Here is a 115,343-nt window from a genome sequence, read left to right as displayed (position 1 = left end):
CATTGTTATCACTATAAATAAGATTGCAGTGCGTTCTCTTCCTGTTTTATCAGCTAAAATTCCAAGCACTATTGAAGATATCGGCATTAATATACTGGTTATAATGAGTACAACTTCGTTGACATACGTTGTTACATAAGTTTCAACAGACACTATTTCTTTTGCAATTGTTCTAAGAAATATGGTAAATCCAACAGCAACATTAACAGGTACAGATATTAAAATGGCAAGTATCAGGGCTCTCTTATAGTGTTTTGTAAGCTCTATTATTGGTAAATTAGGTAAATTTCTTTGTTCTCGATTTTTTTCATACGCTGGAGTTTCTCCTAGTGTATATATACTATATGCGCTTATTAATCCTAAAATGGCTGAAAAAATAAACGGCAGCCTCCAACCCCAAGCGTTAAAATCAGTGGTTTTTTTACAGATGATCACTGCAGCCACAGAGAGCAATATGCCAATGGAGCGACCAAAACTTATTATTCCAAAAAACATTCCTAGTTTTTTCTTATTAGGTAAATGCTCTATGAAATAAACAGAGCTACCTCCTTGCTCAGCGCCAAGTGCAACCCCTTGTATCAGATGGATTGTAAGAAGCAACATAGTAGAGGTTATTCCTATTTTACTATAACTTGGAATAAACGCAACGAGACTAGAAGGAATCGATATTAGCAAGATAGCAATCGTTAACGCCATTCTCCTTCCATACCTATCACCAATGTGACCAAATACAGATGCACCAAGTGGTCTTACCATTGCACCCATTCCTGCAATTCCAAACAATTGCAATATGCTGTAGTAGATATCTTTTGCATAACAAAATTCTCTACTCATTATATTAACCAGATCAATAAAGAGCATATGGTCATACCATATTGCGATTCTACAGAGTATTGTTGCAATCAATACTCTTGTTTGTTGATTGTACACTTAGTTTAATTTGTAAATGTCTACTTATTTTTATTTTGGCTGCTTTTTAGAACTTTGCAACTCAAGCGTATGGCTTATGTGTAAATATTATTAAAATTGGAACTTGCATAACCAGCCAGTCTGGGATCAAATAAAAAAATCTGGTCATCCGCTGGAATGAAATGGTGGAATGTCCTTCTTGTCATTCCAGTACTCCTTTTCTTGTCATCCCAGTGCTCCGACACTGGGATCCATTTTTCCATCATCAGAAACGTTGATTACTTTTATACTCGTAAATTTAACTGGATCCCAGTGTCGGAGCACTGGGATGACACCTCTCTTAAATTACTTTAGCTACAAATATCAAGAAATTTACCAAGTAGAAAAAAGACAAAAGAAACCCCCTATTAGCTAGCTCTAATCCTGAAAATTGGCCTGTCTTAAACAACCCGTTTCAGCTTATATGGTTAAAAAACTGGAAGTTTTGTAAAGAAATAAGATGCACATAGTGCAAAAAATTAAAAATAAGACGACAACTGCGTTATGCTTTTGTCGTTTAATCTGCACAGACGAAGATAAATAGTATAGCGTTATCCTTATGGTAAGGGAGTTGAAAAAATTTATAAAGCAGGTTCTTTCATTAGTTTTTTTGCGAACATCAAACAATTACTTAGAAAAATTGGAAAGACCATTAAAATATTTTTTTACTTTTTATTCTATATATTTCAACATATTACCTTTAAGTACTAATAATTATGGCATTATTAATAGTTGAGTCGCCAGCAAAGGCAAAGACGATAGGTAAATATTTGAGTAAAGAATTCAAAGTGGCTGCATCTTTTGGCCACGTCAGAGATCTGCCAGCGAAGAATGGTTCTGTTGATCCTGATAATGACTTTGCCATGAAGTATGAGATTATTGAAAAAGCAGAAAAGTATGTAAAAGAGTTAGTCAAGGAAGCTAGTAAAACATCAGATATATACCTTGCAACAGATCCAGACAGAGAAGGAGAAGCAATAGCTTGGAATGTGATAGAGGCACTAAAGGAAAGAAAAGCAATCAATGATGAAAGCAACATTCATAGAGTAGTCTTTAACGAAATAACAAAAAGAGCAGTGCAAGAAGCTATAAAAAATCCACGTGAAATTAATATGGACTTAGTGCGTGCACAGCAAACACGCAGAGCTTTGGATTATCTAGTTGGATTTAGCTTGTCACCGCTGCTGTGGACAAAATTGTCGGGAAGCAAATCTGCAGGGCGAGTGCAGTCTGTTGCATTAAAGCTTATATGCGAACGAGAGGATGAAATCAGTAAGTTTATAACACAGGAGTATTGGAGCATAAAGGCAGAAATGCAAAATAGCAAAGATGAGGCTTTTTTTGCTATGCTAAGCCACTATGACAATAAAAAGCTAGAAAAATTTGATATTAAGAATGAAGAAGAGGCAAAGAACTTAGTCAGGGAGATCGAGTCAAGGCAGTATGCTGTAAGCACAGTAGAACGCAAGCAAGTTAAGAGAAACCCGCTTCCTCCATTTATCACCTCAAGTCTTCAGCAAGATGCAGTGAATAAACTGTATTTTAATGTGAAAAATGTTATGCGAGTAGCGCAAAATTTATATGAAGGTATCAATATTGGTGGTGAAACCGTAGGATTGATAACTTACATGCGTACAGATGGGTTTCATATTGCAGATGAGGCTATAAACTCAATCAGGGGATCAATTAAGTCATTATATGGTGATAAATATTTACCGCATTCTCCTCGTAAATATGTAAAAAAGGTCAAAAATGCTCAAGAAGCACATGAAGCAATCCGGCCAACTGATATTAATAGAACGCCGGGTAGTATTAAGGATTACTTAACGCCAGAGCAATTTAAATTGTACGATTTAATCTGGAAAAGAACCATCGCAAGTCAAATGGAATCGGCGATTCTTGATCAAGTGGTAGTTGAAATTAGTTCTATTGACCAGAAAGTGATTCTGCGAGCAAGTGGATCAAGTATATTCTTTGATGGTTTTTATAAAGTCTATCAAGATAACATAGAAGCCGAAAATGAAGGCCTGCTACCTTCCATGAAGGAAGAGGAAGCGTGCAAGTTGATTTCTGTTGATCCGAAACAGCATTTTACTCAACCGCCACCTCGTTATAGTGAAGCGAGTATAGTAAAAAAAATGGAAGAAGTCGGTATAGGTCGCCCATCAACTTATGCAACAATTATTTCGGTATTACAAGATCGTGAATATGTTTCATTGGATAACAAAAGATTTATTCCAAGCAGCCGCGGTAAGATCGTGACTATATTTTTGGAAACTTTTTTTCAGCGTTGTGTAGAGTATGACTTTACAGCACAAATGGAAGAAAGGCTTGATTCAATCTCAAATGGACATGCAGATTGGAAAAAAGAACTAGGCTATTTTTGGGTGCCATTTTTTAATCATGTAAATTCTGTTAAGCAAATGACACATGATGAGATTTTTAGTGGTATTCATGATTTGGTAGTCAATTGGTTTTGCTCAGAGGAAGGAAAGGAAGAAATAGGTAAAAAATGTCCTAATTGCTCTGGTGGTATATTGAAATTAAATTTTGGAAAAGCCGGTGTGTTTCTTGGATGTTCTAACTATCCTGCATGCAATCATACAAAAGAAATTACGGACAGTAATGACAATTCAGAATATCCAAAAAGTTTGGGTATAGATGATGTGACAGGCCAAGAGGTAATGATCAAAAAAGGTCCTTTTGGACTTTATCTGGAGTTTAATAGTGAGTCAGAAAAGAAAAAAAAGATTTCTGTACCAAAAGATATAAATGTTAATGATATTGACCTAAATACCGCCACTCGATTACTTTCCCTGCCGAAAATAATCGGAGAACACCCAGAAACTGGAAAGGAAGTAAAAATAGGTCTTGGACGATTTGGATACTATATTCTCTATGATGGTCGATACTTTTCTCTTAAAAAAAGCTCTAAGGAGGTATTAGACACACAATTAAACGAAGCTATACAAATTATTGAGAGCAGCCCACGCAAAGAGCTAAAATCTCTTGGTTTTAATGAAAAGGGAAAAGAAGTTTTTATCTGCAACGGTAGGTACGGATTCTATATAAAATGCGGTAAAACAAACGTTGCTTTGGGCAAGAATGCAGATATTGAAAGTATAGATCTGAAGAAGGCTTTAGAGTTAATTAAGAATAAAAAGTAGACTTCTTGCATAACCATTCTTTATATGTTCTTTATTGTTGTTCCAGCCCTACACGCTGGAACTGAGAAAAAAGAGCCTGAATTACAAGAAAGAAAATATTCAGATAACGAGAAAGTTGTCACCTGGTTAGCAGCTACAGTCGTGTGACGCAGACATGCTACCAGGAAAATAGTCTCTATCAGAGTTAAGCTTTGCTTGCAAAATGAAAAGTAAGACCAGCTTCTATACCGTGTGTGTGAAACACTTGATTGCCTATACTGATACTTTCTTTGTGTAACTTCTGGTCCGATGGTTTTTGACTTTTATTCAATTCTAATATCTTTTTTCCATCTGGGTTTACCTGTTGCTTTGCTTTCATTTCTCCTAACACCTCTGCTTCAAAATCAACATTACTACCAAGAACACCAAAACCTCTATATCCGATGTGCATATTTATATCTTCGTTTATACGATAATCAAAGCCAGCTTTCAATTGACCTGCAGGTCTTATTGACGATTTTTCAAACATTGTCATTCTTGTTGCACCAACTCCAATACCAACGTAAGGAGAAAAAGAGAAACTATCACTTTTCCAATAATGATAAACATTTGCCATTACAGATGCGTTTTCTACTTGGTCATGATTAATTACAGTTTTATACATATAAGTTTTTTTATTAGCACTCTCACCAACGTCTTTTAGATACGAAACAGTTACTTGATTACTTGATAAACCAACATTATCTACTTTTACAGAAGAGTACATCCCTTCCAATTCAGCTCTATAGCTATTATTGCCTAGTTCTCCTGTGTAACCAAACGTTACATTTGCAGCAAAAGGTGGGTTATAATCTCCTTTATACTTACTTATTAACTGACCTTCTGTTCTCTGAGCATCTATGTCATTTATAGATACACGGTTATCATCTGTAGCATCTTTGCCTCCAATTTTTGCTTTCAACTTACCCAAGTTCAAATATTGACCGTAATATCCACCACCAAAGTAAAATCCTTCTGTTTCACTTGCAAAAGATTGTTGTGACAACAATAAAGCAAGTGCCGTAACTGCTAATGTTTTTTTACTCATCATGACTATTCCTCTAGTTAAAATAGCTAATCTAGTACTAATTAATTAAAAATGATTTAATATGAAAAAACTAATTATTTTCTAAACTAAAAAATAGGTAAAATTAACCTCTATCCTCGATTTTATTGCCGTCTAGTTTGTCCTCATCTTCAAATTCATCATCATCGTCAAATTCATCCTTACTGTCTTCATCATCAAACCCATCATCGTCTTCCTCATCATCAAAACCATCACCACCTTCAAATTTATCATCAATATCCTCGTCTTCAAATCCATCTTCAATCTCTGGCTCATCGTATATTGCATCTTCAGTTTTAGCTTCAACAGGATAATCAGCAGCTTCAATAGCATTACTCTCTTCTTCATTACTAATCTTATCTTTGTTAGCAGCAGAAAAGACCTTGTTTGGATCATATGGCTCTTGTGTAGGCACACGTGTTGGTTTAATCAGCCTCCTTGTGAATGTGCTATCACTATAGTACAAAATTTTCTTTGACTTAATTGGATAAGTCGATTCTATCAAAATTATTTGATCATCACGTGGCAGCATAATAATTTCTTGAGGTAAGAGCAATGCTCTCTGTGTTTCAGAGATATGCAATGATCTTGATGCAGGATTCAAGTCTAAAAATTTAGGTTTGTTTAATGATTCTTGTTGTACAGTTTTGTTTCCTATAAGCTGAGATATCAAATTAGCCGTTTCAATATTATTGGCTGCAAAAGTTATTCTATAGGTTGAGTTTGATAAAAAGGAGTTCATTCCTGCTTCTTCATATATTCCTTTAAGCTGTTCAGTATCTTGAACGATTAAAAATAACCTTACTCGATAGCCACGAAAGTATGCGATGCCCGTTTGAAATTGCTCCATTTTTCCAAGTGTTGGAAACTCATCCATTAAAAATAATACGCCGTAAGGCTCGTCATCCGATGGCAATTTTCTACATAAAAACTCAGTTGCCTGTTGGTAAAAAACCTGCATTAAAGGCCTGAGCCTAGTTAAGTTATCAGGAGTTAAACCAACATAAACTGTAGTTTTCTTCTTTTTAAAATCCAAAATATTAAAATCACTTGATGCAGTTGCAGTATCGATCAATGGGTTTGCCCACAATTCAAGCGACGAGTTCATAGTTGACACAACACCTGATCTTTCTTTGTCAGCCTTTTGCAAAAAAGCTGCAATGTTCATATACGCTACCGGATGTATTATTTTACCCATTGTGTCCAAAACTACAGCAAGATTGTAAACTACGTCATCGCTACGCATCGTACGCACAACCTCACCAAAAGATTTAACTTTCTCTGGTGCAGCAAGTAAATATAGTACCACCCCAACAAATAAGCTTCTTGCTTCGTTTTGCCAAAAATCTTGTTCAGGCATGATTAGGTTAGCTATTTTTTGCACATCGTCAACCATCTGTCCAGGTTTTTCACTAATCCATTCCAGTGGATTATAACAATGGCTTACCCCATCTGGCTGCGCTGGGTTCCATACATATACTTTTTGTCCTTGTCGCTCTCGCCAACCACTTGTTATTTCATAGTTCTCTAATTTTATATCATGCACAATTACCGAATCATTCCAAAATAACAAATTAGGAATTACAAAACCAACACCTTTACCAGAGCCCGTAGGTGCAAAGAGCAATGCATGCTGAAACCCATCAGCAATAAAATATCCTCTCTTATCTTTACCAAGCAATAGACCTTTTTTGCTTCTTAATCCCGCTTTTCGTATGTCTTTCTCTGATGCCCACTGTGAATCTCCATGAAGTGATTCTTTCTTTTTAAATGGCCGCCACTCAATTAGTCTTTCTCTCACATTCCACAAAATAATCATCAAAACAATTTGAGGCAGTACAGAAGATACAACTAATTTAATTTTGAGCTCAAAGCTATATAGCTCTGGATGATGCCAACAATATTGTATATGATCAAAAATTGTCGGCCAGAGAGCTTGAGGAAAAGGTGTCAAGCTAGGATTAATTGCTCTAAAATCTACACCATCTGGACCGTCAACAAACAGATAGAATAATATACCAGACAAATAGAAGCAAAATTCAAGTATGCTAAAAGATACTACACCTCCTATGAGAATATTGCGTAGGTGATTTCCATTACTCATAAACTACTTTTTCTTAACTTACGTATAAATTTAAGTATTTTCATTTGAAGATCTAGTAAATAATATTTCAGAAATGCTTCTTTTTCCACCACTGGTCCTTTTGAGTTGAATAACAATGTCAATTACATTTCTAATGTATGGTATGATCTGATCTGGGGGAATGCCAAGATTTGCTTGCATAACCATAAGTTTTATTTGCTCAAGAGCCATTGCCGGACTATCCGCATGAAGAGTTGATATTGACCCTGGGTGGCCAGTGTTTATTGCTCTAAGAAAACTAAAAGCTTCTGCTCCACGCAGCTCACCAACTATTATTCTATCTGGTCTTAAACGTAAACATGCCTCTATCAAATCTTGAGTGGTCACTTTTGCCCTGCCTTGCCCTCCTTTAGAAGCAATTAAATGGACTTTATTGGGATGATCATTCAAAACTATCTCTCTTGCATCTTCAACAGTAATAATTCTTTCTTCAGATGGAATAGCACGCAAAGTAGCATTAGTAAAAGTGGTTTTACCAGTGGAAGTTCCACCACTAATTATGATATTTTTCTTACTTATTACAGCATATTCTAAAAACTCTTTTATTTTTTTTTGTTTCAGTAGCAAATCTAGATGACGATCTACTGGATTATCGGTCACTCCTATAACAGTTTCAGAAAAAGCCCCCATTTTTTCATAATCATCCAATGCCAATTGCATAGAAGAAGGTTTACGAATTGAAATGACTACTTTATCAGGCTCACATGCTGGAGGAAACACTATCTGTATACGATAACCATTTGGTAATGTAGCTGAAAGCAGCGGTGTCTCTTCGCTCAGTTTTTGTTCTGTAGCTTGAGCAATCAACCTGCTAAGAGATTTTAAATGATTAAGATCAAATATTTCTAACTTTTCGCATCTTATTTCACCGCGATTTTCAATCCATACTTCCTTCGGTTTATTTATTGATATTTCATTTACACCTTCCTCTTGAAATATGCCTTGTAATGGCTCCAAATATGTATCAAGTGCAGCATAGTTCATTTCAGTTATTTAATATTGACTGTGGAGGAAATACTATATCTTGGTTAACAAATACTTTCAATGAAGTTCCTTGATTAACATAAATAGTTGGTTTTTTATCTACACTCCTATCAACTATATCTCGCATGTCTTTGGAAAAATCATTGATTGACTTCCCTATTGCTTCATCATAAACAGATTTGCTTCTTTTCTGAGTTTGCCTCAACAGTTGACGTACATCGTCTAAAGTTATACCGATATTATCACTAGTAATTGCATCAACTCCACTAGCTCCAGAACTTTTTATCACACTTACTATTTCTTCCTTTATTATTCTCAGCAAATCCTGATCACTTTTAGCATTTCGAATTTTTTCAATAGCCCTAATACCCAATTTCCATTTTTCGTCTCCTACCTTCCCAACTTCAGTTTTTATAGAATTCTCCAATCTCTCAACAATAGCCCCTTTGAGAGAAGAAATATCTATTTCAGTTGCAGTAATAGACTTCACTGCATCCATGGCAGTTAGCGCATCGATAAGATTAGAGGCTTTTTGTCCTACAACAGCTGAACCAATCGAAACACCAGCAAGTGCCACTGAAGAGAATAATGCACTTGCTATTTTATTATCAACTATTCCAGCTATCCCTGCCCTTCCAAGCTCATCGGTACCAGATGATGCAATAGCAACATCTATACCATGAGGAAGAATGATCCTATTCCAATTTATGTTCACGCGGGCTTTTGCAACATTTGAGTCGAATGAATAACCACCTATTAACCTTGAACCTTTTGGTATTAAAATTGTATCACCAGTTTCTGCATAAACGTCTCTACTAACAACAGCACGGAGCATTCCTTGTAAGTCAGAACTTATTGCAGTTTCAAGAATAGCGTCAATAACTTTACCTTGAATAATCATTAAACCAAGCTTTCCAGCTTTGGTAGCTTTGCTCGATTGTGCTGAGGTATTGGATAAAACAGCATCTGTAGCTTTACCTTCCCCACTACTACCTGAAATTGCTAACATTTGTGCACTACGTCTGTCTCTAGGATAACCGCCACCCCCTATTGTAGGAAATGAAGTAGGCAAATTGCTAATAACATTACCAGAAGGAAAATTTTGCTTTGGTAAAACAGGTATATTTGACAAGGGAATTTCTTTTAGTTGCTCTTCTTTTTTTGTCACTTCCTCTTTTTTGATTTGTTTTACTTCTGGTATGACTTGTGGAATAGGAAGAGGAGGTAAGGGTGGCAAGAGATCAGTTACTACTCTTTCGGAAACTATTGCATTATCTGGAACTTGTTCTAACTTTCCTTTCAATTCTTGAATGTTTTGCTTTGTTTCCTCTTTTTTAACAATCTCTGGACCCTCTTTATTAGAAGGACTAAAATAAAGATAGTACACTCCACCAACTAAGAGCGCTACCATAACTATCATCAATGCCTTATAACCTTGATTAGAGCCAACTGTTACTACCTTGCTTTCTATCTCTGATTCATCTTCTACACTATTATGCCTTTCTTTACTCATATTATATGTACCACAACTAAAGTGACCTATTTATAACTTCAACTTCACTACCTTCATAACGCATTAATAGCTTTTTATGTACTCCTTTTATTACAACATAATCATCAAATAACAGCCTTTTACAGGATTCGCCTTCTATAAAAATCTGAGGAATTTTATTACTATTTCTAAACTTTAAATAGGTTAAATAACCATCATCGAATAACTCAATTGGAACTATATCTACGTTACCACCTTCATCAATATATGTATAGTTGTACCTCGTATTATTTTCTTGTATTATTTTTTCTGGCTTTTCTGTAATGTATTGCATTTGAGTAGGTAAAGAAACCTCATCTAAATCAACATCAAATTCATCTTCTTCTTGAGGATAATAAAAACGTATTACGTAAGATATATCCTTTTCAACGGAATAATCATGATCCACTTTTTTAGCATCAGTATCTGGGTATTTATCGTAATTTGGTCTTGAAATTAGATCAAAAATGTAATTTCTCTTTTTAGTTGTCGTAATAATCATGTTAGTGCGACTACTGACTTCAAATGGCATGACAAGCAGTTTATTATCATAAGGATTAATTTTCCAACTTGATGCATCACCAACAGCAATATTTTTGACTTTTTCCCCTTCTGCAAACTCAATATAAGAATAGTAACCTTGACTAAAAATTACTGTAAACACCTCATTAGGGCTATATACAAAAGTCTTTATTCTACTATCTACAGAAATAGGTTTATTATTAATAGATGCATTTAAGTTGCCACTTATTAGTAAAGCTAAAACTAACAATATCCTACACATATTCATCATCTACTCTATATGAAATAACTTGAAACCCTAACGGGTTAATATATCTTTGCTGATCATTCATTTCAAGCGATGCATATTTATACGACATCACAACTATCTTATTTTTCCTTGAGGAATTTCCATCTTTTCGTGTAAATTCTATAGAAAATCTCACTTGAAGAGCATCGTTACCTAATTTTTGAATTGAACGAATTTTCAACTCACCTTTAGCATCTGAATATAAATTAAAAAGGTCATTCATATTCTGCGATTTTATATAATTGCTAAATTCACTATATACACTAGGCGAAGAAAACAACCTTACTTTTGTATAATAATTATAATTATAATTATATGGATCAAAAACCTCCCTTGCTTTTATATACTCTGAAATAAAATAATCGTTCAGCGTTTCATTTGCAGAATATTGTTTTACTGTAACAGGATCAACCAATTGCACTATTCCTGACTTTTTATCAATTTCTATAACGAATGGCTCAATAGTGCTACTTGTGCTAATTTTAAATATAGCTAATATGCTTATAGAAATTGCAACTAGTAATATTAATGTAAATAAAAGTAAAGTATTTCTCTGAGCAACAACTGTGCTATAGCGACTTGAATTCCAATTTATATCCTTATCCAATGAATCATTACTTTTTTCTTGTTTTAAAAATTTCAGCATCTCAATATTCTTAAAAATCTTAACTTATATTAATTAACATAGCAAGCTAACAAAGTAGTTATAACAAAAAAGCTAATAAACCCTTAATCCATGGCCTAACTTGCCAAATTTTGTTTCCATATATGAATCATTATATTCATTGCGTTCCATAATAAGTGGTATACACTTTGTAACTTCTATACCGTTATTTTTCAACTCTGATAACTTTCTACCATTGTTTGTAAGTAATTGTATTTTGTTAATGTTCAATTTCTTAAGTATTTTAGCTGCAACAGCAAAGCTCCTTTCATCATCTTCAAAACCCAATACTCTATTTGCATCAACAGTATCAAGATTATATTTTCTTTGCATACTGTATGCTCTTAACTTATTAGTTAAACCAATGCCTCTCCCATCTTGCATCAAGTATAATATAATGCCATTCCCAAAGTCGGTCATTATTTGAATCGCTTGATGTAACTGGCTTCTGCAATCACATGATAAGCTGTCTAATAAGTCTCCTGTATAGCATGAAGAATGAATTCTCACTAATGGCTCATTATCTTTATCTGGATTGCCAATGATAATTGCATAATGTTCTCTTCCGCCACTTTTGGTTCTATAAGATATGATATCTACTTCTTGAGTCTGTTTTAAAAATAATGATGTTTTGCACACTTCATACACACTATGATTTTGTTGAAAATCATTCACAAGTAACGTATTTAGTGCAATAATGTCATTTTCTTCACACCAATTTCGCATTTCATGTTTATTCTCAAAAGTCATATCAGCCACTAACGCGTATGGCAATAATTCTGAGAACTTAAGCAAGGCAACAGCATAAGCATCTATTGTCTTTGAGCATTGCAACTCTTTTATCCAATCTTCCTTTGAACAGTTTATTAAATGGAGCAGTTCATCAAAATTGCTTATCAACAGACGTTTGCTACTATGTTCTTTACTCTGACATATGTATTTTACCTTACTTGCAGTCAAAGTAACATACACATTACCTGATATAAGCTTATATTGACTAAATAAATTTTTTTCTAAAGTTTCAGCAGCAGCAAGCAATAGATAGTTATTTTCATCATCATATATTAAAATTGGAAGACCACGCCTGACTTCACTGATGGCCCTTTCTACTTTATTTCTACTTTGATTTCCTATAAACATTTCACCTACACCAAACAACTTGGTGCGGTCGAGAAGACTTGAACTTCCAAGGCTTTGTGAGCCACAGCGACCTCAACGCTGCGTGTCTACCAATTCCACCACGACCGCACTTTATTCTAGTTTCTATATAATTACTTTAAATTACTTAATCATTTTAGGATTTTTCATCTAAAGTGTCAATCTGATACTAGGATAATTTAGGAAATGCCTGTATAATTTAACTATGAATTTTATGGTTACAAACTTTAATCATTTAAGATAATCTTACTGCTAATTCTTAATTTAGGTCTTTATACAAATGAAAATAGCTAATATCTTCATTTTTTTAATTCTATCTCTTACAATTAGCTTTTACCCCACTCATGCACAAATATTGTACACATGGTCTCAAATCATTCCAGAAAATAAATTAAGCATACGTGCGATTATAGACAATAACATGTGTCCCATTGCTTACGTCGATAATAAGGCAGTAGAAATGCTAAATCGCAGCTCAATTAACAATACCGAAACAGTTTGTGAACTGATAGTAGAAACAAATGCTCAAAACATTAGTATTGACAATATAAAAGTTCCCGTATTAGCGGAAAAGATCAGCAAAATTGCCTTCATTGGCGATACAGGATGTAGAATAAATATGTTATTTCAGCAAGAATGTAATTCTGTAGATAACTGGCCTTTGAAAAAAAATTTAGATTCAATCGCTTTTCATAAACCAGATTTAATTATCCATGTTGGTGATTATCATTATAGACAAACAAAATGTAGAAACACAAAAAAGTGCGGCGATATTTATGGATATAGCAAAGAAGCTTGGTACGCTGATTGGTTTGAGCCTGCAAAAGATATTTTAACACAATCTCCTTTTCTTTTTGTTCGTGGAAATCATGAGAGTTGTAATAGAGCTTATGAAGGATGGTTCAGATATTTAGATTCATACCCCTTTTTCCCTCAAAAATGTGAAGATCTTATTTCCAGTTGGTTCTTAGATGCTGGGCCGATGAAGTTTTTTATCTTCGACTCTTCATCCGGTGAGGAAATTTTTACAACCCAAAGCACAGTTGATGCTTTTGAGAGGCAGTTTGATAAATTGATACAAGATAAGCCCACGTGGTTTTTGACTCATAAACCACTTTGGAGATCTCCAAAAAAAGAATTTTTGACATTAAAAAGCCATGGTAATCTTACACAAATTGAAGCTTTTGGAGATAAATTTCCAAGCAATGTTACTACCATAGTTTCTGGCCACATTCATATAGCCCAGATTTTATTAATGGATAATGTTCCAGATCAGATTATAGTTGGAAACGGCGGTGCATTATTACACGCTCAAGATCAAGAACCTGTTTATCAAAACGTAGAATTTAACTATCCAAATAGTAGAAATTACTTAGCACACGAAGTTAGAAACTTTTTCGGCTTTGGCTTTGCAATATTAGGTTTAGACGATCACAAATTTACTTTCTATAACCAAGATAATAAGGAAATGTATTCTGCAAACCTAACGAAAGACTTTAAATTCAAAACAAATTAAAATTAGGACTATTTAAGGACGCAGAAAAAACGTGCTGAGCTTAAAAAACTCATAGCAACAAAAAACACTGAAATTCTTGTATATATCGACTAATCTGGAATTGATAACACAAAAGTCAGCGTATTAGTATGATTGCAGCTTTGAATAAGGGAAAAATTATGGCGCCTATGATTTTTGAAGGCTACTGCGATACAGACGTTTTTAATAGCTAGTTCAAGCTTTATTGCTGGGTGATTTTGGATAATGCAACTTTTTATAGAAAATAAGTGAATTTGTTAAAAGTATCGGTGCTGAAGTTATATATCTGCCTCCATATTCTCCTGATTTTAATCAAACCATTGGTTTGCTATAAAAAATTGAGCCAGAAAGAATATCCAGCTATTCAAACTATTAGAAAAAGAGCTATATATGAGCATGTTTTAGCACAGACATTTTTTTGTAACTAGGCGAATGCAATCAGTTTTAGCTGCTTGAGAGGATATCAATTAATAAAGAAATGCATCTATAGTAATTAGAAGAAAGAATGAAAAAGTACAGAAGTAGAAATGTGAGTTGACAAAATAAGAGAAATATAATATATTGACGATAGTGATACTATTTAAAATTAATTATGCCAGTGGTAGTAAATACACCAGGTAACATACAAAGAACGTCAAAATTAAGAGATATTTTACTAGCCCCTGTGAGGTGGCTAGTCATTGGTTTAGCTGTAGTATTACTCATAGCATCTATTGTTCTTGTTCTAGCATTAACTCTAGTCGCTCAAGCATTGAGTAAGCTATATGTTCTTGCAGGAGGCAAATTACCAGAATGGTTAGATCAAAGAACTGAAGCATTTATGGAGGCAGCGCGTATCCCACAAACAACGCATGATACTAATGTAAATGATGCAATTAATATTAACGTTCAAAAGCTAAAAGAAAACTATGGCGAGCCTTATGTTGATGATAAGTTTATAAAGGAAATAGAAGGATTTATTGATCAGTTAGAGTGCATAGCAAATGGCACACAAAAAGCTGTAGATAAAGATCAACTCACAGCAGATGAGCAAAAACATGCGCTTGAGTGCCTAAAGCGTATAAAAAATGACCCTGATTCACATAGTGGAAGTGGATTAAGATTGAAGCAAGTTTTAAGTTTGGTTTGGAAAGCTTGTAAGGATAAAAATAAAAAAAGTACTGATAATAATATAGATATTAATACCCGCATATCACAGAGAAAATATCAACTGGTTAAACATTTAGTAGAATCGCAAACAGAATACGGAGTACTTGTTGGCAGTGCATGTTTTACTGATACCTTTAACAGTATTGTCTCTTCCTTGTACACTTTTGAAGAGTTTTCCTTCTTGCAAAGAGCGGATAAGGCTACTGTAAAACAAGAATTTCAAAATGAGCTACAAAAAAAAGGTGAAGAATTATTTAATCAGCTTGCCAATGATGAAGAAAAAAAAGAAGTTGCAAAAGCTTTAAGTAATCCTTCTACAAATTTCTTTATTAGCTTTATAGAATCATTTAAAAATCACTCTGCACGTGCAGTTTTAGGTGATAAAAAATGTGATGAACTAATAAAAGAAAATTTTGCTAATCTTCAATACAAAGAATCAATATCTAGCTTTATCTAAAGTAATCACTTAACTAACGGCAAAGTGATACCATGTTGATTCATATATTTTCCTTTCATATCATCGTATGATTTCTCGCATTCACTTTCGCCGCTTAAAAACACAAATTGGCATGCTCCTTCATTAGCGTAAATTTTTGCAGGAAGTGGAGTAGTGTTAGAGAATTCAAGTGTGACGTGACCTTCCCACCCAGGCTCTAAAGGTGTGACGTTTACTATAATACCACATCTTGCATAAGTTGATTTACCAACACAAATTACCAGTACATTCTTTGGTATACGAAAATATTCCACCGTGCTGGCAAGTACAAAACTATTTGGTGGGATTATACATACATCTGTTTCCTTATCTATGAAACTATTCTCAGAAAAATTCTTGGGGTCTACAATAGCTGAATTAACATTAGTAAAAATCTTAAACTTATTACTAACTCTTGCATCATAGCCATAAGATGATAATCCGAAAGATACAACACCCTTACTGCTTTTATGATTCACAAAAGGCTCTATCATTCTAGAGTTTTCAGCCTTTTCCCTTATCCATTTATCTGGCATAACTGCCATAATTGTCCTTTAAAGTTTTGTAATACTTATAATAATATGTAATAGAATTTAAATGTAAACCTGAATTCGCGTTACACTCTTGAATGGCAAAGTTTCCAGTATAAACTACCTATACAAAAATAAATTGGCAATATTTCAAGCCTGCCAAGCAGCATCAAAAACGATAGAAATAGCTTTACTCCACCACTAAAGGAGGAATAATTACCTGAAGGACCTATTAGGTTACTAAACCCTGGGCCAGAATTTGTAAGCATTGCAGAAACAGAGCTGATGCTAATTATAAAGTCCGCATTGCTCAAGTAAGACATCACTATTGATGATATAGTGAACGTTAACATGTAAATCGCAAAAAACGTAAAGACGGATTGAACTTCATCATTTTCCAGTATTTTACCATTGAGTTTTACTCTATCGCTTTCACTTGGATTTAATAAAGAGCTAAAGTAATTCCTTATAGATTTTAGAAAAATGACTAAACGGAAGATTTTGATTCCACCACTAGCAGAACCACCACATCCACCAATAAAGGCTGAAAAGAAAGCTAAGACTGAAATAAAGCTCCAATTCAAGTAGTTGCACATTACATAGCCAGTTGATGTGATAAAGGAGGTAATGGTGAATGTGCTGTACCTAAATGATAAAAATACTCCTAAGTCAAAATTTTTATATAACCAAAAACAAGCAAGCAAAGATGAGATAACAACTATCTTAATAAAGTAAGAGACCTGTTCATCATAACAAACGTCTAATCGTCTTATAATTTTTAAATAGCTCAGAAAAGGTAAAGAGCCTAAAATCATAAAGATAATTGTTATGACCTCCAATATAGGGTTATTGTAGTAGCCTATAGAATCGTTATAGTTAGCAAATCCACCAGTTGATACAGAGGACATTCCGTGACATACTGCGTCAAATAATGGCATGCCAGCTAGATAGTAGGAAAATATGCACAATAAAATTAGGCAGTAATATATTTCTGCAATATGTATTACTACGCTTCGCGTATGTGGTAACTTTCTTTTAAGAGCATCTGAGTACTCAGAATAGAGTAAATTATTTAAGCTCAAAACCTTAAATATGGGAAAAATTGCAATTCCTACTGTAATTACTCCAAAACCACCTATACCGTGCAGCATTGCTCTCCACAGTAGTATCCCCGGAGATTGTTGCTCGATGTAACTTAGAACAGTTGCTCCTGTGGTTGTAATCCCAGATACTGCTTCAAACAGTGCATCAATGTAGCTTAAACTATCAAGATAAAATGGAATAGCTGCAAATAGAGATAATGCAATCCAGGTACAACTGGTAATCGCAAAAATTGCCGGCATTCCATGTAACCTACTTAGTTTACCCAATAGAATAAAAATCGCACTAAATATGCAGGTAACTATAAATCCAACCAGAAAATTTTTCCATTCGTAACCTAGATAATTATTAGTAATAGCAGGAATAAGCATTGCTACGCCAAACAACAATAGAAAAATTCCCACAATAAACGCAATTGAACGTAAAACTTGCAGACTTTCCATAGACAGTACTTTGAAAGCTATATGTTATTAAAACTTCAACCGCTTTGCTAATTTTTTCTCTTGACTTGATTATAAATAAGTATAATTATAGCGCTAAATTTGCCATAAGAGATAGAGGTAAGGTATGTTATTAACTGACAGACAAAAAAAAATTCGAGATTCATTAATTAGTGAAGCTATAAAAGGCAACTTTGAGAATATAAAAAATAATCACGATAGCGATATACAAGAAGTTTTGAAAAACGAATTACCTAGTAATATACAAGAAGAGTTTAAAGGCGATCTACCTAATCCTTGTACCACTTCACAATTTATTATATTCCAAAAAAATCAAAAGGAAATTAATCAATGTATACAGAAAATGGAGCAAAAAATTGAGAGTATTTCGTGTGATATAGCTATACAAGAAGCGAAAGGAAGTGATGATTCGCATATGCAAAAAGTGAAAAACTTAAAGAGAATAAGTGATCTTCACCACAAATTACGTCAAACAATAGATTATTTAGATGTTAAAAAAGTTAAAGCAGTATTAGAAGATTGTGATACAAATCTAGCAATGATTTTAAATAGACCTATACATTCACAGAGCAAAACTACCCTTTTACTTTATCCTCTGCAAGTTGGTCTTAATAAACGATATATAGGTGATGGTAAAAGATTGAAACAAGAAGATCTGAGAAATATAAAAGAAATTACTAAACTTCTTTGGGATAAAGCTTCTCCTGAGATTCGCGATTTCTGGTTTAAATTCCATCAAGATCAACAAGAAGAAAGTACAAAAGACACAAAAGCAACCTTTGAAGCTCATTTGAAAAAAGCTTCTCCTGATATTCGTGACTTGTGGCTTAAATATCAAAGAGTGCCTGAAAATCAAGATGCAGCTGTAATAAAACTTCTTAAAGGTGAGCAACAACGGCATGCCAAGATAGGTAGTGAGAAGTGGCTTGAAGATTTTATTCAAGAAGTTAAGGATTACAAAGAACAAAAAAGCATAAAAGAAAATTGTGAAATAGCCATAGAGAAACCTATCACCAAATGTGTTCTGCAAAACGCGCAACTTTCTAAAGTGAGCACAAATAGAGCCTGTTATATTTCGTAGAAAGTTTTTGTAGTAAATGAGTGCTTAGGAAAGCTAAGTATGATAACAATAAAAACAAGAAATTTAAACGTTCTATTGTTAACCTAGTATCCAGAATAAAAAAATATCAAAGTCATCATATTATATCACGAACCTTTTCCAAGACTTTCTTCATATTTTCACTTGAAAGTGGAATTAGACCAAGCCTAGATAGATATCCACCTTCAGTACTAATAGAGTCTACAACTTCTCTAATGAATTCCCTTAATCCATCAACAGTATCTAAGTGTTCTTTCTTGATATAAAGATATAAAGGCCTTGCTAACATATACTCCCCCGATGATATATTTTTATAAGTTGGCTCAATTCCTGCGATTATGCTTCCTTGAATCTCATCTTGGTTTTTCGCTAAAAAGCTGAAGCTAAATATTCCTAAAGCATTTTTATTGCTCTTCAACTTTTGTATTATTATGTTTTCATTAATTCCAACTTCTATATATCTTCCATCATCTCTGATATTACTACATGCTTTCTTTCTTTTTTCTTGGTCTTGATAATTCTCTTTGAAAATCCTTGAGTTCATACATGAATATTGATCAAGCATAATAAAATTAATCAAAGTTTCATGTGTACCTGTATTTTGATGTGGGCCATAGATTTTAATTTCTGTTTTTGGTAGAGCTTGATTTACATCAGACCAAAATTTCTTGTTATTCTTTACTAATCTATCATTGTCTTCAGAATATGAAGATAAAGTTTCAAACAGGTCATTTTTTGTAAAATCAAATCTATGGCTTTGATTTGAATTTGCAATAACAATTCCATCATAGCCAATTATGATCTCTATTACTTCATTCACTTTATTTCTTTTACATAATTCTCTCTCTACTTCCTTCATAGGGCGAGATGAAGTAGTGATATCTGGTGTGCCTTCCCCTATTCCTGAACAAAACATTTTGAACCCTGATCCACTTCCTATCGATTCTACAACCGGAGTTTTAAAGGAAAATATACGGCTGAATTCTTCAGATATAAATGAGATAAAAGGAAAAACAGTTGAAGATCCAACAATTCTGATATATCTTCTGGCATCAACATTTGACAGTGGGATGAGTAATACAAATGCAAAAATAAGGAAAAGGCGTTTCAGCATCGTTTTCGCTCAAGAGTGTAAACTTAATTATCGTAATAAAAAATCAAACTGAAAAGCTTTTTTTCTAGATTTCAAAAGGTATAACGATCAAATGTGTGCGTAATGATGAGATCTGAATCACAGCATTCATACAGTTGCATATGTATCGAATCCTTGTATGTTTTTCAACACTGAAAATTCTTCCATATTAACTTAATGATGCAATATATCCTTTTCTTTAATAGATAAGTCGTCATCGACTTTTTTTACATTATCATCAGTAATGTTTTGTATTTCCTTTTTGGCAACATGAAAATCATCTTCTGAGATTTCCTTATTTTTCTTCATTTCCTCTATTTCTTCCATAATATCTCTGCGTATATTTCTAATCGCAACTCGTGCATTTTCAGAAAATTGATGCAATAACTTCACTAACTTCTCACGGGTTTCTTGTGTTAAGTCTGGAAGAACTATACGTATAGTATTTCCTTCAACAACAGGATTTAAATTCAGGTTAGCATTGATTATCGCATTTTTTACTTCACCGATAACAGTAGCATCCCAAACTTTAACTGATAGAGTTTTGTTATCTATAGCTGAAACGCCTGCAACTTGGTTCAGTTTTTGATGTCCACCATAGATATTTACAACTATACCATCAAGTAATGATGAGTTAGCTCTACCAGTACGTACACCTTTCATATCATCATGAAAAGACTGAATAGTTTTTAGCATTCTTTCTCTTGTTTTAGCTTTTATTTCGTTTAACATAATTTACCTAATGTTTATAATCTGAGACTATAGTATAAGTACCTTGACCTCTAATAATATTGACCATTTTTTCACTTTTCAAAGAAAAAACTACAATTGGAATAGAATTTTCACGAGCAAGTGAAATTGCTGACGCATCCATAACCTTCAAATCACGAGTTAACAAATCTGTGTAAGAAAGCCTATCGTACATTACAGCATTCTCATTTTTTTTTGGATCAGCAGAATACACGCCACTTACTTGCGTACCTTTTAAAATAACATTACAATTCATTTCAACAGCGCGTAAAGCTGCAGCTGTATCCGTAGTAAAAAATGGATTACCCGTTCCTGCTGCAAAAATTATCACCCTGCCCTCTTCTAAATGATGAATAGCCTTCCTTCTTATATAAGGCTCACATATAGTAGTCATAGGTATAGCAGACAACACCCTAGAGACTATAGAGCTTTTTTCTAAAAAATTTTGCAAAATTAAAGCATTAATGACAGTGCCAAGCATTCCAATATAATCACTGCTTGCTCTTTCACAGCCACTTAAAGATGCTGATGCACCACGAAAAATATTCCCACCACCAACAACAATACAAACTTGAACTCCGAGATTACAAACTTCAACTATGTCTTTGGATAGTTTATCTATCACTTCCATATCATGGCCAAATAGCTTTGATCCCATCAAAGCCTCCCCAGAGATTTTGAATAACACTCTGGGGTATTTTACTTCTGAAGTTTTGTTACTTATTTGCACCATCCAAAGTAAGTAACTTATAATTAGCTAATTTAACAGCACTTGATTCTATAAAACCAGCAATCTTCATTTTATCATCTTTTATAAACTTCTGCTCTAGCAGAACAACTTCTTCATAGTATTTAGCCATTCGTCCATCTACTATTTTTTTCGCTACCTCTTCAGGTTTATTTAAGCTCTTTACTTGCTCCTCAATTATAGAACGCTCATTGTTTAATTTTTCTTGATCTAAATCATCTATAGATAAAGCTTCAGGTTTCATAGCAACTACATGCATAGCTATTTGCTTTCCAATCTCTTGTTTATCACCAGATGATTGCAATGCTACTAAAGCACCAATCTTACCTAAGCCATTCATATCACCATGTACATAGCCAGCAATAATCCCATCCTTAGTCTCTAGGTAGCAAAGATTGCTTAACTCTAACTTCTCACCAAGAACCGATGTACCACTCATAATAGCTTCCTGCACTGTACCAACATCTTCATATTTGGCATTTTTTAACTCATCAAGACTAGTACAACGTTCTTGACAAGCAATTGATGCTAAATTTGAAACTAATGCTATGAACTTCTCATTTCTAGCAACAAAATCAGTTTCACAATTGACTTTAACCAATACACCATAATTTTTAGCCAAGCACATAGCAATAAGCCCATCCGAAGCTACTCTATCAGACTTTTTGTCAGCTTTAGCAAATCCTATTGTACGTAACCTATCAACGGCTTTCTTAATATCACCATCGCACTCTTCTAACGCTTTCTTACAATCGCTTAAGCCAAGCCCTGTTCTATCGCGTAATTCCCTTATACTACTTGAATCCATCTTCATTTACTTACTATTACCTCCCTTTCTGTTTCAACCTTAATACGCTTCTTTTTAGTTTGCACAGTATCCTCTTCTTTTTCTTGAATAAGCTCATCATCCTTAACTCTAGACCTTGTCAAACTAGACTCTATTCCAGCTAATATAGAATCAGCAACTAATTTACAATAGAGCTCTATTGATTTTCTTGAATCATCATTTCCTGGTATAGGATAGGCAATACCATCTGGGTCAGAATTGGTATCAAGTACTCCAACTACAGGAATACCCAGTTTTTTAGCCTCTTTAACCGCTATATGCTCTTTGTTAGTATCAATAATAAATAAAATATCAGGAACTGCTCCCATTTCTCTAATTCCACCCAATTCTTTATCAAGCTTTTTTCTTTTCTTTTCAATGTTTCCTAATTCTTTTTTTGTTAAGATGCTATCTTCATCATTGGATATTTTCTCATATTGTATCAAAGTTTTTATCGAAGAAGAAACAGTGTTCCAATTAGTAAGCATACCACCAAGCCATCGATCATTTACATAATACTGACCACAACGAACTGCTTCACTTGCAACAATATCTAAAGCTTGAAATTTCGTACCAACAAATAAAATGCGACCATCTTGAGATGCAACATCGTATAAAGCTTTCATCGCCACCTCTAACAATGGTAATGTTTTTCGTAAGTCTATTATGTGTATACGATTCTGTTGATGTATACCATATATATATGGGGCCATTTTCGCATTCCAGCGACTAACTTTATGGCCAAAATGCACACCAGATTCAGCTAAATCACGTATAGTAACTTTAGGCAAATTTATCATATTTACTCCTCCAAATAGTTTACCTTCCATGGCATAACCCTAATGGGACTATTTGCATAAGCCATGTGTGAAATTAAGTTATTTACATAGTAATAAAAAAGACAAAAAAGCGCAAACAAAAAATATTGACAAGTGGCAACACGTTGATTAGCTTTAAAGTTGCAAACGTTAAAAAGCAATGGGGGGTGTAGCTCAGTTGGTTAGAGCGCATGCCTGTCACGCATGAGGTCGTGAGTTCAAGTCTCATCACTCCCGCCATTACAGCAGAAACACCTTAAAATTCTTTAAGTTTCTTATTAATTTGAATTAATTTCTTTCAGAGACTTGACATGATATTGTAATTGCTGCTTAATCTATTTAATTTTATCGTTAATAATTGGGATTAAATATGTTTATTTCTGAGGTTTTTGCGGCAGATGCGACTAACAATGTATCAGCATCTGTTGCTAGCTTTATTCCACTCATTTTAATATTTGTAGTATTTTATTTTCTCATTATTCGCCCCAATCACAAAAAACTAAAAGAACATAGAAGGATGATAGATCAAATAAAACGTGGTGATACGGTTATTACTTCTAGTGGAATAATAGGTGAAGTAAACAAAGTTGACGAAGTAAATGCACAACTAATACTAGAAATAGCACCAAAAATTGAAATAAAAATCCTAAAGTCTGCTATATCTGAAATCTTAAATAAAGAAATTCAAAAGCCAGTAGCTAAATCTATTGAAAAAAGCAAAGTTGAAAAGAATGGCAAGAAAAATAAACTAGAGGAAAGTAAAAAAGACAAAAATGCTTCATAATTTACGAAGTGTGTGGAATACTAGGTATAGTAAGTAGCGGTGATTCAGTAATACCAACTTTACTAACCGCGTTGCAAAAATTGGAATACAGAGGGTATGACTCTTCAGGTATAGCAATTATAAATAATAGAGGTAAGATAGAAGTCAAAAAATCAGAAGGTAAAGTTGAAAGATTATGTGAAGTTGTTCATGAGAGCAAGATATCTAGTAGCAAAGTTGGTATAGCACATACTCGTTGGGCTACACATGGAGTTCCAAATCTTAAAAATGCTCATCCCATTTATATAAATAATGTTGTTGTTGCTCATAATGGCATGATTGAAAATTACAATATATTAAAAAAGGATCTGGAGGAAAAGGGAGTATCTTTTCATACCGACACTGATACAGAAGTAATACCAAACATATTAACTGCATATCTTAATGAAGGATTGTCACCAGTTGATTCTATATTACAGTGTCTAAACAATTTACAAGGTTCACTTGCTTTGGCTTTATTATTTGCAGAATATCCAGATACTTTATTTGTTGCAAAAAGAAATTTGCCTTTAGCAATAGGATATAACTGTAATAAAGTATTTGCTGCCTCTGATACTAATGCTTTGAGTTCATTTGTAGAAAAAATATTGCATTTAGAAGATAATGATATTGCAGTAATAAAATCCAACGAATTTAGTATATATAATAATGGTACACAAGTTAAACGTAGAACAGAAAATAGCAGTCCAAGAAATTTTCTAATTAGTAAAAATGGTTACCCTAGCTTTATGCTAAAAGAAATTTTTGAGCAACCATATGCATTAAACAAAACAATAAATCAATTTTATAAACAATATAAAGAAATCAACAAAGAATTATTTTCTGAACTAGGTTACATTACTATAGTTGGATGCGGTTCATCCTATTTTGCTGGACTAATAGCAAAGTGTTGGCTGGAAAGTATTGCTCAAATTCGGGTATATCTAGAAATCTCGTCAGAATTTAGGTATAGCAGCGTCAAGCTCGAAGAAGGTAGTATTGGCTTATTCATTTCTCAATCTGGTGAAACTGCAGATACTATGGAAGCACTACGTTATGCGAGATTGCAGAAACAAATGATCATTAGCATAATTAATACATTTAATAGCAGCATAGAAAAAGCCTCAGATATTATATTGCATACTCTTGCTGGACCTGAGATTGGTGTTGCTTCGACAAAAACCTTTTCTACGCAGCTTGCAATTTTAGCATGCTTTGCTGTAGAACTTGGAAAAATAAAAGGTATACTGGGTAGAGAGAGGATAAAGGAACTAAGCGGTGCTATTAATTCTATTCCCGAACATGTTGAGCATGTTTTGAATGTGATGGAAATACAACATATATCAGGCAGTATATTAGAGCACAATAATATAATTATAATTGGGAGAGGAAGCTCATATGGAGTTGCAATGGAAGGTGCATTGAAGATAAAAGAGCTTTCATATATCAACACAATTGGTATTGCAGCGGGAGAAATGAAGCACGGTTCTATCGCTTTGATAGACTCTACTGTACTTGTTATCGCAATTATTCCTTACGATAATTTATTCTTTAAAACGCTATCCAATATACAAGAGATTATTGCAAGAAAAGGTAAAGTAATTGCCTTTAGTGATAAGCAAGGAGCACCGCTCTTAAAGGGAATTTGCATAGATGTGGTGCAACTTCCAGAAGTTGACAATTTTGTTTCTCCAATTATCTACAGTGTTGCTATGCAATTTCTTGCTTATTCTATTGCAGAAAAAAAAGGGTTAGATGTAGATTGTCCGAGAAATTTAGCTAAATCTGTCACAGTTGAGTAACCTATTTAAAGTGAGTTGCTAATTAACAGCTCTAATTGTCAGTTATAAATTACTGAATTTTACTAATAAATTCATTGCTATCATTAGCCCTCTGCGAAAGAATATGTAACTAATGTAAGGATGAGAGAGGCTAAAATCCACGCCTCAAATTAACAAGATTTGCCATTATGGTTACCAGAGACAACTTAACCTAGCAAGCAAGAATTAACTAACAGAAAAATTGAAAACTAATATCAGTTTCTTAATGTAATGCTACTAATATTTTTCTAAAAAGCAATATGTTTTCTATTCAGGAAAGTCTACATCGCCATAACAATATTTACTAGAATGAGGTCTTGTCTCACTGTAAAAACGCAACCAATGATCAACGTCTATCTGAAGATCTTCTAATAAATTGTAGATTGTTTTACAAAAAAAGAGGAGTAAATGAGAGTTCAGTAACTTGATTATAGAGTTGTACTGCCTTTCCATATTTGAAGCAAGTTGTTATTCTACCTCAAACCATAGCACAAAGTAAATATGGCATTTTATACTAAAATTTTCTGTTTATGAGTTATATTATGTAAAGATACTATTTGACATTGAGCTTTAAAGATATTATGTAATAGCATTATTTAATATGTGAGGTTTATTATGGCTAAAGTAAGTGCTGGTGAAAACTCAAAAAAGCTTAAAGATGGTAAAAATCAGCCCATATCACCAAAAAAGTTCAAAGGCAGTCAGTATATGTCACCAAAACGGAGCCAGAATTCTGGTGAAAAGCTATGGAATGTATTAGAATCATTAGAAGAAGCAAAATCAGAGTTGAAAAAAAGAAAGTTTGAAATAGAACTAAAAAAAGACACTAAAATATCAGAAGAAGGAATAGAAAAAGTAGTGGAATTGGAAAGGAAAACAGAAAAAGAGATAGAAGAAATAGCAATGCCAATATCAACGTTACTACTTAAGGAAACAATAATAAAATTACAAGGAACAAAAATAATAAATTTTTTTAAAAAATTAGAAAAACAAGTAAAAGAAATGCAAGAATTATGTAAGAAACTAGAATTAAATGCTAAAATAGAAAAAGAAGATCTAAATAAGCTCGAGGACATAAAGAAAGAATCAGAAAAGTGTTGCAGAGAGTTAGTGAGCTATATGCCTAATTCAAATAATCCTAGAATGTTGTACACTGCTGTTATTGGTGTTGGTCTTGCTGTTGGGCTGGTAGCAAGTACTATACTTGAACATACAACTAGACTAAGTATATTAGCAATAATTGGCATAGCTACAGCATCTGCACTCGTAGCTGGTGGTGCTACATATGAAGCACTAAGACCTAATACTAAAATAGATGAATCAAAAGAAGTCCAAATAAAGAGTTCTCATCACTCACTTTCCTAATCACACTTTAATTCAAACTTTATCAGTTTTATTCAAGTTGCTTCTAAAAGGAGAATATCAATGGTGTCCTCCTTACTGATTTGGTTAAAATGCAGAAAACGCCTATGTCAAAATTTACACAGATGTTAAGTGCTGCCACTAATTCCCAGTTAGTACAATTTGTGTATCTTATTGACATATTTAATTTATTCTGTTACAATTTTTACTAATTAGGTTGAGGTAAAACAATGAAGAGTTTTAAATGGCTACTTAATCAAGTCAGACTTTCATGGATTAGCTTAATATCAAAAGTAAAGAGCTTTTTTCAAACTAACGATACACATCATCAAACAACTGCTAGCAATGGAAATGACCATACAAAAAAAATAAGTATAGAGAATAAAATAGAAACGAAAGGTAATGAGATTGATTTAGAGGATGAACAGGATGTGTTTGAGGATGCTCTAACAGGAGAAGAGCTAGATGAAGAAGAATTTTTTTATGCTGTTGAAAGTTTTTGAACAGGAAGTTAATGCTAATAGAGAAAAAAAGGAATATGAAAAAAATAAGTACTATAGTCTACAAGATGGTCTACAAGAAAAAAATGAATTTGATCACACAACGCACACTCTTACACTTGCTTTTGAAATTGAAAAGCCATTTCCAGACTCTGACCTTAGTAAATTTAAGTTATGCGAACTTAAGCAAAATGGTGATAAATATACGTTTGTCTTAGAAAATGATCAGAAAAATCGAATAGAATTACACTCTGAATATCTCAATATTTGAGAAACACAGTAAAAAAGGAGCTTACACCGAACTTTTTTCTCAAGAAGAAAATAGAATTAGCAATGATATTATAATACCGCTACAAGTTCCAAAAGAAGCAAGCATACTTACCAAAGAGTGCAATTGGCTAATAAGAAAGGTTGTAGGTGAAATACCAGATTATCCAGTGGGCAAATCGCTTGAATACTGCAGGAGTCATGTAAATTTCTCTCTTAACTCAAACAATACTATATCTCTTTTTCTAACATCAGAACTGATAAAACTTGCAGCTAAATCATCAGGTACTCCAACAGAAACAAACTGGCCAATAAAGGATATTATAGTCAGAGGTAGTTTTATTAATCAGCGTATTAATAAGCAAACTAGAGTTGAAAAAGTGATTGAGCCTTATATTGATAAGCATTATATAGTTGAAGAAACTTTTGAAGTAGTTAACGTAGAATGTTCATCAGAGCTGAAGATTTCTCAACCTAGCATATAGCCTTATATTCTTTCATCAGCATGATATAATTTTGTGCAGATTGTGTAATATGTTTTATTTCTTCATTTGACATTTTTTTGAAGAATTGTGCTGGCCTGCCAGCCCATACTTCACCACTTTTTATCACTTTTCCATGTGTCACCAGTGAACCAGCAGCTACCATAGCTTCAGACTCAACAATCGCATGATCCATTATAACAGAGCCCATACCAATAAATGCTTTATCATGTATCATGCATGCAACACACAAAAATGTCCAACCGTCACCATACTACCAATAATCGTGTCACCGCCTGGATTTCTATCTACATGAATTACGGTGCCATCTTGAATATTCGTTTCATCACCTATTTTGATTGATCCAACATCTCCTCTGATCACACAATTAAACCAGATACTCGCATTCCTTCCTATTTCAACGTTACCTATGATACGCACACCATCTGCGATAAAAGAACTTTCATCCATTTTTTGGCTCATAATCTTTGTATTTTAAAATGTGATAGCTCATAATTTAAATAAGGTTTAATACATACTTGGATTCCAGTAGTCAAGTTACTCGGGTAAAGATATTCTTGACTTATGATCCTTATGCTCCTAAAATTTTTATTTTTAGCTCTATTCATAATGTCAGTAACAGTACTTAGTATACTTCAAATAATATTAGTTGTTGTATTGGTAATTTTAGTGCTCCTGCAGCCACCTGGAAGTAGTTCATTAAGTGGCTTTAGTAATTCACAGCAGGGAATGAATTCAATAATTCCGGTAAAGTCTTCTGAAAATCCACTCAGTAGAATAACTTCTATAGTTGCTGGACTGTTCATTATAAATACACTGTTACTATCAGGATTATGTTCAAAAGATGTACATAAAAAATCAATTGTAGAGAAGATTATATCAGAAAAAAAGCAAGAAGGCCAATCAACTTCTGTTCCATTTGAAAATTAATGAAAGAAACCAAGTTTATCTTTGTTACAGGTGGAGTTGTTTCATCACTTGGTAAGGGTTTAGTTGCTTCAAGTGTGGGAGCACTTCTTCAAGCTCATGGGTTCAATGTTCGCATCAGAAAGCTTGACCCATATCTCAACATTGATCCTGGAACAATGAGCCCAGCTCAGCACGGGGAAGTATTTGTTACTGAGGATGGTGCTGAAACTGATTTAGACCTTGGACATTACGAGCGTTTTACTAAAATTAAAGCAACCAAGGACGACAATATAACAACTGGTAAAGTATATAATAAATTATTAAAGAAGGAAAGGTGTGGTGATTATCTAGGCAAAACTGTGCAAATCATTCCTCATGTGACAGATTTAATCAAATCTTTCATTTTTAATGGTACAGAAGATTTAGATTTTGTAATATGCGAAATAGGCGGAACCGTAGGTGATATTGAAAGCCAACCGTTTTTGGAAGCTATACGCCAAGTCAATTATAAACTAGGAAAGCAAAAAGTTATCCTTATTCATTTAACTTTAATACCATATCTCACTGCAGCACAAGAATTAAAGACAAAACCGACACAGCATTCAGTTCGAGAGTTAAACTCTGCGGGGTTACAACCAGATATTATATTATGTCGCAGTGAAAAAGAAATTTCCGATAATCAAAAAGAAAAGATAGCCAATCTTTGCAATGTGTCTTTATCTAACGTAATACCTGCTCCTGATGTAAACCATATATACGAGTTACCGTCCTTGTATAATCAATGTGGGCTCAGGACACAAATTTTGGATCACTTTCACTTAAGTAAGCCAAAACCAAGCTTACCTGAATGGGACCAAATAGTACACTCTATGAGACATCCAACACAAGAAGTTATCGTTTCCATAGTAGGAAAATATACTGAATTTCCTGACGCATATAAATCACTGATTGAAGCATTAAACCATGGTGCAATTAGTAATAAAGCTAGAGTGAAGATAAATTGGGTCAACTCAAGAGAAGAGAATGGAAAATCTATAGATGCAAAGTTTATCAGAGAAAAATTACAAAGCTCTAATTCAGTCCTTGTTCCAGGAGGATTTGGTGATAACGGAATAGAAGGTAAAATATTAGCAATAAACTATGCCCGTGTAAATAACATTCCTTTTTTAGGAATATGTCTTGGTATGCAGCTTGCAGTGATTGAATTTGCTCGTAACGTTATTAAGCTTGAAGATGTACACTCTGAAGAATTTTATACTTGCAAACACCCAATCATCAAGCTCGCTGATGGTAAGAACGTTGATCTTGGTGGAACCATGAGACTTGGAACATACAAGTGTAATGTAAATCCAAATTCAAAAATGGCAAATGTGTATAGTAGTGTCACTATTTCAGAAAGACACAGACACAGATATATAGTTAATTTAGATTATAAAAATAACTTAGAAGAGAATGGAATGATATGCAGTGGTATATCAGAAGATAAAACATGCATAGAGGCAGTGGAGCTAAAAAATCACTCATGGTTTATTGGTGTGCAATTTCATCCAGAATTTCAATCAAGACCATTTTCTCCTCATCCTCTCTTTACATCATTTATTAAGGCAGCTATTGACAATAGAGTTTAATAGAACTGAATAAACTATATTCTAATAGAGAGGTAAAAAATGTTACTAAGAAATAGTAAAGATAGCATTACATATGGATCTGCGACCTTCGAGGAATTGAATAGGCATGTAGAACAAATAATATATAAATTAGAGGAGGATCAAATTATAGAGGATATAATGGAAGAAGTAGTTGTAGCTATAAACGAACTAAAATAGGTAGAAGAAATAAAAAAATATTTAAAGCGAGAAATAGATAGCCTTGTAAAAAGGACAATAGTCCTTAGTGAATTCTATAACCTAGAAAAAATAGAAAAGCCAAGAAAAGAAAATTATATTTACCCAAGCACCTAATGTTTAAGTACCAATACATGGAACTTGCCATAGAGCAAGCAAAACTTGCTCAGAAAGATGGCGAAGTGCCAATAGGTGCTGTAATAGTTAATGGAAACAATATCATCTCCTCTGCACACAATATATCTAATGATCCAACTGCACATGCAGAAATGTTAACAATTAGAAAAGCATTTTCAACTTCCACGCTTTATGAAGCTGAAATGTACGTAACGTTAGAGCCGTGCCCGATGTGCGCTCAAGCTATCTCTTTTGCAAAAATTAAACGTCTGTACTTCGGGGCTTACAATCCCAAAGGTGGAGGAGTTGAAAACGGCACTAGAATATTTCAATTCTGTAACCACATACCTGAAGTTTATGGTGGAATATTAGAAACAAAATGTTCTCTTTTATTAAAAGATTTCTTTGAGAAATTGAGAACTTAGTTTAAGATCTGTGAGATTGTTTCAATATTTTTTGAGTAAAATCTGTATTATAACTCTTTCGTATATTTGACCAATTTGCTCATTCAACGTACATAAGGGATGTTATTACGATAACTCCGTTGCAGAAAAGTTTACTCAAAAGGGAGCTTCTTATTGATACTTCTCAACGTTCTGTTCAACAAACTAGAACTTCCATATTTGAATACGTAGAAATTAGATTTCTTGCACTACTGGAATCTAGATTTTCTTGCTAAATCCCAGACTGGCTGGTTATGCAAGAAATCTATTTTTTATCATAAATAACTTAAATATTATATTATAAACTCTGCTAAATTTATTCTCACAACAAAAACTTCTTCTCTACTTTTTTTTGAGTAAGGTCACCAATTCTATTTTTCTACAAAAGTGTTCTCTGAACTAAAAAATCCAGAGAACATTCTCTCTTATATCAACTCATTATCAATGGAAAAAGAACTAACCTCATTATCATAAGAGTAAGGAGTTGTTCTTTGCACATTATCAAAGACAGCTTTTAATAGTACTTCCTTATCACTATCCCATGCAACTTTCTCCATAATTGCATTATAATCTTTACACTTTTGATCATTTCCACAGTCCTTGATTTTACCATTAAGCTTTAGATAAGGCTTTAATGAATTATAGTGTACTTGAGTATTATTGCCCTCTTTATCTATCATATTCCCTGCGTTATTAACAATTATCAATGGTGCAACTTGTTTCGCTTTCACAATACTTGCTCCACCGGAGTCTTTGATGAGATCAGGACATGATTCTCTAGAAAAAAAATTCTTGTTTAATTCTTTATTATCATAACCATTGCCAAATTGGCAAAAACTCTTAACATTCTCATCCTGACAGGCTAACTCTTGTGGATTATCAATACATTTAAGACATTTCGTATTACCAAAGTTAGCTACTGAACTAATAGTATCAGTAAAGGCAAATTTAAAATTTACTGCACCATAAACACCCTCTGATCCCTTTTCTATATATGGCAAAATTTTAGAATTACTATACATCTCAGGATAGAGTTCTTTTAATAAATCAGATGTATTAAAACCTTGATAACCTATCTTATTATCCGATTTATACAAAGTAGCCTTAGGCCCACAAATTTCTGGCAGGCTACGATCTGGTGTTATTTCTCGAGATGTAATTTCTCCACTTTCATTCCCTCCTTCATTGGTAACATGTTTGCCTCTATCATTTTCATTCCCTCCCTTAATACTAGGTTTATCTGTACCGATTCTTTTCTCATTTTTACATTCTTCAGCTGCTTTTTTATACCACTCAGTCTCTGCTTTTGCCATGTTAATTTTACACTTTAAAAGTTCTTCTTTTACTCCTTCAATCTTACTCTGCATCACTTCTTCTTTCTCCTGTTCAATTTTGTACCTCAAAACTTCCTCTTTTGCTAGTTTAGCTTCTAATTTTGCTTGTTCAGCTTCTGCTTTAATATCATCACATTTTTCCTGATTAATTGCCTGTCCACCGTTTTCTTTCATCTTCTCAGCATCTTTTTTACACTGTATTAACTCATCTTTTGCTGCCTCAGCTTCATTCTTAGTTTGTTCTACCTTCTCTCTTTCTTCTTGAACCTTTGACTTTAATTCACTAGTTTCTGCTTCTAATTGTGTAATTTCTCTTTATGATTCCACAGCATCTTTTTTACACTGTATTGACTTATCTTTTGCCTTCTTAGTTTCATCTCTACAGTCACGAAGTAAATCTTCTTCTGATTTATCATCCTCTTCTCCCGCAACCTGATCTCCTAGATTTTCGACTTGCTCACCCTCTTCACCATAAAAAAGTTTGTTGGCATATAAATTACTATTATTAACTTGATCGCTATAGATATTGTTTGACATTGTGACCTTCTATATAGTCAAAACTGGAATTAAATTAGAGTATAAAAGCTAAGAATTCAACATGGGTAAAAGAAACCACAGCTCAGGAAATCTAAGGTTAACTCAGAAATTATTATAAGCCAAAATGATTAAAAATTTTATAACTTATATTGTAGATCTAGCATGATAACCAACAATTAGATTTTCTTCAATTTCCACCTTACTCACCAGCTTGACACAGTCCATCTTTATTCATTAGAGAGCCGTGATTCTTCTACTCTCTAATGATTAATCACTTGTCAGTTTTGAGTGTAGTAGTTGATAGCCTGTACGTAAATACGTTGCTTTTGTTCTTTAGAAATTTTTAGTCTACTATCTTTATCCAGAAAAAAATTGTAAAATTTCTATAGTTATGGTATAATTATAAATACTGCTTGCCAATAAGCTGAGTATAAAAATGCCGTTCGGACAAATCATTATATATAGTACGGAACTACTTGCTGTAATTGCAGTATTTCTCTTTTTGAGAAAAATATACAAAAATCATATTAGAAAAATTATATTTCCTCTAAAAGTTCTCAAAAAAGAGTGGGAAGAAAATAGAAGATTTAATGAATTATATCAAAAAAATAAGCAAAAAGAGTTGATGAAACAACAGGAAATGTTAAGGGAGAAACAAAAGAATATGCAAGTTTACAAAGAAGATCTAGAAATAGTTGATATAGCAAAACCGCTAGGTAAATGGACAAAGATGGTTATGATGGGTAGCGTTTTAATGAAGCATTTTGCACAATTGATACACAGAGAAGGTAATAAAAAAGGATTTTGGGAGCTGTTTATAAAAGCTCAGTCTTCAACTAAGGGTAAGTATAAAGGAAAAGGCAGATGACGTATCCGTTGTATAACCTGCTTTCTGGCATTAAACTTCTTAAGTGTTATAGTCAGTCAAGCACTGGGATGACACCATCTGCTACCTACAAACCCAATGTTCGTACAGTTGTATGTCAAACACTGACTGTTTGTTGTGCAAGCTATCCAATGTTCATACACTGAAGTGTTTAGGCTCCAAGTTCTCTTTAAAGGTCCAATAGATGCTTGAATGTAAAAATCTATCCTGTGCTCGTAATAACAAAGTATTATTTAAAAACCTCAATTTTAAAGCTGAACCAAAATCAAAAATCTTAATCACTGGTCCAAATGGTAGCGGCAAAACCAGCTTAATCAGAAGTTTATCTGGACTTTTGCCGCCAGTGTCAGGTAATATAATGTACCGTGGAAAAGATATATATGATGACCTAAAATCCTATATACCTTCCATGGTCTATATAGGCCATAAAAATGCCTGTAAAGATAGCTCAACAGTTGGTGAAAACATACAATTCTGGGCAAGAATACGGAATACTAGAGAATTAATTATGGCAGCCGTTTGTTGCTTACAGTTGCAACCTGTACTTAATATCAAATATAGTGAACTTTCTGCAGGCTGGAAAAGAAGAGTTGCGCTTGCTCGCCTGTTAATTTCTAATGCAAACATTTGGCTGATAGATGAACCATTCTGTAATCTTGATAGCACAACATGTGAATTAGTATTGAACCTAATCTCAATACGCTCTGAGCAAAACGGTATAGTAATTATTACAGGACATAGCTCTACAGAACAACTGTGTGACTTCAAGACAATCGATATACGTGATTTTAACAGACCTCTTGTATAATTTTTGGCCTTAAAATTAACTCATCTCTTTCAAAGGATCTATATTAAAAATAGAAAGCCCAGAAGAGATTACGTGCGCTAAGGCTTGGACGAGAAACATTCTTGCAGCGGTGAAGTTCAAGTTATCTTCTAGTATGAACCGCATGTTTAAATCACTTTTGCCATACCCCCATAAAACGTGAAATGCTTCTGCAACTTCAAGTAAGTAGAAAGTAATTCTATGTGGCTCACAAAGCCTTGCAGATATTTCTACCACATCTGGCCACTTTGCTAAGGTTTTTATGAGGAATAGCTCCCCATCTGTCTTTAAAAGTGAAGGGTCTGCTGTTGGGAGCTCTTTTGGAGCATTACGCATTAACGAATGAGCACGGGCGTGCGCATATTGCACATAAAAAATAGGGTTGTCTTTTGACTGTTCTTTAACTTTAGCAAAATCAAAGTCCAAGACCATATCATTCTTGCGTGTTAACATTATAAAACGAGTTATATCCCTGCCAACCTCTTCCACTACATCCCTAGCTGTAAGAAAATTTCCTGATCTTTTCGACATCTTAACAGGTTTGCCATTTTCGAAGAAATTCACAATATTATGCAGCTTTACCTCTATCTTTGCTTGATCATCACTGAGCGCAGAGACAACTGCTCTAAGCCTTTTAATATAACCGCCATGGTCACTGCCGAGCTCTACGATCATATTGTTAAAACCACGTGATATCTTATCAAAATGGTAAGCAATATCCGATGCAAAATAAGTCCAGCTACCATCCTCTTTTTTTAGTGCGCGGTCAACATCATCACCAAATGTTGTAGAGCGAAATAACATTTCTTTTCTGGAAGTCCAACTTTCACTTTCTTTGCCTTTTGGTTTCTCCAAGTATCCTTCATACACAAGACCCTTATCAGATAATATCTTTATACTCTCTTCGATTTTGCCATTTTTTTGTAGCTCATACTCTGAAGTAAAAATATCATGATTGACTCCAAGCAAGCTCATGTCCTCCTTTATAAGTTCTAAGATAGAACTTAAAGTATATTCTCTAATTACTCGATTATCTTCCTCTTCTCTAAGCTCCTTGCCATATTTTTTAGCTAGCCCCTTCCCTATTGGCTTTAAATATTCACCTGGGTATAAACCTTTTTCAATGCTAACTTTCTCTCCCAGAGCTTCCTTATACCGCAAATATACTGACCGAATTAGCGTATCTATCTGTGCTCCAGCATCATTGATATAGTACTCCTTAGTGACATTATAGCCAACTTTCTTTAGTAAATTTGCTAAAACATCACCAAACACTGCCCCTCTTGCATGACCAATATGTAGTGGCCCAGTTGGATTTGCGGATACAAACTCAACATTGATGGCCTGATTGTTTCCAATTTTGAGAGTGCCAAACTCCATTTTTAGCTCATTTATTTGCTTTAAAATCCCATGCCATACTTCCATTTTCAAGTGCATATTGATGAAACCAGGGCCCGCTATTTCCACTTTTGCAACTTCACCAAAAAGTTCAAACTCTTTAGCTAAAACTTCTGCGATTTCAATGGGATTCTTCTTTTCATGTTTTGCAAGCACCATAGCAACATTTGTATAGATATCACCATGTGCTCTATTGCTTGGAGGCTCTATGATAAAGTTTGTTGCATTCGTGCTTATAACACCCCTTTGCCTCAACTCATTTAACTTGCTGGAAATGAGAGAGGAAACCTGCTTGAAAATATTCATTAACTAAAAAGCTATAAGACCTGTAGCAGTATAGTGGATAAATGGGGGAAGTTGAAGGGTTATCTTGTGTCAGCTTGTTAATACACTTGACAATGACTGAAGTCTATGCTATAATAAGAATTATATTAACAGAGGAGTTATAAACATGATGGAAGTAGAACTTAATAAATATGTTAATGGTAATACCTTAGACTTAAATAGTCTACATATACACATGGAGAAGTTAATAAACTTTTTACAAAAGAATCCAAATATTACAAGCCTTATCTTACACGACTGTTATATTGATGCTGAGGGTGCAGAAGTTTTAGATGAAACATTAAAGAATGTTAATGCTCCGAATCTTACTGAGTGTAAAGTAACTTCTAGTATTATGGGTAATCAAGGTTCAATAGCAATCACTAAATTATTAGAGAATGGTAACTTTCCAAATCTTGTTAAGCTTGATTTAATTTCTAATAATATAAGCCCTGATGGTGGAGTAGAATTTATAAATGCACTAAAGAATGGTAGTTTTTCAAATATTACTGAGTTTAATTTACTTTCTGACAGTGTCTGCGATAAAGGTATAGTAGCATTACACGAATCATTGAACAACAATAAGCTTCCAAATCTTGTTCAGTTTAATTTCCCCTTTAATCCTACTAATGATGAAAGCATAGAAACGCCAAGCGAACATCTATTCGCTGACAGCATTATATAAAGGTTTTATTTGTTGCTATTATTCAAATTTACCTATGTTGAACTATACAAAAGTGTCACAAAATCCATATATGTAATTTGATTAGAATTTTACCGTCACGCTGAGTAAGGTTACTCATTCTATTTTTCTACAAAAGTGTTTTCTGAGCTGAAAAGCCCAGAAAACATTCAGTCTTATATAAAATTAGTATCAACGGAAACAGAATTATCCTCATTGTCATAATAGTTGAGGTTTGCTTCTTGAGTACTATTATAAGCAAAAGCATTTTTTGATAGTACTTCTTCCTCATCCCTTCTATCACAGCCTTTTTCATTAAAGCCATATTCATCATGGCCATCCTCTTGGACTTGTATTTTTAACTTCTCAGCTTCTGCTTTTGCTTGCAGAACCTCCTCTTTACATTCCGCTTCGTTATCATAGTAAAAGAAAGTCTCATCTTGATTATCATTGGCACCAGGAGAATAACTTGGGAGAGCAGGTATTTTCAGCTTTACTTCCTTATCAGAACTCCACAGACCCCTCTCTACAGACTCTTTAACTTCTTCTAATTGCTGCGGAGACTTACCGGTTGAATCTTTTATCTCACCTTTATAATTTAAACGATCCTTTAGTATAGCATACTTATGTTGAGCAATTTTGTAGCCAGCTTTATCTATTATAGAACCGTCCTTAGTGACGATAACCATTGGAGCCTCTAGTTTTGCAACTATAGTTTTACCTTCACACTCCCTTAATTTTGCTAACGGAAGATCTAAAATCAAATTAGGACACTTTTCATTCAGAAAAAAGTTTTCACTATTAATAGGACTGCTGTAAGGTACAGCAGTTGGACAACAAGCACTTGTGTTGATGCTTCGAATCTCCTCTCGACATTGTAAACCAGCAGCTCCTTTTGCACCTCCTTTATTACACCACATGTTACTAGGTGCGGCAAACGTAAAGTTTATATTTTTTCCACATTCTTCATCCTCTTGACACCTAAAAGTTATACCAAAATTTTGTGCATGATATTGATCCTCACTTTTGCTATCAAAATGACTCATGATCTTATCGTTTTTCATTAAATCAGGCAAAAATTGTTTCAAAAGGTCTCTTGTAAACCAAGCAGGCTTACCCACGTGCTTTTCTGCTGAATATTTTTCAGCATTCTCCCCGCACATTTCTTTATCAATATGACCCAGATTGACAAGTTTACCTTCTATGACTTTATCGTCTCCATCTTTATCATCACTATCCTTTTCTTTCTTGCCATCTTTATCATCACTATCCTTTTCTTTCTTGCCATCTTTATCATCGCTATCCTTTTCTTTCTTGCCATCTTTATCATCGCTATCCTTATTAAAGCCGTCTTTATCTTTGTCGCCTTTATCGCGGCCATTTTTATCACGCTTACAATCTATCTCATCCTCTATTTCTTTTTTTATTTTATCCTTTATCTCATTCTTAGTCTTATCATCAATCTCAAACTTAAGATCTTTCTCTAGTTCATTTTTAATCTTTTCCTTCAGTTCATTCTTAATCTTGTCATCAATCTCAAACTTAAGATCTTTCTCTAGTTCATTTTTAATCTTTTCCTTCAGTTCATTCTTAATCTTGTCATCAATCTCAAACTTAAGATCTTTCTCTAGTTCATTTTTAATCTTTTCCTTCAGTTCATTCTTAGTCTTGTCATCAATCTCAAACTTAAGATCTTTCTCTAGTTCATTTTTAATCTTTTCCTTCAGTTCATTCTTAGTCTTATCGCCAATCTTAAACTTAAGATCTTTCTCTAGTTCATTTTTAATCTTTTCCTTCAGTTCATTCTTAGTCTTGTCATCAATCTCAAACTTAAGATCTTTCTCTAGTTCATTTTTAATCTTTTCCTTCAGTTCATTCTTAGTCTTGTCATTAATCTCGTACTTAGGGTCTTTACCATCATCTAGCCTTGTATATAAATTAATTTTCAATTTATTTGAATAAGGGAAAGTGTTCTGTAACATAAAATTGCTCCATTAATAAATAAAGGTTACTAAAAAGTTAACATAAAATAGAAATGTATACTAACAATGTATACACCTTCATTACTTTCATATAATATAAACAATACCTTCTGGTACTGACATTTGTTCAGGAGAAAATGCTGATTCTGTGCGCGTATCTATTATAGAAGCATTTATCGCATCCACACAAGCTTTGCATTCAGGATTATTATCACATTGTCCTTTGATACGATTGTCTGGACCAATTTCAAGATTGTTGTCACTCTTATCAATAATTTCTTTACATTTTGCAAACATTAAACCACTAGATTTCTTAGTAATGGCATCTTTAATCTCTCCAGAAACTGCATCAACTACTATTGAAAGCCTTGAAAAGTCAATTGGTTTTTTAGGTTCTGGACAAGCAGGACACTCAGGACAAGGAGGTATTTCTACCTCAGGACATTTTACATCAGGACAAGGAGGTATTTTTACCTCAGGACATTTTACATCAGGACAAGGAGGTATTTTTACCTCAGGACATTTTACATCAGGACAAGGAGGTATTTTTACCTCAGGACATTTTACATCAGGACAAGGAGGTATTTTTATATCAGGAAGCTGTATATTTAATTCGAGTCCATCACGATACGGATCAAAGTGGTTATGGCAATGTGGGTTAAAGTGGTTATGACAATGTGGATCAAAATTATGATGGTACCGTGGGTTAGTTGTGCAAGCTGTGCGCGTAGGAATGCATGAACCAACACGTGGAGATGAGGAAAAATTATAATTCATAAGAATCCTTTAAAAAATAACTATTAGATTATTATAGGATAAAAAAGTTAATGATTTAATAATTCTAAGGTTAAAACTAGCATATACAAACTTACAGTACATTTCAAAATACGATTTTAATATAGAAGATATTCGCATTGAAAAGCTTTGCCACAGCAAAATGCTGCTAAGATTTCAAGAAAAAGCTGTCAGTAGTCAAATTTATTGTATTTTAAAGCAAAATGTGAAGCACATGGTTTTCCATGTGCTATTGGAAGTACGTATATCAAGAGTGAAAGAACGTACGTTTGTTAGTGATTTAAATCTAATCTCTTAGCAGAAAAAATCAAACGTATCACAAGGATTATAACATGTATCATAATAGTTATGATATGAGTTAAAATGATTGTGACACAAATTAGTAGCACAAGGTGCGTATGCAGGTGCAGAAGCTTGTGCACAGTGCGAAATTGGTGCTGGTAAAACTTGTGTTGGCACAACCTGTGTTGGCAAATTGAAAGCCGTACAAGGTGATTTTGGGAAATGACTATAATTATAAACCATAATAATCCTTAAAAAAATACTATGATATTATTATAAGTTAAAATAATTAAAGATTTAATAACTTTCATTATCAATCTAGCATAACAACCAACAAGTATGACTCAAATTTTCCTTCAGTTTTTACTATATCCTCACCAATTTTGCATACAGCCCATCTTTACTCATTAGAGAATCATGAGTTCCCACTTCTTCTACTTTCCCGCAATTAATCACTATAATCTTGTCAGTTTTGAGTGCGGTTGATAGCCTGTGCGTAATTACAATTGTTGTTCTGTTTTGCATCAACTTGCTAAGTGCTTTTTGCACTAGGTTTTCACTTTTATAATCAAGAGCAGAGGTTGCTTCATCCAGTATTAAAACCTGAGGGTTTTTGAGTATGGCTCTTGCTATTATGATGCGCTGTTTTTGTCCTTCAGAAAGTTTCAGTCCTCTTTTTCCTACAAATGTATCAAATTTATCCGGCAGCTTATCAATAAATTCCATCGCATAAGCGCTGATAGCTGCTTGCTTCACCTCTTCATATTCAGCATCTGGTTTACCATATAGTATATTTTCCATTATTGAACAAGAGAATATCATATGGTCTTGTGGCACTAAGCCAAACAACGATCTGAGGTCATTTAGCGCAATTGATTTGATGTCATGCCCATCAATAGTAATACTGCCTTCACTTGGATCGTGAAAACGGAGCAAAAGCTTTAAAATGGTGCTCTTGCCACTTCCAGATGGTCCAACAATTGATACTGATTGGCCTACCTCTATAGAAAATGATACGTTATTTAATGCTGGCTTATCAGCATAAAAAAATGTTACATCATTAAACGAAATTCTTTTTTGAACACTATTGATCCTTATAGGATTATCACTATCTAATATAGAGCTTTTCATGTTCATAAATTCAAATAAACGCTCTACAATTCCAAGACCTCGTTGCAAATCACTGATGTTATCGCTTAGATTGTTTACAGCCCCTGAAGCAAGCGCTGAATAAAACACAAATGAGGAGAGTTCTCCAATGGTCATATTATTACTTAAGACTTCTTTTATTCCAAAAAAAAGCAAAATAACTAGCGAACCTATCACACACGTGATAACTAGAGTTACTAAAATAGCACGTAAGAGTACTAATTTTACGTATGATTTTGATACTGAGTTTAGATGTTTCTGAAAACGAATTTTTTCATTTTCTTCGAGTACAAACGATTTGATAGTTATTATAGATCTAAAATTTTCCTCACTAAATGATGCAAGCTCACTTAATTTATCCTGAGCGAAGCGTGCATAATTGCGAACTTTTTTTCCAAGTGAAGTCATGATAATGAGAAGTATGGGTATTATTGCAGCTGCATATGCAGTGAGGTACAGATTTGTGTATAATAGCATTGCAACACTACCAGTCAGTACAACAAAATTTCTCAATATTGTCAGTAAGCTGCTGTTTATTATCGATTGCAATGCAGAGGTATCAGTAATTAATGCTGAGATAACATCTTGTACGCCTGTGTTCTCAAAGAAACTCGGTTGCAAGTCAGTGATACTGCTATATAAGTCGTATCTGATTCTTGCGATAACTTTCTCGCTGCCAATGCCAATGAAATATAACCGAATAAATGCAGTGAAAGAAATGCCTAAAACTATCAGTATTGAAACTACGAGCTTGGTAGTAAAGTTATGCTCTGCGCCAGAATCAATTATGTTGCTTAAGCCCCTACCAAAAAGAAGAATCGTTAAAGCTGAAAATAGAACTGCAATAAAAGCTATGCTAAAATAATGTAGACTAGGTTTTATATAGTAAAATAGCTGCTTAATGTTAGATCGCATTTTATTTTAAAGTTAAGTATTTAGCTTCAGGAAAAAGTTACAATATTAGTTTACAGTGTACTTCGTTAGAGCAATACGTTCAAGAAACTTTAGCTTGATTTCTACTGAAGGAAAAACGCTGCGCAATTACAGGAAGATAGCAAAAGAACTGTTGGAAGGATGAGCATACCAGAGTTTAATATTCATTTTATTCCAATGTGTAACGCCACTATTCCATAGCTCATATTATAGAACTCAACATTCTTAAAGCCTACCTCTTCAATTTCCATTTTAAAATTAGTTTGAGTTGGAAATTCTCTTATGCTTCTTACTAGGTATTCGTAAGAACCCTTATCTTTAGCAACCATGCTACCAATTTTAGGAATTACTTTAAATGAGTATAAGTCATAAAATTTGGTGAATATCTCATTTTGATAATGCATAGGGGCAAACTCCAAGCAAATAAATTTCCCATCTGGCTTCAATACCCTATATGCTTCACTTAAAGCCTTTTTACGGTCAGAAAAGTTTCGAATACCAAAAGCTACTGTATAATAATCAAATTCAGAATCTTCAAATGGTAAACTCTCTGCATTTGCACATACCCAATTGAAATTTAGCTGATTTGAATTTATTGCTTTATCACGCCCTTTGTCCAGCATGTTTTGATTTATATCACATACTGTAACTTGAGTACTTGGTTCACCTCTTGCTATTCTTATAGCTATATCTCCGGTTCCTCCAGCAATATCCAAAACCTTGGAGTTCTTTTTAAAATGCACACTACTTACCATCTTCTCTTTCCATAGCCTGTGCATTCCAAGGCTCATTATATCATTCATAATGTCGTAGCGATTTGCTACAGAATCGAAAACCTCTTTAACTAATTGTGATTTATCCATATTTTATACAGAGATTAGCAGTTAAATTAATATACTAATGAGAAAAATATACTACAATTAAACATATTTAATCCAGTAAATCATTAGTGTCGACAGCTTTTTCACAAAATATCATCTCTCTTATTATTATATTATCTGTAGCAGTTGTTGATATGGCAACAGACTTATACTCAGTTGCATTGCCAAGTATTGCCAACTATTTTAAGGTGAAAGGTAATATAGCGCAGCTTACGATCAGTTTAAATTTAGTAGGAGTTGCAATATCTGGATTAATTTATGGCCCATTGTCAGACTATTATGGCAGGCGCCTAATAATGCTGATTGGTATGACAATTTTTACTTTGGCAAGTATTGTATGTTGTATAGCTGATAATATTATACTTTTAATATTAATCCGGTTTATACAAGGAGCTGGAGCTGGTGTTGCAGGCGTTGTCGGATATGCAGCAATCAGGGATATGTACTCAGGTAGTGAATACTCAAGAGTAATCTCAAAGTTAAATATGATAGTAGCACTTTCACCTGGAATAGCTCCAGTGGTAGGCAGTTATATAATTTCACATGGTTATAGTTGGAAGTTTTTGTTTTTTATCATATCACTTGCCGCAATTATTATGCTCATTTTTATTTACTTGAAGCTACAAGAAACGCTGACCGTAAATAAAAGTAAAGCCAGTATTAATATCTTCAAGCAATATATATTAATATTTAAGAATTATCGTTTCCTTGGATTTTCAAACATTCATGGATTAACTTTCATGTGGCTTTGGGCATACATTGCTAACTACCCGTTCATATTTGAATCAATGGGCGTTGAAGTACAATATTTTGGCTATCTCATATCAATCATAGTTATATTTTACATAATTGGAACTTTAATTAATAGAAGGTACGTACCAAAAATAGGAGTGAGCAAGATGTTAATAATAGGTTTGGTATTACCGATGATATCGGATGGTTTATTGGTATATTTTTATCTCGCAAACAAGTTAAGTGTACTTATTCTTCAAGTTCTTTGGATTCCGAGCAATATCGGGCTTGCACTCGTAATCAGCAATAACGTAACTTCTGCTTTAGAAACAATCAAGGGTATAGGGCTTGGTAGTGCAGTCCTCTCATTCTGCAATATGATGTTTGGAGCTATTGGAATATATATAGTAGGAAAATTTTTTCACTATAGTATTTTACCAAATTTACTGTTAACAGTTGCATGTTCTATAATTGCAATTCTTATATATAGTTTACTTAAATATACTGAAAAACACAGAGAAGGCTGATTACAATAGATTTCTTATATAACCTTATGAAGGTGTAATTTCGGTATGTGGTGCTGGCATCCAGAGAACTTTATCTGCAGAGTTCATTGATTATTAGCAACTGTACCATGATAATACAATTTCTATAGAAAAGTTCAGATGAGTGGCAATTTTATTGATTATACACATTTTAACAGCTCCCTAAATCAGGGTGAGAAAGTTCGATTAGCTGAAAAGACTCACAAAGTTAGGGAAATCTTCTTAAAATATATCAGCAATGATGTTCATAATATGTCAGTTGAGGTTCTTAACACCTATGATTTTGGAAAAGAATATAATGATATATTTAAACAACCAAACAGTATTCATGTACAATTTGGAGATGTTGGAGATAAAGTATTAATTTACTCATGGCCTCGTTACAACGAGTTTGATGAAAGTAAATGGAAAAATTTTTTATCACAACTAACAAAGGATCATAATCTAAAATTTATTGGAACTGGGCCACTTGAGTTTAAATATGAAGGTTTTAATTACAGTGTGTATCCTCCAGCTTTCAACTTTTCACAAAAAGAAATATCTTCAAGACAAATCAATAAAGTTTATACCCTTTTCAAAGCGACAATTTCTGATGATTATAAAGATTATGAACCTTTAGCTTTCAGCTTTTCACAAGAAGAAGTAAATAAAATTATAGAAAATATTAAAAGATCTCATAAGTCAATAAAAAAGCAAGTCATTGACCATTACCAATCATCAGGAAAAGATTTTGTTAAAAATGATTTAGACTTCATAAAGATTGGTACCGATATAAATAATAAAACAAGATTTAGTTCTGTAATATATTTTAACAAACCCAATGGTGTTAATGAAATTAAACTAGAATTATATAAAGCGACTCCCTTACACTTATTTGCTAAGCTTGGGGACAGTTTTTCTCAGCAGCTAGAAGATGATCTAGATAAGGGGGCAGATGTTAATGCAATAGATGAAAGTGAAAAGACCCCTTTACATTATGCTGCTAAAAATGGTCATATAGACATAGTAAAAATTCTATTAGCAGTAGACGGAATCGCTATCAATGTAAAAGACAAGGATGAAAAAACTCCTTTTGATTTAGCTAAAACAGAAGAAATAAAAGCTCTATTAAAAAAAGCCGCAGAAAAAACTGATGACAGTTCAGTATCGACAGATAGTGAAGGAGATCAAGAGGAAGATGCTGGACAAGAAGGTAATGTCCAACCAGTTACACAAGAGCAAGACCCAAAGGAAGAACAACAGGAGATCAGTGCAGAAGAAGAAAGTGATGTAAAAATTGAAGCTGCTGATAATGGACATTCTATTGACATAACACTTACACAAAATGGTGTTAGTCCACGAAGTGAATCATCAACAAATGAAGAACAGCCAAGCTCTTTTTTTAGTAGTTTGTTTGGTATACTGATTAAACCTTTTTCTTTAATAAGATCATTTTTGGGTGGATTTTTTTCATGGTTGTTTGGATCTGATGAACCATCAACTGAATCTGATCAAATAATTGCACCAAGTAACTCAGGAGGAGAGGAGCTAACAAACTATCAAGAGGGTGATAATAATATTATATAATAGATTTCTTGCATAACTGGAATGCAAAAAAAAATCAGTTGATGTCATGAAAGTAGCTGACACTGGCACCCAGTTAAATTTACGGAGTATAATGGATTTCAGCGTCAAGCACACAGCTGTACGAACATTCATTTTTGCAGGTAAATTGCACAGCAAATGGTGTCATTCCAGTGCTTGACACTGGCATCCAGTCCTTTCACAGAGTTCCATCCAAAACGTTGTAAAGTGTTTACCAACTTAGGCCCAATCTGGATTCCAGTGTCAAGCACTGGAATGACACCGTCTGCTACGCGAATTGCCCACAAACCACAATGTTCGTACAGCTGTGACTGGAATGACAAGAAAGGGAGCAATGACTTGCACATTCCCCTGAACAGATACCTTGACATTAAAGTTTCTAGGTTTGAGTAGTGAAATCCGATCAGTATGAAAATTAGCAAACTCCTTTTTATTCGCTGTAGAATAAAATTTTTTATTTTAATGAAAAAATTGCTTCCGCATACTCAAGATGCCATTATAATGATGGTAGAGATATTTAGAGAGCTCAAAATCTATCTTGGTCTGCAGACCTTTTAACCAATTTTTCAATAAAAATTCAGCCACATCTGTTGTGTGTACATTCTGAATCTTTTTTATACAGGAGGATTTTATGTCCAGAATTCCAGATATTTGACCTTTACTTTAGCTAATAACAGGCGCCTGTAGTTTTTAGAATTAGTGTTAACACGGTTTTTCTACTTTTTTTTCTTAATGTTTTAACTCAATACACACCATCATCATTTACTGCTTCTAAATATATCATTGCTAAACACACGCCGCTGTGTATTTCTATAGATAACTCATTGCCTAAACTTCGATTAAAGCAAGAATTCTTTCCTGGAAAAGCAAGGTTACTAAGGTACAGTTCCCATTGTAATCCTTTAGTTGATATTTGAGCTTTCGGTATACCAAGTAAGGATATTTTAGTATTTTTTAGCAAAGAGGAAAAATAGCTAATACCTTTTTGTAAGGCGTACCCCACCGTGGGAGGCGAAGGCATATAAAAGATACTATCTGTACTTAAAAAAAAGTTAATATTTTGTAGTATATGATCAATTGCTCCTCCAGTAATACCCGTTACTATTGATGGCAATAACTTTACTGTTTTTAAGTGAGCCATTGCTTTAGAAAAGTCGCAATAATCTTGATCAGGTAGATATACTGTATTTAAATTAGCACGTAAATTCGGATTTATACTATCCAAATCTCCTATTACAAGATCAGGTTTTACGCCAATTGATAGAAGCTTATTTGCTCCTCCATCTACAGCAATAACAGGTATATCTTGTTTAAAAAACGATGAATCAGGTATTTCTCCATTTAGTACTACAATAGAACGATATTCTTGCTCCACGCTACAATGTAGCATATGGTTATAAAACGCTTCGTGCAGTTTTTGCATCGTAGTAACATTTTTGAACAATTGATATTATACTGATCACTAATCCAGCAATATTACTGAGTATCACAAAAGTTAAACCCTGACAAATACCGTAAATAAGCCAAGATGATGAACAAATAAGATAATTCACTAACATTAGCATCGATACGTCACGAGTAAGTTTTGTGATATATGCTCTATATACTTGAGGCAATAACCCAATGAGAGATGTAATGAACGCGATGAAGCCAAAGCATTCTTCAATATTTATATACATACATTTTCCTACGTTTGTTTTAACAAGATCAGGTTCAAAGGGTTGTACTTTATGTACTCTCAGCTTTTTTAGAGCACCCCTAATGCGTGTAATTTATAACATCATTTAGTCTATTAATCAAGAAATTAACAGTGACTTGCATTCATGAAACCCAATCGGCTTCTATGCTAATTATTATCCAAACTAATAGTCGGCTGTGCATCCTGCTCAGAGATCAGAGCAACTAGCAAATTGTTTATCAATTGAACCTTTTGTTTTCCATCCAATTGTAAGCTTTTATTTTTTTCAAAATGGGCTATTACTTCTTCGATAATTCCTATTGCATTTTGCACTATATGCCTTCTTGCAGAGGTGATGGCATGCGCTTGTTGACGCCTCAGCATTGCTTGTGCAATCTCAGATGAATAGGCCAAATGCGATATTCTCGCTTCTGCAATTTCAATTCCAGCAATATTCAATCTTTGTTGTAGCATTGATCTCAATTCATTTGAAATTTTATCAGAATTTTTACGCAAAGATTCCTCATCGTTTTCGCTATCATACGGATAATTACTTGCCAGTTCTCTAATTACCGAGTCACTTTGCACAAAAACGAATTCATGATAATTATTAACATTATAATATGCCTTTGCAGGACTGCTAACTCTCCAAACAATTACTACTGAAATCTCTATCGGACTTCCATTAGCATCATTAACTTTAATTTTTTCTGTGTTAATATTCTGAAATTTCAGAGACACTCTATATTTACTCGAAAACGGAAGCGTTACACATATTCCAGACTTAAAATAAGTTCCAATATAATGACCAAAAAACTCTATCACTCTTGCTTCATTAGGGTCATTAACGAAAAGTGCCTGAAGAAAAGTCAAAATTGAAACAGCAGCAACTCCAAGTGCAATTGTGCTGTCATACACAAAAAGTACCAATAAAATTAACCCTAGCGCTATTAGTACAGGAAAAGCCCGAATTTTACTTAGATTTCTATCACTTATCGTATTTTTATCTGTGCTGTCTTTATCAGATTGCTTTTTCACTTGCACCCTCTCTGCTGATTATTTCATCTACCTTACTTACAAATAATTTAAACTCTCTTAATTCACGATCAGGCAACTTTATCTCATTGCCATGAGCTATCGTAAGCGGATCAATATGTTTACCATTATATATAACTTCATAATGTAAATGAGGTCCTGTTGCAACACCAGTGCTGCCGACATAAGCAATGATCTGCCCCTGCTTTACTTTAGAGCCTAACTTTATATCGCTACTAAATTTGCTTATATGTGCGTAACAAGTTGAATATTCATTTTTGTGTTTTATTTTGATGTAATTTCCATAGCCACCATTCTTTCCTATATATTCTACCACACCCTCTGCAGCAGCATATATGGGACTGCCAAGCTTAGCTGCATAATCTACTCCTTTGTGAAAAGCAATTTTACCGCGAACAGGATGCTTTCTATTACCAAATTTCGAAGATATACGATAATCTCCATTCAAAGGACTTACGAAACTCTTTAAGCTTACACCCTCTTTATTAAAATACCTTTCTTTGCCGTCTTGCGATTTATAATGATATAAGCTAATGGCTTTATTGTTTGTTGTCAGTGAAGTATATAAAATTTTTTCTTCAGCTTTCTGATTACCGAGTGATTTCTCAAAAAGAACCTCCAACTTACCTTTTGGCACAATGTCTTTTTTAAAACCTATACCAAAATCTTTATATACGTTGATTAATTTCATCACCGTATTTGGCGCCAAACCTCCTGCATCAAAAAAAGAGGATTTTATGTCACTGGATATGAATGATAGCTTTCTATCACTTTCTGTCACCAAAGCAGCTTTTTTTTTCCTGATCCCGTCTTGGAATAACACTGGAGAGTGGGTTAGTGTCATTCCAGTGCTTGACACTGGAATCCAGCTTTTTAATCGAAAATGTTGTATAGCGTACTGTTTATAATCAATTTTGCTAGATTCCAGTGTCTGGGCACTGGAATGACAATAGTCTTTCTGCACAAATGTTTCAGTTGCATATGCTGGTAAAATACAAAGCAGTGGAAGTATTACCAGCCTCATAGTTTATCAGCAAAAATAAAATTACCTTCAACATACTGCACATCATCATTATCTTCTAGCTCTTCAACTAATATAGATAATTTATCAATTAATTCTTTGTCGCTAACTTCAATCAGGTCCTTTGGTTGCCATGAAAGACGAGCAAGTTCTGGTTCTCCAAATTTTGTATAGAAAGCGTCACGTACTTTACCAAAGTCTTTTACTTCACAAGTTATAACATATAATTCTTCTTTGTTATTTTCCTCAACATTCAATACTTCTAATTCAATTCCATAGTTAAATAAATCTTCAAAATTTATACCCTCTGCTTTATAGACAATTAAGCCTACATGATCGAAAAGGTAACTCACACATCCTGTTTCTCCCAAATTACCGCCTTTGCGAGAAAAGATATAACGTATCTCAGAAGCAGTTCGGTTGCGATTATTTGTCAGAGCATGGACAATAAGTGCAGCACCAGAAGGTCCGCAGCCTTCATATTGTATTTCTTCATAACTTTCTCCAGCAACGTTACCAGCTGCATTTTTTATTGCTGTTTCTATTTTATCTTTTGGTAGATTTTCCTTTCGCGCAGCAAAGATAGCAGAGCGAAGACGTGGATTGAGTTCGGGATCAGGCAGCCCTTGTTTTGCAGCAACTGTTATTTCCCTAATGAGCTTCGTAAATTTTTGCGAGCGCTTTGCATCCTGAGCACCTTTTCGATGTTTTATATTTGAAAACTGTGAATGACCAGCCATAAGAAAACTAATTAACCCCTTCTACTAACATATTTTCATACTGCTCAGCTTCTAAGTCAAGGCCAAGAGCTAAGTGAGCTGTTATTAAATAACTAATAACTCTAGAAGAATATTTAGAATCTTTATCGCTTATCATATTTTGAAAACGCTTAATTGCTGCTAAATATTCACCACGCTTTAGGTAAAATTCACCAATAGAATACTCTTTTTTTGATATATGTTCTGTGATTAATTTTTCTTTTTCTTTGATCTCTTCTATATATTCGCTATTCGGAAAAAGATTAATATATTCAGTAGCTAGCTCTAAAGTTTTATATGCAATTTGTTGCCCAAGCTGCACTTTGTTAATTTGCATGTAATAAGATAATACTCTTAAGTAATATACATATGGCAAATCTTCACCATTTGGATAAACGTATATATAATCATCCATATCACTTGCAGCACCGCTGTATTTACCCATATTATAGTGAGAAAACCCAGACAATAATTTGGCTTTCATTGCCCAATAAGATAAAGGATACAAATCCTCTATCTTTTGAAATGCTCTAATAGCTTGCTTATATTTTTTCTGATCATAAAGCTTAACTGCCTCCTCATATAGTTCAGTTTCAGTGTGTTCAAGGTCATTCGCATATAACTGCGTAAAGTGGCAAATTAGAAGAAAAAAGCATATGATTAAAGTCTTATACATAAGATTTTTTTTGATCAAAATAAAGTATAGACTAAATATTACCTAAATAAACAAATTTTTGGCATTATCATCGAGCAAAAACCTGCCCTTCCCGTATATTACCTATACCAGCACCTGTTGAAACACCTTTTCCACTCACTTCTACGTTCTCTAGCTTTCTAATATAAGAATGTATGATCAATCCACTTCCGACCATCAAAAGAGCAATACCTACTAGACCTAAAGCAGGTCCAACAGCAGATAATGCTACTTCAGAAATCAACATTATCCTCCTGACTAGTAATAAAGAAGAACCAGCAAGCATTAACTTAGCTGTAGACATATTGCTTGTCTTTTTTTCAGATTTCTCATCAAAGCCTTGATCTTTTTCTACTTCAGAATTTTTATTTTTCTTGTACTCACAATAGCAAAAAGTAGCACTCGCTACAAAGTAGAATATACTAGAAATTGAAAAAGCTACGTCTTCTATTATTCCTTGTGCCAATGCTTCGCTTACTATGCTAGCCACAATAACTAATGTAACTAAAGCAGCATCAGCATAGTTACAGTAATCATCAACTGTATAAGGAATATCTCTCTTTTCTTTTTCTCCATCTTCAATATTCTCCAACTCTCGTTCTTTTTCTGCTATTTTTCTATTATTATAAATTAAATATAGCGTGCAAATAAGAGATAAGACTGTGAAAGGTAATATAATATGGCCTAATGCACCGCTTATAAGGCCAAGTAATACCTGATCGCTACATGTTTTTTCGAGCTCAATTGCCATCAGCGATGCAAATGGAACCATTGTTGCCAATGATACACATTTTCTATTTAGCTCTCTTTTTTTTAACGTTAATAACTCCTGTTCCAGCTTCTGCTTTTTTTTTCCTTCTTCAAGTATTAATAATTCTTGCTCAAGTTTTTTTCTCTTTTTTTCTTCTTCATCAACTGTTGACCAGAAATCTCGAAAAAAATCCTCTATTTTAATATCTTTCTCAGAACTTGATCTCTTAAAGGAAGACTCAGTATTAAAGCTATCTATAATAATACCAGTCATACAAACTTGACTAATTTATAAACTAATACATTATACAGGATTTTAACTAATCAGTCAATATTGTGAAATTATTAACTTTCTTTGTATACTCTTAAGCAATTTAGTCAATCTGTTTGATGCTAGCTAGAACGTAATTATAGCCTGACCACATAGTCATAACAGCTGCAGCCCATAAGCAAATCACACCTGCATATCGAATTTTCTCATAATCACTCATTATTAGCGCTACCACAGCAATCATCTGCAAAAATGTTTTAATTTTTCCAGCCTTACTCACAGGTAGGCTAACGTTTGTAGCTATCAAAAACTCCCGCATACCTGAAACTAATATCTCCCTACAAACAATTATAACTGACGGTATAATTGTAATATCATCTATCTTGTGCTTATAAACTAGCATGATTATTGTTGAAGCTACTACTAACTTGTCGGCAATTGGATCAAATAACTTGCCAAAATCCGATTGGACTTTCCATGCACGTGCTAAATAACCATCAAAAAAATCTGTAATGCACGCAAACATAAAGATCAATATTGTTATTAGACTTGCATATTTACTTTCTATATAAAAGCTTGATATTATTGCCGGTATCGCGAGCGCACGAGAAATTGTTAGCAAATTAGGCACGTTTTTCTTAAGCATGTAAGTCACACTATTGGTAGATAAACTTATACAGAAGTACAGCAGAATTCACAAGCTAATAGTTGAACATTCATAAAAACCCCATATACTTAAAAAATTACTAACAATAAGCTCAAAGCATGAATAATGATTTAGATAACACCACAAAACAAGAAGCACTTAAGTACCATAATAAAAGTGGTAAACCTGGTAAGGTATCGGTTATACCAACAAAACCCTTATCCACACAGCATGACCTATCACTTGCTTATTCCCCTGGTGTTGCAGCCCCATGCCTTGCAATAGCTAAAAATCCTAAAGCTGTTTATGATTACACGGCAAAAAGCAATTATGTGGCTGTCATTTCAAATGGCACCGCAGTGCTGGGACTTGGCAATATCGGTCCTCTTGCTTCAAAACCCGTCATGGAAGGCAAAGCTGTTTTATTTAAGCGTTTTGCTGACATTGATGCAATTGATATAGAAGTTGACACAGAAAACATAGAAGATTTCATCAATGCAGTAAGGTATCTTGGTCCAAGTTGGGGGGGAATAAATTTAGAAGATATAAAATCTCCTGATTGTTTCATAATAGAAAAACGTCTAAATGAATTGATGGATATTCCGGTTTTTCATGATGATCAACATGGAACTGCAGTAGTTGTTGCAGCTGGTATAGAAAATGCCCTCGATATTGCTGGAAAGAAATTAGAGAATGTCAAGATCATCATGAATGGTGCTGGAGCAGCTGGTATTGCGTGTTTGGAAATACTGAAGTCTATGGGTGCTAAGAACATAGTACTATGTGACAAACAAGGAGTAATACACAAAGACAGAAAAGAGGATATGAATGAGTGGAAGGAAAAATATGCAATTGACACTAAAGAACGTTCTCTACTTGATGCCATAAAAGGCGCTGATATATTCATCGGACTATCCGCAAAGGATGTGCTTAGCGAAGAGATGTTAAAAAGCATGGGTAAAGACCCGATCATTTTTGCTCTTGCTAACCCTGATCCAGAAGTAAGGCCTGAATTTGCAAAATCTGTAAGGCCAGATGCAATAATTGCAACTGGTAGGTCAGACTATAACAACCAAGTCAATAACGTAATGGGATTTCCTTACATATTCAGAGGAGCACTCGACGTACATGCAACGACAATAAATGATGAAATGAAAATTGCTGCTGCAGATGCAATAGCAAAGCTTGCCCGCGAATCAGTGCCAAATGAGATATCTGCAGCCTATGGCGGTCGTAAAATGAGCTATGGACGTGAATATATAATACCTACTCCATTTGATCCAAGATTAATTTCTATAGTATCTCCTGCTGTTGCAAAAGCTGCAGTTACTTCAGGTGTGGCAAGAAAGGAAATAGAGAACTGGAATAAGTATGAAAGCCAATTAAAATCTCGTCTTGCTAGTGCTCTAAGCACGCTGAATCTATTGTCTTCACAATAATTAATTGCGTATTTTAGACTTATAATTAAAATAAACTGATGACTATTACAATTCACGAGTTAGAGAAAATTATCAAACAATCATTTCCTGATGCTGATATAAAGATTAAGGACCTTGCTGGAGATGATGATCATTACCATCTAAAAATAACTTCCAAGTGTTTTTCTGGAAAGACAAAAATAGAACAACATAGAATGGTATATAAAGCTCTCAAAGATCAGTCTATACATGCATTGCAACTAGAAACTAGCACTTAAAATTAAGGTGATATTTATGAACAACTTTGAACAAATAAAAAAAGACATAGCAGAAAATGATGTAGTGCTGTATATGAAAGGCACCTCTGACTTTCCTCAATGCGGATTCTCTGGGCTCGTCGTGTCAATTCTCAAAAAATTGAATGTAAAGTTTAAATGCATCAACGTACTTGAGAATGATGAAATACGTCAGTCCATAAAAAGTTTTTCTGATTGGCCAACAATTCCACAAATATATATAAAGGGAGAGTTTATTGGTGGCTGTGACATAATCCGTGAGATGTATGAAAACGGTGAATTACAAAATTTGTTAAAAGAAAAAAAGGTTATTGCCGAGTAAGTTTACACAGCAGAGTGGCAAAATAAAAACATAGTGTCAGTGTCCAGACACTGCCTTCTTTTCTGGATTTCAGTGTCAGCTACTTGAATGACACCCTTTTAGTAGCACACACACAACTGTACAAATATTGTGATTTATACCTCAAAAATGCGAGTAGCTCATTTGGTGTCATGTTACATTCGAGTTATACCTTATCACCAGGCTTCACAAATAGATGACCCAATGTTATTAGCTTTATAGGCTTACTTTCATTATTTGCGACTACCCAAACTCCATCGTCTTCATAATCAACAATTTCTATTGTTGTAAATACTACATAATTATTATCATCAACAATCTTTATTCCAAGAATACCATCGTCATTTAAGCTTAAGGCCGAAGAAGGAATTTTATATGCAAATCTTTCACCTGAAGGGAGGCTTACACTAGCAGTCAGTCCTTGCAAAGATATAATCTCATTATCAGTTACCTTTACCTCCACTCTATAAGATCCAGTTTTAGGCTCAGCAATTTTACTAATAAAACTCACTTCACCTACTAATTCCCTTCCGTCTAGCAAATTAATTTGCGCTGTGCTACCTAGCTTTATTTTATTTACTTCATTTTCTGAAACATATAACACCACAAGAACCTGATCAAAATTAACTATGTCATTTATCTTATGTCCAAGATTAACAAAATCCCCTTCATTTACGTTGATCTTATCTATATAACCATCAATAGGAGATTTAATCGCAGTGTTTTCTAAATCCAATTCTAGCCTTTTTAGGTCAGCTTTTGCACTCTGCAATGCAGTAAAAGCTGATTCCACTCTTATCTGTGCTCCATAGCCTTTTTTATTCAATTTTCGAGAGGAATCATACTCAATTTCACGCTGATTTAATAAAGCTTTGGCTTTCTCAACTTGTGCAACTCTGTCATAATCTTCTATCTTTAAAATTACATCGCCTCTTTTTACTTTTTCACCATCAGACAAATAAATAGCAATAACTTGACCACTTGTTCTTGAGACAAGGCTTGCCCTATGCAAGGGATTTACTGTACCAGAAAAATTTAAATATACAGTGCGATTTTGTGGAGTATAATCCTGAGTTTTTACTGAAAAACTACTAATTGGATTATCACTATGAACCGCCTGATCTTTTTTTAAAAATGTATTGTTGATAAAAAACAGTAGAATAAGAGCAATACTGGAAACGATGATTACTTTGTTTCTCATCCTTAAACAGTAAAATTTATTGACCAATCTTGTTAGAAATAACTGCATAAATTTTCAAATATCAGAAGTATAAGTATAATACATCTATTGTTACTCTATAAACAGTTTTACGTAAGCAAATTTTCCTACAATAAGTAAGTTTGCCAAAATGAAATTTTTAATTAAGAAACCTTATCCGAAAAGTTATTATGTCAATATAAGAATTAACATTATATTAGCATATAAGTACTAACGTGCTATTAGTTTTATAATTAAGGAGTATATTATGACAAACCCTATACTAAACCCTCCATTTTAATGGAAGGCACTTCATGATTGCTATAGAGAATGTGAAGAAAAGTCCCCAGGGTGGGTAACAGCAGAGCGAAATAATTGCAAGTGGTACTGTCGTCTGAAAGATACTCATGGCTTATTTAAATCTGATTCACAAGAAGAGTCTACACCTATTGATATAAGTAGTACATTCAGAGAGATTGGAAATAAATTCTATGATCCCGCAGATTCAGTGCTGTTCTATAGTAAAATAAAGGATCAAAGTTCAATTAGTAAGTCTACTTTTGTAGACTTACTCTCTCATATTGACTCAACTGCAGAGCTGAAGTGCTAATGCCTGATTTTTTTTACTGACTTTCCGTATTTTCAGGAAGAGGAGACCCTATTAACTCCATCTTGGTCTGTTGTACCACAATGTGCGTACAGCAACTAAAAGGGTGTCATCCCAGTGCGTGACACTGGAATCCATAATCTTTTCAAAAACTCAGAATTCCTTGATCCCAGTGTCACGCACTGGGATGACACCTATTTATTTTCGGTGCTCCCTTTCTTGTCATCCGAGTAGCCTTTGCTTGTCATTCAAGTAGCAGACACTCGAATCCATTATACTCCGTAAATTTAACTGGATGCCAGTGTCTGAGCACTGGCATGACAACAAAGGAGCTACTTTCATGACAACATTTAGTTGTATTTCTCTCATCTACCTATTTTGCCACCCTGATGAGTAGATATATTAGCATATATTTAATAGAGTTTAGCTCTTCACTAAACGGGCACCCAATTGTTCAACACTATCAATTTTAATTTGTAAAGTATCCTTTACAAACTTGTTAGCCTGGTCTGTACTCATAAAAGCTACCCATTTATTAGGCATTAATTTTTCCATAACAGCTCTATCTTTATTTTGCAAATGACAAATATAGCTATACTTTTTAAAATCTAGAAGTTTAGCAAAGCCATCACGATCATTCTCATGGTGAAAAGCAACATTTATACCTACTATTTCGTCCGTTTCTTGCAGCTTTCCATCTTTATCTATTACCTGTGCCTTAGCAAGCGCAACTGTAGGTTTATGGCCATAATTTGCTCCAATAACCCTTCTTATTGAATGTTCTATTGCTATTTTTTGCACTTCAGGATTTTCATCAAACTCTTTCAAAAAATTAAGGTGTAAGTTAATATATTCAGAGTATTTCAATCTGTGTTTTTTATGTATAGTTGGTTTGTAGGACAGTTCATTTGTAGGTGACTTATAGTTTGCAAGAAGCAATTTTTGTTCATACTGCTCATTAAATTCCTTTATCTTTTCAAAATGTCTTTCATATTGAGTCAATCCATCTTTCCCTTTTTTCTCCATCCTTTCCAAGAATTTCTCTACAGGTTCTCGTTTGGCTAGATTAATTTTGCGTATAAGCGGAATTTGTTTTTTCAAGCTAATCCAATATGGTAGGCAAACAACTTTTGCATCTTTCGAAAATAGACCTTCTAACTTTTTCACTGCATTGTATAAGTTTGCTGATTCTGGTTTATAATGCCCGCTATTATTGTCTATATAAGTTATTTTACCATTTACCACTTTCATTAAACCAGAACATAAAACTGGCCTACCACCTGCAAGAGTTGAATGACGATAAGCCCATTCGCTTTTGTTAACATTAATATGTTCATGAGTTACTAATTTTCCATCAAGCGTGATAACATAAGCTACACAACCTTTTTTACCCTTACTAATTTTATCAGTTGTATCATATAGTTTGCCTTTAAAGCCTTTTAACTTATTACCTTCCACTTCTGGCATTAAGTCCACGTATAATTTTCCTTTATAAGGAATTTTAGTATACTCTGCTTGGTCATCTGGAGTAAAATACTTAACCCTTGTATTAGTTCCAGGAATTTTTCTTCCTTCAACTCCAACTTCTGGAAACAAATTATATCGTGGAAAAAAATAAGTAAAATTATTCTCTATCCAATACAGAATCTTATTTATGATACCAAAAACCTTTCTATTACCTAAATCAATAGAGAGTTGCTGTTCCTTTGGTACTGCTAGATAATTGGACTTTGTACCAGATTTGCCAAATTCTTTGGCAGCATATTTAAACTTTTCTAGTAAATATTCCTTACGTTCTTTTGATACTGACATTTTTACCTAACTCACTATTATTTTATCTTATATTATTTTAAACAAAAAATCAGTCTTTCTTAAGATATTAAGAAAAAAGTAGCAGCAAAATAGCTAAACTGACTTAGATTTATCGACAATTTGAAAAATCATCATTCCGCTACTTGTTAGCGAAATCTATGTTCGTACAGTTGTGCTGCCCAACAAACTTATGCTAAGCTGTGCTGCCACTAATTTTGCAACCGGTACTCTATAGGGCGAGCATGACACATAATCAACCCCTGATTTGATGAAAAACTCTATGGACTGTGGATTCGCTCCATGCTCTCCACATATACCAAGTTTAATTTCTTTTCTGGTTTTTTTGCCCCTTTCGATAGCTATTCTGATTAATTCCCCTACCCCTTCGACATCTAGCACCTCAAAGGGATCGTTTTTGAAGATGTTGCTTTCCTTATAAGAATCGAGGAAATTAACTGAATCATCTCGTGAAAGTCCCATAGTTGTTTGTGTTAAATCATTAGTGCCAAAACTAAAAAATTCTGCGTGTTTTGCGAGTTTGTCAGCAATAAGTGCTGCTCTTGGCAGTTCTATCATCGTTCCGATTGAATAATTCACATCGAAATTTTTAGCTTCTTTCTTTACTAACTCGCATATCAGAACAAACTCTTTCTCGCTCATGATAAAAGGAATCATGATTTCAGGTTTCACTTCTATCTTCTTTTCTTTCCTTAATTCACTTGCAGCACTGAGTATTGCCCTAATCTGCATTTTATATATTTCAGGATGAGAAATAGCAAGCCTACACCCTCGATGGCCAAGCATTGGATTTTTTTCTGATAACTGTACTATTTTATTTTTTACCGATTCAACTGACTTATTCAGTGATCTGGCGATTTTTTCTATAATGGATTGATCATGAGGTAAAAACTCATGTAGAGGTGGATCAAGTAATCGTATAGTGACTTCCTTGCCCTCCATAATAAAAAACATTTCTTTGAAATCAGACTTTTGCATTTCTTCGAGTTTATTTAATGCACTTGCCCTTTCATTTTCATCATCAGCTATTATCAATTTTTGAATGAATTCGATCCTATCACTAGCAAAAAACATATGTTCTGTGCGACATAAGCCTATACCTTCTGCACCGAATCCTTTTGCAATTTTTGCATCTTTTGGAGTATCAGCGTTCGCTCTCACCTTCACTGTTTTGACTTTATCTACCCAGTTAATTATCGTTTTGAACTCTTGAGATAATTCAGGCAAAATTGTAGGGAGAATACCAAGCATAACCTCTCCTGTTCCTCCATTGATGGTGATTGATTCACCTTTATTTACTTTTATATCCCCCATAGAAAGAAATTTTTCATCTTTATCAATATAAAGTCCATTTAGACTACAAATACATGGTTTACCCATTCCACGAGTTACAACAGCGGCATGCGAGGTCATACCTCCTCGCGCTGTTACTATTCCACTTGCAGCATTCATTCCATTAATATCTTCAGGGCTCGTCTCTGATCTTACCAAAATTACTTTTTTGCCCTGCTCTGCAGCTTTTTCAGCATCACTTGCACTGAATACTACATATCCAGAAGCAACACCTGGAGAAGCTGGCAGTCCTTTGCCTATTACTTCTTGATCGATTTTAACATCAAGAACTGGATGCAATAAATTGTCAAAAGTTTTTGGATCAATTCTCAATATTCCTTCCTCTTTTGTAATCACTCCTTCGTTTACCATATCAACTATTATGCGAATAGCAGCTTCGGCTGTGCGCTTGCCAGACCTAGTCTGCAAAATCCATAACTTACCGTCCTGTACAGTAAATTCGATATCCTGCATGTCCTTATTATGACTTTCAAGTTTTTCACATATCGCGCATAATTCTCGGTAAACACTTGGTAGCAACTTCTCCATGGTACTTTCTTGCTCCCCGTCAATTGGCATAGGAGTATAAACACCAGAAACCACATCCTCACCCTGAGCATTAACTAAAAACTCACCAAAAAGCTTTTTTTCTCCAGTTGAAGGATTACGTGTAAATATCACGCCGGTTGCAGAATTATCATTTAAATTACCAAAAACCATTGCTTGTACATTAACTGCAGTTCCAAGGTTTTCAGGAATATTATGTATTCTTCTATAGGAAACAGCCCTATCATTTTTCCAAGAGGCAAATACTGCATTAACTGAGTTTAACAATTGCTCTTCAACGTTCTGCGGAAAATGTTTCTCGGTTTTTTCATATACTATCTTTTTAAAATCGTTAACAATTCTCTTTAAAACATCAACATCAAGATCAGCTAAGCTTTTTGCTCCACTCTTTTGCTGCTCATTATCAATAACATCTTGAAATAGGTGATGATCAAGCTGTAGTACAACATTGGAGTACATCATGATGAAACGGCAGTAGCTATCGTAAGTAAAACGTTCGCCACTTTTTTTTGCAAGCCCAACAACGGTTTCATCATTTAGACCAACATTTAAAATAGTATCAAGCATGCCCGGCATTGAACTAACACTACCAGAGCGTATGGAAACTAATAAGGGATTATTTAAATCCCCAAATTTACAACCGATGTCATTTTCGAGCATCGTCATGTAGTTTTTTATCTCGTTACGTAGATCACAAGACAATTCATTATCTTGACAATAGGCCTGACAAACAGCAGTGGAAATTGTAAAACCAGGTGGAACAGGAATGCCAATGTTACACATCTCTGCCAGATTTGCTCCCTTCCCTCCTAGTAGATTTCTCATTGCTGCATTGCCTTCACAGTTGCTTTGGCTAAAGTAATATATTAACTTTTCTTGCATTTTCTTCGGATTTTCACTAATATACATACTATTCTAATAAATTTGTCAGGCAGGAGTAATAAATTTTGTAAAATTCAGCAGAGCTAATACATTAAATAGTCCCTTTTCCTTTCATTCCAGTACTCTTTTCTGTCATCTCAACGACCTCTATGATGTCATTCCAGCGCATGACGCTAGAATCCAGTTTGTCCATAATCTCACCAAAAACGTTGTGTTTTAGCATAATTTTGTGCTCAATATGCTTATTTGTAGTAAAGACTTCTGGATTCCAGCATCAAGTGCTGGAATGACACCGTCATACCTGTTGGAGTATGAATGTAGCCTTATCTCACACTCCTGTCATCCCAGTGCCCAGACACTGGGATCCAGAAGACTGATCAAGTAATAAGAACTAGTCACGCGCTGGCTCTCTTAAATTACTTTAGCTATAAGTGTTAAGAAATTTACCAATCAAAAAAAGGCAAAAGAATCCACATGGTGCTAATTTTATTACTGTAATTGATAATGTGCTAACTCTTAAAATAAGCGCGATCTGGCCGAATGTAGAAAAAATAAAAAAGGCATTCAGCCGACATAATTTCGCCAATAAATACAAGATTTGTCAAGAAGCTTCTATTAAATGAAAGTTATGAAAAAAATCTATTGCAAGTCTTTTAATATTCTGTTAAGAGCTGGAACAAATAAAAATTATTATGTTTGGATTAGAGAATAAGAAATTTCTGATTACTGGTGCATCAGGCGGAATAGGCCAGGCAATTGTAGAAATTATGCATAAGGCCAGAGCAACTTTATGTATTTCTAGTACAAAAAAAGAAGTACTCGAAGAAGTTGCTAAAAAATATGAAAAAAACATTCACGTACTTCCTTGCGACTTATCAAATCCTGAAGAGGTAAATCAACTAATAAATAAAGCAAGTGAGTTGATGAAAGGCTTTGATGGACTCATATGCAATGCAGGAATTACACAAGACAGCTTATTGTTGAGAATGACAGATGAAGCATGGCAAAAGGTAATTGATATTAATTTGAACTCTACATTTAAACTAAATAGAGAAGCATGCAGAAAATTAATTAAAAACAACTGGGGAAGAATTATAAATCTTTCCTCAATAGTAGGTTTAACAGGCAATGCCGGGCAAGTAAATTATGCAGCATCAAAAGCTGGAATAATAGCTATGAGCAAATCTATAGCAAAAGAAGTTGCAAGTCGCGGTGTAACAGTAAATTGCATTGCTCCTGGGTTTATAGATACTAAGATGACTGAAGTTTTAAATGAAAAACAAAAAGAAAAAATATTAGATAATATTCCAATGCAAAGAATGGGAACAGGAGAAGAAATAGCAGCAGGAGTATTGTTTTTAGCAAGCGACGAAGCAAGATATATAACGGGGCATGTGCTTAACATCAATGGTGGGCTATTTATGTAGCAACACTTATTTATGGACAAACTATGAGTTTTACCTTAAAATAAATATATATAAATTTAGATTCACACTAGTTTATTACTTGGAGGCAAAAGAATGAGTTATATAATAAAAAAACTTTTTAATGCTTTATGTATAGTGCTGTTTCTCTCTTTTTCAGATTACGCAAATGCTACTGATAATATAGATGATACAACTGCCCAAGTAATATGCAATATTATTGGTTATATTTGGGGAATAGGTGGGCCACTTATGACTGTAGTCATAATAGGTGCAGCTTTGCTTGCAATATTTGGTAGAATGCCATGGCCAGCTCTCTTTGCCTTGGGTATGTTTTGTGGTGTATTTTTTGGCGCCAAAACGATTATAATGAAAATTATACCCAATATAAGTACTGAAGTAAAAGATATGTTGGATAAGTGCGGGAAATAACCTAAAAATAAGTGTGTTTTTGTGTGTATTGTTCCTTCATATCCTCAATTTGCAGCAAGCAAGAGCTATCTTTCGGTAAAGTTTTAATAGCTAACTCAGCGTACTTCATAAATTTCTCTAAATTACCTTCAATACAAGCCTTTTTCGTCAAAGCAAAATAATACATTGCCATATCAGCGCTACGTTTATATGCAATACTTAAATACTTCCAGACAAAGGCGTTATTTGTTTCTACGTTTGCAACCTGCTCTAGGTAAAAAATTGCCTTCTCTATTTCACCGTGTAATAATAAAGTATGAGATAACGCAAGTTTCACTAAATAGTTATTCTTCTCAGATAAATATCTAAGTGATTCTTCATACATTTTTATTGCTTCACTTAAATTTCCAGCTTTGTATAACATCTCCGCTTTTAATTCATATAAATAAGGATCATTGCGTGACTCTTGAATCAATGAATTAACTTTAGTAATAGCCTCTTCTATCTTTCCTTGCCTATAGTGAATTACAGCATTTACATACTTAGAACTACCTTCATATTTACTAGATAACACATGAATAGGAGCAAAGAAAGAGTCTAGCTTTGCAAGCATACGCTCAAACTTCAGCAATTTATCTGCAAGGATTGGTTTTATATTGTTTTTAACCTTATAATTCTGTACAGCAAATATACGCTTATCACTAAGTGGGTGAGTGCGGAAATACTCTTCAGTGTTTTCATGCTCAATACTCTTAAAATAGTCAAAAATCTCTTTCATACCCAAATTATCATAGCCAGATTCATCTAGGTATCTTAAAGCATAGCTATCTGCTACACTCTCTTGCTCTTGAGAATAGTTAAAAAACAACCTTGAACTAAGCGTTACACCACTAAGCAAGATTGCACTCGCAACCTGAGGGTTAATGACAATACTAGAAACTAATCCTACCATATAACTAACCATTGCTATTGATTGAAAATAACCTACAGCACTACTCATTTGTAATACATGACCAGCAGATATATGAGCAATTTCATGTGCTAATATACCAAGTAAGACATAAGGTTCAGTCGAATATTGTAAAAGCCCTAAATGAATGAAAATGCTATTATTGTTAATTACAAAAGCATTAATCGATCTATCATCAACTATAAAAACTTTTATTTTATCATTATCAATACCCGCAGCAGAAAATAAAGGTTGCGCTAGATCCTTCACTACCGCTTCCACTTCACTATCTCTAATAATACTAACAGAGTAAGCGCTATTACAGTATACGAAAAAAAATAGTAAAACAAAAAGCTTAGACATGGAAGTTCCTTGTTTGTATAACTTTTAGGAATTTTACATTTTAACATTTAAACTATACGAATTTATAAACGCTAGTTTAAATTTTGAACGTAACTGATAAGTTTATCAATGGTAGTTAACTTAATTTTGTGTTGTTCAGCAAATTCAAGCAACTGGGGTAAGCGCATCATAGAGCCATCATCATTCACTAATTCACACCCTACAGCCGCATGACTAGATCCAACCAATTTTGCTATCTCAACACTTGCCTCAGTATGACCGTTGCGTGCTAAAACCCCGCCCTCACTTGCAATAATAGGAAAAACATGACCAGGAGTAATAATATCATCCTTAGTACTTTTTCCATCAATAGCGGTAAGTATCGTATGCGTTCTATCATGAGCAGAAACACCCGTTGTAATACCATAACGAGCATCGACTGACGTAGTAAATGCAGTGTGAGGAATAAGTGCTTCATCTACATTACTTCTCTTCATAAATTCAAGGTTAAGTTTATTCATGTAAAACTTTGTCATAGCTAAAAACACAATACCAGTGCCATACCTAACCATAAAAGCAATATGTTCTGGTTTCACCTTTTCAGCTAAAATAACCAAATCACCTTCATTCTCTCTGTTTTCATCGTCAACTAAAATGAATAATTTACCAGAACTAGCATCCCTCAATACATCTTCCACAGAAGAAATACCGGGTAGACTAATTGAAGGATAAGTTACTTGTACCATGATTTACTTAAACTCAATCTTAACTATTTTATACAATTTCTCTCCATTTGGCACTATCACTTCCACATACTCACCAACTTTTTTGCCAATTAAAGCACTACCGAGTGGTGAATCCGTAGAGATCAACTGCTTTGAAGCATCAGCTTCATATCCACCTACAATCTTATAAACATATTCAATTTCACTGTTATCATCGTTTAACATGCTTACCGTAACAGTTGCACCAAACATTACTGTATCACCAGACAAATTTTTTACTTCTATCACTTCTGCATGTGAAAGTTTACTTTCTACCTCAATTATACGGCCTTCAATAAAACTTAATCTCTCCCGTGCTGCATGATATTCTGCATTTTCGGATAAATCGCCTTGATCACGAGCATCAGAAATAGCCTGTATGATAGAAGGTTTTTCTTCCTTTAATTTCTCAAGTTCGACTTGCATACTCTCAAAACCTTCCCTTGTAATAGGAAATTTGTTAATAATGGATGAAGTCATAATCACCACCTAAACGCAATTAAATTGAGTGACAAAATCACTCACAATACCAAGAATATCATCTTTTATATCATCATTCATGTCACCCGACAACTTTTTTAAAACTCCAGGGTGAACAGTTTGAAAATAATTGATAAGATCACACTCGAACCTATTGATGTTGCTCACCTGTACCTTATTTAATTGACCATACAGATTAGAAAAGATATACATAAGCAATACTTGCTCTTCTATTTGCATAGGTGAATACTGTTTTTGCTTTAATAATTCAATAAGGTATTTACCTTTGTTTAAGGACAATTGAACAGTAGCATCAAGATCAGAACCAAATTTAGCAAAGTCTTCCAGTTCTCTATATTGGGCCAAACTCAGCTTTATAGAACCAGCAACTTTTTTCACAGATTTCAATTGTGCAGCAGAGCCAACCCGAGAAACCGATAAACCTATATTCACTGCAGGGCGAAATCCTTTGTGAAACAATTCAGACTCAAGAAAAATTTGTCCATCGGTAATTGAAATCACATTAGTTGAAACATATGCAGATACATCACCAGCCTGAGTCTCAATAATCGGCAAAGCAGTCAAAGATCCCTGTCCTTTTTCATCAGACATTTTGGCAGCTCTTTCAAGCAAGCGAGAGTGTACATAGAATATATCTCCAGGATAAGCTTCACGACCAGGAGGACGTCTGAGCAATAAGGACATCTGCCTATATGCCACAGCATGCTTAGATAAATCATCATATACCACCAAGCAATGCATTCCATTATCACGGAAAAATTCTCCAATAGTGCAACCGGTATAAGGTGCTAAAAATTGCATAGGCGCGCAGTCAGATGCGCTAGCCACAACTACGGTTGTATACTCTAATGCTCCACTTTCTTTTAGCTTATTCACCACTTTTGCTACCGTCGAAATTTTTTGTCCAATAGCAACATAAACACAGTAAATTTTTTGATTTTCGTTTACCTCATCATTAATCTTCTTCTGATTGATAATAGTATCAATCGCAATAGTGGTTTTACCAATTTGTCTATCGCCAATAATTAATTCACGTTGCCCTCTACCTATAGGAATCAACAAATCTATAATTTTAATTCCTGTCTGCAGAGGTTCATGCACAGATTTACGGTCAATAATACCTGGCGCTTTAGATTCTATATACATTTTGTTCTTGGCTCTAATTTCTCCGCCATCGTCTATAGGATCGCCTAATGCATTTACAACTCTCCCTAATAATTCATGACCTACAGGCACCTGTACAACATCACCACTACATTTTACAACGTCCCCTTCTTTTACATCACGGTCATTGCCAAGCACAACTATTCCAGCTGTATCATGATCTAAATCAAGAACTATTCCTTCTACACCGCTTGCAAAAGATACCTTTTCACCAAACTTTGCTTTTTCCAGCCCATAGACCAATGTGATACCATCCGTTACTGAAATTACTTCACCTATATTTTCTCGTTTTATAGGATTATCAAATGTCTCAACCTTCTCTTTTATTATGTTTACTACTTCAGAGGTATTTATGCTATTCTTCATATATAATTCCTTATTTTCAACATTTCCATTTTACTCAAATCAACCAATCTATCCAAATAACTCTTAAGCGAAGCATCAATCAAGTTAAAACCATACCTAACTACGAAGCCACCTAGTATAGAAGGATCAACCACATTACTGACTTTTATTATTTTACCAAGAAAGTTCAAAGATTCAGTAATTATTTTTATATCAGGTTTCTTTAAAACCTCTGCTGATTTTATAGTAATTTCCAATTCGTTTTCACTTTCCCTTACAAGATTTAAGAATTTTTCTAATATAAGGATTAATAAACGGGAGCGCTTGTTTGCAAGTGTAACCATAATAAATTTGACTAAGTTTTCACTCAAGTTCTCATTTATAGAAAGTATCGCTTCTTTTTTTGTGCAAAAGAGAAACCATAGGATGAGATAGATACACAAAAACATCTTGATCTTTAAAAAAAGCTAACAAAAATTCTACTTCTTTTCTTATAATACCTAATCTGCTTCCTGAGACATGAAACAGTGCTCTAGCATAAGATGAAACTAAATTATTGTTTTTCATATTAAATTACCTATTCTAGTAAATCTAAGTTATTTAAGCTACCATTCCTCAATCCAAGCATTTTTTATATAAATAGGTCTTCTCCTTAAGGAAAGAAAACATAAATCATATCTGACTGAATAATCTAAAAAATCAAGATTTTTACTTAAGAAATATTTAGAAGAATTTATAATAGACTGACACTGAAAATGAGATATCGGTAATTCTTTTCCAAATAAACTTGTTTTAACTTCTATAAAAATCAGCTCCTTTTTTTTAGATACAATTAAGTCAATTTCACCCAACTTACAACGGAAGCGACGTTTTATAACATTATAGAATTTCAGCTTTAAATATATCGAAACTAACAATTCTCCAAAGTAACCTACAAAATAGCGTAACCTACTTACCATAAAAAGAATAATTAGCTTTGTGTAACTACTTTGCTTCCTTTTTTATTTTTACTATAAATCTCACCTTTTGCTGAAATATCTCTATCAACTAGCTCTATCACTGCCATTGGAGCGCAATCACCCTTTCGAGTACCAAATTTTATTATTCTAGAATATCCACCTTTACGGTCTTGATAACGATTAGCTAGAACGCTTAATAATTTATCAACTACTAACTTACTATTATGAAGACGTGAAAGCAAAAGCCTTCTACCATGTAAAGAATCGTTATTCTTAGCAATTGTAATAAACTTTTCCACATATGGACGAAGTGCTTTAGCCTTTGGTAAAGTAGTTACAATCTGCTCATGATTAATTAACGAGATAGATAGATTCTTTAACATTGATAACCTATGCTCGGTACAACGAGACAGTTTATTTTTCTTTATTCCATGTTTCATATACTACCTAATCCTCATCAGTATGTTGTTTAGCCAGTTCCTCTATATCCTTAGGCGGCCAATTTGGTATATTCATACCCAAAGACAAACCTGAATTATTTAAAATTGCCTTGATTTCATTCAAAGACTTTCGGCCAAAATTAGCAGTTCTTAACATTTCAACTTCCGTCTTTTGCACAAGATCACCTATATAAGTGATATTTTCATTTTTCAGACAGTTATGAGATCTAACAGATAATTCCATTTCATCTACTTTACGCAATAGAACAGGATCATAGCCCAAATCTTTAGCACCACCAGACAAAGAAACTTGCGATTTTTTATAACTCATATCAGAACTAATAAAAGGCTGAAATTGCTCCTGTAATATTCTTGCAGCATAGTCAACAGCTTGACTTGGAGAGATTGTACCATCAGTTTCAATTGACAATATCAGCTTATCTTTATCAGTAACTTGACCAACACGACTATTCTCTACTCTATACGAAACCCTCTCAACAGGACTATATAAAGCATTAACTGGAATAAAACCAATTAAATCTTGTTCATTCATAGACTTTAAAAATTCATTTTCTTTATATTTATTTACAGAAAGATAACCTTTTCCACTAGCAACATATATAGTAATGTTAAGCTCCACATCTTGACCTAGTGTACATATCACCAAATCTTTATTAACAATAGAGCATTGGTCATCAGTTTCTATCATTCCAGCTAATACTTGACAAGGCCCTTTAGCGCTTAAATTTAAGCACTTATTAGACGTGTTATTTAGCTTACATCTCAACATGCCCATATTTAATGCTATATCAGTTATGTCTTCCCTAACTCCTTGGATCGAAGTAAATTCATGATTCACGCCTTCAATTTTTATTCCATAAACAGCACTACCGCGAAGAGAAGACAACATTACACGCCTTAATGCATGACCCAACGTTAAAGCAAAACCACTTTCCAAAGGTTCTAGAACTATATCACCTTTTTTACTTGAATCACCTGATATTACCTTAATCGCATTAGGCTTAGTTAATCTATCTAAATTTCCACAGAAAGAAACACTATCACTATAATACATACAAAAACCTTCCAAATATCCTATACTCTTCTTTTTTTCCTTAATCTACAACCATTATGAGGTATCGCCGTTTTATCTGCAATTGAAGTGACAGTCAATCCACAATTCCGAAGTGCTTTAACTGCAGCTTCTGCACCAAAACCAGGACCACGAATTATTACAGAAACAACCTTCATACCAAATCTCTCTATTACTTTCTTCGCAGCAGAATCGGCAACCTTACCTGCAGCATAAGGTGTGGATTTTCTCGAACCAGAAAAACCACATGCACCAACAGAAGTTTGGTAAAGCGTATTACCACAAACATCAGTCACATTTACAAAAGTATTATTAAAAGTTGCACGAATATGGACAATACCAGTAATAAACCTTTTTGTATTCTTACCAACCGTTTTAACTTTTTTCATAAAAACTCACGATAATAACAAATTTTATTTTTTCCCAGCAATAGGCAATTTAGATCTGCCTTTACGAGTTTTAGCATTAGTATGGGTTCTTTGTCCCCTCACAGGCAAACCTTTTCTATGCCTTAATCCTCTATAGCAACCGATTTCCATTAAAGATTTTATATCCATAGCCACTTTTTTTCTTAGCTCACCCTCTATGACATATTTTTGCCTAATAAAACTACTAATTTTCTCTATATCTTCATCTTGTAATTCCGAAACACGCTTACGCTCATCAATTTTACAGCTACGACAAATTATATTCGCAGTAGTAATACCTATACCATGTATATAAGTTAATGCAAAAGAAATACACTTCTTCACTGGAACATTTATGCCTGCAATACGTGCCACTGATACCTCGATACTTTATTAATAATAACTCTTAATTTATACCATAAAACAACTTATAGTCAAATCAAATTACAAGAAATTTTACTTTCAATCTCTTGCATTACTCTATCAACACTCAAATTAGCGTTAATTGTTAACAACTTGCCCTTATAATACTCGCGCAAACCCTTCATCTGAAAATGATATTCTCTTATCCTCTTATTAATTGCAAGCATATTAGCATCATCAATTCTCTTCTCCAATCTCGTACTTTTACATTTAGCACAAGTAGTATTTTTAAAAGAAGATATACTATATATACTTTTACAATCCAAACAAGTAAGACGATCTTTTAATCTATCAATTGCAATATTATCGTCAAGCTGCAACTCAATTACAAGATCAACATCCCTATTGCATCTTTTTTGCAAAACTTGAGTTAAAAAATGAGCTTGATTTAAATTTCTTGGAAAACCATCTAACAAAAAATCACCATCTATTAATGCAAGCTGGTCACACAATAATTTACATATAACTTCATCTTGAATTAAATTACCAGATTCAACAGTATCCTTTATTCCTTTACCTAATTTACTCCCACTAGATATAATATTCCTTAATAAATCTCCTACTGAAACTAATTTAAAATTATACTTTGCTATTAACAAACTGGACTGAGTACCCTTACCAGAGCCAGGAGGACCAAAAATTGTAATAATCACTTTAGTCTCCTTGTTTTAGACTCATATTTCTTTATCCAACTATCGTACCTATTTGAAAAAACATAAGATTGTACTTGCATAATAGTATCAGTAATAACGTTAACTATAATCAGCAAGCTCGTCCCACCAAAAATAAATGGTATATCATAATGATACCTCATAATTTCAGGTATAGTACATATTACCACCAAATACGCAGACCCAATAAATGTTAATTTAAAAACTATATCTTGAAGATAATCAGAAGTATGTTTTCCAGGCCCTCTACCAGGAATAAAACCACCATTTTTCCTAAGAAAATCAGCATTTTCCTCTGGATTAAATATAAAATTGGTATAGAAAAAATTAAAAAGTACTATGAGTATTAAGTAAGTTATAATGTACATCACTTTATTTGCCATAAAGTAGTTTAAAATAAAATCAGCAATGGCATGACCTTTATAGAAATTTGCAATTGAAATAGGCGTTAATAAAATTGCGTTAGCAAAAATAGTTGGTATTACACCAGATAAATTGATCTTCAATGGAATGTAAGTAAAATCATCATTATGTAATTTTTTAAACTGTTTTTTGGGATATTGAACAATTACCTTTCTATAAGAAGATTCTGTAAAAATGACTAAAAGGAGCAGTAAAAAAAACAATGCTATAACAAAAAGGGTAATGAAAAACGACATACTACCATTTTTATTTAATGTTAGCAGAGATGATAAAGCATTATGTAATTCAGATGTTATGCCAGTAAAAATGATTAATGAGATACCATTGCCTATACCGCTCACACTGATCCGCTCACCAAGCCATATTAAAAATATAGTTCCACCTAAAAGGCTAAAGACACCTATAGTACGAAACATAATACCAGGTTCAACTACAACTAATACCCCTTCCCTATTCATTCTTTCTAACCCTATTAAGATCGTAATTGATTGAAAGATACAAAACACTATAGTCATATAGCGTATATAAAAGTTCATCTTTCGACGTCCTAACTCTCCTTCATTTTTAATTTCATTGATTCCTTTAACGGCAGAAGATAATAATTGCATAACTATGGATGCAACTATGTATGGCATAACGTTTAACGCCAAGATCGTCATTCTAGCTAAAGCGCCACCAGAAAATAAATTAAATACTCCAAAAACACCAGAACTCTCTTTTGGAAATATATCATTGATTATATCAAGATTAACTCCAGGAATAGGAACATAAGTGCCTAAACGATAACAAACTAAAGCCATTAGCGTAAAAAATATACGCTTTAGTAAATCACTTTTATATAACAACGTAGAATCCAAACTATTAAATGCAAATTTACTGCTCATGATTTACGATAGTATTTCTACACTACCACCAACTGAAACTACAGATCTTTTTGCAGCTTCTGATGCAAAATCAACATGAAACACAAATTTTTCGCTTAATTTACCCTTATTAAGAAGTTTGATTTTACTTTTAACAGATCTGATAAAACCTAGTTTATGCAGTAGCTCCTTATCTATGATAGAATCCTTGACTATTTTTTTAGCTTCCATTAAGCACTGTACATCACCAACATTAAATATAGAGTATAAGTTTTTGCGTATAGGCTTAAAACCTCTTTTAGGTAAACGAGTATATATAGACTGCTGTCCACCTTCAAAACCATTTATAGAAACGCCACTTCTCGCTTTTTGCCCCTTATGCCCCCTACCGGATGTTTTACCTTTACCACAACCAATACCTCTACCTAATAATTTAGGCTTCTTTTTCTTAGATAATTTGGTAAACACAGAATTTAATTTTACAGCATCATTCATACTTTACCTATTTCCAACTATCTCACTAATCTTTCTACCCCTCTTACCTGCCACTTGGCGAGGAGATAACATAACATCAAAAGCCTTAAATACTGCACATATAATATTATGGGGATCATTTGATCTAGTAGACTTAGCTACCACATCCTTTATACCTAATACCTCAAAAACCGACCTCATTGCTCCACCAGCAATAATACCTGTTCCAGTTCTTGCAGCTCTTAAAACTATCTCACTAGAACAAAATTTAGCTTTAATATCATGATGTAAAGTTCTACCTTCACGTAAGTACACCCTAATCATCGACTTCTTTGCAGCATTTACAGCTTTCACTCTTGCTTCAGCAACCTCTGCGTGTTTACCTATTCCACATCCTACCCTACCCTTACCATCACCAACAACAACCAAAGTTGAAAATGAAAATCTTCTACCACCTTTAGTAACCGTTGTTACCCTTCGGACTGAAACCAAAAGTTCTGATAAATCATTATTTTGTAAATTCTTTACAGCCATACTTCAAACCTTCTAAAATTCAAATCCAGAGCTTCTTAAAGCTTCAGCAAATTGAGAAATCAATCCTGTATACTTATATGCCCCCCGATCAAAGACGAACCGCTGCTGCAATTTTGTACTAGGCAGACGCTCAATCAATAAAGAAGAAACCTGTTTTATAGTTTCAGCATTGACCCTACCTTTACATACATTCCTAATTTTATCATCCAAAGTAGAAGCAGAAGCTAGGGTTGTTCCTTTTGCATCGTTAATCAACTGAACGTAAAAATGTTTATTAGACTTAAATATGGATATACGTAAACGCCCAGCCCTCTTATCGAGCTTCGCTCTATTACGAAGTTTCCTTTTTTCATAGCTACTTAAAAAATTATACAATCTTTTCATTTTAATTACTTCTTTTTATTTACAACCTTACGCAGCATAAATTTGCCTTTTATTACAATACCCTTACCTTTATAAGGATCATATTTTCTAATTTTGCATATATCAGAAGCCACCATATAGACTTTTTGCTTATCCATACCACGAACCACTAAATGAGTTGGCTTTATACACTTAATCTCAACGTCTTTAGGCACTTTATACTTAATATTATGACTATAACCAAGATATAAAGTCAAATACTTATCATCACATTCTGCTTTATACCCTACACCATTAATCTCAAGATCAACAGAAAAACCATTAACCATACCGTTAATCATGTTATTAATATTACTTCTATAAGTGCCCCATATAGATTTTATTTTATTATAATCATCCCTGCCTTGATCAACAGAAAGTAACAATTGATTATCAACTATCTGACACAGAATGCCACTACACAAGCTCAGCTCTTTTTCTACCCTAACACTTCTTATTAATACCCTACCATTATTATATTCAACTGAAAGATCAGCAGGAATATTGATAGGTGCGGCACCTATACGAGACATACATTTCTCCTATCATTTAAAATACACGACACAAAACTTCTCCACCAACTTTTAATCTACGTGCATTATAATCGGTCATCACTCCTTTCGGCGTAGATATAATAAAAATTCCAAGACCATTATATGCTTTAGAAATGTCCTTACACTTAGAATAATAACGACAACCGGGCTTTGATACCCTAGCTATATCATTAATCACAGGTGATTTATCATAATACTTTAACTGTACAACAAGCGAAGGGACACTATCACTCTCTTGCTTTTCATAATTAAGAATATACCCTTCCTCTTTTAAGATCTTCAATATAGAAGAATTCACTTTAGAGAATAGGACTCTTGTTTCCCTATGCATTGCCAATTGAGCATTACGTATTCTTGTTAAAAAATCACCAATACCATCAGATAACGACACTATTACACTCCTTATATCACATTTACCAACTAGATTTTGTAACCCCTGGAACTTGTCCAAAAGAACACAAATCACGTAAAACAATCCTACATAAACCAAATTTTCTATATACTCCTCTCGGCCTACCAGTTAAAGCGCATCTATTCCTAATTCTGATTTTAGAAGAATCTCTAGGCAATTTTTTAATCAGCTTATTTTGAGCTGCAAACCTTTTTGCAATAGATAAATCCTTATTATTCATTATAGATTTTAATTCTTCCCTTCTCTCCCTATACTGATCGCATAACTTTATTCTACGAAGATTCTTCTGTATCATGGATTTTTTTGCCATATATATTTTCTCTCAATTATCAAAAAAAGGGAATTTAAGAGCCAGTAATAATTCCTTTGCTTCCTTATCACTAACTGCACTTGTTATAATATTAATATCCATACCTCTAATTTTACTTATTTTATCATAGTCTATTTCTAAAAATGATATATGCTCCTTGATACCAAAGGAAAAATTACCATGACCATCAAATTGCTTCACACTAAACCCTCTAAAATCTTTTTCCCTTGGCAAAGCAATATATATTAATCTTTCTAAGAATTCATACATTTTATTTCTACGCAAAGTCACTTTACAACCTACCGTTGCACCTTTTCTAATTTTGAAACCAGAAATAGATTTTTTTGCAAAGGTTAACACAGGCTTTTGCCCAGCAATCAAATGTAGATTATCAAATGGCTCATTTATCGCTTTATTGTCCGTAGCAGCATCTCCAACTCCCATATTGATACACACCTTGACAAGTTTAGGCACTTGCATTACATTGCCGTAATTAAACTTATCCTTTAAGGATTTTACTATATTATCTTTATACAATTGTTTAAACATATCAACCTAATCTATCACTTCTCCAGAAACTTTTGCAAAACGCACTTTTCTACCATCTATAATCTTAAATCCTACTTTAGTTGGAGTTTTACACTTAGGATCCAATATTGCAACATTGGATACATCAATAGCTAACTCTTTATTCAATATACCACCACCACTACCAGCTCTTGATTTAGTATGTCTCTTACACACATTTACGCCAGAAACAACTACTTTCTTTTTAGCATCACGTATTATAACTTTGATTACCTTACCAATTTTTCTCTTATCTTTACCAGTTAAAACTATAATATCATCACCACTTTTTATTTTAGCACTCATTATAAAACCTCATCAGCTAATGACATTATTTTCATAAAAGAACCAGATAATAACTTTTTTACTGGACCAAACACCCGAGTGCCAAGTGGTTCACCTTGATCATTAATTAAAACCACAGCATTGCTAGAAAAACGAATTACAGAACCATCAGATTTCTTAACACTATTTTTTACTCTAACAACAACTGCTTTATATACTTTTCCTTTTTCAACTTTACCTTTTGGGTTAATAGACTTAGTAGATATAATAATCGTATCACCTACAGATGCAGATTTCCTACCACCTAACAAGCCAATACAAAGCACTGCACGCGCACCAGAATTATCAGCTACTTCTAACAATGTATTTTTTTGAATCATATAAATACCTATTCCTTTTTAGCTATTGATAACAACCCATTTTTTAGTAACAGAAATAGGCTTATGTTCCTGTATTAAAACCCTATCTCCCTTTTTGCAACTATTACCCTCATCATGTGCTGTATACTTCTTATATTTTTTAATAACTTTTTTATACAACCTATCCTTATACACTTGTAACACCGAAACCTTTACAGTCTTATCAGACTCAGCATTAGTTACGACACCACAAAAAACCTTCTTAGGCATTTTTTCCCTCTCTCTTTCTTCTATTCAATACAGTTAGACTACGAGCTATGCTCTTTTTTATTAAGCTAAAACGTGAAAAATTGTTGCACTGGCCCAGCTTTTTTTGAAAAGCCAAATTAACAAATTCTTTCCTCAAATTCACAAGGAGTTCATGTAATCCTTGTGAAGATTCTGATTCAAATTTAACTATATCCATTGCAACTCCATTCAATTATGATTAGATATAAATTTACACTTCATAGGAAGCTTAGCAGTCGCTTTTTCAAGCGCCAATCTTGCTAAATGCATGGGAACATCACTACTAATTTCAAACAAAACCCTACCGGGCTTAGCTTTAAATACCCAAAATTCAACACTACCTTTCCCTTTACCCATACGTACATCTGCTGGCTTTTTACTAACCGGGGTATCAGGAAAAATTCTTATCCACAATTTACCAGAGCGTTTTAACGTTCTAGATATTACGCGCCTTGCAGTTTCAATATGCTTAGACTGAACCTTACCTACTTCCATAGCTTTTAATCCATAATCTCCAAAAGACAGCGTGCTACCACCCTTAGCATTACCCTTGATTCTCCCCTTAAATGACTTTTTATATTTACTCTTTTTGGGAACAAACATTTCAATATACCTTAACTACCAACATAAACCCAAACTTTAACTCCTATAATACCACATATAGTCTTCGCTTCACAAAAAGCATAATCTATATTAGCACGCAAAGTGTGTAAAGGCAAACGACCTTCTTTGTACCATTCAGTACGAGCTATTTCAGCTCCACCAAGACGCCCAGAGCAACTTACTTTAATACCCTCAGCACCCATCTTCAAACAATTTTGAATAGCTTTTTTCATCGCTCTTCTACATGAAATCCTTTTTTCTAGCTGATGTGTAATACTCCTTGATATTAAAACTGCATCTATTTCAGACTTTTTAACTCCTACTACATTCACTTCGACACTACTTTTTACTTTTTTAGCTATTTTTTGCTTTATCTTCTCAACATCTAAACCTTTCTTACCTATTATAACTCCAGGCTTAGAAGAATGTATTATTACAGACACTAAATTAACTGTACGCTCTACAATTACTTTAGAAATACCAGCATGCTTAAAGGATTCATTTATATAACTGCGAATAAATAGATCGTGATGCAATCTCTGTTTATAATCGTCTGTAGCACACCAAACAGAATCCCAGGTATTACTATTTACTTGTAATCTAAATACTTTAGGATTAACCTTCTGTCCCATATTTTTACACTTTCCTTATTAACTTTCCATTTCTATAAATCATACAATTTCTTTCAATTTTATAGTTATATTACTATAAAATTTACTCATTCTATTAGCCCTACCCATAGCTTTTGGATATACTCTACGCAAAGTAAGGGACTTACCTATTAAAATTTCCTTTATATATAAATTATCAATGTTCAATCCATAATTATTTTGAGCATTAGAAATTGCAGAATTCAACACTTTCATTATAAAACCAGCAGCTTTTTTTTCACAAAATCTTAATTGTACATTAGCAAAAGAAACTTTTTTATTACGTACTAAATCAGCAACCAAATTCAATTTGCGAGGAGTCGATCTTAAAATCCTAGAACCAGCCTCAACTATTATATCCCTATTTTTCATATAAATTACCTATCTTCTTGTTGCCTTTTTATCACCACCGTGCCCAGTAAATTTACGAGTAGGTGAAAATTCACCAAATTTATGACCTATCATATTCTGATTATCAATACTAACAGGAATGTAATCTTTACCATTATAAACAGCAAACTTTAAACCCAAACAATTAGGAAGAATTACAGAAGCCCTGGAATGAATTTTTATCACCTTATTAATAGAACCCTCTTTTAAAGCTCTCTGAACTAATCTTAGTACAGATGGGTGTAAAAAAGGTGGTTTCCATACAGATCTACTCATAAATTAACCTTTCAATTTTTTTATATACTTATCACTAGATTTATTTTTTTTCCTAGTTTTCCTTCCTTTTGTTGCAACACCCCAAGGAGTAACAGGATGACGACCGCCAGAAGTTTTTCCCTCTCCACCTCCATGAGGATGGTCAACCGGATTCATTGCAACTCCACGTACAGTAGGTCTAATCCCAAGCCACCTACTTCTCCCAGCTTTACCCAACTTTCTATTCTTATGGTCAGGGTTAGATACTACACCAATAGTAGCCTTGCAAGAAGATAAAATCAACCTAATTTGACCAGACCTGAGTCGTAATAAAACATATTGACCATCACGACCAACGATTTGTGCATAACAACCAGCAGCTCTAGCAATCGCAGCACCATTACCTGGCTTCAGCTCAACATTATGAACGAAAGAACCAACAGGTATATGCTTGAGTAGTAAACAATTCCCTGGCAAAATATCAGCATCATCTCCAGCTGTCACAACATCACCAGGCTTCATACCTTGAGGAGCTAATATATAAGATTTAGTATCATCTTCCTTATATGATACTAATGCTAAAAACCCACTTCTATTTGGATCATACTCTATTTTCTCAACTACACCCTGATCACTTCTATTACGTTTAAAATCTATAACTCTATACTTCTTCTTGTGACCACCACCCCTGTGACGAGTTGTAATTCTACCATGATTATTTCTTCCACCACTGGATTTCTTACCAAATACAAGAGACTTCTCCGGCTTATCTTTTGATAAACCAATTTTACTTATTAATATAGTCCCACGAGAAGACGGAGTAACAGGATTAAAAAATTTCATACCCATATTAAACGCTCATTATATCTAATTTTTGACCATCTATCAAAGAAAAATAAACCTTTTTTCTCTGTTTTTTACAACCAATCACACCCCTGAAACGTCTATATTTAGGTTTAACTCTAATAACATTTATAGAAGAAGTTCTGACATTAAATAAAGACTCTATTGCCGATTTTATTTGACGCTTATTTACATTTACAAAAACATACAAAGAGTATTTATTAAACTTCTCTCTTAAAAGAGAAGACTTTTCTGTGATTACAGGAGATTTTATTATATTATTATATTTAATCATAACAATCTACCTTCAAGATGCTTTAAAGTGTCTTTTGTTAACATCACGCATTCATGATTCAATATATCAAAAACATTTAACCCAATGGGTTTGATTAAATCTACATAATGCAAATTTTTAGCAGCACGTAACAAATCATCTCCATAATCACCAACTATTAAAAAAGAAGAAAATTTAAAATTTTTAATATATTCACACATTTTAGATGTTTTCTTCACATCAACATTTAAACTATCAAGAACAATAACTTGATTATTTAAATATTTTAGAGATAAAGCAATTTTTAAACCAAATTTACGTACTTTTTTATTAAGAGAATAAGCATGACTCCTCACAACAGGACCAAAAATAATTCCACCACCTCTAAATTGAGGAGATCGCAAGCTCCCCTGTCTCGCCCTACCGGTACGTTTTTGACCATAAGGCTTAGCTGTTGTACCAGAAACATCACTGATACCCTTTGTTTTATGAGCACCAACTCTTCTCTTTGCTAATTGCCATCTCACTATATCATGCAAAATACTCAATTTTTGCTTGGCAGAAAATATCAAGGGATTAAGCTCAACACTACCTACATTATTATTAGATAGATCAACTAATTCACATTCCATAACTAACTCACCAAATTATTAGCATCATCACTCATATTCAACAGCAGACCTACTGGAAAAGGAACATCTTTATGTAAAGGCTTTTTAACTGCATCTCTCACAAAAACATAAGAGTTTTTAAACCCAGGAACATTATTACCCTTTACAGCAATTATGCTATTTTCATAATCAATGGATAATATTTTCATATTCTGTACAGTTACTCTGCTATTACCTAAATGACCAGCCATTTTCTTCCCCTTGAATACTCTACCAGGATCTTGACATTGACCAGTAGAACCTTGTGATCTATGAGCAATAGAAACGCCATGAGATGCCCTAAGCCCACTGAAGTTATGCCGCTTCATCACACCAGCAAACCCTTTGCCTAAAGAATAACCCGTAATGTCAAGATATTGACCAACTACAAAATGATTAACCCCCACCTTTTTACCACATTCTATTCCGAATAGATCAGTTAATCTACTTTCGTATAATTTACATTTACTATTTATACCCTTTTTCTTTAAATATTCCAACTGAGGTTTTGCTATTTTTTTTAAATCTCCTGTGCCTAAAATGACTGAATTGTAGCCACATTTATCTTGTCCTTTTATATCGATAATATAAGTTTCGCTGAGATGCAATAAGGTTACAGCCATGCGACTATTATCAAAATACATAGCAGTATGGCCAACATTCGTCATTAACAAACCAATTCTCCTAAGCGAATTTATTCTCTTCATTTCCTTTTCCTAAATATTAACTTCCTTAACCTTTAAATCCACTTCTACACCAGCAGAAAAAGATAAATCTGCAAGCATCTTCATCATAGTAGAAGTAGGATTATGTACAATAATTAACCGCTTAGAAATTCTCATTTCAAATTGCTCACGAGATTTTTTATCAACATGAGGAGACCTATTAACAGTAAATTTAGAATCTTTTCTTGGCAACGCAATCGGACCAGATAAATCTGCATTAAACTGCTTTAATTGATCAATAAACTCGCGAATACACTTTTCCAACAAAGAACAATCGAAAGCTTTGATTCTAATATATATATCTTGCTTCATCTTAGTTATTATACTCATTCTAAAATTTCCGAAACAACCCCAGAACCAACAGTTCTACCACCTTCTCTTATCGCAAAACGCAATCCTTTATCCATTGCTATTGGTACTTGCAACTCCACTTCTATACTTACATTGTCCCCTGGCATTACCATCTCCTTTCCATCTAGCAATTTTATGCTCCCAGTTACATCCGTTGTCCTTAAATAAAACTGTGGCTGATAATTTCCAAAAAATGGTGTATGCCTTCCTCCTTCTTCTTTCTTCAATATATACACCTCCGCATTAAATTTCTTATGCGGGGTTATTGTCCCTGGTTTTGCCAGTACTTGCCCTCTCTCCACTTCTTCTCTCTTTGTTCCTCTTAGTAGTATTCCTACATTGAGTCCTGCACTTCCCTTATCTAGCAACTTCTTAAACATCTCAACACCAGTACATATCGTCTTTTGCGTCCCTTTCAGACCTATTATCTCTATCTCGTCCCCTGTCTTTATCTCCCCCTTCTCTATTCTTCCTGTTACTACCGTCCCTCGGCCCGATATTGAAAATACATCTTCTATTGGCAACAAAAACGGCAAATCTATAGGCCTTGGAGGTACTGCCACATACTCATCTAACTTCTCCATCAATTTATCTATTGATTTCTTTCCATACTCACTACTATCATCCTCTAATGCTTTTAACGCAGACCCAACTATCATAGGCACTTCATCACCTGGAAATCCATACTTACTCAGCAACTCTCTCACTTCCATTTCTACCAAATCTATCATATCAGCATCAGCAACATCAGCTTTATTTATATATACCACGATATATCCAACACCCACCTGTTTTGCCAGCAATATATGCTCTCTCGTTTGTGGCATCGGCCCATCAACCCCTGACACTACCAATATCGCTGCATCCATCTGTGCTGCACCTACTATCATATTCTTTACATAATCAGCATGTCCAGGGCAATCAACGTGTGCATAGTGTCTCTTTTCTGTTTGATATTCAACATGCGCTGTTGCTATTGTTATACCTCTCTTTCTCTCTTCTGGCGCTTTATCTATTTGATCATATGCTACAAAATTACCATAATGCTTTGTTATCGCCGCTGTTAACGTTGTCTTCCCATGATCCACATGTCCTATCGTTCCCACGTTTACATGCGGCTTTCCAAATGCTTCTACTATCGCTGTCATAATCTTAACTCTTCTACTTAAAATACAAATACATCAATAAATAATATGTTGATTTTATATAAATACAACAAAAAAAGAGCGGATAGTGGGAATCGAACCCACGTCACTAGCTTGGAAGGCTAGAGCTCTACCATTGAGCTATACCCGCACAATGGAGGAGGTAGGATTCGAACCTACGTACGCAATGCGGACAGATTTACAGTCTGTTACCTTTAACCACTCGGTCACTCCTCCACAAAAATCTGTTAAGAGAACACTACCTTAACTTAAGTTTTATTATTTCTAATATTAAACATCCAAATCCAAAAGATCAAGTAATAAAAGCTAATCTAACTGATTTCAGTTAGATTTTACTTTTATATAACAAAATATTGTCAATAAAACGCCCAAATAAATAATGTGAATCATGTGTACCTGGCGCTTCTTCTGGATGGTATTGAGTAGAAAAGACTGGGTAATCCTTCATCATTATCCCCTCTACACTATTATCAAATAGAGAAATATGAGTAACTTCAACGTTACTTGGAAGAGAAGCTGAATCAACAACAAAACCATGATTTTGGCTAGTTATCTCAACTTTTTTATTCTCTAGATCATAAATTGGATGATTACTCCCTCGATGACCAATATCCATCTTGACAGTCTTTGCTCCCAAAGTAACTGCAAGTAATTGATGGCCCAGGCATATGCCAAAAACTGGTATTTTAGATTTCACAATAATTTCTATTTCTGAAATTACACTCTCTCCTATCTCTTGTGGATCACCAGGGCCATTTGAAAGCACTATACCATCTGGATTCATGCTTAATATTTTGTGAGCAAAACCTGTATCTGGTTTGACTAATTCAACCGTACAATCAAGTTCTACTAAGCGTGAGATTATACTATTTTTTATACCGAAATCAACAATTACAATCCTATATTTTGCATTAAGAGCGCTTTGAAAGTTATTACTTAAACTGACTTTCTTAGTTATTTCTATTCCATTTACAGATTTGTATTTCTTCAATTCATCTAATATATGTGCCTCACTTGACGGACATATCATTCCATTTTGAGATCCATGTTTTCTCAAATATCTCGTCAAAGCTCTAGTATCAATTCCCGATATCCCAACTACATTATTTTTCTCCAACCAATCATTTAAACTAATATATGAAGAAGAGTGAGACATAGGAGAAAGTTCACGCATAACCACACCACTTGCAAAAATTTTCTCTCCTTCATTATCTTTATGATTTATTCCAACATTACCAATATGAGGAAAAGTGAACGCTATGATTTGATTAGCAAAAGAAGGATCGGTTATAGTATGTTGATACCCGGTCATACCAGTGATAAAACAAACTTCACCTATACATTTGCCCTTTTTACCTACCGATCTTCCCCAAAAGCACTTGCCATCTTGTAAAACTAAAGCTGCATCCTGCATTTAATTCTCTCAACTCATTTAAAATATTATATAAGAATTTTAAATTACAAGTAAGCAAATACTAAATTTCCCTTTAACTTTATATAAAATTCAAAATTATAAGTAGCTTTCTTTTTTTATTATTTAGCAAAATTATAGCAAACTTAACTTGTGTGAATAGGCAATAGTCATTACATTCATACTTCACGTTATGTAAATTCACATGGATAGAAAAACTTGTCTCATTACAGGAGCATCATCTGTCATTGGAGAAAGTCTAGCACGGTTGCTCATTAAAAAAGATGGATGATTTGTGGTTGGCATTGCAAGGCGCACTGAAAAACTGGAAAAATTAAAAGAAGAATTAGGTAGTAATTTTTTACCTATAACATGTGATGTAAGCAAAAGTGAAAATATTAAAAACTCGTCTGATTTTTTAAAAAAGCAAAATATTATACCAAATCTCTTTTTTCTTAATGCAGGATGTGGCGAAATAGAAGATAAGTTTCATACCAACATTCATAGAAAAACATTTGAAACCAATTATTTTGGCGTTATCAACTGGATTGAAGAATGGATTCATCATAATTCCTTGGCAACTTTTGCGGTTATATCTTCTCTTGTTGCTATGCATGCAACACCACATGCTTCTGCATACTGTGCCAGCAAAGCAGCACTAAAAAGTTGTTTTCAATCACTAAAAATCCAATATGCTGACAGTAGCACAAAGTTTATCACCATAATGCCAGGGCCAGTAAAAACAGATATGTTTAAGTCTAATAAACCACTTCCCTTCATATGGGAGCCAGAAAAAGCTGCAGCATATATTTTAAAAAGTATATTTAAAGGAAAGAAAGTTATAGCGTTTCCAATTTTCTGGCGGTTATTTTTTCATATTTTACAAATTCTTCCCACTAAAATGACTGCAAGAATCTTACGATAATCACCAAATCTACCATCTTGTAAAGCTAAAGCTCTTCAAAACTCAATCGCAAGCTTCTCCACACAAAAACATCTTGACTATAGCATGTTTCATATTATATGAATAAACTGTTAATGAAAGTGGAGGGTTGCAACGCCTAATAATACAGATCAGTCTAAAAAAATAAATGAGAAATGGTTATTTATAGGAGGTGCTTCACTGTTTCTTGTAATAATGCTACCATCAATTTTTCTCTTAGCAAAAATAGCTATGATGTTTGTTATAATCTCAACTACAGCAATAGCAATAAAAATTGCCTCAAAAGCAATATCAAACGTTTTAGAGGATAAAGAGAATCAATCAACACAAAATAAAATTATAAACCTAGCTATTGGAGCAGTGTCCATACTTGCAGGTGGGATATCATTACTTATTACAGCAAAAGTTGGTTTCATCGCAATATGCTCAACTATAGCTATTTTAGCTCTGTATGAATATATTAAAGATGAAAAAATAGGTAAGGATATAAATGATAAATTCGATGAAATAGCTAATGATACAACTGAGTTTTGCGTCAACAACATTGAAAAACTTATTCCATCACAAAGTTGTGAAGTGTAATCTTTTGTTTATAAATTTTTAGATGCATGGCTAACGTATAAACACTGAAATCAGCACTTCCTTTCTTGTTATTCTAGTAATGGCTTCCATCATCAAAAATGTTGTATTACTTTTATACTCGCAAATCTAAATGGATTCCATTGCTGGAATGACATTACCTTGAATGGAAATCGGTGCGTGATGTGCATCTGTATAGAGATTAAATATGTCATTCAGTTTGTTATCATTCTAGTACTGCCATTCTATAGGTAACAGCTGTACCTGGAACTCCTCTCTTGTCATTTCAGCACTGGAATCCAGAAAACTTAATTTCAAACCAGTACTTTCCCTCTTTTCATCCCAATTTCCAAAATGTTACTCCAGTACTGAAATCCAGCTTTTTTATAACTATCGAAAACACTGTATTACTTTACAAATTTAACTAGATATAATTACTTGCATGGCACGTTCGTAAAATTACGATAAAAAATTACTTGACAAACTCTAATAGTTTTGTTACCATACGTAGTGAAGGCGTTCTAGAGCTCGGAATCTATCTTCGTCTGCAGACTTTTCAATTCAATTAATCTATAATCTTCAGTTAAAATATATTTAAGCTATACTTCGGTCGTAGCTGTATACATTTTTCTGAATCTTTTTTTATTAACAGGAGGGTCATTATGTTTAAAATTCTGAATTACGCATATCATTAACCTGCATGTCTTTAAGGGACAGATGGTACCTATGTCCTTTTTATATTATATTTTATAGCAATATCATGTATTACTTTACGCCCCAGTCTTTTTCAAATATTGCGAGCCCTTGATCAGTAAGTGGATGATTAATTAACTGTCTAAGTATTTTTGCTGGTACAGTAATTGAATGAGCACCAAGCCGTGCAGCTTCTATTACATGTGCTGGACTTCTTACTGATGCAACAAGAACTTTTGTCTTAAAATTATAATTAGAATATATAGTGCATATATCTTCTATTAGCGATAAGCCATCATAGCTTATATCATCAAGGCGACCAACAAAGGGAGAAATAAAACAAGCACCGACCTTAGCGGCAAACAGTGCTTGTCCAGGAGAAAAACATAATGTAATGTTAGCAGGTATTTTATGTTCTGTCCACAACTTTTTACAAGAAATTAATCCTTCATGTGTAAGGGGTAACTTTACTACGATATTACTAGCTATTTTCGCTAACTTCAGGCCTTCCTTAACCATATCTTCATGGCTATCTGCAACAACTTCAACACTAACAGGCCCTTTTATAATAGAGCATATTTCGCTTACTAAATCTTCGTACTTATCTTTATGTCCAGATTTTGCTATTAAAGAAGGATTAGTTGTTATGCCATCAATGAACTCTTTTAGCTCCTTAATTTCATTCAAATCAACACTATCAAGAAAAATTTCCATATTATTGTCCTATTAAAAACCTATTTTTACAAAATATTGTCATCTTTGAAAAGTATTAAATAAAATCGGATTTTTAACTCAACTCAATTTTCAGTCCGTTAGGAAAGAAAATATTGCACTGAGACACAGTATACTCCTGGTAATAAACATGAATTGGTTGCACTTTATTAACAAAATTAGCATAACCAATTTCTGAAGTTTACTAGCTTTACGTTCAATAGAAATTCTTGCATAGCCTAAAACTTAGTGCTACTATTAGTATAGTAACATAAATAGGTAGTGAGGAACAATAAACAAAATGACTAAGTTCGAGTTTAACGCTCGCAATTAAATTCAACTAAAAAGGTTCATATAAAAGGAGTTTTGATAGCTTAATCACTCCTAAAGTAAATATATTATCAGAACAATAGTAATAAGGGGTATACTATGTCAACAAATTTCCCGACATTGAAAAACATATTAGCAGAGCTGAAAAGAAAAAATAGCATTACTGTTTTAGAAGAACATTGTCAGGAAAAATGGGAGGTTTATGACTTGCTCATGGATTTAACAAATGATGAAAATTTTAAGCAAGCATATATAGATCTATCTTTCAACAAGAGCTTTAAAAAAAACTTTATAGAATTAGCAAATCAGGCAAAAAAAGCTGTAAGTAAGTATTTTAGAGATAAAGACATAGACCTTCGAGCTTTTTATGTAGAAACTAACAATTCTGATAAAGTGTTAAACATTAATCTTATTAATTACAATAGAAGTGAGCCAATAAGAATTAGTGATATCTTACAGCAAGAAAGGGATATTAGCACATTGAATATCTATTGCGATAAAAAGCATGACATATACGCTTACCGAAAAGGTAAGGAAAGACATTATGAATTTAAAGAGGGTGCATATTATGAAATGACAAGCACTTGGCCTGTGCAGGACAAGGATGGGAAAACTTTTACCTGTACTATGGTTATGAATGTAAGTAATTCTGGTATAACTAAAGTACTACAGTTTAATGGTAAAGATTTTGAATCGCCACCTGAGGAGTTTTTGGAATTAATAAGACAAAATGAAGAATTATATATTCAAGGTCTCTCTCTACATGACGCTGTCAAAGCATTATTGGAGAAGAATAAAGATGCTCCAGCTGTTATTAATCTGCAAAATAATGAACATATCGTAATCAATAAAGATGAAAAGATGAAAGATCTTGAAAATGATGCTAAAAGCAATCCTATTCTTTCTTTCACTAGCAACAATGTATCAGAGGTTAATACACAGCAGGTTGCAACTCAGGCAATTGCAACTCAAACAGAAGTTAATTCACAGCACACTGAAACTCAGACAGAGGTCTCTGTACAACACGTTAAGACTCAAACAGAAATTGGCTCTCAACAGACTGAAACTCAGACAAAAGTTGATTTACAAGAGGTTGCAATTCAAACAGGAATTAGTTTACAGCACACTGAAACTCAAACGAAAATTGGCTCTCAACAGGCTGAAATTCAAAGTTTACAAGAAGTTGCAACTCAAACAGAAGTTAATTTACAGCACACTGAAACTCAGACAGAGGTTGCTGTGCAGCACGTTGAAACTCAAACAGGAATTGGCTCTCAAGAAACTGAAACTCAGACAGAAGTTAACTCACAACAACTAGATCAAAAGCTTACAAAAGCTGAACAAGAAATTAGAGAATTAAATGAACTGAGGAACAATTTACAATATAGGTTCGACAACGCTGAACAAGAACTTGAAGAGTTAGAAAAGCACAATAGTGATTTACAGGATAAACTTGGAGAAGAAAAGCAAAAAAATGCAAAATTACAAACTGAACTGACACAAAAAGATGAAAAACTAGCAAATATATCAACAGAGCTGCAAGAAAGAGTGCAAGAACTTGAAGGTGCATATGAAGAAAAGAAAGACCTGAAGAAAAAGCTGGAAGTTGCCAATACACGAAAAGAAGAGTTGATAAGTGAGTTAAGAAAATTGCACGAGGAATTAAATCAACTGAAAGAAGAAAAGTATAGTTTGGAAGACAAGCTTGATCAATCAGAACACTATAGCAATAGTACAAAAGAAAGCAGTGAACAACAAATATCAGATTTGAAAGAAGAGTTATTATTACTGAAAGAAGCAAATCAAATGTTAAAAGCAAAGCAAGTAGAATCAGAACAAGAACTCGTGGAGGCTAAGCAAAAAATTGAGGAATTGAAGGAACAGTGCAATGATTTACAAGTTGAGTGTAAAGAAAAGGAACAAAGACTTGAGAAAGAAATGAGTAAAACAGATGAGCGAATAATCCAGCTCAATAAGGAGCAAGAGCAGAAAATTCAAGAAATTTATGGAAAAAATAAGGAACTGGAAGAAAAGGTAGAAGAACTGAAGGAAAATCTAAAAACTGCTAATACAGAACAAGAGAAACTACAAGGTAAATTGAACCAGTTTGAAAAAAAAGAGGAAGAGATAGAGGAAGCAGAACACATGATAAGTGCAAGGGATAAGTGTATAGCGAGTTATAAATCTCAAATACAAAATTTAGAAAATGAGCATAACGCACATTTGGAATCTGATGAACAAGAGGCAGATCAGCTAACGTGGGATTTTGAAACGTTAAAGAACGAGCTAGAGCTTAAAGATGAGCAGATCGAGACAATAAGAGGGCAATTACGGCAGGAGATAGAAGAAGAAATAGTTAATAAGTACCGTCCATCACTGGAATTAAAGTTTAAAGAATATGAAGATGAGATTGAAAGATTAATAAGAGAAAAAAAAGAGCTAAACGATAAAGTACAATACTTAAATAACGAAGTAGAACTGTTAAGTCCAGTAATTGATAAAGTACTTGTTAATAAAAAGGAAGTTTTTGATAACAATTCAAAAATGTTTTACCAGCTTACAGAGGAAATTGATGATTCAGAAAAAAAACCTAGGTCTTTAAGCCTTGATAGCGCATTTCATAGCGATCACTGTAATTCACTTCTAGACTTAATCAGCAGTCCATCAAAGGTGTGTAGCCAAAGTCAGCGTGGAGGTGTTTAATACTGTTCAGATGCATATGAAATCAGTGCTTCTTCTTGTCACCCAACTCTTGTAATCCCAGTGCGTGACACTGGGATCTGGACATAAAAACATTTGCAAATTATGCAATGGACAACAGATTCTAGGAACATATGTTAAAATCATATCCATGATGAAAATAAGATAGATCCCAGTGTCACGCACTGGGATGATATCCTTCTAATGTTCGTACAGTTGTGTGTCAGCTACTTGAACGACAAACATTGAGATGACAAGAGTAGATTTATTTCTTGAACAAAAAAGAGCCCCTAAAGAGATTTGACATCAAGATAACTTAAATATATACCAACTCTCTTATCTTTTAATGATTCCTCATAATGAGTCAGGTGATCAAAAACCTGAATTTGATTTGTTAGAATGCTACAATTATTATTTGTAACCTCTAATATACCATTATCAATTACAACTTTTTCCTTTGTCTGGTTACTCATTTTAACAGTAATTATACCAGGCAATAAATAAATTAAATAAGGGGAATGGCAGGCTAAAATCATCAATTCCCCTTCAAGCCCACTCACTGAAAGCGAGACCACTTCATCGAATGAAATTCGATTATCAGGAGAAAAAAATTGCACCTTAAAAGTGTTCATAATCTTTAATGTCCGGCTCCAACTTCAGCTTTTATTGATTCAGCTTTTTCTATTGCTTCACTTATACTTCCCACCATATAAAAAGCAGCTTCTGGCAGATGATCATATTTACCTTCAATAATTCCTTTAAAACTAGAAATAGTATCAGAAAGTGAAACAAATTTGCCAGACATGCCAGTAAATACCTCAGCAACATGAAAAGGTTGAGAAAGAAACTTCTGAATTTTACGAGCTCTATCAACAATAATTTTATCTTCATCAGATAGTTCATCCATACCAAGTATTGCAATAATATCTTGCAGCGACTTATAAGTTTGCAATATACGTTTCACCTCAGAAGCCACATTATAATGTTCTTCACCAATGATTTCAGCAGATAAAGACTGAGAAGTTGAGTCAAGTGGATCAACAGCAGGGTATATACCCATTTCAGCTATCTGCCTTGACAACACTGTAGTGGCATCAAGATGAGAGAATGTCGTTGCTGGAGCTGGATCGGTCAAATCGTCTGCAGGAACATATATAGCCTGTACAGAAGTAATAGAACCAGCAGTAGTTGAGGCTATTCTCTCTTGCATAGCGCCCATATCAGTCGCAAGAGTTGGCTGATAACCAACAGCCGACGGTATTCTTCCAAGCAAAGCAGAAATTTCAGAGCCAGCTTGAGTAAAACGGAAGATATTATCTACAAAAAATAGAACATCTTGATTTTCATGATCACGAAAATACTCCGCCATAGTTAGTGCTGTTAAAGCAACCCTAGCCCTTGCTCCAGGAGGTTCATTCATTTGACCATAAACCAAAACGGCTTGAGATTTTTCATGCTCATTTATATCTATTACATTCGAAGTAATCATCTCGTTATAAAGATCATTACCTTCACGCGTTCTCTCTCCTACTCCAGCAAACACAGAAAATCCTTTATGAGCTTTTGCTATATTGTTAATCAATTCCATTATCAGAACTGTTTTACCAACACCAGCTCCACCAAATAAGCCAATTTTTCCTCCTTTAAGATAAGGAGCAAGAAGATCTATAACCTTTATTCCTGTAACTAAAACTTCTTCCTGTATCTTCTGCTCGGTAAAACTTGGAGGTGATCTATGTATAGGTTCTAAATTATACTTTCCTTTTAAAGGACCACACTCATCTATAAGCTCTCCTACAACATTAAAAATCCTTCCTAAAGTTGAGCGTCCAACCGGAACTGATATTGGTGCACCTGTATCAACAAACTCATCACCTCTTGACATACCATCTGTGCTATCCATAGCAATGCAACGAACTATATTGTCACCTATATGTTGTGAAACCTCTAAAACTAGCTCCTTGCCCTTACATTTTAGTTTGCTTTTTAAAGCATTAAATATCTTAGGTAACTCGCCTTCAAATTTTAAATCAACAACTGCTTGAGTTATTTTAACTACTTTACCTGTACTCATCTCTTTCATCACCTAACACTACAATTCTATAAAAGAACTTCTAAAGAAAATAAATCTTATATTATTAACAGAAATTTTGCAATATTAAAACACTTACTAGTTACGTTTCATTATAAACAATGCAAATGCATTCAATAGCCAAGTAATAACAAACAGCACCAAACTAAGCGCATAAGCAGCAAGAGTTTGCACACTATTGAAATCCTGATCTCCGGTAAGTAATGTAGCAATTTGTACAGTGATAGTAGTAACTGAATTGAGAGGATTAAAGGTCAAATTTGCATTGATTCCCACAGCCATTAGTACAATCATTGTTTCACCTATCACCCTTGAAATTGATAATAAAACTGAACTTAAAATTGTAGGCATTGCATAAGGTATTGTTATATGCCATATAGTTTCCGCTGGTGTTGCGCCAAGCGCCATAAAACCATAACGTAAACTTTTTGGAACAGATCTTATAGCATCTTCAAGCAAAGAAATAATAAAAGGAAGAATCATTATTCCAATCGATAAACCAGCAATCAAAGCACTTTCTGAGTGTATACTTAGATTAAAAAAATTCGCTACCTGCTTTATAAAAAAAGACAAAAATACAACTGAGAAGTATCCATATACAACAGTAGGAATAGCAGACAAAACCTGTAAGGCTGTATTAATAACATAACGCACTTTTTCACTCGCATACTCACTAATATATATTGCAGAAAATAAACCAAGCGGCACCGCAACTAACATTGCTACAATAGTTATAAGTAATGTCCCCACTAAAAGTGGCGCTATACCAAAACACCCCACCTCTCCTTCACCAATAATAGCTACATTATGCTTCCATTTTAAGCAAAATAAGAATTCTGAAATAGCTACTTTATTAAAAAAAGAAATGGACTGAACAAAAATAGATAGCATTATAAATAAAGTGATAAAAAGTGATATTGCTAAAGCCATAAATAACAAAAATTTTACCATCTTATTTCTTTTACTTTTAAAGATAAAAATCAGCATAAAAAAAAGTAACGCTATAGAAATAGAAGTTATAAAATAACCATCATAGAATGCTAACAAACAAGGTAGCATCCACATACAACTCAAATATATATAAGACTTAACTTTACTTACTGCTTGAAACTTACTCAAACAAAATAAAAGGATTAGTAAAACAGGTACGCCTATAATTAAATTCATTTTTCCATATATCAAATTTTATTCAACAAGAATGCCATAGAAGTTGACCATTATTTGACAATAGAGCAAAATAGTTTAAAATAAATAGTCATATTAATATAAAAACAATGAAAAGAACATTTCAACCAAAAAATTTAAAAAAAAAGCACAAACATGGATTTCGTTCACGTATGTCAACAAAAGCTGGAAGAAAAATTCTTAATAAGCGTCGCTCATTAGGGTGTAATAAATTATGCGCATAGTAAGCATAAAAAAAAAGAGTTTTCCTTTGCTTTTAAAAACAGATTAGCACCTTACAGTCTTTTTTATCGAGGGGTATATATATCACTATATGCTATAAAAGAAAGAGAACCTGAAAAGTATATTCATGTTATTAGAGTAGGTCTGGCTATCAGTAAAAAAGTCGGAAAAGCAGCAAAAAGAAATAAAATAAAAAGGCAATTACGAATGCTAACTAAAGTTAGCATTTCTAATATAAGTAATGTAGGATACTATTACATAATACTAACCCATAAAAACATTATGCAAGCAGGCTATAAAAATTTACAAAAAGACCTCAATATTTGCTTAAAGAAAGATGAAATAAGAAGGAATTTTCACTAAAGTATTTACAGCTATATTTTTTATGATAAGATAAGTGAAGTTTTTAAGATAAATTAATAGATGTGGGTGCTTGAGGTAAAGAGTATAAAAAAACAAGATAAAAAGCTCGATACAAATAATGCTGAAGAGAGTTTTTATGAATATAGAAAGTCTAGCTATCGTACACAATGGGGAATGGCATTTGAACAAAGCCAATACTTAGAACAAAATAAAGATAATCCTAGAGGGAAATTGCTAAATTTTAATATAGAAGCAACTCATTACAATAAGAGAATAGTTTGATAAAAGTACCCGTTCAGGGAAGTGGTTCAAGAAACGATAGGCAGGGGATTGTACAGTTCTCTTTGTTTCCATGTTAAGTATAATGAAATTATCCTTTCAAGTTCCTAGCTCTGATTACGTAAAATATGAGCTTTTACAGTAAACGATATAATACCTAATTTGCTGTTCAGCGTGATAGTGGAATACTTTCTGGTTTACTTAAAAAATTTCACATCGTTCTTTCAGATTTTAAAATATTTTTCGCAACTTGAGAAGCTCCAGTTGCTTCAGATAGGTAGCTTCAAGTAATACCTTATACGTTTTGCAACTTTCTTACACTTCTGTTTCATTTTTTAATAAAGCTTTTTTTAGCATAAATAATTCAGTAGATGCGTTTTTTAAGTAACAGCCCAGAATTTTAACTTCAATAGTTCAGCTATGTTTCAAAGTACCTGTCAGCGACTATTACGATTGCAACATACACTGTCTTTTAAATCTTCTTTCCCTTTAAAACTTGCAGTATTGCTTCAGCACTAACCAAGTTTACCTTTATTATAACATGTTGATGCGCAAAACCTCACTTTTCTTATTCGATTTGCTCATACACCTTTTTGCATTTTGAAGGAACTCTATATTCACTATTTGATATGCTTTCAATTTACATTAAAAACATCACTTATAATTCTCACGTTTTGAATTTTTATAAAATCAACTGAGTACTACAATTATCAACTAACCCTTGGACCGAATGTATCTGCTTCTTGGTAGTTTGCTACTTCTTCTTTCTCCTCATCTCCAATAACTTAATTAATATTCAATTATATAAAGTTTGATTTTCGGAAGATCAATTGTTTGATGATTTGTTAAATGTTGCTATCTCTCCTCCTAATTTGCAAATAGGTGACAAATTCTACTTTTAAATTTTCTACTTTTATCTTAAAGTTTTCGCAGAGTTCTAAAAGATCAGTTATATTACCTCACAGCTACTCTATGTTTACCTTGTTTCATCGCTCTACTGAAAAGATATAAATAAGAAGAAATTTTTATAAACTTGGCAACGACCTACTTTCCCTTTTTAAGTATCATCGGCGCTAAAAAGTTTCACTTCCGAGTTCGAAATGAGATCGGGTGGTTCATTTTTGCTATAGCCACCAAGTCAACAAAAATTTCTGACTTAACAAATTTTAATTTAATATTTAACACTGCATATGCACATATAGAAAGCAAATAAATCAATCAGGCTATTAGTACCAGTTAGCTTCACATGTTACCATGCTTCTACACCTAGCCTATCAACGTGGTAGTCTCCCACGGCCTTAATTGGGAAATTTTTTTGAAGAGGGTTTCTTGCTTATATGCTTTCAGCAATTATCCCATCTATACATAGCTACCCAGCGATGCTATTGGCATAACAGCTGGTACACCAGAGGTATATACATCTCGGTCCTCTCGTACTAGAGTCAGATCTTCTCAAATTTCCTTCACCCACGGCAGATAGAAACCGAACTGTCTCACGACGTTCTAAACCCAACTCACGTAACACTTTAATCGGCGAACAGCCGAACCCTTGGGACCTTCTCCAGCCCCAGGATGTGATGAGTCGACATCGAGGTGCCAAACGGTGTCGTCGATATGAACTCTCGAACACCATCAGCCTGTTATCCCCGGCGTACCTTTTATCCGTTGAGCGATAACCCTTCCATACAGAATTACCGGATCACTATGACCGACTTTCGTCTCTGCTTGGCTTGTCAGCCTCGCAGTCAGGCAAGCTTATGCCATTGTACTATCAAGCTGATTTCCGACCAGCTCTAGCTTACCTTCGCACGCCTCCGTTACTTTTTAGGAGGCGACCGCCCCAGTCAAACTACCCACCATACAATGTCCTAGTTCCAGATAATGAAACATAGTTAGATATCAAAAGTGTAAAGGGTGGTATCTCAAGGTTGACTCCATTATAGCTAGCGCCATAACTTCAAAGTCTCCCACCTATCCTGCACATCACACTTTTAATAGCAATGTAAAGCTATAGTAAAGGTGCACGGGGTCTCTTCGTCTAACCGCGGGTACCCCGCATCTGCACGGGGAATTCAATTTCGCTGAAGTGATGTTGGAGACAGTGGAGAAATCGTTACGCCATTCGTGCGGGTCGGAACTTACCCGACAAGGAATTTCGCTACCTTAGGACCGTCAGTGTTACGGCCGCCGTTTACTGGGGCTTCAATTCAGAGCTTGCACCCCTCCTATTAACCTTCCAGCACCGGGCAGGCGTCAGACCCTATACTTCCACTTACGTGTTTGCAGAGTCCTGTGTTTTTAGTAAACAGTCGCTACTCCCTATTTTGTGCCACCTACTCATAGTTGCCTAAAAGCGGGTTACCCTTCTTCCGAAGTTACAGGTATAATTTGCCGAGTTCCTTCAACATCATTCTTTCAACACCTTAGTATACTCTACTCATCCACCAGTGTCGGTTTACGGTACGGCCTCATAAATATAAGTGCTATTTCCTGGAGCTTCTTTTAAGCATAGATCAATCCAATCAGACCTATACAAATACAAAACCCGTCACACTTAAGAGGTTTAGGAATATTAACCTAATTGCCATCGACTACTCCTTTACGGACTCGCCTTAGGAACCGACTAACCCTACGCAGATTAACTTAACGTAGGAACCCTTAGATTTTTGGTGAGAGTGTTTTTCACACTCTTTTTACGCTACTTATGTCAGCATTCTCACTTCCGATATCTCCAGCAGTTTTTACAAACCACCTTCACAGACTTACGGAACGCTCCGCTACCGCGCCTATTAATCGAAATCAATAAGCACCCACATCTTCGGTATACAGCTTTAGCCCCGGTACATTTTCGGCGCAGAAAAACTTATTTAGACAAGTGAGCTGTTACGCTTTCTTTAAAGGATGGCTGCTTCCAAGCCAACCTCCTAGCTGTAATGGTTTTTCTACTTCCTTTCCCACTTAGCTGTAATTTTGGAACCTTAGATAGTGATCTGGGCTGTTTCCCTTTCCACCACGGACTTAGCACCCATAGTGTGTCTGCTGTATAATTAACTATTGGTATTCGGAGTTTGGTTAGATTTGGTAAGATGATGAATCCCCCTAGTCTATCCAGTGCTCTACCCCCAACAACATAAATACAACGCTCTACCTAAATAGATTTCGCGGAGAACCAGCTATTTCCAAGTTTGATTGGCCTTTCACCCCTAATCACAACTCATCCAATAATGTTGCAACATTAACTGGTTCGATCCTTCAGTATGTTTTACCATACCTTCAATCTGGTCATGACTAGATCACTTGGTTTCGGGTCTAATCCATAAAACTAAACGCCCTATTCAGACTTGCTTTCGCTACGCCTACACCTACCGGCTTAAGCTTGCTTCATAGATTAACTCGCTGACCCATTATGCAAAAGGTACGCTGTCACTCTAAATATCAATAAATTGATATAGAGCCCCAACTGTTTGTAAGCACTTGATTTCAGATTCTATTTCACTCCCCTCCCGGGGTTCTTTTCACCTTTCCCTCACGGTACTTGTTCACTATCGGTCGTTAAGGAGTATTTAGGCTTGGAGGATGGTCCCCCCATATTCAAACAGGATTTCACGTGCCCCGCTCTACTCAAGGATTTAAAAACTTTCTATTTGTACAGGACTATCACCTTCTATGGTTACCATTTCCAGAGTATTCTAATTCTTATTTTTAAATCACTAGCCTTTTCCGCTTTCGCTCGTCACTACTAACAGAATCTCGGTTGATTTCTTTTCCTTTGGCTACTTAGATATTTCAGTTCACCAAGTTTGCCTTATATACTTAGTATATAATAACTAGCTAAGCTAGTTGGGTTTCCCCATTCGGAAATCTGCGGATCAAAATTTGTTGACAATTTCCCACAGCTTATCGCAGCCTGCCACGTCCTTCATCGCCTCTTAACGCCAAGGCATCCATCAAGTGCTCTTGATAATTTATTTATCTGACTATATGTAGAATATGCAGAGTTAAATATTAACTTACAATTGAATTGAGATTAAATAATCTCTACCATAAAACTTTTCAAACATCTAAAAACTAATCTTTTATATGTTACAATCTGATAAATCATATGTCAACGCCTTTTTACACAAAACATTTACCTATTATTATCAACAACAATATACCAGCAATCTTAAACAGTACAATCTGAGAAATATTTGATAAATTGATATGTACAGAAAAATTAATGAAAAAGATATTTTGTAAGATAAAATGTGTTAAAATTAGTTACCTAAAAATGAAAATGAACATTTGGAGTATTTCTAATGTATGAAAAGTAATCTATCTTTTATAAAAAACTTTGCTTTAAATTGTATATCCAAGCTCACTGGCTTATTAAATAGTAAAAAAGTAAAAAATTTCATTATGGATAAATACAGTACTCTCCATAAAGAAATTGTAGTGTTTCTTGAAAAATCTAAAAACCTGTTAAATACCAACACTGAAATCGGGTTATATCACTTCTATAAAGGTAATATATCAGATGCAAAGTTAAGATTTTGGTTAATTAGCATATTCTACCCTAATTTACCTCTAGTCTGGTATAATATCGGAAGATGTCATTTTGCAGTAGGCAATACTAATAAAGCTTATAATTATTTAACAAAGACGCTAAAATTAGATAGTAGTCACAAAGAAGCTTCTTACTATATAAAGAAAATAACAAACACATCAGATATTGTAGAATTGCCTGAAAATCTCATAAAGCAATATTTTGATTACACAGGTGAATATTTTGTTGAACATTGGTTAATTGCCAAACAATACAGAGGACATGAACTAGTACATATGATAATCAAAAAAATCTTTCACAACTCCACTTCTGAACTGAATATACTTGACCTTGGTTGCGGTACTGGAATATGTGGTCACTTCCTAAAAATAAATAATATTAGAAGTCGCATAACAGGAGTTGACATCTCAAATAGAATGCTCAATATTGCAAGAGGATGTCTTATAAAAGGTAAACCTGTTTACAATGAGTTAATACATACAGAAATGAAAGAGTTTCTTAAACAAGAGAAGAACCAGCAGTATGATGTAATTATCTTTGCTGAAGTGCTACACTATCTACATGATTTTCTAGCAGAATTGGAACTAGCAAAAAGATTGACAAACAAAAAAGGGGTTATTGTATGTTTAGTAAGAAGAAAGGAAGGTAGAGGTATTGACTTTGTAAACAAAGGAGATTATTTTCGTCATTCAGAAGATTATATTCAGCATGTTGCAAAAGAAACAAATATGCAAATAAGTCAAATGAGTTACTGTAAAATATATGGCAGTCAGGTTGATGGTATCTTATTTGCATTACAACATCCACAAACAAATTCAACAACTTAATCGAGAAATCGCTCAAATAAATTTCTATATTATCATAAAAGGAGCCTTATGAATTACATTACTATTAATTACGCAAAAGATAGTAAATTAACCGATTTTGGAAAAGCAGTTCTATTGGATAGGTATTTAATAGAAAATGAAAGTTATCAAGATCTCTTTATACGTATTGCTAATTACTATTCTGATGATAGAAAACATGCACAACGTCTTTATGATTACATGAGCAACTTGTGGTTCATGCCTTCAACACCAATACTTAGTAACGGCGGTACCAAAAGAGGATTGCCTATTTCCTGCTTTCTTAATGAAACTGAAGATAGCTTGAAGGGAATAGTTGATCTATGGAATGAAAATGTTTGGCTCGCTGCACGTGGTGGTGGAATAGGTAGTTATTGGGGAAATTTACGTTCAATTGGTGAAAGTGTCAAAGGTAGCGGTAAAACATCAGGAATTGTGCCATTTATCGTAGTACAAAACGCTCTGACGCTTGCAATCAGCCAAGGATCCTTAAGAAGAGGAAGCTCAGCAGTTTATCTTCCTGTATGGCATCCAGAAATAGAAGAGTTTCTAGATTTACGTAAGCCAACTGGTGGTGACCCAAATCGCAAAGCATTAAATATACATCATGCTGTAATAGTAACAGATAAGTTTATGCAAGCTGTTGAAGATGATCAAGAATGGGATTTAATAAGCCCTCATAACAATAAAGTTATTTCAACAGTAAAAGCACGGGATATATGGATTAAAATATTAACAGCAAGAATTGAAACTGGAGAACCTTATATTATCTTTCTTAATGCAACAAATAACAATAAACCAGAACCTTACAAAAAGCTCAATTTAGATATCAAAATGTCAAACCTATGCAGTGAAATAACTTTAACTACAGGTTACGATCACCTGAACAAGTCGCGCACTGCTGTATGTTGTTTATCATCCGTAAATCTTGAATACTACGAAGAATGGAAAGATAATGAGCTTTTCATAGAAGATATAATGCGTTTTCTTGATAATGTATTAGAGGATTTCATAAACCATGCACCAAATGAAATACAGCGAGCAAAATATTCCGCAATAAGAGAGCGTAGTATCGGTCTTGGCGTGATGGGTTTTCATTCATTTTTACAAAGTAAAATGGTTCCTTTTGAATCAGTAACAGCCCAACAATGGAATAAAAAAATATTTAAGCATTTGCGCGAGCAAGCAGATGTAGTTTCTAAAAAATTAGCAGAAGAAAAAGGGCCATGTCTTGACGCTAAAGAAATCGATCTAATGGAAAGGTTCACACATAAACTCGCTATTGCTCCAACTGCCTCAATTTCGATTATCGCAGGCAACACTTCCCCTGGAATAGAGCCATATGCAGCAAACGTATTTATACAGAAGACATTGACAGGTTCATTTGTAGTACGAAATAAATTCTTGCAAAAACTACTAGCAGAAAAAAATCAAGACAATGATGAAACATGGTCCTCAATTTCAACAAATGAGGGTTCTGTTCAGCATTTAGATTTTCTTAGCAAGCATGAAAAACTGACATTTAAAACAGCATACGAACTTGATCAACAATGGATCATAGAACATGCAAGTGATAGAACTTCTTATATTTGTCAATCTCAATCAGTAAATCTGTTCTTACCTGCCAATGTGCATAAACGTTACTTACATAAAATACACATGCTTGCTTGGAAAAAAGGATTAAAGAGCTTATATTACTGCAGATCACAATCAATGCAGAGAGCTGACAAGGTCTCACATGACATATTCAAAAAAAGTGAAATATTGCAACAAAAAACAGATATTAATTATGATGAATGTCTATCATGCCAGTAGACTGTACATACCTTACTGTCACAAAAATACAATTGTACAAAAGTTATGTTTTCATAGATGCTACATAGAAATCCAGATGAATTTCTAAAGTCTATTCCAAGAGATAAACGTATAATGTGCCTTGATATGGGAGAAAAACAAATAGGCGTAGCATTTAGTGATAAAACACAGCTTATAGCTACAGCTCATAGTATATACTACAGAAGAAATATAAGCAAAGATTTAGGTTATCTGTATAGAATATTCAAAGAAAATGAAGCTGGATCAATGGTAATAGGACTACCATTCAAAATAGATGACCAAGAGACCGAATGGTGTAAAGCAATAATCCAATTCGCAAATAAAATAATAAAAAAATGTAAGATAAACATATATCTACAAGACGAAAGTTTATCAACATCTCTTGCAACTCACGCACTAAAAATTACCGGAATATCAATCACAAAATCAAAGAAAATAGATGATAAAATTGCCGCATGTATTATTCTGCAACGAACATTGGATAAGATAAACACCATCAAATAGTTTTTTAAACTGAATTCACGTAAAATTACTTGATCAAACAAGAACTTTTCGTATAAGCATGACAAATTGCTGTAGCAAGAGCGTCAGCAGCATGGTGACATTTTATATTTGAGTTTTTAACTACTTGCTTCACCATAAATATAATCTGATCCTTACCAGCATGACCATCTCCGGTAATGCTCTTTTTTATATAATTTGCATCATATTCATTCATGGTCAACTTCGTCATTTGTAATACTAAAATTGTAATTGCTCTTGCATATCCTAAAGTTAGTGAAGATTTTGGATTTTTATTAACAAAAATTTTCTCTACAGCAGCTTCATTTGGAGAATATAGAGAAATTACTTTCTTTAATTCTTCAAAAATTATATGTAGACGTTCACCTGTACCCAATTTACCATCAGTTGATATGGCACCACCACCCAAAAATTCAATACTATTCTTTTCTTCCAGGCTGATAATGGCCCAACCGGTTTTGCTTATCCCTGGATCTAGACCTATTATTTTAATCACTTAATAAAGGCTTAACCAATAAATAAACAGAAATAAAAATATCCAGACTAGATCGACAAAGTGCCAATACCAAGAAGCAAACTCAAAGCATAAGTGATCTTGAGGTGTAAATTGATCTTTTCGAGCTCTAAATAAACATACTGACAAAAATATTATACCTATTATAACATGCACACAATGAAAACCAGTAATCATGTAAAAGTTGGATGTATAAATAAGTTTTTCTCCTGTTTCTCGTAAAGAAAAACTTGCTTCATGATATTCGATTGCTTGCACTATTATAAAGAACATCCCAAGCAATATAGTTATAGACAGCATTTTAATCATGCTTTTTTTATCATTTTCAAGTAAAAAATGATGTGCTGAGGTAATTGTTGTACCAGAAAGTAATAATATTAGTGTATTCATGAATGGTAACGACCATGGATCAGGTGGTAAAATCCCTTCAGGGGGCCATTCAATTTTTTTTGTAGGAGAAAACGCTTCAAACAAAAAGATCGGATCAAGCCAGGCTTTAAAGAATGAACAAAAGAACGCTATAAAAAACACAACTTCCGAAAGGATAAATAAGTACATTGCAAGCTTGAGTCCATGTTTTACAATGGCAGTATGGCATTTATCATAAATTGCTTCTCTTATTACATCTCTCCACCAATAAAACAGCACTCCTGATACCGCAGAGATTCCCAAAACTAAACCAAATATTCCAGAAATTTGTTTATGGAGTGTACCAACTAATCCAAGTGCAAGAACAAGAATTGCTGCTGATATAGCAATTGGCCAGGGACTTGGGTCTACTAAATGAAAATCATGTTCTTTACTTTTCATATCATCTTCAAAAATACGTACCAAGCATACAAATTAGCTTAAAATTGTCAATATTTCTTAAAATCTTGATCAAATTTTGAAAAATTATATGCGCTATTCCAAAAGCCTAACTCAAATTGTGCAGTTATTTTAAATAATTCAAGCATTCTGGTCCTTTCACTTTCCCTTACTTTGTTACAATACTCGTCAACAATACCTTCCAAAGCAACACATCCAGATTCCATCAAGCTACTGCCAAAAAAATCAAACCAATCCTTATACCTATTATTTTTTTTAATTTTACTTCTCATACTACCAATAGCAACTTTATATATAAAATGGCAAGAGTAAATAACTGTTACAGCTTCATAAATTTCGCTATACGAAGTAGACAAAAGAAAGTTAGTAAAATTGAAACACTCTAGCGACTTTTCTCCACGATTTATGGAGTATACAGCAAAGTAGTGGTCGCATAACACTCTTATAATCTCTATTCCTCCTTGAGCCACCTCAATCAATGGAACAATGTTGTTACAACTCTCCATTTTTGATGCAATAATTAAAACAGTACGAACATAATCAGCTACAAAAAATGCATCTTGTTGTATATAAAACTTGAAATTTTCTATGTTTAAAGTATTATTTGCTAACTCAACATTGAAAGGATGCTCAATAATATCCTTTAAAAGATTTGACCCATAATAACTCTTAATTATACCACTAAACATCACATAAACTAGAATATAATTTAGTGTTAATACTACAGACTATGCTAGAGAATATATCTCATCCCAAAACATTATTTCTAGCTCTAGACCTCTCTTAAAAAACTCACGCATCTTTTTCCTCTCACAATCACCAGCCTTTGCATATAGATTATTTGCAACGTCAGTAACTTGATTAATCGTAGCATTCATTACTGTGTTATTATAAATATCAATCCACCCTTGATATCTGTGATCTTCAATTTTTTTAGGCATAACCTCTCCTACCATATGATTTATAATAATTTGGTATATATTAAAACAAGGACAAGACGCTGCTAAAGCTTCAGCAACAGAATTATGATATGCAGCACGCATAAAAAAGTCAGTGAAAGCAGAACAAGATTCTGATTTTTTATGATTATCGGATAAATCACAAGTCTCAAAATATTCAGTATACTGCTTTCGAACCGCAAATGTTCCCCTTGCTACATTAACCAAACTGCTCATTATTTCAATGTCATCAACTTTAGATGCAATAATCAATAAAGCACGAGTACAGTCCACTAAATATAAAAAATCCTGCTGAAGATAAATTTTGAACTTTTCATAATCTAGCGTATTGTTTATCAATTCAACATTGAAAGGATGTTCTTTTATTTCCTCAATAAGATCAGATGATTCTTTTATAGCAATATCATAAAATTCTTCTTTTGGTTTGTCGGACATCTTGTAAGCCTCATAAGTATTAAAACTAGTATAGTTACTAAAAAGTTACTTACAATTTATAATAAGTTATTATATCAGTATCAAGCTAGAAATAAAAGAGTTTAATAGTTTAAAGAAATTCTCTCTTTTCTTCTTCTATATTAAATTCTTTACAAAAATCAGTAGATAAGTCCACACCTTCCCAAGAAAATCCACCATCACTTTCCGATTCTTTACCAAAATGCCCATAGCAGGCTGTACGTTTATATATAGGACGATTAAGTGATAAATGTCTTATTATGCCTTTAGTTGATAAATCTATGTTACCTTCAATAAACCCTTTAATCCTCTCTTCATCTATTGTATTCGTGCCAAATGTATCAATGTAAAATGAAGTAGGTTTTGAGACACCAATTGCATAAGAAAGCTGCACAAGACAACGTTCAGCTAAACCTGCAAAGACAATATTTTTAGCAAGGTATCTCGCCATATAAGCTGCGGATCTATCAACTTTTGTTGCATCTTTTCCAGAAAACGCTCCTCCACCGTGTGGAATATAGCCTCCATAAGTATCAACCATAACTTTTCGTCCGGTTAATCCACAATCACCAACTGGTCCACCAATAACAAATCTACCTGTTGGATTGACTAAGAGATTTTCTTTAGGGCACATCCACCCTTCAGGTAAAGATGAAGCTATGTAAGGATAAATTATTTCCTTCACTTTCGATTGACTCAGATCCTCAAGATGCTGTATTGAAACAACAATACTTTCAGCACGCACTGGAAGGTTATTCTCATACGCCAAAGCGATTTGCGATTTTGCATCCGGACCAAGCTTTACCTCTTTGACCATACTCATAATATTTCTCAGAATCGAGTGTGCATAAAAAATGGGTGCTGGCATGAGGCTTTCTGTCTCTATTGTTGCATAGCCATACATTATGCCCTGATCCCCAGCACCTTGATCCACACCTATTGCAATGTCATTTGATTGTTCATGTAGTAATATATTTACTTTCACTGTTTCCCAGTGGAAACCATCATGCTCATAACCAATATCTTTTATTGTATTCCGTACAATACTTTCAATCTTGCTATTTTCAATGTTCGGCCCAAATACTTCCCCAGCTATAATAACATTATCTTTAGTAACCAAAGTCTCTATTGCAGTACGAGAGGAAGAGTCATTAAAAAGGTATTCGTCAAGTATTGCATCTGAAATCTGGTCTGCTACTTTGTCTGGATGACCGGCTGCTACTGATTCACTGGTTACTGAATTCTTATGTAAAACCATCGCTTAGTTACACGATATCAAAACTATTGCAAATTTAAATGGTGGGTCTGGGAAGAGTTGAACCTCCGACCTCACGCTTATCAGGCGTGCGCTCTAACCACCTGAGCTACAGACCCGTATCTATTCAAGCCAAGGCTTGCATATCATCTGTAGGCACAACATCAATAAACGTCTTTTTATTTGCTGATTTTCTAAAACTCACCCAGCCTTTCGTTTTAGCAAAAATCGTATGATCTTTACCCATACCAACATTCTTTCCAGGATGAAATTTTGTACCTCTTTGACGTACAATTATGTTACCTGGAATAACCTCACCATTCTTCTTTATCCCGAGCCGACGCCCTGCCGAATCTCTGCCATTACAGGAACTACCACCTGATTTTTTAGTTGCCATATCTTACCTCTTACTTTTGAAGACGAATTTCATTGATACGAAGAACAGTAATATACTGCCTATGACCATTTTTCCTACGGTAATTTTTTCTTCTCTTTTTCTTAAAGATTATAATTTTTTTATCTCTACACTGCTCCAGTACTTCAGCTTTAACAACAGCATTAGATGAACAAGATAAGCCATTACTTGAAACACAAATCACTTTATTGATTTCTACTTCCTCTTTTTCTTCAGCTTGTAATCTTTCTACTTTAATTATGCTGCCTTTTTTTACTAAATACTGCTTTCCACCAGTTTCGATTACTGCAAACATGACAAATATCAATTATTGTTAGTAACACTAATCGTAAATGATGTTACACATACTGTCAATATAAATAAAAACATGAAATACTTCTACCTTTATCTGCTTTTCCTCGTGGAGAGTAGTCAAGTTTTAAAACTTGACTACTCTTAAATTCTCTTAGTCTCATGAAAACTTTACGACGTTAATAAAAACTCAAGCTTCCACTAAAAACATTCAATCGGAGCTTATAAATTAAAACTCATTCCAAGTTCAAACCCATGAGAAAAATTACTGAACTTGTGAAGTTTATAGCCAGCGAAAACATTCGTTCTCTCAGAAAGTGGAAGATTAATACCAGAACCTATCTGGTAGGAAAAAAACTTTTCTACGTCTGGCTGTTGACCTTGCTGTGCTGGTGGAGATACTTTAGCTCCACCTCCTACACCAAAAGTAACATAAGGAATAATATCCGTACTTTCAAATTTATAATGATAATGAAGCTTTGCCATGAATCCTAGCTCTGCCAAAGATCCTTCAAACAAAACAGATTTGACTACAGGACCAGCTGAAATTTTTATGCTATCTGTATAATGATAGCCAAGATCATAATTAACACCAAGATTGCCATATGACGACGAAGTATAGATTCTATCTTTAATCCAATCAACTCCAAAAGACGGTGCTGACAGAGAACAGCAGACTACTAAAGTAAGTAATTTTTTCATTTTTACCCTCTAACCATGAATATACGCATATATACTCACAGAAAAGTTAAAAATTACATAACTTACATAATAAAATCGGAATCACTTTCTTAGCTACTTGCATTTCTCTTGCAATTGCCAAACTTCTCTTTGTCACATTTTGTTACCTACTGCAATCATCATTTTAGCCTATATCACTTGCTTTTTTTCAACAAAAATTCAAACCAGACTTCACTAAAAACATTCAATCGGAGCTTACAAATTAAAACTCATTCCAAATTCAACCCCATGCGAAAGTTCATGAAACTTCTGCAGCTTGTAGCCAGCAAAAACACTTGTTCTCTCAGAAAGTGGAAGATTAATACCAGAACCTATTTGATAAGAAAAAAATTCTTCTACTTCTGGCCCTTGATTTTCTGAAAGAGGAATTTTAGCAACTCCTCCTACACCAAAAGTAACATAAGGAGTAATATCTGTATTTTCAAATTTATAATGATAATGAAGCTTTGTCATAAGTCCCGCGTCTAAAATCCCTTCACTCATAACAAGTTTAACTGCAGGACCAAATGAAATTTTAATGCTATCTGTACAATGATAGCCAAGATCATAATTAATACCAAGCATGCCATACGACGAAGAGGTGTAGGTTCTATCTTTAACCCAATCAACTCCAAAAGACGGTGCTGACAAAGAACAGCAAGCCAACAAAGTAAGTAACTTTTTCATTTTTATCCTCCAAAGATTAATATATGCATATACAAGCATATAAATATTAAAAATAGTATAAATTGCAAGTAAAAAATTGGAATTATTTTATTTTTTTTGTTATTTGTCTTTCTCTTGCAATTGCAAATTGGCATATCTTTCACTATCTGCTGCAATCATCATTTGAGTCTACATCACTTACTTTCGCTTCAATATAATTTCCCACTAGCCTTTACTAAAAATATTCAATCAGAGTTTACAAATTAAAGCTCATTCCTAGCTCAATTCCATGAAAAATTTTATGAAACCTTTGCAATTTGTAGCCAGCAAAAACACTTGTTCTTTCAGAAAGTGGAAGATTAATACCAGAACCTATTTGATAAGAAAAAAATTTATCATTGACTATAGTTTTGAAAACCTCTGCCAATAGGGTACTTATGTTTTCACCTACATTATCAGCTCTACTTATTTTAGGTTTAGCCTTCATTGTACGAACTATAACAGGACCAACACCAGCAGTAATATAACGAGTCATACTCGTACCTTCAAATTTATGATGATAATGAAGCTTTGCCATAAGCCCCATAACTCCTCCAAATTCTTCATCAAGAGTAGGTTTGATTACATAGCCAACTGAAATTTTAGTGCTATTTGTATAGTGAAAACCAACATCATAATTAATACCAAGCCGGCTATATGACAAAGAAGTATAGATTCTATCTTTAATCCAATCAACTCCAAAAGACGGTACTGACAGGAAACAACAGACCACCAAAATAAGCAACTTTTTCATTTTTAACATGTATATTGATATACATGTATACTAATGCATATATTAAAAATAACATAATTCGCGTAATAAAAATTAGAGTTATTTTATTTTCTTAGTTATTTGCCTTTCTCTTGCAATTGCAAGACTTTTCTCTGGCACATCCTCTACTATAACGCTACCTGCTGCAATGACAGAGTCATCATGCACATTAAGCGGTGCAATTAATGAACTATTGGCACCAATAAAACAATTGCTTCCAATATTTGTTTTATGTTTCTTTTTCCCATCATAATTACAAATAACGGTACCTGCACCTATATTACTCCCCTGCCCTACCTGAGTATTTCCTATATAACTTAAATGCTTTATCTTAGTATTTATACCTATATCACTTGCTTTTGTTTCAACAAAATTACCTATGATTGCACCATCACCTATTGTTGTATTTTCACATTTGGCAAATGGACCAACCCTAACACCAGATCCTATTTTTACTCCAGGACCAAAAAAAACGTATGGGTAAACAATCGAATCCATACCAATTTGCGTATCAAGAGAGAAGAAAACAGTTTCTGGAGCAACAAGCGTTACTCCAGAGTTAGTGAAAAACTTTCTTTTTTCTTCTTGAAAGTAAAACTCGGCCTTTGCAAGGTCATTCCTATTATTTATGCCAGTTGCCTCCTCCTCATCAGCAATAACATAGCCGACATTTAAATTACTCTTTACTGCAATGGCAACGATATCGGTCAAGTAATATTCATGAGCTTGGTTATTACACTCTATTTTCTCCACCAATTTACGTAGATTCTTTTCACGTGCAACCATTATTCCGGCATTAGCAAGAAATTCCTCATCATTATTTCTACCATTTTGTGCTTCTATGATTTCTCTTAGGGAACCGTTCTCAATAATTAGTCTACCGTATCCTTTATTATTAGTTTTAAACCCAAGACAAACTAAAGCATTGCTCTCTCCTAAGCAGCTTATCATTTTAGTTATTGTGCTGCTTTTTATTAGTGGAGTATCCCCATACTGCACAACAACAATATCTGACAATTCTTTCAGGTTTCTCATTGCAATTTTGACTGCATCCCCTGTACCGAGCGTTGACTCTTGTGTAATTAGTTTTATACCCTCAAAGCATTTCAGCCTTTGAGTTAAAGGTAAATCGACTACAATAACTATTTTTTCAGGATTCAGCTGCTTTGCATTGTAAATGACATGCTCAAGCATGGAGAAATTACCTATTTTGTGCAGAACCTTAGGCAAGCTTGAATTCATTCGTTTACCATGCCCAGCAGCAAGTACAACAAATGTATAAGATTTATTTGTCACTTATCTTAAAGACGAAAAATGAAAACCATAATGGTTGAGCCAACTAACTCTATTGTCGTAAAAGCTCCTTAGATCACTAATTTGATATTTCAGCATTGCTAGCCTTTCTATACCAATCCCAAATGCAAAGCCACTGTATTTAGTATGGTCTATTCCAACATTTTTAAAGACATTTGGATGCACCATACCACATCCAAGTACTTCAATCCATTTACTACCTTTATAACTTATGTCCACTTCTGCAGAAGGCTCAGTAAAAGGAAAAAAACTATTACGAAAGCGTATTTTTAGACCTTTATCTCCGAAAAATTTACTAAGGAAGAGATGAATAGTAAATTTTAATTGGCCCATATTGACATTTTCATTAACATAAAGCCCTTCTATCTGATGAAACATAGGAGTGTGAGTTGCATCAAAGTCATTTCTGTATACCCTGCCTGCAGCCACTATTTTAATTGGAAAAGTTTTTGTCTTTTCCATAGTTCTAATCTGCACAGATGAGGTATGAGTGCGCAGCACCATTCTTTTATCGTTTATTTTATTCTTTAAGTAAAAGGTATCTTGCTCCTCTCGCGCAGGATGATGACTTGGAGTATTTAGCGCATCAAACACGTGAAATTCATCTTCAATATCAGGACCATCAACTGCTTTGAAGCCCATATGTGCAAAAATGAGCTTTACTTCACTTATAACTTTGCTCAGTGGATGAATCTTGCCAATTCTTTCTGGTCTGACAGGCAGTGTGATATCAACTGCTTCATTTTGCAGTTTTAACTTAACTTCTTTATCTTTTAGTTCATTTTCTTTGCTTGTTATAAGCTGGTCTATCTTATTGCGTAAAACATTAATCACTGCACCTAGGTCGCGTTTTTCTCCTGCATCATCTATATTCTTTAAGTCATCGAAATAAGCTTTTACTACACCCTTTCTCCCCAAGTATGACAACCTAAGTTTTTCTAAATCCTGCAAAGAAGCAGCATTTTCAATCTCAGAAACTGCCTTATCTTCAAGTAAAGGTATTTCGCTTATTAGCTCTTTATTCACCTTAAAAACGCTAGCTTAAACTTTCATTATAGTGCAATCTTTAATATCATCAATAAAACTATTTGGATAAAAAGGTGTCATCCCAGTGCTTGACACTGGGATCCATAACAGGTAATAAGAAGTGCTGGAATGACATCTCTATAGGACTCCTAACTAATACAGAATATTAAAAAATTTACCAGGCGAAAAAAAAGGCAAAAGAATCCCCCAGTAGTGAGTTTTGACCCTATAATAATGTAAATTGGCATTGTAATAATGTGCTAACGCTTAAAATAAGCGTGTTTTAGCTGAATGTAGAAAAATAAAAAAAGCCGCTATAATTTTATGTAATCTGCCAATATATACCTGAGTTTTTTACTGAATTTTGTTATTAAATCTGCAGAGATTAAAAACAAGGATAAACACTCTCATTGTCATGATAAGAAGACTGATGAGGTTTGTAAAGTAACTTTTTCTGCTTATTGAACCCAACGCGCCGCTGTTATACAAGGGTGCTATAATTATTAATTTATTGACTAATTATATTTTTTATTTCACTTTATATTAAAAAATTTACTCATGCATAGTAGTAACATAGAAACTAAGAAAAAATACGAAATCGAGGATTTACCTAAGTTTTTTAAGAATAGATCCAAAGACATAAGTAAGGCATTTTCTAACGAAGTACTGGAGATTAGCACCATTCGCTCAAAAAATATTACAAGTGATAAGCAAGAGTTTTCATTTAAGATCAAGCTGCTGACAGAGGTAAACCCTAATACAATATTACCTCAAATAAAACATTTAATTGACTTTTTTAAAATCTGCCTTTCTCAGGAGAAAAACTTCACAGCCAATATAAAAGTAGCAAAAGAAAGCGAAGAACTATACAACAACTACCATAAAGCTAATAAAACTGTAGAAGAATGCATAAGTAATGCTCCAATTCAAATCCTCCTGCAGGGCATAACGATAACGCTACAAACAAACGTTAAAAACATTAACCTCGATAGCTTGCAACAAATCGAGATATTCTTAGATGAGCAGCTAAAACATTTAGAAAAAGCCAAAAGTGAGGAGCAAAGTCAAGATACATTACAAGTAGAAGAAACTGAAAACAAAAACGAAAATGTGGTTGAAAAAAGGAACACGCAAGATAAACAAATTGTACAAGGTTCGTTTGGCTACAATATAGCAAGTAACAGAAAGCAAATTACACGTGCACCATTAATTGTTGCTGCAATGCATGAAAATTTTTCCTGGTTTAGGTCTCTTTTTCAGCAATTCAATTTTTTTAATGCAACACAATTCTTTTTCCCACAACTGCAAAAATTTTCTATACAGAATAGCAATATACCATCTGGTGTCATTCCAGCGCAAAAAGAACCAGTGTCAGAAACTCGGATAACAGAGGGTAGTATAGGAAATCTAGTACCTCAAGAAACAGAGCGGGATATAGGTCAAACTAGGCCGCACACAGACTACTTTAAAGCTAACAGAAAAAAGAAGTCAAAAAAGCAGGCTAAAGAATTATTGCAAGAAGAAAAACAATCAATCATAAAACAAGCTCAAATTGATGCTAGAGTAGCTATGATAGATAATGTAGCTGAGCACAAGGGAAAAAAACTCGATGAAATATTCGTAGAAGTAGTAAGTGAATATAAAAATCAAGACTCAGATACATTTTACAATATTTTCAACTCAGTATTTAATATTATTTATTTCCAAGATAAACAACTACATGAAGTATTAGAACCAGATGAGATATCAGAAGTGCTAGAGGTACTCAAAAGGCCACAACCCCCTAATAATTCACTTTTAGGTAAAGAATATTTACAAAAGCAAGTATATAGAAAAAAAGAGCAGTTGATTAAATTAGTTTCAGGCCAACCTTCTCCACAGCCTAAAAATGTTTCTCATGAAATTTTACCAAGTAAAGCTGTAGACCATTTACCAAAAACAAATGAAGCTAAAACTCGATTGCCTACTAATATTAGGCTCAAATCACCATTAAAAGCTATGTTTTCTTCGAAAGAGACTTATTTTTGTCTATTTTTAGTAGCAGCTTCTATATCAGCACTCTGCCTATGGCACTTGCCGCTGGGAAAAGTGTCAATTTTAAAGGAATTGGTGCCAACAGAAAAAAGGGAAAGTATCGGTCTAACATTAAACATAGGGTTACCAATATTAATTACACTGTGCGTTTTGAACCTGGCTTACTTTCTATATTCTGAATATTCTGTAGAATCTATTGAGCAGATAAGTAAAAAAGATCTTCCTTTGCGCACCTAACAAATAAGATCTTTTGTGATATAATTATTTATTTTATTGCATGTTTAAAGGAATTATCAAAGATATTGGCACTATAACTGATATCACTATCCACCCTAACTCTGATCAAATCTTCCATATTGAGACACAAAATTTATCCTCTATAAACAAAGGAGATTCAATATCCTGCTCCGGAGTGTGTTTAACTGTTGTCAACATAATGAGCAATGTATTCACAGTTCAAGTATCTCAAGAAACCATGAAGGTTTCTAACTTAAATACGTGGAAAACAGGGAAAAAAATAAACCTAGAACAAGCAATGAAACTGAGTGACAGAATTGACGGCCACTTGGTTCAGGGTCATGTGGATGACACAACAGAAATTTTAACAATCAATCAAAATTTAGAATCTCATGAAATCAGACTATCATGCCCACAAGAATTAATTAAATTTGTTGCAAAAAAAGGTTCTGTAACGCTAGATGGAGTTTCCCTTACAGTAAATTCAGTTGTCGATCAAGAATTCACTGTGAATATCATTCCCTATACATGGAAAAACACAACTTTTCAGCATAATAAAATAGGTAATTACCTAAATTTAGAAGTTGATATGATTGCTCGGTACTTAGACCAGCTGATAAAATATCAACACAATTAATTTTACAACTTTGTTATTTACAACTATTATATCTTGAAAATCATATAGATACAAAATATGTTTTTCGATAGCCTAATTATCTTTATTATTGTCTTGTGTGTAATAATATCGATAACTAGAGGTTTTATAAAAGAGCTATGTGCATTAATGTTCTTGCTCTTATCAGTCTTTTTGACAGCTAGTTACTATGATTTTTTTATTATAAATTATAGTAAGTATTTTGACTCTAAAGTTACACAAAACATACTTTCTACAATCTCTGTATTTATTATACTTAATCTTACATTCATGACAATGAATAACTGGCTAATGTACATATTATCACCTATAAGGTTGGGATTAATGGATAGAGTTACTGGAATCTTTGTCGGAGCACTCAGAGGAATATTGCTTTCTTATGTACTATTTTTTGCTGTGCACTTATATTGCCACACAGTATATGATAAAAAAGAGGGAGAGTCTAAAATAGACGCAGAAGACATATTGCCCAATTGGATAATAAATTCACACTCTTATCAGGCTTTATTTGTGACAACAGAAGAAGTAATTAACATGTATGTACCAGAGTCATTGATACTAAAAATAAAAGAGATCGGTGAGGAAATGGTTGATCAAGAAAAACCTCAAAACAATAAAGAAAAGTGAGTGTTGATTTTCTATAGCTAAACTATCCTAGACAGCTATTATCCACAGCAATTCGCTATAGGTTACCAATTCCTATTACTAATCAAACAAAACTGCAAACATTGACGAATAAGTAA

At 33.8% G+C, this 115,343-nt stretch carries 116 protein-coding genes, 5 tRNA genes, 2 rRNA genes, 7 pseudogenes and 1 riboswitch (1 of these 131 running past the window's edge); of the genes and pseudogenes, 37 read left to right on the top strand and 93 right to left on the bottom strand.

The annotated features are described in order from the left end of the window. Positions 1-930 carry the 5' portion of an MFS transporter gene (locus tag JKF54_RS05560; RefSeq protein WP_211907963.1) on the bottom strand. The gene continues 342 nt to the left of window position 1, outside the view, so 930 of the gene's 1,272 nt are visible here — the first part of the coding sequence; the start codon lies at positions 928-930; the stop codon falls past the left edge of the window. A 734-nt stretch (positions 931-1,664) separates the two neighbouring features. Here JKF54_RS05560 and topA point away from each other — a divergent pair. Further along, on the top strand, positions 1,665-4,115 hold the full coding sequence (gene topA / locus JKF54_RS05555; protein ID WP_211907961.1) for a type I DNA topoisomerase: 2,451 nt from the start codon (positions 1,665-1,667) through the stop codon (positions 4,113-4,115). 184 nt (positions 4,116-4,299) lie between these two features. On the opposite strand, the gene JKF54_RS05550 is transcribed toward topA, so the two are convergent. The 8 genes from JKF54_RS05550 to JKF54_RS05515 form a co-directional block, all read right to left on the bottom strand. Next, positions 4,300-5,184, bottom strand: coding sequence for a P44/Msp2 family outer membrane protein (locus JKF54_RS05550; RefSeq protein WP_211907959.1), 885 nt, complete (start codon positions 5,182-5,184; stop codon positions 4,300-4,302). A 100-nt stretch (positions 5,185-5,284) separates the two neighbouring features. Then, positions 5,285-7,303 carry a type IV secretory system conjugative DNA transfer family protein gene (locus JKF54_RS05545; RefSeq protein WP_211907957.1) on the bottom strand — a complete coding sequence of 673 codons (2,019 nt, stop codon included), beginning with the start codon at positions 7,301-7,303 and terminating at the stop codon, positions 5,285-5,287. Between the two features lie 30 nt (positions 7,304-7,333). Continuing rightward, positions 7,334-8,326, bottom strand: coding sequence for a P-type DNA transfer ATPase VirB11 (gene virB11, locus JKF54_RS05540; RefSeq protein WP_019236952.1), 993 nt, complete (start codon positions 8,324-8,326; stop codon positions 7,334-7,336). Position 8,327: 1 nt separating this feature from the next. After that, the gene (locus JKF54_RS05535; RefSeq protein WP_211907955.1) at positions 8,328-9,839 is read right to left on the bottom strand and encodes a TraB/TrbI/VirB10 family type IV secretion system protein; all 1,512 of its coding nucleotides are present in this window, start codon (positions 9,837-9,839) and stop codon (positions 8,328-8,330) included. A gap of 16 nt (positions 9,840-9,855) precedes the next feature. Next, a complete protein-coding gene (gene virB9 / locus JKF54_RS05530) occupies positions 9,856-10,647 on the bottom strand; it encodes a P-type conjugative transfer protein VirB9 (RefSeq protein WP_019236950.1) in 792 nt (263 codons plus the stop codon). Beyond that, positions 10,634-11,314: a VirB8 family type IV secretion system protein gene (locus JKF54_RS05525; protein ID WP_211907953.1), complete on the bottom strand. Its 681-nt coding sequence runs from the start codon at positions 11,312-11,314 to the stop codon at positions 10,634-10,636. Before JKF54_RS05525 ends, virB9 begins: the two co-directional genes overlap by 14 nt. Before the next feature lie 72 nt (positions 11,315-11,386). Further along, entirely contained in the window at positions 11,387-12,472 is a 1,086-nt protein-coding gene (locus tag JKF54_RS05520) for a GTP cyclohydrolase II (RefSeq protein ID WP_211907951.1), read from the bottom strand. Between the two features lie 20 nt (positions 12,473-12,492). After that, a tRNA-Leu gene (locus JKF54_RS05515) sits at positions 12,493-12,580 on the bottom strand. A gap of 190 nt (positions 12,581-12,770) precedes the next feature. On the opposite strand from JKF54_RS05515, the gene JKF54_RS05510 reads away from it, so the two are divergent. From JKF54_RS05510 to JKF54_RS05505, 3 genes and pseudogenes are all read left to right on the top strand, one after another. After that, entirely contained in the window at positions 12,771-14,006 is a 1,236-nt protein-coding gene (locus JKF54_RS05510; protein WP_211907948.1) for a metallophosphoesterase family protein, read from the top strand. Between the two features lie 15 nt (positions 14,007-14,021). After that, positions 14,022-14,363 (top strand): annotated as a pseudogene (locus tag JKF54_RS06555) (transposase); the annotation flags it as partial. 253 nt (positions 14,364-14,616) lie between these two features. Continuing rightward, positions 14,617-15,630 carry a hypothetical protein gene (locus JKF54_RS05505; RefSeq protein WP_211907946.1) on the top strand — a complete coding sequence of 338 codons (1,014 nt, stop codon included), beginning with the start codon at positions 14,617-14,619 and terminating at the stop codon, positions 15,628-15,630. Positions 15,631-15,635: 5 nt separating this feature from the next. On the opposite strand, the gene dcd is transcribed toward JKF54_RS05505, so the two are convergent. Together dcd and JKF54_RS05495 are read right to left on the bottom strand one after the other, a co-directional pair. Further along, a complete protein-coding gene (gene dcd, locus JKF54_RS05500; RefSeq protein WP_211907943.1) occupies positions 15,636-16,193 on the bottom strand; it encodes a dCTP deaminase in 558 nt (185 codons plus the stop codon). A gap of 71 nt (positions 16,194-16,264) precedes the next feature. After that, on the bottom strand, positions 16,265-17,722 hold the full coding sequence (locus JKF54_RS05495) for a TrkH family potassium uptake protein (RefSeq protein ID WP_211907941.1): 1,458 nt from the start codon (positions 17,720-17,722) through the stop codon (positions 16,265-16,267). 124 nt (positions 17,723-17,846) lie between these two features. On the opposite strand from JKF54_RS05495, the gene JKF54_RS05490 reads away from it, so the two are divergent. Further along, positions 17,847-18,821: a hypothetical protein gene (locus tag JKF54_RS05490; protein WP_211907939.1), complete on the top strand. Its 975-nt coding sequence runs from the start codon at positions 17,847-17,849 to the stop codon at positions 18,819-18,821. A 115-nt stretch (positions 18,822-18,936) separates the two neighbouring features. On the opposite strand, the gene JKF54_RS05485 is transcribed toward JKF54_RS05490, so the two are convergent. The 5 genes from JKF54_RS05485 to rpsB all read right to left on the bottom strand — a co-directional run bounded on the left by JKF54_RS05485 (position 18,937) and on the right by rpsB (position 23,095). After that, positions 18,937-19,953, bottom strand: a complete 1,017-nt coding sequence (locus JKF54_RS05485) for a substrate-binding domain-containing protein (RefSeq protein ID WP_211907937.1) — start codon at positions 19,951-19,953, stop codon at positions 18,937-18,939. A gap of 192 nt (positions 19,954-20,145) precedes the next feature. Further along, positions 20,146-20,703: a ribosome recycling factor gene (gene frr, locus JKF54_RS05480; RefSeq protein WP_211907935.1), complete on the bottom strand. Its 558-nt coding sequence runs from the start codon at positions 20,701-20,703 to the stop codon at positions 20,146-20,148. A 7-nt stretch (positions 20,704-20,710) separates the two neighbouring features. Beyond that, positions 20,711-21,454: a UMP kinase gene (pyrH, locus tag JKF54_RS05475; protein WP_211907933.1), complete on the bottom strand. Its 744-nt coding sequence runs from the start codon at positions 21,452-21,454 to the stop codon at positions 20,711-20,713. Beyond that, a complete protein-coding gene (gene tsf, locus JKF54_RS05470) occupies positions 21,438-22,283 on the bottom strand; it encodes a translation elongation factor Ts (RefSeq protein ID WP_211907931.1) in 846 nt (281 codons plus the stop codon). Before tsf ends, pyrH begins: the two co-directional genes overlap by 17 nt. Then, complete coding sequence (gene rpsB / locus JKF54_RS05465) at positions 22,280-23,095, bottom strand: 30S ribosomal protein S2 (protein ID WP_211908765.1); 816 nt, start codon at positions 23,093-23,095, stop codon at positions 22,280-22,282. Before rpsB ends, tsf begins: the two co-directional genes overlap by 4 nt. A gap of 181 nt (positions 23,096-23,276) precedes the next feature. On the opposite strand from rpsB, the gene JKF54_RS05460 reads away from it, so the two are divergent. The 3 genes from JKF54_RS05460 to glmS all read left to right on the top strand — a co-directional run bounded on the left by JKF54_RS05460 (position 23,277) and on the right by glmS (position 25,717). Then, a tRNA-Asp gene (locus JKF54_RS05460) sits at positions 23,277-23,353 on the top strand. Positions 23,354-23,483: 130 nt separating this feature from the next. Next, positions 23,484-23,897, top strand: a complete 414-nt coding sequence (gene yajC / locus JKF54_RS05455) for a preprotein translocase subunit YajC (protein ID WP_006012489.1) — start codon at positions 23,484-23,486, stop codon at positions 23,895-23,897. A gap of 8 nt (positions 23,898-23,905) precedes the next feature. Further along, positions 23,906-25,717 (top strand): glutamine--fructose-6-phosphate transaminase (isomerizing), encoded by a 1,812-nt coding sequence (gene glmS / locus JKF54_RS05450; RefSeq protein WP_211907929.1) that lies wholly within the window; start codon positions 23,906-23,908, stop codon positions 25,715-25,717. A gap of 266 nt (positions 25,718-25,983) precedes the next feature. On the opposite strand, the pseudogene JKF54_RS05445 reads toward glmS, so the two are convergent. Then, positions 25,984-26,137: pseudogene (locus JKF54_RS05445) on the bottom strand (IS481 family transposase); the annotation flags it as partial. 213 nt (positions 26,138-26,350) lie between these two features. Here JKF54_RS05445 and JKF54_RS05440 point away from each other — a divergent pair. Further along, on the top strand, positions 26,351-27,100 hold the full coding sequence (locus tag JKF54_RS05440; protein WP_211907927.1) for a kinetochore Spc7 family protein: 750 nt from the start codon (positions 26,351-26,353) through the stop codon (positions 27,098-27,100). Positions 27,101-27,327: 227 nt separating this feature from the next. Next, positions 27,328-28,349: pseudogene (locus tag JKF54_RS06785) on the top strand (hypothetical protein). Here JKF54_RS06785 and JKF54_RS05430 read toward each other — a convergent pair. After that, a pseudogene (locus JKF54_RS05430) lies at positions 28,339-28,860 on the bottom strand (gamma carbonic anhydrase family protein). The pseudogenes JKF54_RS06785 and JKF54_RS05430 sit on opposite strands and share 11 nt — an antisense overlap. Before the next feature lie 116 nt (positions 28,861-28,976). Between JKF54_RS05430 and secG the strand changes: the two are divergent. From secG to JKF54_RS06905, 5 genes and pseudogenes are all read left to right on the top strand, one after another. Next, complete coding sequence (gene secG / locus JKF54_RS05425; protein ID WP_211907925.1) at positions 28,977-29,297, top strand: preprotein translocase subunit SecG; 321 nt, start codon at positions 28,977-28,979, stop codon at positions 29,295-29,297. Continuing rightward, positions 29,297-30,904: a CTP synthase gene (locus JKF54_RS05420; RefSeq protein ID WP_211907923.1), complete on the top strand. Its 1,608-nt coding sequence runs from the start codon at positions 29,297-29,299 to the stop codon at positions 30,902-30,904. The genes secG and JKF54_RS05420 overlap by 1 nt, the downstream gene beginning before the upstream one ends. 39 nt (positions 30,905-30,943) lie before the next feature. Further along, positions 30,944-31,102, top strand: coding sequence for a hypothetical protein (locus JKF54_RS06535; protein ID WP_246433144.1), 159 nt, complete (start codon positions 30,944-30,946; stop codon positions 31,100-31,102). Between the two features lie 152 nt (positions 31,103-31,254). Continuing rightward, complete coding sequence (locus JKF54_RS05410; protein ID WP_211907921.1) at positions 31,255-31,662, top strand: nucleoside deaminase; 408 nt, start codon at positions 31,255-31,257, stop codon at positions 31,660-31,662. 73 nt (positions 31,663-31,735) lie between these two features. Continuing rightward, positions 31,736-31,877 (top strand): annotated as a pseudogene (locus JKF54_RS06905) (IS3 family transposase); the annotation flags it as partial. Between the two features lie 228 nt (positions 31,878-32,105). Here the strand turns inward: JKF54_RS06905 and JKF54_RS05405 are convergent. Continuing rightward, entirely contained in the window at positions 32,106-33,188 is a 1,083-nt protein-coding gene (locus JKF54_RS05405; RefSeq protein ID WP_246433143.1) for a hypothetical protein, read from the bottom strand. A gap of 141 nt (positions 33,189-33,329) precedes the next feature. Then, on the bottom strand, positions 33,330-33,551 hold the full coding sequence (locus JKF54_RS06530; protein ID WP_246433142.1) for a hypothetical protein: 222 nt from the start codon (positions 33,549-33,551) through the stop codon (positions 33,330-33,332). A 436-nt stretch (positions 33,552-33,987) separates the two neighbouring features. Between JKF54_RS06530 and JKF54_RS05400 the strand changes: the two genes are divergently transcribed. Together JKF54_RS05400 and ccmA are read left to right on the top strand one after the other, a co-directional pair. Further along, positions 33,988-34,419 carry a hypothetical protein gene (locus JKF54_RS05400; protein ID WP_211907919.1) on the top strand — a complete coding sequence of 144 codons (432 nt, stop codon included), beginning with the start codon at positions 33,988-33,990 and terminating at the stop codon, positions 34,417-34,419. A gap of 202 nt (positions 34,420-34,621) precedes the next feature. Then, positions 34,622-35,245, top strand: coding sequence for a heme ABC exporter ATP-binding protein CcmA (gene ccmA / locus JKF54_RS05395; RefSeq protein WP_211907917.1), 624 nt, complete (start codon positions 34,622-34,624; stop codon positions 35,243-35,245). Positions 35,246-35,260: 15 nt separating this feature from the next. Here ccmA and argS read toward each other — a convergent pair whose 3' ends face one another. Continuing rightward, positions 35,261-36,967 (bottom strand): arginine--tRNA ligase, encoded by a 1,707-nt coding sequence (gene argS, locus JKF54_RS05390; RefSeq protein ID WP_211907915.1) that lies wholly within the window; start codon positions 36,965-36,967, stop codon positions 35,261-35,263. A gap of 145 nt (positions 36,968-37,112) precedes the next feature. Here argS and JKF54_RS05385 point away from each other — a divergent pair, with 145 nt between their 5' ends. Then, positions 37,113-37,670: a leucine-rich repeat domain-containing protein gene (locus tag JKF54_RS05385; RefSeq protein ID WP_246433141.1), complete on the top strand. Its 558-nt coding sequence runs from the start codon at positions 37,113-37,115 to the stop codon at positions 37,668-37,670. Between the two features lie 173 nt (positions 37,671-37,843). On the opposite strand, the gene JKF54_RS06525 is transcribed toward JKF54_RS05385, so the two are convergent. From JKF54_RS06525 to ubiE, 4 genes are all read right to left on the bottom strand, one after another. After that, positions 37,844-39,649 (bottom strand): hypothetical protein, encoded by a 1,806-nt coding sequence (locus tag JKF54_RS06525; protein ID WP_246433140.1) that lies wholly within the window; start codon positions 39,647-39,649, stop codon positions 37,844-37,846. An 87-nt stretch (positions 39,650-39,736) separates the two neighbouring features. Continuing rightward, positions 39,737-40,426, bottom strand: a complete 690-nt coding sequence (locus JKF54_RS05375; RefSeq protein ID WP_211907913.1) for a hypothetical protein — start codon at positions 40,424-40,426, stop codon at positions 39,737-39,739. 666 nt (positions 40,427-41,092) lie between these two features. Beyond that, positions 41,093-42,790 carry an ABC transporter ATP-binding protein gene (locus JKF54_RS05370; RefSeq protein ID WP_211907912.1) on the bottom strand — a complete coding sequence of 566 codons (1,698 nt, stop codon included), beginning with the start codon at positions 42,788-42,790 and terminating at the stop codon, positions 41,093-41,095. A gap of 182 nt (positions 42,791-42,972) precedes the next feature. Then, complete coding sequence (ubiE, locus tag JKF54_RS05365) at positions 42,973-43,671, bottom strand: bifunctional demethylmenaquinone methyltransferase/2-methoxy-6-polyprenyl-1,4-benzoquinol methylase UbiE (protein WP_211907911.1); 699 nt, start codon at positions 43,669-43,671, stop codon at positions 42,973-42,975. A 152-nt stretch (positions 43,672-43,823) separates the two neighbouring features. Between ubiE and JKF54_RS05360 the strand changes: the two genes are divergently transcribed. Continuing rightward, positions 43,824-44,948 (top strand): Bcr/CflA family efflux MFS transporter, encoded by a 1,125-nt coding sequence (locus JKF54_RS05360; RefSeq protein WP_444875948.1) that lies wholly within the window; start codon positions 43,824-43,826, stop codon positions 44,946-44,948. Positions 44,949-45,086: 138 nt separating this feature from the next. Further along, positions 45,087-46,532 (top strand): ankyrin repeat domain-containing protein, encoded by a 1,446-nt coding sequence (locus JKF54_RS05355; RefSeq protein WP_211907910.1) that lies wholly within the window; start codon positions 45,087-45,089, stop codon positions 46,530-46,532. Positions 46,533-47,292: 760 nt separating this feature from the next. Here JKF54_RS05355 and JKF54_RS05350 read toward each other — a convergent pair. From JKF54_RS05350 to pgsA, 8 genes are all read right to left on the bottom strand, one after another. Further along, the gene (locus JKF54_RS05350; protein WP_211907909.1) at positions 47,293-47,973 is read right to left on the bottom strand and encodes a thiamine diphosphokinase; all 681 of its coding nucleotides are present in this window, start codon (positions 47,971-47,973) and stop codon (positions 47,293-47,295) included. Continuing rightward, entirely contained in the window at positions 47,945-48,229 is a 285-nt protein-coding gene (locus tag JKF54_RS05345) for a SemiSWEET family sugar transporter (protein ID WP_017532519.1), read from the bottom strand. Before JKF54_RS05345 ends, JKF54_RS05350 begins: the two co-directional genes overlap by 29 nt. Then, positions 48,218-48,320, bottom strand: a riboswitch (TPP riboswitch). Its footprint overlaps the gene before it by 12 nt. A 76-nt stretch (positions 48,321-48,396) precedes the next feature. Continuing rightward, the gene (locus JKF54_RS05340) at positions 48,397-49,266 is read right to left on the bottom strand and encodes an SPFH domain-containing protein (protein WP_211907908.1); all 870 of its coding nucleotides are present in this window, start codon (positions 49,264-49,266) and stop codon (positions 48,397-48,399) included. Then, positions 49,250-50,308, bottom strand: a complete 1,059-nt coding sequence (locus JKF54_RS05335) for a M23 family metallopeptidase (protein WP_211907907.1) — start codon at positions 50,306-50,308, stop codon at positions 49,250-49,252. The genes JKF54_RS05340 and JKF54_RS05335 overlap by 17 nt, the downstream gene beginning before the upstream one ends. After that, on the bottom strand, positions 50,305-51,045 hold the full coding sequence (locus tag JKF54_RS05330) for a YebC/PmpR family DNA-binding transcriptional regulator (RefSeq protein WP_211907905.1): 741 nt from the start codon (positions 51,043-51,045) through the stop codon (positions 50,305-50,307). The genes JKF54_RS05335 and JKF54_RS05330 overlap by 4 nt, the downstream gene beginning before the upstream one ends. Positions 51,046-51,052: 7 nt before the next feature. Then, on the bottom strand, positions 51,053-51,739 hold the full coding sequence (gene bamD, locus JKF54_RS05325) for an outer membrane protein assembly factor BamD (RefSeq protein ID WP_211907903.1): 687 nt from the start codon (positions 51,737-51,739) through the stop codon (positions 51,053-51,055). Between the two features lie 67 nt (positions 51,740-51,806). Beyond that, positions 51,807-52,781: a hypothetical protein gene (locus JKF54_RS05320; RefSeq protein WP_211907901.1), complete on the bottom strand. Its 975-nt coding sequence runs from the start codon at positions 52,779-52,781 to the stop codon at positions 51,807-51,809. Between the two features lie 100 nt (positions 52,782-52,881). Next, positions 52,882-53,424, bottom strand: a complete 543-nt coding sequence (pgsA, locus tag JKF54_RS05315; RefSeq protein WP_211907899.1) for a CDP-diacylglycerol--glycerol-3-phosphate 3-phosphatidyltransferase — start codon at positions 53,422-53,424, stop codon at positions 52,882-52,884. A 119-nt stretch (positions 53,425-53,543) separates the two neighbouring features. On the opposite strand from pgsA, the gene JKF54_RS05310 reads away from it, so the two are divergent. From JKF54_RS05310 to grxD, 3 genes are read left to right on the top strand one after another with little or no spacing between them, the layout of a single operon-like run. Continuing rightward, positions 53,544-54,863: a malic enzyme-like NAD(P)-binding protein gene (locus tag JKF54_RS05310; protein ID WP_211907897.1), complete on the top strand. Its 1,320-nt coding sequence runs from the start codon at positions 53,544-53,546 to the stop codon at positions 54,861-54,863. A 38-nt stretch (positions 54,864-54,901) separates the two neighbouring features. Beyond that, positions 54,902-55,120, top strand: a complete 219-nt coding sequence (locus JKF54_RS05305; RefSeq protein WP_211907895.1) for a BolA/IbaG family iron-sulfur metabolism protein — start codon at positions 54,902-54,904, stop codon at positions 55,118-55,120. A 16-nt stretch (positions 55,121-55,136) separates the two neighbouring features. Then, a complete protein-coding gene (grxD, locus tag JKF54_RS05300; RefSeq protein ID WP_211907893.1) occupies positions 55,137-55,460 on the top strand; it encodes a Grx4 family monothiol glutaredoxin in 324 nt (107 codons plus the stop codon). A 184-nt stretch (positions 55,461-55,644) separates the two neighbouring features. Here grxD and JKF54_RS05295 read toward each other — a convergent pair whose 3' ends face one another. From JKF54_RS05295 to JKF54_RS06680, 4 genes are all read right to left on the bottom strand, one after another. Then, positions 55,645-56,679 carry an efflux RND transporter periplasmic adaptor subunit gene (locus tag JKF54_RS05295; protein WP_246433138.1) on the bottom strand — a complete coding sequence of 345 codons (1,035 nt, stop codon included), beginning with the start codon at positions 56,677-56,679 and terminating at the stop codon, positions 55,645-55,647. Positions 56,680-57,706: 1,027 nt separating this feature from the next. Beyond that, positions 57,707-59,095 carry a hypothetical protein gene (locus JKF54_RS05290; protein ID WP_211907889.1) on the bottom strand — a complete coding sequence of 463 codons (1,389 nt, stop codon included), beginning with the start codon at positions 59,093-59,095 and terminating at the stop codon, positions 57,707-57,709. A gap of 156 nt (positions 59,096-59,251) precedes the next feature. Continuing rightward, on the bottom strand, positions 59,252-61,921 hold the full coding sequence (gene ppdK / locus JKF54_RS05285; RefSeq protein ID WP_211907887.1) for a pyruvate, phosphate dikinase: 2,670 nt from the start codon (positions 61,919-61,921) through the stop codon (positions 59,252-59,254). A gap of 64 nt (positions 61,922-61,985) precedes the next feature. Next, the gene (locus JKF54_RS06680; protein ID WP_256438220.1) at positions 61,986-62,117 is read right to left on the bottom strand and encodes a hypothetical protein; all 132 of its coding nucleotides are present in this window, start codon (positions 62,115-62,117) and stop codon (positions 61,986-61,988) included. Between the two features lie 469 nt (positions 62,118-62,586). Between JKF54_RS06680 and fabG the strand changes: the two genes are divergently transcribed. Together fabG and JKF54_RS05275 are read left to right on the top strand one after the other, a co-directional pair. Further along, positions 62,587-63,321 (top strand): 3-oxoacyl-[acyl-carrier-protein] reductase, encoded by a 735-nt coding sequence (gene fabG, locus JKF54_RS05280; protein ID WP_211907885.1) that lies wholly within the window; start codon positions 62,587-62,589, stop codon positions 63,319-63,321. A 93-nt stretch (positions 63,322-63,414) separates the two neighbouring features. Further along, the gene (locus tag JKF54_RS05275) at positions 63,415-63,750 is read left to right on the top strand and encodes a TrbC/VirB2 family protein (protein ID WP_211907883.1); all 336 of its coding nucleotides are present in this window, start codon (positions 63,415-63,417) and stop codon (positions 63,748-63,750) included. 1 nt (position 63,751) lies between these two features. On the opposite strand, the gene JKF54_RS05270 is transcribed toward JKF54_RS05275, so the two are convergent. The 36 genes and pseudogenes from JKF54_RS05270 to carA all read right to left on the bottom strand — a co-directional run bounded on the left by JKF54_RS05270 (position 63,752) and on the right by carA (position 84,579). Beyond that, a complete protein-coding gene (locus JKF54_RS05270; protein WP_211907881.1) occupies positions 63,752-65,041 on the bottom strand; it encodes a M48 family metalloprotease in 1,290 nt (429 codons plus the stop codon). Between the two features lie 71 nt (positions 65,042-65,112). After that, entirely contained in the window at positions 65,113-65,766 is a 654-nt protein-coding gene (ribB, locus tag JKF54_RS05265; protein ID WP_211907878.1) for a 3,4-dihydroxy-2-butanone-4-phosphate synthase, read from the bottom strand. Positions 65,767-65,769: 3 nt separating this feature from the next. Beyond that, positions 65,770-66,264 carry a transcription elongation factor GreA gene (gene greA / locus JKF54_RS05260; RefSeq protein WP_211907876.1) on the bottom strand — a complete coding sequence of 165 codons (495 nt, stop codon included), beginning with the start codon at positions 66,262-66,264 and terminating at the stop codon, positions 65,770-65,772. Between the two features lie 9 nt (positions 66,265-66,273). Next, positions 66,274-67,815, bottom strand: a complete 1,542-nt coding sequence (gene atpA / locus JKF54_RS05255) for a F0F1 ATP synthase subunit alpha (protein WP_211907874.1) — start codon at positions 67,813-67,815, stop codon at positions 66,274-66,276. Next, positions 67,812-68,361 (bottom strand): annotated as a pseudogene (gene atpH, locus JKF54_RS05250) (ATP synthase F1 subunit delta). The gene atpA and the pseudogene atpH overlap by 4 nt, the downstream one beginning before the upstream one ends. Before the next feature lie 38 nt (positions 68,362-68,399). Then, positions 68,400-68,753, bottom strand: a complete 354-nt coding sequence (locus JKF54_RS05245) for a YraN family protein (protein ID WP_211907872.1) — start codon at positions 68,751-68,753, stop codon at positions 68,400-68,402. A gap of 11 nt (positions 68,754-68,764) precedes the next feature. Continuing rightward, the gene (gene rplQ / locus JKF54_RS05240; protein WP_010404731.1) at positions 68,765-69,193 is read right to left on the bottom strand and encodes a 50S ribosomal protein L17; all 429 of its coding nucleotides are present in this window, start codon (positions 69,191-69,193) and stop codon (positions 68,765-68,767) included. Between the two features lie 7 nt (positions 69,194-69,200). Then, entirely contained in the window at positions 69,201-70,268 is a 1,068-nt protein-coding gene (locus JKF54_RS05235; RefSeq protein WP_211907870.1) for a DNA-directed RNA polymerase subunit alpha, read from the bottom strand. A gap of 20 nt (positions 70,269-70,288) precedes the next feature. Beyond that, the gene (gene rpsK, locus JKF54_RS05230; RefSeq protein ID WP_006012273.1) at positions 70,289-70,675 is read right to left on the bottom strand and encodes a 30S ribosomal protein S11; all 387 of its coding nucleotides are present in this window, start codon (positions 70,673-70,675) and stop codon (positions 70,289-70,291) included. A gap of 24 nt (positions 70,676-70,699) precedes the next feature. Further along, entirely contained in the window at positions 70,700-71,068 is a 369-nt protein-coding gene (rpsM, locus tag JKF54_RS05225) for a 30S ribosomal protein S13 (protein ID WP_211907869.1), read from the bottom strand. Between the two features lie 59 nt (positions 71,069-71,127). Continuing rightward, positions 71,128-71,769 carry an adenylate kinase family protein gene (locus tag JKF54_RS05220; protein WP_211907868.1) on the bottom strand — a complete coding sequence of 214 codons (642 nt, stop codon included), beginning with the start codon at positions 71,767-71,769 and terminating at the stop codon, positions 71,128-71,130. Further along, positions 71,766-73,094, bottom strand: a complete 1,329-nt coding sequence (secY, locus tag JKF54_RS05215; RefSeq protein ID WP_211907867.1) for a preprotein translocase subunit SecY — start codon at positions 73,092-73,094, stop codon at positions 71,766-71,768. The genes JKF54_RS05220 and secY overlap by 4 nt, the downstream gene beginning before the upstream one ends. Before the next feature lie 3 nt (positions 73,095-73,097). Beyond that, complete coding sequence (gene rplO / locus JKF54_RS05210; protein ID WP_211907866.1) at positions 73,098-73,568, bottom strand: 50S ribosomal protein L15; 471 nt, start codon at positions 73,566-73,568, stop codon at positions 73,098-73,100. A gap of 3 nt (positions 73,569-73,571) precedes the next feature. Further along, positions 73,572-74,081, bottom strand: a complete 510-nt coding sequence (rpsE, locus tag JKF54_RS05205; RefSeq protein ID WP_211907865.1) for a 30S ribosomal protein S5 — start codon at positions 74,079-74,081, stop codon at positions 73,572-73,574. A gap of 12 nt (positions 74,082-74,093) precedes the next feature. After that, positions 74,094-74,465: a 50S ribosomal protein L18 gene (gene rplR / locus JKF54_RS05200; protein ID WP_211907864.1), complete on the bottom strand. Its 372-nt coding sequence runs from the start codon at positions 74,463-74,465 to the stop codon at positions 74,094-74,096. Between the two features lie 5 nt (positions 74,466-74,470). Continuing rightward, complete coding sequence (gene rplF, locus JKF54_RS05195) at positions 74,471-75,016, bottom strand: 50S ribosomal protein L6 (RefSeq protein WP_211907863.1); 546 nt, start codon at positions 75,014-75,016, stop codon at positions 74,471-74,473. Between the two features lie 16 nt (positions 75,017-75,032). Next, the gene (rpsH, locus tag JKF54_RS05190; protein ID WP_211907861.1) at positions 75,033-75,428 is read right to left on the bottom strand and encodes a 30S ribosomal protein S8; all 396 of its coding nucleotides are present in this window, start codon (positions 75,426-75,428) and stop codon (positions 75,033-75,035) included. Positions 75,429-75,450: 22 nt separating this feature from the next. Then, positions 75,451-75,759: a 30S ribosomal protein S14 gene (gene rpsN / locus JKF54_RS05185; RefSeq protein ID WP_211907860.1), complete on the bottom strand. Its 309-nt coding sequence runs from the start codon at positions 75,757-75,759 to the stop codon at positions 75,451-75,453. Between the two features lie 12 nt (positions 75,760-75,771). Next, a complete protein-coding gene (rplE, locus tag JKF54_RS05180; protein WP_211907859.1) occupies positions 75,772-76,308 on the bottom strand; it encodes a 50S ribosomal protein L5 in 537 nt (178 codons plus the stop codon). A 6-nt stretch (positions 76,309-76,314) separates the two neighbouring features. Then, the gene (gene rplX / locus JKF54_RS05175) at positions 76,315-76,632 is read right to left on the bottom strand and encodes a 50S ribosomal protein L24 (protein ID WP_369800742.1); all 318 of its coding nucleotides are present in this window, start codon (positions 76,630-76,632) and stop codon (positions 76,315-76,317) included. Next, positions 76,632-76,991 carry a 50S ribosomal protein L14 gene (gene rplN / locus JKF54_RS05170; RefSeq protein WP_007302542.1) on the bottom strand — a complete coding sequence of 120 codons (360 nt, stop codon included), beginning with the start codon at positions 76,989-76,991 and terminating at the stop codon, positions 76,632-76,634. The genes rplX and rplN overlap by 1 nt, the downstream gene beginning before the upstream one ends. An 18-nt stretch (positions 76,992-77,009) precedes the next feature. Continuing rightward, a complete protein-coding gene (gene rpsQ / locus JKF54_RS05165; RefSeq protein ID WP_211907858.1) occupies positions 77,010-77,240 on the bottom strand; it encodes a 30S ribosomal protein S17 in 231 nt (76 codons plus the stop codon). Further along, complete coding sequence (rpmC, locus tag JKF54_RS05160; RefSeq protein ID WP_211907857.1) at positions 77,233-77,436, bottom strand: 50S ribosomal protein L29; 204 nt, start codon at positions 77,434-77,436, stop codon at positions 77,233-77,235. Before rpmC ends, rpsQ begins: the two co-directional genes overlap by 8 nt. Before the next feature lie 11 nt (positions 77,437-77,447). Beyond that, positions 77,448-77,861, bottom strand: a complete 414-nt coding sequence (gene rplP, locus JKF54_RS05155; protein ID WP_211907856.1) for a 50S ribosomal protein L16 — start codon at positions 77,859-77,861, stop codon at positions 77,448-77,450. A gap of 11 nt (positions 77,862-77,872) precedes the next feature. Beyond that, positions 77,873-78,493 carry a 30S ribosomal protein S3 gene (rpsC, locus tag JKF54_RS05150; RefSeq protein WP_211907855.1) on the bottom strand — a complete coding sequence of 207 codons (621 nt, stop codon included), beginning with the start codon at positions 78,491-78,493 and terminating at the stop codon, positions 77,873-77,875. Between the two features lie 39 nt (positions 78,494-78,532). Continuing rightward, entirely contained in the window at positions 78,533-78,883 is a 351-nt protein-coding gene (rplV, locus tag JKF54_RS05145) for a 50S ribosomal protein L22 (RefSeq protein WP_211907853.1), read from the bottom strand. Between the two features lie 9 nt (positions 78,884-78,892). Beyond that, the gene (gene rpsS, locus JKF54_RS05140; RefSeq protein ID WP_211907851.1) at positions 78,893-79,177 is read right to left on the bottom strand and encodes a 30S ribosomal protein S19; all 285 of its coding nucleotides are present in this window, start codon (positions 79,175-79,177) and stop codon (positions 78,893-78,895) included. 3 nt (positions 79,178-79,180) lie between these two features. After that, a complete protein-coding gene (gene rplB / locus JKF54_RS05135; RefSeq protein ID WP_211907849.1) occupies positions 79,181-80,005 on the bottom strand; it encodes a 50S ribosomal protein L2 in 825 nt (274 codons plus the stop codon). 1 nt (position 80,006) lies between these two features. Beyond that, complete coding sequence (locus JKF54_RS05130) at positions 80,007-80,294, bottom strand: 50S ribosomal protein L23 (RefSeq protein ID WP_211907847.1); 288 nt, start codon at positions 80,292-80,294, stop codon at positions 80,007-80,009. Then, entirely contained in the window at positions 80,291-80,905 is a 615-nt protein-coding gene (gene rplD, locus JKF54_RS05125) for a 50S ribosomal protein L4 (RefSeq protein WP_006012216.1), read from the bottom strand. Before rplD ends, JKF54_RS05130 begins: the two co-directional genes overlap by 4 nt. A 2-nt stretch (positions 80,906-80,907) precedes the next feature. Continuing rightward, positions 80,908-81,630, bottom strand: a complete 723-nt coding sequence (gene rplC / locus JKF54_RS05120) for a 50S ribosomal protein L3 (RefSeq protein ID WP_012482005.1) — start codon at positions 81,628-81,630, stop codon at positions 80,908-80,910. Positions 81,631-81,639: 9 nt separating this feature from the next. Next, positions 81,640-81,960: a 30S ribosomal protein S10 gene (rpsJ, locus tag JKF54_RS05115; protein WP_012482004.1), complete on the bottom strand. Its 321-nt coding sequence runs from the start codon at positions 81,958-81,960 to the stop codon at positions 81,640-81,642. A gap of 14 nt (positions 81,961-81,974) precedes the next feature. Further along, positions 81,975-83,147: an elongation factor Tu gene (gene tuf / locus JKF54_RS05110; RefSeq protein WP_211907845.1), complete on the bottom strand. Its 1,173-nt coding sequence runs from the start codon at positions 83,145-83,147 to the stop codon at positions 81,975-81,977. 77 nt (positions 83,148-83,224) lie between these two features. Next, positions 83,225-83,295 (bottom strand) — tRNA-Gly (locus JKF54_RS05105). Positions 83,296-83,299: 4 nt separating this feature from the next. Further along, a tRNA-Tyr gene (locus JKF54_RS05100) sits at positions 83,300-83,381 on the bottom strand. A gap of 109 nt (positions 83,382-83,490) precedes the next feature. Then, the gene (carA, locus tag JKF54_RS05095) at positions 83,491-84,579 is read right to left on the bottom strand and encodes a glutamine-hydrolyzing carbamoyl-phosphate synthase small subunit (protein ID WP_211907842.1); all 1,089 of its coding nucleotides are present in this window, start codon (positions 84,577-84,579) and stop codon (positions 83,491-83,493) included. A 292-nt stretch (positions 84,580-84,871) separates the two neighbouring features. Between carA and JKF54_RS05090 the strand changes: the two genes are divergently transcribed. Beyond that, the gene (locus JKF54_RS05090; RefSeq protein ID WP_246433137.1) at positions 84,872-85,501 is read left to right on the top strand and encodes an SDR family NAD(P)-dependent oxidoreductase; all 630 of its coding nucleotides are present in this window, start codon (positions 84,872-84,874) and stop codon (positions 85,499-85,501) included. Between the two features lie 213 nt (positions 85,502-85,714). Then, complete coding sequence (locus JKF54_RS05085; RefSeq protein WP_246433136.1) at positions 85,715-86,101, top strand: hypothetical protein; 387 nt, start codon at positions 85,715-85,717, stop codon at positions 86,099-86,101. A 762-nt stretch (positions 86,102-86,863) separates the two neighbouring features. Here the strand turns inward: JKF54_RS05085 and fsa are convergent. Continuing rightward, positions 86,864-87,505: a fructose-6-phosphate aldolase gene (fsa, locus tag JKF54_RS05080; RefSeq protein WP_211907840.1), complete on the bottom strand. Its 642-nt coding sequence runs from the start codon at positions 87,503-87,505 to the stop codon at positions 86,864-86,866. A 426-nt stretch (positions 87,506-87,931) separates the two neighbouring features. On the opposite strand from fsa, the gene JKF54_RS05075 reads away from it, so the two are divergent. Next, the gene (locus tag JKF54_RS05075; protein WP_211907838.1) at positions 87,932-90,535 is read left to right on the top strand and encodes a coiled-coil domain-containing protein; all 2,604 of its coding nucleotides are present in this window, start codon (positions 87,932-87,934) and stop codon (positions 90,533-90,535) included. 287 nt (positions 90,536-90,822) lie between these two features. Here JKF54_RS05075 and JKF54_RS05070 read toward each other — a convergent pair whose 3' ends face one another. The 3 genes from JKF54_RS05070 to pstC all read right to left on the bottom strand — a co-directional run bounded on the left by JKF54_RS05070 (position 90,823) and on the right by pstC (position 93,791). Beyond that, positions 90,823-91,164: a F0F1 ATP synthase subunit epsilon gene (locus tag JKF54_RS05070; RefSeq protein ID WP_211907837.1), complete on the bottom strand. Its 342-nt coding sequence runs from the start codon at positions 91,162-91,164 to the stop codon at positions 90,823-90,825. 5 nt (positions 91,165-91,169) lie between these two features. Continuing rightward, positions 91,170-92,606, bottom strand: coding sequence for a F0F1 ATP synthase subunit beta (atpD, locus tag JKF54_RS05065; protein ID WP_211908760.1), 1,437 nt, complete (start codon positions 92,604-92,606; stop codon positions 91,170-91,172). A gap of 96 nt (positions 92,607-92,702) precedes the next feature. Then, positions 92,703-93,791: a phosphate ABC transporter permease subunit PstC gene (gene pstC / locus JKF54_RS05060; protein WP_211907836.1), complete on the bottom strand. Its 1,089-nt coding sequence runs from the start codon at positions 93,789-93,791 to the stop codon at positions 92,703-92,705. Between the two features lie 107 nt (positions 93,792-93,898). Between pstC and rpmH the strand changes: the two genes are divergently transcribed. Genes rpmH through JKF54_RS05045 form a run of 3 tightly spaced genes read left to right on the top strand, consistent with a single transcriptional unit; the run spans position 93,899 to position 94,676 of the window. Continuing rightward, the gene (rpmH, locus tag JKF54_RS05055) at positions 93,899-94,033 is read left to right on the top strand and encodes a 50S ribosomal protein L34 (protein ID WP_010404613.1); all 135 of its coding nucleotides are present in this window, start codon (positions 93,899-93,901) and stop codon (positions 94,031-94,033) included. Continuing rightward, positions 94,017-94,394, top strand: a complete 378-nt coding sequence (gene rnpA / locus JKF54_RS05050; RefSeq protein WP_211908758.1) for a ribonuclease P protein component — start codon at positions 94,017-94,019, stop codon at positions 94,392-94,394. The genes rpmH and rnpA overlap by 17 nt, the downstream gene beginning before the upstream one ends. 60 nt (positions 94,395-94,454) lie before the next feature. Beyond that, entirely contained in the window at positions 94,455-94,676 is a 222-nt protein-coding gene (locus JKF54_RS05045; protein WP_211907835.1) for a hypothetical protein, read from the top strand. 26 nt (positions 94,677-94,702) lie between these two features. Here the strand turns inward: JKF54_RS05045 and JKF54_RS06520 are convergent. From JKF54_RS06520 to JKF54_RS05035, 3 genes and pseudogenes are all read right to left on the bottom strand, one after another. Then, positions 94,703-95,513 (bottom strand): annotated as a pseudogene (locus JKF54_RS06520) (IS66 family transposase); the annotation flags it as partial. Between the two features lie 191 nt (positions 95,514-95,704). Next, positions 95,705-95,811 (bottom strand): 5S ribosomal RNA (gene rrf / locus JKF54_RS05040). A gap of 67 nt (positions 95,812-95,878) precedes the next feature. Next, a 23S ribosomal RNA gene (locus JKF54_RS05035) occupies positions 95,879-98,644 on the bottom strand. A gap of 331 nt (positions 98,645-98,975) precedes the next feature. Here JKF54_RS05035 and JKF54_RS05030 point away from each other — a divergent pair. Genes JKF54_RS05030 through ruvX form a run of 3 tightly spaced genes read left to right on the top strand, consistent with a single transcriptional unit; the run spans position 98,976 to position 102,404 of the window. After that, positions 98,976-100,046, top strand: a complete 1,071-nt coding sequence (locus JKF54_RS05030; protein ID WP_211907834.1) for a methyltransferase domain-containing protein — start codon at positions 98,976-98,978, stop codon at positions 100,044-100,046. A 48-nt stretch (positions 100,047-100,094) separates the two neighbouring features. Then, positions 100,095-101,879 (top strand): ribonucleoside-diphosphate reductase subunit alpha, encoded by a 1,785-nt coding sequence (locus JKF54_RS05025; protein ID WP_211907833.1) that lies wholly within the window; start codon positions 100,095-100,097, stop codon positions 101,877-101,879. A 57-nt stretch (positions 101,880-101,936) separates the two neighbouring features. Further along, positions 101,937-102,404 carry a Holliday junction resolvase RuvX gene (gene ruvX / locus JKF54_RS05020; protein WP_211907832.1) on the top strand — a complete coding sequence of 156 codons (468 nt, stop codon included), beginning with the start codon at positions 101,937-101,939 and terminating at the stop codon, positions 102,402-102,404. A 25-nt stretch (positions 102,405-102,429) separates the two neighbouring features. On the opposite strand, the gene ruvC is transcribed toward ruvX, so the two are convergent. The 13 genes from ruvC to pheS all read right to left on the bottom strand — a co-directional run bounded on the left by ruvC (position 102,430) and on the right by pheS (position 111,674). After that, positions 102,430-102,918, bottom strand: a complete 489-nt coding sequence (gene ruvC / locus JKF54_RS05015; protein WP_211907830.1) for a crossover junction endodeoxyribonuclease RuvC — start codon at positions 102,916-102,918, stop codon at positions 102,430-102,432. Beyond that, the gene (locus tag JKF54_RS05010; protein ID WP_211907828.1) at positions 102,919-103,746 is read right to left on the bottom strand and encodes a cytochrome c oxidase subunit 3; all 828 of its coding nucleotides are present in this window, start codon (positions 103,744-103,746) and stop codon (positions 102,919-102,921) included. Positions 103,747-103,793: 47 nt separating this feature from the next. Beyond that, positions 103,794-104,453, bottom strand: a complete 660-nt coding sequence (locus JKF54_RS05005; RefSeq protein WP_211907825.1) for a TenA family protein — start codon at positions 104,451-104,453, stop codon at positions 103,794-103,796. Between the two features lie 39 nt (positions 104,454-104,492). Beyond that, on the bottom strand, positions 104,493-105,158 hold the full coding sequence (locus JKF54_RS05000; RefSeq protein WP_211907823.1) for a TenA family protein: 666 nt from the start codon (positions 105,156-105,158) through the stop codon (positions 104,493-104,495). Between the two features lie 109 nt (positions 105,159-105,267). Further along, the gene (metK, locus tag JKF54_RS04995; protein WP_211907821.1) at positions 105,268-106,434 is read right to left on the bottom strand and encodes a methionine adenosyltransferase; all 1,167 of its coding nucleotides are present in this window, start codon (positions 106,432-106,434) and stop codon (positions 105,268-105,270) included. A gap of 39 nt (positions 106,435-106,473) precedes the next feature. Then, a tRNA-Ile gene (locus JKF54_RS04990) sits at positions 106,474-106,550 on the bottom strand. A gap of 8 nt (positions 106,551-106,558) precedes the next feature. Then, positions 106,559-106,828 carry a 50S ribosomal protein L27 gene (gene rpmA / locus JKF54_RS04985; RefSeq protein ID WP_006012184.1) on the bottom strand — a complete coding sequence of 90 codons (270 nt, stop codon included), beginning with the start codon at positions 106,826-106,828 and terminating at the stop codon, positions 106,559-106,561. Positions 106,829-106,838: 10 nt separating this feature from the next. Continuing rightward, entirely contained in the window at positions 106,839-107,141 is a 303-nt protein-coding gene (gene rplU, locus JKF54_RS04980; protein ID WP_211907819.1) for a 50S ribosomal protein L21, read from the bottom strand. A gap of 218 nt (positions 107,142-107,359) precedes the next feature. Then, on the bottom strand, positions 107,360-107,839 hold the full coding sequence (locus JKF54_RS04975) for an outer membrane beta-barrel protein (RefSeq protein ID WP_211907817.1): 480 nt from the start codon (positions 107,837-107,839) through the stop codon (positions 107,360-107,362). 234 nt (positions 107,840-108,073) lie between these two features. Continuing rightward, positions 108,074-108,544, bottom strand: coding sequence for a P44/Msp2 family outer membrane protein (locus tag JKF54_RS04970; RefSeq protein WP_211907815.1), 471 nt, complete (start codon positions 108,542-108,544; stop codon positions 108,074-108,076). 235 nt (positions 108,545-108,779) lie between these two features. Then, positions 108,780-109,316 (bottom strand): hypothetical protein, encoded by a 537-nt coding sequence (locus tag JKF54_RS04965; RefSeq protein WP_211907813.1) that lies wholly within the window; start codon positions 109,314-109,316, stop codon positions 108,780-108,782. Between the two features lie 78 nt (positions 109,317-109,394). Beyond that, positions 109,395-110,630 (bottom strand): NTP transferase domain-containing protein, encoded by a 1,236-nt coding sequence (locus tag JKF54_RS04960; protein ID WP_211907811.1) that lies wholly within the window; start codon positions 110,628-110,630, stop codon positions 109,395-109,397. Further along, complete coding sequence (gene pheS, locus JKF54_RS04955; RefSeq protein WP_211907809.1) at positions 110,631-111,674, bottom strand: phenylalanine--tRNA ligase subunit alpha; 1,044 nt, start codon at positions 111,672-111,674, stop codon at positions 110,631-110,633. It abuts the gene before it with no gap. Between the two features lie 558 nt (positions 111,675-112,232). Between pheS and JKF54_RS04950 the strand changes: the two genes are divergently transcribed. The 3 genes from JKF54_RS04950 to JKF54_RS04940 are packed head-to-tail and all read left to right on the top strand — an operon-like array spanning position 112,233 to position 115,227. Beyond that, positions 112,233-113,945, top strand: a complete 1,713-nt coding sequence (locus tag JKF54_RS04950; RefSeq protein ID WP_211907807.1) for a hypothetical protein — start codon at positions 112,233-112,235, stop codon at positions 113,943-113,945. A 40-nt stretch (positions 113,946-113,985) separates the two neighbouring features. After that, positions 113,986-114,582: a riboflavin synthase gene (locus JKF54_RS04945; RefSeq protein ID WP_139686594.1), complete on the top strand. Its 597-nt coding sequence runs from the start codon at positions 113,986-113,988 to the stop codon at positions 114,580-114,582. A 57-nt stretch (positions 114,583-114,639) separates the two neighbouring features. After that, positions 114,640-115,227 (top strand): CvpA family protein, encoded by a 588-nt coding sequence (locus tag JKF54_RS04940; protein ID WP_211907805.1) that lies wholly within the window; start codon positions 114,640-114,642, stop codon positions 115,225-115,227. Positions 115,228-115,343: the final 116 nt, after the last annotated feature.

This window comes from Wolbachia endosymbiont of Spodoptera picta (genome assembly GCF_018141665.1).
Classification (GTDB): Bacteria; Pseudomonadota; Alphaproteobacteria; order Rickettsiales; family Anaplasmataceae; genus Wolbachia.
This window is presented reverse-complemented; position numbering and strand designations above follow the sequence as displayed.

Excerpts from the sequence above, each read along its gene's own strand:
- topA (WP_211907961.1), top strand. The coding sequence starts at position 1,665 with ATGGCATTATTAATAGTTGAGTCGCCAGCAAAGGCAAAGACGATAGGT.
- JKF54_RS05550 (WP_211907959.1), bottom strand. The coding sequence starts at position 5,184 with ATGATGAGTAAAAAAACATTAGCAGTTACGGCACTTGCTTTATTGTTG.
- JKF54_RS05545 (WP_211907957.1), bottom strand. The coding sequence starts at position 7,303 with ATGAGTAATGGAAATCACCTACGCAATATTCTCATAGGAGGTGTAGTA.
- virB11 (WP_019236952.1), bottom strand. The coding sequence starts at position 8,326 with ATGAACTATGCTGCACTTGATACATATTTGGAGCCATTACAAGGCATA.
- JKF54_RS05535 (WP_211907955.1), bottom strand. The coding sequence starts at position 9,839 with ATGAGTAAAGAAAGGCATAATAGTGTAGAAGATGAATCAGAGATAGAA.
- virB9 (WP_019236950.1), bottom strand. The coding sequence starts at position 10,647 with ATGAATATGTGTAGGATATTGTTAGTTTTAGCTTTACTAATAAGTGGC.
- JKF54_RS05525 (WP_211907953.1), bottom strand. The coding sequence starts at position 11,314 with ATGCTGAAATTTTTAAAACAAGAAAAAAGTAATGATTCATTGGATAAG.
- JKF54_RS05520 (WP_211907951.1), bottom strand. The coding sequence starts at position 12,472 with ATGTTTATAGGAAATCAAAGTAGAAATAAAGTAGAAAGGGCCATCAGT.
- JKF54_RS05510 (WP_211907948.1), top strand. The coding sequence starts at position 12,771 with ATGAAAATAGCTAATATCTTCATTTTTTTAATTCTATCTCTTACAATT.
- JKF54_RS05505 (WP_211907946.1), top strand. The coding sequence starts at position 14,617 with ATGCCAGTGGTAGTAAATACACCAGGTAACATACAAAGAACGTCAAAA.
- dcd (WP_211907943.1), bottom strand. The coding sequence starts at position 16,193 with ATGGCAGTTATGCCAGATAAATGGATAAGGGAAAAGGCTGAAAACTCT.
- JKF54_RS05495 (WP_211907941.1), bottom strand. The coding sequence starts at position 17,722 with ATGGAAAGTCTGCAAGTTTTACGTTCAATTGCGTTTATTGTGGGAATT.
- JKF54_RS05490 (WP_211907939.1), top strand. The coding sequence starts at position 17,847 with ATGTTATTAACTGACAGACAAAAAAAAATTCGAGATTCATTAATTAGT.
- JKF54_RS05485 (WP_211907937.1), bottom strand. The coding sequence starts at position 19,953 with ATGCTGAAACGCCTTTTCCTTATTTTTGCATTTGTATTACTCATCCCA.
- frr (WP_211907935.1), bottom strand. The coding sequence starts at position 20,703 with ATGTTAAACGAAATAAAAGCTAAAACAAGAGAAAGAATGCTAAAAACT.
- pyrH (WP_211907933.1), bottom strand. The coding sequence starts at position 21,454 with ATGGTGCAAATAAGTAACAAAACTTCAGAAGTAAAATACCCCAGAGTG.
- tsf (WP_211907931.1), bottom strand. The coding sequence starts at position 22,283 with ATGAAGATGGATTCAAGTAGTATAAGGGAATTACGCGATAGAACAGGG.
- rpsB (WP_211908765.1), bottom strand. The coding sequence starts at position 23,095 with ATGATAAATTTGCCTAAAGTTACTATACGTGATTTAGCTGAATCTGGT.
- yajC (WP_006012489.1), top strand. The coding sequence starts at position 23,484 with ATGTTTATTTCTGAGGTTTTTGCGGCAGATGCGACTAACAATGTATCA.
- JKF54_RS05440 (WP_211907927.1), top strand. The coding sequence starts at position 26,351 with ATGGCTAAAGTAAGTGCTGGTGAAAACTCAAAAAAGCTTAAAGATGGT.
- secG (WP_211907925.1), top strand. The coding sequence starts at position 28,977 with ATGTCAGTAACAGTACTTAGTATACTTCAAATAATATTAGTTGTTGTA.
- JKF54_RS05420 (WP_211907923.1), top strand. The coding sequence starts at position 29,297 with ATGAAAGAAACCAAGTTTATCTTTGTTACAGGTGGAGTTGTTTCATCA.
- JKF54_RS06535 (WP_246433144.1), top strand. The coding sequence starts at position 30,944 with ATGTTACTAAGAAATAGTAAAGATAGCATTACATATGGATCTGCGACC.
- JKF54_RS05410 (WP_211907921.1), top strand. The coding sequence starts at position 31,255 with ATGGAACTTGCCATAGAGCAAGCAAAACTTGCTCAGAAAGATGGCGAA.
- JKF54_RS05405 (WP_246433143.1), bottom strand. The coding sequence starts at position 33,188 with ATGAAAGAAAACGGTGGACAGGCAATTAATCAGGAAAAATGTGATGAT.
- JKF54_RS06530 (WP_246433142.1), bottom strand. The coding sequence starts at position 33,551 with ATGTCAAACAATATCTATAGCGATCAAGTTAATAATAGTAATTTATAT.
- JKF54_RS05400 (WP_211907919.1), top strand. The coding sequence starts at position 33,988 with ATGCCGTTCGGACAAATCATTATATATAGTACGGAACTACTTGCTGTA.
- ccmA (WP_211907917.1), top strand. The coding sequence starts at position 34,622 with ATGCTTGAATGTAAAAATCTATCCTGTGCTCGTAATAACAAAGTATTA.
- argS (WP_211907915.1), bottom strand. The coding sequence starts at position 36,967 with ATGAATATTTTCAAGCAGGTTTCCTCTCTCATTTCCAGCAAGTTAAAT.
- JKF54_RS05385 (WP_246433141.1), top strand. The coding sequence starts at position 37,113 with ATGATGGAAGTAGAACTTAATAAATATGTTAATGGTAATACCTTAGAC.
- JKF54_RS06525 (WP_246433140.1), bottom strand. The coding sequence starts at position 39,649 with ATGTTACAGAACACTTTCCCTTATTCAAATAAATTGAAAATTAATTTA.
- JKF54_RS05375 (WP_211907913.1), bottom strand. The coding sequence starts at position 40,426 with ATGAATTATAATTTTTCCTCATCTCCACGTGTTGGTTCATGCATTCCT.
- JKF54_RS05370 (WP_211907912.1), bottom strand. The coding sequence starts at position 42,790 with ATGCGATCTAACATTAAGCAGCTATTTTACTATATAAAACCTAGTCTA.
- ubiE (WP_211907911.1), bottom strand. The coding sequence starts at position 43,671 with ATGGATAAATCACAATTAGTTAAAGAGGTTTTCGATTCTGTAGCAAAT.
- JKF54_RS05360 (WP_444875948.1), top strand. The coding sequence starts at position 43,824 with ATGGCAACAGACTTATACTCAGTTGCATTGCCAAGTATTGCCAACTAT.
- JKF54_RS05355 (WP_211907910.1), top strand. The coding sequence starts at position 45,087 with ATGAGTGGCAATTTTATTGATTATACACATTTTAACAGCTCCCTAAAT.
- JKF54_RS05350 (WP_211907909.1), bottom strand. The coding sequence starts at position 47,973 with ATGCAAAAACTGCACGAAGCGTTTTATAACCATATGCTACATTGTAGC.
- JKF54_RS05345 (WP_017532519.1), bottom strand. The coding sequence starts at position 48,229 with ATGTATATAAATATTGAAGAATGCTTTGGCTTCATCGCGTTCATTACA.
- JKF54_RS05335 (WP_211907907.1), bottom strand. The coding sequence starts at position 50,308 with ATGAGGCTGGTAATACTTCCACTGCTTTGTATTTTACCAGCATATGCA.
- JKF54_RS05330 (WP_211907905.1), bottom strand. The coding sequence starts at position 51,045 with ATGGCTGGTCATTCACAGTTTTCAAATATAAAACATCGAAAAGGTGCT.
- bamD (WP_211907903.1), bottom strand. The coding sequence starts at position 51,739 with ATGTATAAGACTTTAATCATATGCTTTTTTCTTCTAATTTGCCACTTT.
- JKF54_RS05320 (WP_211907901.1), bottom strand. The coding sequence starts at position 52,781 with ATGACTGGTATTATTATAGATAGCTTTAATACTGAGTCTTCCTTTAAG.
- pgsA (WP_211907899.1), bottom strand. The coding sequence starts at position 53,424 with ATGCTTAAGAAAAACGTGCCTAATTTGCTAACAATTTCTCGTGCGCTC.
- JKF54_RS05310 (WP_211907897.1), top strand. The coding sequence starts at position 53,544 with ATGAATAATGATTTAGATAACACCACAAAACAAGAAGCACTTAAGTAC.
- JKF54_RS05305 (WP_211907895.1), top strand. The coding sequence starts at position 54,902 with ATGACTATTACAATTCACGAGTTAGAGAAAATTATCAAACAATCATTT.
- grxD (WP_211907893.1), top strand. The coding sequence starts at position 55,137 with ATGAACAACTTTGAACAAATAAAAAAAGACATAGCAGAAAATGATGTA.
- JKF54_RS05295 (WP_246433138.1), bottom strand. The coding sequence starts at position 56,679 with ATGAGAAACAAAGTAATCATCGTTTCCAGTATTGCTCTTATTCTACTG.
- JKF54_RS05290 (WP_211907889.1), bottom strand. The coding sequence starts at position 59,095 with ATGTCAGTATCAAAAGAACGTAAGGAATATTTACTAGAAAAGTTTAAA.
- ppdK (WP_211907887.1), bottom strand. The coding sequence starts at position 61,921 with ATGTATATTAGTGAAAATCCGAAGAAAATGCAAGAAAAGTTAATATAT.
- JKF54_RS06680 (WP_256438220.1), bottom strand. The coding sequence starts at position 62,117 with ATGCTAAAACACAACGTTTTTGGTGAGATTATGGACAAACTGGATTCT.
- fabG (WP_211907885.1), top strand. The coding sequence starts at position 62,587 with ATGTTTGGATTAGAGAATAAGAAATTTCTGATTACTGGTGCATCAGGC.
- JKF54_RS05275 (WP_211907883.1), top strand. The coding sequence starts at position 63,415 with ATGAGTTATATAATAAAAAAACTTTTTAATGCTTTATGTATAGTGCTG.
- JKF54_RS05270 (WP_211907881.1), bottom strand. The coding sequence starts at position 65,041 with ATGTCTAAGCTTTTTGTTTTACTATTTTTTTTCGTATACTGTAATAGC.
- ribB (WP_211907878.1), bottom strand. The coding sequence starts at position 65,766 with ATGGTACAAGTAACTTATCCTTCAATTAGTCTACCCGGTATTTCTTCT.
- greA (WP_211907876.1), bottom strand. The coding sequence starts at position 66,264 with ATGACTTCATCCATTATTAACAAATTTCCTATTACAAGGGAAGGTTTT.
- atpA (WP_211907874.1), bottom strand. The coding sequence starts at position 67,815 with ATGAAGAATAGCATAAATACCTCTGAAGTAGTAAACATAATAAAAGAG.
- JKF54_RS05245 (WP_211907872.1), bottom strand. The coding sequence starts at position 68,753 with ATGGTAAGTAGGTTACGCTATTTTGTAGGTTACTTTGGAGAATTGTTA.
- rplQ (WP_010404731.1), bottom strand. The coding sequence starts at position 69,193 with ATGAAACATGGAATAAAGAAAAATAAACTGTCTCGTTGTACCGAGCAT.
- JKF54_RS05235 (WP_211907870.1), bottom strand. The coding sequence starts at position 70,268 with ATGTATTATAGTGATAGTGTTTCTTTCTGTGGAAATTTAGATAGATTA.
- rpsK (WP_006012273.1), bottom strand. The coding sequence starts at position 70,675 with ATGAAAAAAGTTAAAACGGTTGGTAAGAATACAAAAAGGTTTATTACT.
- secY (WP_211907867.1), bottom strand. The coding sequence starts at position 73,094 with ATGAGCAGTAAATTTGCATTTAATAGTTTGGATTCTACGTTGTTATAT.
- rplO (WP_211907866.1), bottom strand. The coding sequence starts at position 73,568 with ATGAATGATGCTGTAAAATTAAATTCTGTGTTTACCAAATTATCTAAG.
- rpsE (WP_211907865.1), bottom strand. The coding sequence starts at position 74,081 with ATGGCTGTAAAGAATTTACAAAATAATGATTTATCAGAACTTTTGGTT.
- rplR (WP_211907864.1), bottom strand. The coding sequence starts at position 74,465 with ATGAAAAGATTGTATAATTTTTTAAGTAGCTATGAAAAAAGGAAACTT.
- rplF (WP_211907863.1), bottom strand. The coding sequence starts at position 75,016 with ATGTCTCGTATAGGTGCCGCACCTATCAATATTCCTGCTGATCTTTCA.
- rpsN (WP_211907860.1), bottom strand. The coding sequence starts at position 75,759 with ATGGCAAAAAAATCCATGATACAGAAGAATCTTCGTAGAATAAAGTTA.
- rplE (WP_211907859.1), bottom strand. The coding sequence starts at position 76,308 with ATGTTTAAACAATTGTATAAAGATAATATAGTAAAATCCTTAAAGGAT.
- rplX (WP_369800742.1), bottom strand. The coding sequence starts at position 76,632 with ATGAGTGCTAAAATAAAAAGTGGTGATGATATTATAGTTTTAACTGGT.
- rplN (WP_007302542.1), bottom strand. The coding sequence starts at position 76,991 with ATGATTCAAAAAAATACATTGTTAGAAGTAGCTGATAATTCTGGTGCG.
- rpsQ (WP_211907858.1), bottom strand. The coding sequence starts at position 77,240 with ATGCCTAAGAAGGTTTTTTGTGGTGTCGTAACTAATGCTGAGTCTGAT.
- rpmC (WP_211907857.1), bottom strand. The coding sequence starts at position 77,436 with ATGGATATAGTTAAATTTGAATCAGAATCTTCACAAGGATTACATGAA.
- rplP (WP_211907856.1), bottom strand. The coding sequence starts at position 77,861 with ATGTTTGTTCCCAAAAAGAGTAAATATAAAAAGTCATTTAAGGGGAGA.
- rpsC (WP_211907855.1), bottom strand. The coding sequence starts at position 78,493 with ATGGGACAGAAGGTTAATCCTAAAGTATTTAGATTACAAGTAAATAGT.
- rplV (WP_211907853.1), bottom strand. The coding sequence starts at position 78,883 with ATGAAAAATAGGGATATAATAGTTGAGGCTGGTTCTAGGATTTTAAGA.
- rpsS (WP_211907851.1), bottom strand. The coding sequence starts at position 79,177 with ATGAGTAGATCTGTATGGAAACCACCTTTTTTACACCCATCTGTACTA.
- rplB (WP_211907849.1), bottom strand. The coding sequence starts at position 80,005 with ATGGGTATGAAATTTTTTAATCCTGTTACTCCGTCTTCTCGTGGGACT.
- JKF54_RS05130 (WP_211907847.1), bottom strand. The coding sequence starts at position 80,294 with ATGATTAAATATAATAATATAATAAAATCTCCTGTAATCACAGAAAAG.
- rplD (WP_006012216.1), bottom strand. The coding sequence starts at position 80,905 with ATGGAATGTGAATTAGTTGATCTATCTAATAATAATGTAGGTAGTGTT.
- rplC (WP_012482005.1), bottom strand. The coding sequence starts at position 81,630 with ATGAAGAGAATAAATTCGCTTAGGAGAATTGGTTTGTTAATGACGAAT.
- rpsJ (WP_012482004.1), bottom strand. The coding sequence starts at position 81,960 with ATGAAGCAAGATATATATATTAGAATCAAAGCTTTCGATTGTTCTTTG.
- tuf (WP_211907845.1), bottom strand. The coding sequence starts at position 83,147 with ATGACAGCGATAGTAGAAGCATTTGGAAAGCCGCATGTAAACGTGGGA.
- carA (WP_211907842.1), bottom strand. The coding sequence starts at position 84,579 with ATGCAGGATGCAGCTTTAGTTTTACAAGATGGCAAGTGCTTTTGGGGA.
- JKF54_RS05085 (WP_246433136.1), top strand. The coding sequence starts at position 85,715 with ATGCTACCATCAATTTTTCTCTTAGCAAAAATAGCTATGATGTTTGTT.
- fsa (WP_211907840.1), bottom strand. The coding sequence starts at position 87,505 with ATGGAAATTTTTCTTGATAGTGTTGATTTGAATGAAATTAAGGAGCTA.
- JKF54_RS05075 (WP_211907838.1), top strand. The coding sequence starts at position 87,932 with ATGTCAACAAATTTCCCGACATTGAAAAACATATTAGCAGAGCTGAAA.
- JKF54_RS05070 (WP_211907837.1), bottom strand. The coding sequence starts at position 91,164 with ATGAACACTTTTAAGGTGCAATTTTTTTCTCCTGATAATCGAATTTCA.
- atpD (WP_211908760.1), bottom strand. The coding sequence starts at position 92,606 with ATGAGTACAGGTAAAGTAGTTAAAATAACTCAAGCAGTTGTTGATTTA.
- pstC (WP_211907836.1), bottom strand. The coding sequence starts at position 93,791 with ATGAATTTAATTATAGGCGTACCTGTTTTACTAATCCTTTTATTTTGT.
- rpmH (WP_010404613.1), top strand. The coding sequence starts at position 93,899 with ATGAAAAGAACATTTCAACCAAAAAATTTAAAAAAAAAGCACAAACAT.
- JKF54_RS05045 (WP_211907835.1), top strand. The coding sequence starts at position 94,455 with ATGTGGGTGCTTGAGGTAAAGAGTATAAAAAAACAAGATAAAAAGCTC.
- JKF54_RS05030 (WP_211907834.1), top strand. The coding sequence starts at position 98,976 with ATGAAAAGTAATCTATCTTTTATAAAAAACTTTGCTTTAAATTGTATA.
- JKF54_RS05025 (WP_211907833.1), top strand. The coding sequence starts at position 100,095 with ATGAATTACATTACTATTAATTACGCAAAAGATAGTAAATTAACCGAT.
- ruvX (WP_211907832.1), top strand. The coding sequence starts at position 101,937 with ATGCTACATAGAAATCCAGATGAATTTCTAAAGTCTATTCCAAGAGAT.
- JKF54_RS05010 (WP_211907828.1), bottom strand. The coding sequence starts at position 103,746 with ATGAAAAGTAAAGAACATGATTTTCATTTAGTAGACCCAAGTCCCTGG.
- JKF54_RS05005 (WP_211907825.1), bottom strand. The coding sequence starts at position 104,453 with ATGTTTAGTGGTATAATTAAGAGTTATTATGGGTCAAATCTTTTAAAG.
- JKF54_RS05000 (WP_211907823.1), bottom strand. The coding sequence starts at position 105,158 with ATGTCCGACAAACCAAAAGAAGAATTTTATGATATTGCTATAAAAGAA.
- metK (WP_211907821.1), bottom strand. The coding sequence starts at position 106,434 with ATGGTTTTACATAAGAATTCAGTAACCAGTGAATCAGTAGCAGCCGGT.
- rpmA (WP_006012184.1), bottom strand. The coding sequence starts at position 106,828 with ATGGCAACTAAAAAATCAGGTGGTAGTTCCTGTAATGGCAGAGATTCG.
- rplU (WP_211907819.1), bottom strand. The coding sequence starts at position 107,141 with ATGTTTGCAGTAATCGAAACTGGTGGAAAGCAGTATTTAGTAAAAAAA.
- JKF54_RS04975 (WP_211907817.1), bottom strand. The coding sequence starts at position 107,839 with ATGAAAAAATTACTTACTTTAGTAGTCTGCTGTTCTCTGTCAGCACCG.
- JKF54_RS04970 (WP_211907815.1), bottom strand. The coding sequence starts at position 108,544 with ATGAAAAAGTTACTTACTTTGTTGGCTTGCTGTTCTTTGTCAGCACCG.
- JKF54_RS04965 (WP_211907813.1), bottom strand. The coding sequence starts at position 109,316 with ATGAAAAAGTTGCTTATTTTGGTGGTCTGTTGTTTCCTGTCAGTACCG.
- JKF54_RS04950 (WP_211907807.1), top strand. The coding sequence starts at position 112,233 with ATGCATAGTAGTAACATAGAAACTAAGAAAAAATACGAAATCGAGGAT.
- JKF54_RS04945 (WP_139686594.1), top strand. The coding sequence starts at position 113,986 with ATGTTTAAAGGAATTATCAAAGATATTGGCACTATAACTGATATCACT.
- JKF54_RS04940 (WP_211907805.1), top strand. The coding sequence starts at position 114,640 with ATGTTTTTCGATAGCCTAATTATCTTTATTATTGTCTTGTGTGTAATA.